This window comes from Erwinia piriflorinigrans CFBP 5888, from assembly GCF_001050515.1.
GTDB lineage: Bacteria > Pseudomonadota > Gammaproteobacteria > Enterobacterales > Enterobacteriaceae > Erwinia > Erwinia piriflorinigrans.
Genome location: NZ_CAHS01000006.1, coordinates 171,469 through 286,811, shown reverse-complemented (window position 1 = coordinate 286,811; position 115,343 = coordinate 171,469). Strand labels below are relative to the sequence as shown.

The 115,343-nt window shown below is 52.6% G+C and carries 114 protein-coding genes, 1 tRNA gene and 2 pseudogenes (2 of these 117 only partly in view); 41 read left to right on the top strand and 76 right to left on the bottom strand.

Annotated features, from left to right (window positions below; genetic code table 11):
• On the bottom strand, positions 1–1,813 hold the 5' portion of the coding sequence (locus tag EPIR_RS03285; protein ID WP_023653881.1) for a dermonecrotic toxin domain-containing protein. 1,277 nt of this gene lie to the left of the window's left edge; only the first 1,813 of its 3,090 coding nucleotides appear in the window; the start codon lies at positions 1,811–1,813; its stop codon lies beyond the left edge, outside the window.
• Between the two features lie 1,095 nt (positions 1,814–2,908).
• Here EPIR_RS03285 and EPIR_RS03280 point away from each other — a divergent pair.
• From EPIR_RS03280 to EPIR_RS03230, 11 genes are all read left to right on the top strand, one after another.
• A complete protein-coding gene (locus tag EPIR_RS03280) occupies positions 2,909–4,306 on the top strand; it encodes a sugar porter family MFS transporter (RefSeq protein ID WP_023653880.1) in 1,398 nt (465 codons plus the stop codon).
• 142 nt (positions 4,307–4,448) lie between these two features.
• Positions 4,449–4,961, top strand: coding sequence for a SprT family zinc-dependent metalloprotease (locus tag EPIR_RS03275; RefSeq protein WP_023653879.1), 513 nt, complete (start codon positions 4,449–4,451; stop codon positions 4,959–4,961).
• A 122-nt stretch (positions 4,962–5,083) separates the two neighbouring features.
• Positions 5,084–5,797, top strand: coding sequence for a deoxyribonuclease I (gene endA, locus EPIR_RS03270; protein WP_023653878.1), 714 nt, complete (start codon positions 5,084–5,086; stop codon positions 5,795–5,797).
• A gap of 53 nt (positions 5,798–5,850) precedes the next feature.
• The gene (gene rsmE, locus EPIR_RS03265) at positions 5,851–6,582 is read left to right on the top strand and encodes a 16S rRNA (uracil(1498)-N(3))-methyltransferase (RefSeq protein WP_023653877.1); all 732 of its coding nucleotides are present in this window, start codon (positions 5,851–5,853) and stop codon (positions 6,580–6,582) included.
• A 163-nt stretch (positions 6,583–6,745) separates the two neighbouring features.
• Positions 6,746–7,690 (top strand): glutathione synthase, encoded by a 945-nt coding sequence (gshB, locus tag EPIR_RS03260; RefSeq protein ID WP_023653875.1) that lies wholly within the window; start codon positions 6,746–6,748, stop codon positions 7,688–7,690.
• 89 nt (positions 7,691–7,779) lie between these two features.
• Positions 7,780–8,343, top strand: coding sequence for a YqgE/AlgH family protein (locus EPIR_RS03255; RefSeq protein ID WP_023653874.1), 564 nt, complete (start codon positions 7,780–7,782; stop codon positions 8,341–8,343).
• Positions 8,343–8,765 carry a Holliday junction resolvase RuvX gene (gene ruvX, locus EPIR_RS03250; RefSeq protein ID WP_023653873.1) on the top strand — a complete coding sequence of 141 codons (423 nt, stop codon included), beginning with the start codon at positions 8,343–8,345 and terminating at the stop codon, positions 8,763–8,765. Before EPIR_RS03255 ends, ruvX begins: the two co-directional genes overlap by 1 nt.
• A gap of 138 nt (positions 8,766–8,903) precedes the next feature.
• Positions 8,904–9,467: a peroxiredoxin gene (locus EPIR_RS03245; protein WP_023653871.1), complete on the top strand. Its 564-nt coding sequence runs from the start codon at positions 8,904–8,906 to the stop codon at positions 9,465–9,467.
• Between the two features lie 24 nt (positions 9,468–9,491).
• The gene (locus EPIR_RS03240; RefSeq protein WP_023653870.1) at positions 9,492–10,730 is read left to right on the top strand and encodes a protein-disulfide reductase DsbD family protein; all 1,239 of its coding nucleotides are present in this window, start codon (positions 9,492–9,494) and stop codon (positions 10,728–10,730) included.
• Positions 10,731–10,803: 73 nt separating this feature from the next.
• The gene (locus tag EPIR_RS03235; RefSeq protein ID WP_023653869.1) at positions 10,804–11,370 is read left to right on the top strand and encodes a sigma-70 family RNA polymerase sigma factor; all 567 of its coding nucleotides are present in this window, start codon (positions 10,804–10,806) and stop codon (positions 11,368–11,370) included.
• Positions 11,357–11,998 carry an NrsF family protein gene (locus EPIR_RS03230; RefSeq protein ID WP_023653868.1) on the top strand — a complete coding sequence of 214 codons (642 nt, stop codon included), beginning with the start codon at positions 11,357–11,359 and terminating at the stop codon, positions 11,996–11,998. The genes EPIR_RS03235 and EPIR_RS03230 overlap by 14 nt, the downstream gene beginning before the upstream one ends.
• 9 nt (positions 11,999–12,007) lie before the next feature.
• On the opposite strand, the gene EPIR_RS03225 is transcribed toward EPIR_RS03230, so the two are convergent.
• Entirely contained in the window at positions 12,008–13,015 is a 1,008-nt protein-coding gene (locus EPIR_RS03225; RefSeq protein ID WP_023653867.1) for a type IV pilus twitching motility protein PilT, read from the bottom strand.
• Positions 13,016–13,030: 15 nt separating this feature from the next.
• Here EPIR_RS03225 and EPIR_RS03220 point away from each other — a divergent pair, with 15 nt between their 5' ends.
• From EPIR_RS03220 to hemW, 4 genes are all read left to right on the top strand, one after another.
• Positions 13,031–13,744 (top strand): YggS family pyridoxal phosphate-dependent enzyme, encoded by a 714-nt coding sequence (locus EPIR_RS03220; RefSeq protein ID WP_023653866.1) that lies wholly within the window; start codon positions 13,031–13,033, stop codon positions 13,742–13,744.
• 8 nt (positions 13,745–13,752) lie between these two features.
• Positions 13,753–14,292 carry a YggT family protein gene (locus EPIR_RS03215; RefSeq protein ID WP_023653865.1) on the top strand — a complete coding sequence of 180 codons (540 nt, stop codon included), beginning with the start codon at positions 13,753–13,755 and terminating at the stop codon, positions 14,290–14,292.
• 135 nt (positions 14,293–14,427) lie between these two features.
• Positions 14,428–15,021, top strand: coding sequence for an RdgB/HAM1 family non-canonical purine NTP pyrophosphatase (gene rdgB, locus EPIR_RS03210; protein ID WP_048696786.1), 594 nt, complete (start codon positions 14,428–14,430; stop codon positions 15,019–15,021).
• Complete coding sequence (gene hemW, locus EPIR_RS03205) at positions 15,014–16,150, top strand: radical SAM family heme chaperone HemW (RefSeq protein WP_023653863.1); 1,137 nt, start codon at positions 15,014–15,016, stop codon at positions 16,148–16,150. Before rdgB ends, hemW begins: the two co-directional genes overlap by 8 nt.
• 204 nt (positions 16,151–16,354) lie before the next feature.
• Here the strand turns inward: hemW and EPIR_RS03200 are convergent, their stop codons facing one another.
• The 3 genes from EPIR_RS03200 to trmB all read right to left on the bottom strand — a co-directional run bounded on the left by EPIR_RS03200 (position 16,355) and on the right by trmB (position 18,246).
• Complete coding sequence (locus tag EPIR_RS03200) at positions 16,355–17,071, bottom strand: YggN family protein (RefSeq protein WP_023653862.1); 717 nt, start codon at positions 17,069–17,071, stop codon at positions 16,355–16,357.
• 129 nt (positions 17,072–17,200) lie between these two features.
• Positions 17,201–17,527 carry a YggL family protein gene (locus tag EPIR_RS03195; RefSeq protein ID WP_023653861.1) on the bottom strand — a complete coding sequence of 109 codons (327 nt, stop codon included), beginning with the start codon at positions 17,525–17,527 and terminating at the stop codon, positions 17,201–17,203.
• Positions 17,527–18,246 (bottom strand): tRNA (guanosine(46)-N7)-methyltransferase TrmB, encoded by a 720-nt coding sequence (gene trmB / locus EPIR_RS03190; RefSeq protein WP_048696778.1) that lies wholly within the window; start codon positions 18,244–18,246, stop codon positions 17,527–17,529. Before trmB ends, EPIR_RS03195 begins: the two co-directional genes overlap by 1 nt.
• Positions 18,247–18,466: 220 nt before the next feature.
• Here trmB and mutY point away from each other — a divergent pair, with 220 nt between their 5' ends.
• The 4 genes from mutY to EPIR_RS03170 all read left to right on the top strand — a co-directional run bounded on the left by mutY (position 18,467) and on the right by EPIR_RS03170 (position 22,104).
• Complete coding sequence (mutY, locus tag EPIR_RS03185) at positions 18,467–19,552, top strand: A/G-specific adenine glycosylase (protein ID WP_023653859.1); 1,086 nt, start codon at positions 18,467–18,469, stop codon at positions 19,550–19,552.
• Positions 19,553–19,825 carry an oxidative damage protection protein gene (locus tag EPIR_RS03180; protein ID WP_023653858.1) on the top strand — a complete coding sequence of 91 codons (273 nt, stop codon included), beginning with the start codon at positions 19,553–19,555 and terminating at the stop codon, positions 19,823–19,825. It abuts the gene before it with no gap.
• A gap of 50 nt (positions 19,826–19,875) precedes the next feature.
• Complete coding sequence (gene mltC, locus EPIR_RS03175) at positions 19,876–20,955, top strand: membrane-bound lytic murein transglycosylase MltC (protein WP_023653857.1); 1,080 nt, start codon at positions 19,876–19,878, stop codon at positions 20,953–20,955.
• A 495-nt stretch (positions 20,956–21,450) separates the two neighbouring features.
• On the top strand, positions 21,451–22,104 hold the full coding sequence (locus tag EPIR_RS03170; RefSeq protein WP_023653856.1) for a TetR/AcrR family transcriptional regulator: 654 nt from the start codon (positions 21,451–21,453) through the stop codon (positions 22,102–22,104).
• A 60-nt stretch (positions 22,105–22,164) separates the two neighbouring features.
• Here EPIR_RS03170 and EPIR_RS03165 read toward each other — a convergent pair whose 3' ends face one another.
• Positions 22,165–24,309 (bottom strand): ornithine decarboxylase, encoded by a 2,145-nt coding sequence (locus tag EPIR_RS03165; protein WP_023653855.1) that lies wholly within the window; start codon positions 24,307–24,309, stop codon positions 22,165–22,167.
• A 1,176-nt stretch (positions 24,310–25,485) separates the two neighbouring features.
• Between EPIR_RS03165 and EPIR_RS03160 the strand changes: the two genes are divergently transcribed.
• From EPIR_RS03160 to EPIR_RS03125, 8 genes are all read left to right on the top strand, one after another.
• Positions 25,486–26,040 carry a fimbrial protein gene (locus EPIR_RS03160; protein WP_023653854.1) on the top strand — a complete coding sequence of 185 codons (555 nt, stop codon included), beginning with the start codon at positions 25,486–25,488 and terminating at the stop codon, positions 26,038–26,040.
• Positions 26,041–26,099: 59 nt separating this feature from the next.
• A complete protein-coding gene (locus EPIR_RS03155; protein ID WP_023653853.1) occupies positions 26,100–26,813 on the top strand; it encodes a fimbrial biogenesis chaperone in 714 nt (237 codons plus the stop codon).
• A 95-nt stretch (positions 26,814–26,908) separates the two neighbouring features.
• Complete coding sequence (locus EPIR_RS03150) at positions 26,909–29,362, top strand: fimbria/pilus outer membrane usher protein (protein ID WP_240987337.1); 2,454 nt, start codon at positions 26,909–26,911, stop codon at positions 29,360–29,362.
• A gap of 24 nt (positions 29,363–29,386) precedes the next feature.
• Positions 29,387–30,706 carry a fimbrial protein gene (locus tag EPIR_RS03145; RefSeq protein WP_023653851.1) on the top strand — a complete coding sequence of 440 codons (1,320 nt, stop codon included), beginning with the start codon at positions 29,387–29,389 and terminating at the stop codon, positions 30,704–30,706.
• A complete protein-coding gene (locus EPIR_RS03140; protein WP_023653850.1) occupies positions 30,703–31,443 on the top strand; it encodes a fimbrial biogenesis chaperone in 741 nt (246 codons plus the stop codon). The genes EPIR_RS03145 and EPIR_RS03140 overlap by 4 nt, the downstream gene beginning before the upstream one ends.
• A gap of 37 nt (positions 31,444–31,480) precedes the next feature.
• Positions 31,481–32,044, top strand: coding sequence for a LuxR C-terminal-related transcriptional regulator (locus tag EPIR_RS03135; RefSeq protein WP_084007830.1), 564 nt, complete (start codon positions 31,481–31,483; stop codon positions 32,042–32,044).
• Positions 32,045–32,237: 193 nt separating this feature from the next.
• On the top strand, positions 32,238–33,086 hold the full coding sequence (locus EPIR_RS03130) for a hypothetical protein (RefSeq protein ID WP_023653848.1): 849 nt from the start codon (positions 32,238–32,240) through the stop codon (positions 33,084–33,086).
• Positions 33,087–33,406: 320 nt separating this feature from the next.
• A tRNA-Phe gene (locus EPIR_RS03125) sits at positions 33,407–33,482 on the top strand.
• A 277-nt stretch (positions 33,483–33,759) separates the two neighbouring features.
• On the opposite strand, the gene EPIR_RS03120 is transcribed toward EPIR_RS03125, so the two are convergent.
• Together EPIR_RS03120 and EPIR_RS03115 are read right to left on the bottom strand one after the other, a co-directional pair.
• Positions 33,760–34,719 carry a tyrosine-type recombinase/integrase gene (locus EPIR_RS03120; protein WP_023653847.1) on the bottom strand — a complete coding sequence of 320 codons (960 nt, stop codon included), beginning with the start codon at positions 34,717–34,719 and terminating at the stop codon, positions 33,760–33,762.
• Positions 34,720–34,752: 33 nt separating this feature from the next.
• Positions 34,753–36,315: a TraI domain-containing protein gene (locus EPIR_RS03115; RefSeq protein ID WP_023653846.1), complete on the bottom strand. Its 1,563-nt coding sequence runs from the start codon at positions 36,313–36,315 to the stop codon at positions 34,753–34,755.
• A 207-nt stretch (positions 36,316–36,522) separates the two neighbouring features.
• Between EPIR_RS03115 and EPIR_RS03110 the strand changes: the two genes are divergently transcribed.
• Complete coding sequence (locus tag EPIR_RS03110; RefSeq protein WP_023653845.1) at positions 36,523–37,065, top strand: hypothetical protein; 543 nt, start codon at positions 36,523–36,525, stop codon at positions 37,063–37,065.
• 139 nt (positions 37,066–37,204) lie between these two features.
• On the opposite strand, the gene EPIR_RS03105 is transcribed toward EPIR_RS03110, so the two are convergent.
• From EPIR_RS03105 to EPIR_RS03070, 8 genes are all read right to left on the bottom strand, one after another.
• A complete protein-coding gene (locus EPIR_RS03105) occupies positions 37,205–37,930 on the bottom strand; it encodes a DNA methyltransferase family protein (protein ID WP_023653844.1) in 726 nt (241 codons plus the stop codon).
• A gap of 99 nt (positions 37,931–38,029) precedes the next feature.
• Positions 38,030–38,971, bottom strand: coding sequence for a DUF1281 domain-containing protein (locus EPIR_RS03100; RefSeq protein WP_023653843.1), 942 nt, complete (start codon positions 38,969–38,971; stop codon positions 38,030–38,032).
• A gap of 96 nt (positions 38,972–39,067) precedes the next feature.
• A complete protein-coding gene (locus EPIR_RS03095) occupies positions 39,068–40,048 on the bottom strand; it encodes an ArdC family protein (RefSeq protein WP_023653842.1) in 981 nt (326 codons plus the stop codon).
• Between the two features lie 79 nt (positions 40,049–40,127).
• On the bottom strand, positions 40,128–40,736 hold the full coding sequence (locus EPIR_RS03090; protein WP_048696770.1) for a hypothetical protein: 609 nt from the start codon (positions 40,734–40,736) through the stop codon (positions 40,128–40,130).
• Positions 40,737–40,814: 78 nt separating this feature from the next.
• A complete protein-coding gene (locus EPIR_RS03085) occupies positions 40,815–41,123 on the bottom strand; it encodes a hypothetical protein (RefSeq protein WP_012666833.1) in 309 nt (102 codons plus the stop codon).
• A 91-nt stretch (positions 41,124–41,214) separates the two neighbouring features.
• The gene (locus EPIR_RS03080; protein ID WP_023653840.1) at positions 41,215–41,601 is read right to left on the bottom strand and encodes a hypothetical protein; all 387 of its coding nucleotides are present in this window, start codon (positions 41,599–41,601) and stop codon (positions 41,215–41,217) included.
• A 135-nt stretch (positions 41,602–41,736) separates the two neighbouring features.
• Positions 41,737–42,081 (bottom strand): hypothetical protein, encoded by a 345-nt coding sequence (locus EPIR_RS03075; RefSeq protein ID WP_023653839.1) that lies wholly within the window; start codon positions 42,079–42,081, stop codon positions 41,737–41,739.
• Between the two features lie 341 nt (positions 42,082–42,422).
• Entirely contained in the window at positions 42,423–43,307 is an 885-nt protein-coding gene (locus tag EPIR_RS03070) for an integrase domain-containing protein (RefSeq protein ID WP_023653838.1), read from the bottom strand.
• A 228-nt stretch (positions 43,308–43,535) separates the two neighbouring features.
• Between EPIR_RS03070 and EPIR_RS17985 the strand changes: the two genes are divergently transcribed.
• Positions 43,536–43,922, top strand: a complete 387-nt coding sequence (locus tag EPIR_RS17985; RefSeq protein WP_072066000.1) for a hypothetical protein — start codon at positions 43,536–43,538, stop codon at positions 43,920–43,922.
• A 481-nt stretch (positions 43,923–44,403) separates the two neighbouring features.
• On the opposite strand, the gene EPIR_RS03065 is transcribed toward EPIR_RS17985, so the two are convergent.
• Complete coding sequence (locus EPIR_RS03065; protein WP_023653837.1) at positions 44,404–45,018, bottom strand: hypothetical protein; 615 nt, start codon at positions 45,016–45,018, stop codon at positions 44,404–44,406.
• Positions 45,019–45,473: 455 nt separating this feature from the next.
• Here EPIR_RS03065 and EPIR_RS03060 point away from each other — a divergent pair, with 455 nt between their 5' ends.
• From EPIR_RS03060 to EPIR_RS03050, 3 genes are all read left to right on the top strand, one after another.
• Complete coding sequence (locus tag EPIR_RS03060; protein WP_023653836.1) at positions 45,474–45,767, top strand: hypothetical protein; 294 nt, start codon at positions 45,474–45,476, stop codon at positions 45,765–45,767.
• Positions 45,768–45,973: 206 nt separating this feature from the next.
• Positions 45,974–46,966, top strand: a complete 993-nt coding sequence (locus tag EPIR_RS03055; RefSeq protein WP_023653835.1) for a hypothetical protein — start codon at positions 45,974–45,976, stop codon at positions 46,964–46,966.
• 307 nt (positions 46,967–47,273) lie between these two features.
• On the top strand, positions 47,274–48,227 hold the full coding sequence (locus tag EPIR_RS03050) for a hypothetical protein (RefSeq protein WP_240987336.1): 954 nt from the start codon (positions 47,274–47,276) through the stop codon (positions 48,225–48,227).
• 291 nt (positions 48,228–48,518) lie between these two features.
• On the opposite strand, the gene EPIR_RS03045 is transcribed toward EPIR_RS03050, so the two are convergent.
• From EPIR_RS03045 to EPIR_RS03025, 5 genes are read right to left on the bottom strand one after another with little or no spacing between them, the layout of a single operon-like run.
• Positions 48,519–50,060: a conjugal transfer protein TraG N-terminal domain-containing protein gene (locus EPIR_RS03045; RefSeq protein ID WP_023653833.1), complete on the bottom strand. Its 1,542-nt coding sequence runs from the start codon at positions 50,058–50,060 to the stop codon at positions 48,519–48,521.
• A gap of 1 nt (position 50,061) precedes the next feature.
• Positions 50,062–50,409, bottom strand: coding sequence for a hypothetical protein (locus EPIR_RS03040; protein WP_023653832.1), 348 nt, complete (start codon positions 50,407–50,409; stop codon positions 50,062–50,064).
• Position 50,410: 1 nt separating this feature from the next.
• A complete protein-coding gene (locus EPIR_RS03035) occupies positions 50,411–51,814 on the bottom strand; it encodes an integrating conjugative element protein (RefSeq protein ID WP_023653831.1) in 1,404 nt (467 codons plus the stop codon).
• A gap of 11 nt (positions 51,815–51,825) precedes the next feature.
• Entirely contained in the window at positions 51,826–52,797 is a 972-nt protein-coding gene (locus EPIR_RS03030; protein ID WP_023653830.1) for a TIGR03756 family integrating conjugative element protein, read from the bottom strand.
• Positions 52,794–53,201 (bottom strand): TIGR03757 family integrating conjugative element protein, encoded by a 408-nt coding sequence (locus tag EPIR_RS03025; RefSeq protein ID WP_023653829.1) that lies wholly within the window; start codon positions 53,199–53,201, stop codon positions 52,794–52,796. Before EPIR_RS03025 ends, EPIR_RS03030 begins: the two co-directional genes overlap by 4 nt.
• Positions 53,202–53,646: 445 nt before the next feature.
• Between EPIR_RS03025 and EPIR_RS03020 the strand changes: the two genes are divergently transcribed.
• Positions 53,647–54,522, top strand: coding sequence for a HEPN domain-containing protein (locus EPIR_RS03020; protein ID WP_023653828.1), 876 nt, complete (start codon positions 53,647–53,649; stop codon positions 54,520–54,522).
• Between the two features lie 203 nt (positions 54,523–54,725).
• Here the strand turns inward: EPIR_RS03020 and EPIR_RS03015 are convergent.
• Positions 54,726–55,884: pseudogene (locus EPIR_RS03015) on the bottom strand (IS30 family transposase).
• A gap of 198 nt (positions 55,885–56,082) precedes the next feature.
• Between EPIR_RS03015 and EPIR_RS03010 the strand changes: the two are divergent.
• Positions 56,083–57,333, top strand: coding sequence for a hypothetical protein (locus tag EPIR_RS03010; RefSeq protein WP_048696765.1), 1,251 nt, complete (start codon positions 56,083–56,085; stop codon positions 57,331–57,333).
• 14 nt (positions 57,334–57,347) lie between these two features.
• Here the strand turns inward: EPIR_RS03010 and EPIR_RS18520 are convergent.
• A pseudogene (locus EPIR_RS18520) lies at positions 57,348–58,202 on the bottom strand (IS5 family transposase).
• Positions 58,203–58,531: 329 nt separating this feature from the next.
• Between EPIR_RS18520 and EPIR_RS02995 the strand changes: the two are divergent.
• The 3 genes from EPIR_RS02995 to EPIR_RS02980 all read left to right on the top strand — a co-directional run bounded on the left by EPIR_RS02995 (position 58,532) and on the right by EPIR_RS02980 (position 61,809).
• Entirely contained in the window at positions 58,532–60,319 is a 1,788-nt protein-coding gene (locus EPIR_RS02995) for a DUF262 domain-containing protein (protein ID WP_023653822.1), read from the top strand.
• 149 nt (positions 60,320–60,468) lie between these two features.
• Positions 60,469–61,212, top strand: a complete 744-nt coding sequence (locus tag EPIR_RS02990) for a hypothetical protein (protein ID WP_023653821.1) — start codon at positions 60,469–60,471, stop codon at positions 61,210–61,212.
• 417 nt (positions 61,213–61,629) lie between these two features.
• On the top strand, positions 61,630–61,809 hold the full coding sequence (locus EPIR_RS02980) for a hypothetical protein (RefSeq protein WP_023653820.1): 180 nt from the start codon (positions 61,630–61,632) through the stop codon (positions 61,807–61,809).
• Between the two features lie 456 nt (positions 61,810–62,265).
• Here EPIR_RS02980 and EPIR_RS02975 read toward each other — a convergent pair whose 3' ends face one another.
• Genes EPIR_RS02975 through EPIR_RS02925 form a run of 11 tightly spaced genes read right to left on the bottom strand, consistent with a single transcriptional unit; the run spans position 62,266 to position 70,443 of the window.
• Positions 62,266–62,670: a hypothetical protein gene (locus EPIR_RS02975; RefSeq protein ID WP_023653819.1), complete on the bottom strand. Its 405-nt coding sequence runs from the start codon at positions 62,668–62,670 to the stop codon at positions 62,266–62,268.
• Positions 62,671–62,681: 11 nt separating this feature from the next.
• Entirely contained in the window at positions 62,682–65,483 is a 2,802-nt protein-coding gene (locus EPIR_RS02970; RefSeq protein ID WP_023653818.1) for a conjugative transfer ATPase, read from the bottom strand.
• Positions 65,483–65,881, bottom strand: coding sequence for a TIGR03751 family conjugal transfer lipoprotein (locus EPIR_RS02965; protein WP_023653817.1), 399 nt, complete (start codon positions 65,879–65,881; stop codon positions 65,483–65,485). The genes EPIR_RS02970 and EPIR_RS02965 overlap by 1 nt, the downstream gene beginning before the upstream one ends.
• Positions 65,868–66,134, bottom strand: coding sequence for a DUF7446 family protein (locus EPIR_RS02960; protein WP_338043462.1), 267 nt, complete (start codon positions 66,132–66,134; stop codon positions 65,868–65,870). Before EPIR_RS02960 ends, EPIR_RS02965 begins: the two co-directional genes overlap by 14 nt.
• Before the next feature lie 8 nt (positions 66,135–66,142).
• Positions 66,143–67,660: a TIGR03752 family integrating conjugative element protein gene (locus EPIR_RS02955; protein WP_023653815.1), complete on the bottom strand. Its 1,518-nt coding sequence runs from the start codon at positions 67,658–67,660 to the stop codon at positions 66,143–66,145.
• Positions 67,660–68,523, bottom strand: coding sequence for a TIGR03749 family integrating conjugative element protein (locus EPIR_RS02950; RefSeq protein ID WP_023653814.1), 864 nt, complete (start codon positions 68,521–68,523; stop codon positions 67,660–67,662). Before EPIR_RS02950 ends, EPIR_RS02955 begins: the two co-directional genes overlap by 1 nt.
• Positions 68,520–69,179 (bottom strand): PFL_4703 family integrating conjugative element protein, encoded by a 660-nt coding sequence (locus EPIR_RS02945; protein ID WP_023653813.1) that lies wholly within the window; start codon positions 69,177–69,179, stop codon positions 68,520–68,522. The genes EPIR_RS02950 and EPIR_RS02945 overlap by 4 nt, the downstream gene beginning before the upstream one ends.
• Positions 69,176–69,550, bottom strand: coding sequence for a TIGR03750 family conjugal transfer protein (locus tag EPIR_RS02940; RefSeq protein WP_014542425.1), 375 nt, complete (start codon positions 69,548–69,550; stop codon positions 69,176–69,178). The genes EPIR_RS02945 and EPIR_RS02940 overlap by 4 nt, the downstream gene beginning before the upstream one ends.
• A gap of 9 nt (positions 69,551–69,559) precedes the next feature.
• Positions 69,560–69,919: a TIGR03745 family integrating conjugative element membrane protein gene (locus tag EPIR_RS02935; protein ID WP_012669266.1), complete on the bottom strand. Its 360-nt coding sequence runs from the start codon at positions 69,917–69,919 to the stop codon at positions 69,560–69,562.
• 12 nt (positions 69,920–69,931) lie between these two features.
• Positions 69,932–70,177: a TIGR03758 family integrating conjugative element protein gene (locus tag EPIR_RS02930; RefSeq protein ID WP_004168502.1), complete on the bottom strand. Its 246-nt coding sequence runs from the start codon at positions 70,175–70,177 to the stop codon at positions 69,932–69,934.
• Positions 70,168–70,443 carry an integrative conjugative element protein, RAQPRD family gene (locus tag EPIR_RS02925; protein ID WP_476729620.1) on the bottom strand — a complete coding sequence of 92 codons (276 nt, stop codon included), beginning with the start codon at positions 70,441–70,443 and terminating at the stop codon, positions 70,168–70,170. Before EPIR_RS02925 ends, EPIR_RS02930 begins: the two co-directional genes overlap by 10 nt.
• Positions 70,444–70,699: 256 nt before the next feature.
• On the opposite strand from EPIR_RS02925, the gene EPIR_RS02920 reads away from it, so the two are divergent.
• Positions 70,700–71,533, top strand: coding sequence for an RNase A-like domain-containing protein (locus EPIR_RS02920; RefSeq protein WP_023653811.1), 834 nt, complete (start codon positions 70,700–70,702; stop codon positions 71,531–71,533).
• A 2-nt stretch (positions 71,534–71,535) separates the two neighbouring features.
• A complete protein-coding gene (locus tag EPIR_RS02915; RefSeq protein ID WP_023653810.1) occupies positions 71,536–71,850 on the top strand; it encodes a contact-dependent growth inhibition system immunity protein in 315 nt (104 codons plus the stop codon).
• Positions 71,851–71,988: 138 nt separating this feature from the next.
• Here the strand turns inward: EPIR_RS02915 and EPIR_RS02910 are convergent, their stop codons facing one another.
• The 41 genes from EPIR_RS02910 to EPIR_RS02715 all read right to left on the bottom strand — a co-directional run bounded on the left by EPIR_RS02910 (position 71,989) and on the right by EPIR_RS02715 (position 113,665).
• Positions 71,989–72,975 (bottom strand): DUF4365 domain-containing protein, encoded by a 987-nt coding sequence (locus EPIR_RS02910; RefSeq protein ID WP_048696754.1) that lies wholly within the window; start codon positions 72,973–72,975, stop codon positions 71,989–71,991.
• A 247-nt stretch (positions 72,976–73,222) separates the two neighbouring features.
• The gene (locus EPIR_RS02905) at positions 73,223–73,984 is read right to left on the bottom strand and encodes a TIGR03747 family integrating conjugative element membrane protein (protein ID WP_023653808.1); all 762 of its coding nucleotides are present in this window, start codon (positions 73,982–73,984) and stop codon (positions 73,223–73,225) included.
• On the bottom strand, positions 73,971–76,082 hold the full coding sequence (traD, locus tag EPIR_RS02900; protein WP_023653807.1) for a type IV conjugative transfer system coupling protein TraD: 2,112 nt from the start codon (positions 76,080–76,082) through the stop codon (positions 73,971–73,973). The genes EPIR_RS02905 and traD overlap by 14 nt, the downstream gene beginning before the upstream one ends.
• Complete coding sequence (locus EPIR_RS02895; RefSeq protein ID WP_023653806.1) at positions 76,079–76,441, bottom strand: hypothetical protein; 363 nt, start codon at positions 76,439–76,441, stop codon at positions 76,079–76,081. Before EPIR_RS02895 ends, traD begins: the two co-directional genes overlap by 4 nt.
• 59 nt (positions 76,442–76,500) lie before the next feature.
• A complete protein-coding gene (locus EPIR_RS02890; RefSeq protein ID WP_023653805.1) occupies positions 76,501–77,073 on the bottom strand; it encodes a restriction endonuclease in 573 nt (190 codons plus the stop codon).
• Positions 77,073–77,609 (bottom strand): integrating conjugative element protein, encoded by a 537-nt coding sequence (locus EPIR_RS02885; protein WP_023653804.1) that lies wholly within the window; start codon positions 77,607–77,609, stop codon positions 77,073–77,075. Before EPIR_RS02885 ends, EPIR_RS02890 begins: the two co-directional genes overlap by 1 nt.
• Positions 77,606–78,235, bottom strand: a complete 630-nt coding sequence (locus tag EPIR_RS02880; RefSeq protein WP_023653803.1) for a transglycosylase SLT domain-containing protein — start codon at positions 78,233–78,235, stop codon at positions 77,606–77,608. The genes EPIR_RS02885 and EPIR_RS02880 overlap by 4 nt, the downstream gene beginning before the upstream one ends.
• Complete coding sequence (locus EPIR_RS02875; RefSeq protein WP_048696826.1) at positions 78,214–78,927, bottom strand: TIGR03759 family integrating conjugative element protein; 714 nt, start codon at positions 78,925–78,927, stop codon at positions 78,214–78,216. Before EPIR_RS02875 ends, EPIR_RS02880 begins: the two co-directional genes overlap by 22 nt.
• Before the next feature lie 17 nt (positions 78,928–78,944).
• Positions 78,945–79,760, bottom strand: coding sequence for a hypothetical protein (locus EPIR_RS02870; protein ID WP_023653801.1), 816 nt, complete (start codon positions 79,758–79,760; stop codon positions 78,945–78,947).
• Between the two features lie 191 nt (positions 79,761–79,951).
• Entirely contained in the window at positions 79,952–81,085 is a 1,134-nt protein-coding gene (locus EPIR_RS02865) for an acyltransferase family protein (RefSeq protein WP_023653799.1), read from the bottom strand.
• A gap of 36 nt (positions 81,086–81,121) precedes the next feature.
• Positions 81,122–82,480, bottom strand: coding sequence for a shufflon system plasmid conjugative transfer pilus tip adhesin PilV (gene pilV, locus EPIR_RS02860; protein ID WP_023653798.1), 1,359 nt, complete (start codon positions 82,478–82,480; stop codon positions 81,122–81,124).
• Positions 82,481–82,485: 5 nt separating this feature from the next.
• Positions 82,486–83,136: a prepilin peptidase gene (locus tag EPIR_RS02855; RefSeq protein ID WP_023653797.1), complete on the bottom strand. Its 651-nt coding sequence runs from the start codon at positions 83,134–83,136 to the stop codon at positions 82,486–82,488.
• Positions 83,133–83,612: a lytic transglycosylase domain-containing protein gene (locus EPIR_RS02850; protein ID WP_023653796.1), complete on the bottom strand. Its 480-nt coding sequence runs from the start codon at positions 83,610–83,612 to the stop codon at positions 83,133–83,135. The genes EPIR_RS02855 and EPIR_RS02850 overlap by 4 nt, the downstream gene beginning before the upstream one ends.
• Before the next feature lie 4 nt (positions 83,613–83,616).
• The gene (locus tag EPIR_RS02845; RefSeq protein WP_014542442.1) at positions 83,617–84,201 is read right to left on the bottom strand and encodes a type 4 pilus major pilin; all 585 of its coding nucleotides are present in this window, start codon (positions 84,199–84,201) and stop codon (positions 83,617–83,619) included.
• Between the two features lie 9 nt (positions 84,202–84,210).
• Complete coding sequence (locus tag EPIR_RS02840) at positions 84,211–85,326, bottom strand: type II secretion system F family protein (protein ID WP_023653795.1); 1,116 nt, start codon at positions 85,324–85,326, stop codon at positions 84,211–84,213.
• On the bottom strand, positions 85,316–86,896 hold the full coding sequence (locus tag EPIR_RS02835; RefSeq protein ID WP_048696747.1) for a GspE/PulE family protein: 1,581 nt from the start codon (positions 86,894–86,896) through the stop codon (positions 85,316–85,318). The genes EPIR_RS02840 and EPIR_RS02835 overlap by 11 nt, the downstream gene beginning before the upstream one ends.
• 7 nt (positions 86,897–86,903) lie before the next feature.
• Positions 86,904–87,401, bottom strand: coding sequence for a type IV pilus biogenesis protein PilP (gene pilP / locus EPIR_RS02830; protein ID WP_023653793.1), 498 nt, complete (start codon positions 87,399–87,401; stop codon positions 86,904–86,906).
• Entirely contained in the window at positions 87,388–88,671 is a 1,284-nt protein-coding gene (gene pilO2, locus EPIR_RS02825) for a type 4b pilus protein PilO2 (RefSeq protein WP_023653792.1), read from the bottom strand. The genes pilP and pilO2 overlap by 14 nt, the downstream gene beginning before the upstream one ends.
• A gap of 2 nt (positions 88,672–88,673) precedes the next feature.
• The gene (pilN, locus tag EPIR_RS02820; protein WP_023653791.1) at positions 88,674–90,353 is read right to left on the bottom strand and encodes a PilN family type IVB pilus formation outer membrane protein; all 1,680 of its coding nucleotides are present in this window, start codon (positions 90,351–90,353) and stop codon (positions 88,674–88,676) included.
• Positions 90,354–90,363: 10 nt separating this feature from the next.
• Entirely contained in the window at positions 90,364–90,807 is a 444-nt protein-coding gene (gene pilM, locus EPIR_RS02815; protein ID WP_023653790.1) for a type IV pilus biogenesis protein PilM, read from the bottom strand.
• 1 nt (position 90,808) lies between these two features.
• Positions 90,809–92,032 carry a PFGI-1 class ICE element type IV pilus protein PilL2 gene (gene pilL2 / locus EPIR_RS02810; protein WP_023653789.1) on the bottom strand — a complete coding sequence of 408 codons (1,224 nt, stop codon included), beginning with the start codon at positions 92,030–92,032 and terminating at the stop codon, positions 90,809–90,811.
• A 197-nt stretch (positions 92,033–92,229) separates the two neighbouring features.
• Complete coding sequence (locus EPIR_RS02805) at positions 92,230–92,478, bottom strand: DUF2442 domain-containing protein (protein ID WP_012669271.1); 249 nt, start codon at positions 92,476–92,478, stop codon at positions 92,230–92,232.
• Positions 92,462–92,704: a DUF4160 domain-containing protein gene (locus EPIR_RS02800; RefSeq protein WP_012669272.1), complete on the bottom strand. Its 243-nt coding sequence runs from the start codon at positions 92,702–92,704 to the stop codon at positions 92,462–92,464. The genes EPIR_RS02805 and EPIR_RS02800 overlap by 17 nt, the downstream gene beginning before the upstream one ends.
• 91 nt (positions 92,705–92,795) lie before the next feature.
• Positions 92,796–93,290 (bottom strand): single-stranded DNA-binding protein, encoded by a 495-nt coding sequence (locus tag EPIR_RS02795; protein ID WP_023653788.1) that lies wholly within the window; start codon positions 93,288–93,290, stop codon positions 92,796–92,798.
• 123 nt (positions 93,291–93,413) lie between these two features.
• Positions 93,414–93,908 (bottom strand): STY4534 family ICE replication protein, encoded by a 495-nt coding sequence (locus tag EPIR_RS02790; RefSeq protein ID WP_023653787.1) that lies wholly within the window; start codon positions 93,906–93,908, stop codon positions 93,414–93,416.
• Between the two features lie 634 nt (positions 93,909–94,542).
• Positions 94,543–96,555, bottom strand: a complete 2,013-nt coding sequence (locus EPIR_RS02785; protein ID WP_023653786.1) for a DNA topoisomerase III — start codon at positions 96,553–96,555, stop codon at positions 94,543–94,545.
• Between the two features lie 17 nt (positions 96,556–96,572).
• Positions 96,573–97,301 carry a PFL_4669 family integrating conjugative element protein gene (locus EPIR_RS02780; protein ID WP_023653785.1) on the bottom strand — a complete coding sequence of 243 codons (729 nt, stop codon included), beginning with the start codon at positions 97,299–97,301 and terminating at the stop codon, positions 96,573–96,575.
• Between the two features lie 187 nt (positions 97,302–97,488).
• Entirely contained in the window at positions 97,489–98,736 is a 1,248-nt protein-coding gene (locus EPIR_RS02775) for an STY4528 family pathogenicity island replication protein (protein ID WP_048696740.1), read from the bottom strand.
• Between the two features lie 81 nt (positions 98,737–98,817).
• The gene (locus tag EPIR_RS02770; protein ID WP_023653782.1) at positions 98,818–99,048 is read right to left on the bottom strand and encodes a ParE family toxin-like protein; all 231 of its coding nucleotides are present in this window, start codon (positions 99,046–99,048) and stop codon (positions 98,818–98,820) included.
• Positions 99,048–99,644, bottom strand: a complete 597-nt coding sequence (locus tag EPIR_RS02765) for a DUF2857 domain-containing protein (RefSeq protein WP_023653781.1) — start codon at positions 99,642–99,644, stop codon at positions 99,048–99,050. The genes EPIR_RS02770 and EPIR_RS02765 overlap by 1 nt, the downstream gene beginning before the upstream one ends.
• 84 nt (positions 99,645–99,728) lie before the next feature.
• The gene (locus EPIR_RS02760) at positions 99,729–100,472 is read right to left on the bottom strand and encodes a DUF2786 domain-containing protein (RefSeq protein WP_023653780.1); all 744 of its coding nucleotides are present in this window, start codon (positions 100,470–100,472) and stop codon (positions 99,729–99,731) included.
• Positions 100,465–100,719 carry a TraR/DksA C4-type zinc finger protein gene (locus EPIR_RS02755; RefSeq protein ID WP_023653779.1) on the bottom strand — a complete coding sequence of 85 codons (255 nt, stop codon included), beginning with the start codon at positions 100,717–100,719 and terminating at the stop codon, positions 100,465–100,467. The genes EPIR_RS02760 and EPIR_RS02755 overlap by 8 nt, the downstream gene beginning before the upstream one ends.
• Complete coding sequence (locus EPIR_RS02750; protein WP_023653778.1) at positions 100,712–102,424, bottom strand: ParB family protein; 1,713 nt, start codon at positions 102,422–102,424, stop codon at positions 100,712–100,714. The genes EPIR_RS02755 and EPIR_RS02750 overlap by 8 nt, the downstream gene beginning before the upstream one ends.
• A complete protein-coding gene (dnaB-PI, locus tag EPIR_RS02745; protein WP_023653777.1) occupies positions 102,421–103,794 on the bottom strand; it encodes an SPI-7-type island replicative DNA helicase in 1,374 nt (457 codons plus the stop codon). Before dnaB-PI ends, EPIR_RS02750 begins: the two co-directional genes overlap by 4 nt.
• The gene (locus EPIR_RS02740) at positions 103,791–104,705 is read right to left on the bottom strand and encodes a ParA family protein (RefSeq protein WP_023653776.1); all 915 of its coding nucleotides are present in this window, start codon (positions 104,703–104,705) and stop codon (positions 103,791–103,793) included. The genes dnaB-PI and EPIR_RS02740 overlap by 4 nt, the downstream gene beginning before the upstream one ends.
• A 438-nt stretch (positions 104,706–105,143) precedes the next feature.
• Positions 105,144–105,359, bottom strand: a complete 216-nt coding sequence (gene lysC, locus EPIR_RS19270) for an Rz1-like lysis system protein LysC (protein WP_420834756.1) — start codon at positions 105,357–105,359, stop codon at positions 105,144–105,146.
• Entirely contained in the window at positions 105,307–105,636 is a 330-nt protein-coding gene (locus tag EPIR_RS18955) for a hypothetical protein (protein WP_193387525.1), read from the bottom strand. Before EPIR_RS18955 ends, lysC begins: the two co-directional genes overlap by 53 nt.
• Before the next feature lie 183 nt (positions 105,637–105,819).
• Positions 105,820–106,101: a phage holin family protein gene (locus EPIR_RS02730; RefSeq protein ID WP_023653773.1), complete on the bottom strand. Its 282-nt coding sequence runs from the start codon at positions 106,099–106,101 to the stop codon at positions 105,820–105,822.
• A 198-nt stretch (positions 106,102–106,299) separates the two neighbouring features.
• Positions 106,300–107,100 (bottom strand): helix-turn-helix domain-containing protein, encoded by an 801-nt coding sequence (locus EPIR_RS02725; protein WP_023653772.1) that lies wholly within the window; start codon positions 107,098–107,100, stop codon positions 106,300–106,302.
• A 658-nt stretch (positions 107,101–107,758) separates the two neighbouring features.
• Entirely contained in the window at positions 107,759–108,178 is a 420-nt protein-coding gene (locus EPIR_RS02720; protein ID WP_023653770.1) for a type III secretion system chaperone, read from the bottom strand.
• A 60-nt stretch (positions 108,179–108,238) separates the two neighbouring features.
• Entirely contained in the window at positions 108,239–113,665 is a 5,427-nt protein-coding gene (locus EPIR_RS02715) for an AvrE-family type 3 secretion system effector (protein WP_023653769.1), read from the bottom strand.
• Between the two features lie 199 nt (positions 113,666–113,864).
• Between EPIR_RS02715 and EPIR_RS02710 the strand changes: the two genes are divergently transcribed.
• Both EPIR_RS02710 and EPIR_RS02705 read left to right on the top strand, forming a co-directional pair.
• Positions 113,865–115,211, top strand: a complete 1,347-nt coding sequence (locus EPIR_RS02710) for a pectate lyase (RefSeq protein WP_023653768.1) — start codon at positions 113,865–113,867, stop codon at positions 115,209–115,211.
• Positions 115,208–115,343 carry the 5' portion of a hypothetical protein gene (locus tag EPIR_RS02705; protein ID WP_023653767.1) on the top strand. Its footprint extends 194 nt past the window's final position, so only the first 136 of its 330 coding nucleotides appear in the window; its start codon is at positions 115,208–115,210; its stop codon lies beyond the right edge, outside the window. The genes EPIR_RS02710 and EPIR_RS02705 overlap by 4 nt, the downstream gene beginning before the upstream one ends.

The following is a 115,343-nucleotide window of genomic DNA, read 5'->3' as shown; positions in this document are numbered from 1 at the left end:
TATCAGCATTCACAGCGTACTCAAGGCTTTTGATAAGATGTGATAGTGGAGCCCTGTCGGGCTTAATATTTTGTGTATCTAATGCCTCTTTCCACATATCACGAATCATCTCTTTTCCTGATGTTGATCTTGATTCAAGGTCAGACAATATTTTACTTTTTTGACTATGGAAATATATCTTGAAAAAATCTTTAGATAAAATAGGAACAAGATTCGTACAAATACGGGTATAGTAAAAATTTTTCTCATTTATTCTATTAAGCCAGGCATCAATGCCATCGTAAAAAAAGCCGTTTTGTCTGTCCACTATGGAAAAGTGCGACGCTATCATAACTCTATTCTCTTTCGTCGCACAGGCATTAGTTACCCATGCTGCCATCTCAAAATAACTTCTAAAGGATAAAAATTTAAAGTAGCTATTTGGCAGATACAATGTCACTCGGTCGTTTTTATTATTTTCAAAAAAAAATGCGTTCGCTGCACTGTAGCCGTTGATACTGAAAAATGCTGTTCTAACCTCTTTTCCTTCCAGCAACCCGACTCCGTTTAAGACATCCTCAGCTGATTCAGGTAAAATATCACTCGCTTCAAGGTCATATATAAATTGGATGAAAGTTTTTTTTATATATCTATCTTCTTGACTAAAACATTCAACCATTTTTTTCTTAGCATACTTATAAATATCCATGTCACATACCAATGAGACGAAATCTAGTGGTGATATATTCACCGCGTCCTTAGAATCAAATTCGCCTGATTTATTATGAATATATTTGATTTCATAGATTCTACAGAATCTATTCGCCTCGTCACGATGTTCCAAAAAGTCAGTATCGAATTTCGTGAGAAGGCATGCTGTAAGCGTTGTAGTCTTTAACGGCTCAGCAAAAACAACATCATTCCCGCTATCAATCCGCGTTCTAAAACACATAAGATAGTTTTTTTCAGGATCTATACCTAGATGGAATTTTTTTTGTAATGCCTCTCTTAAAAGAGTGGCCGCGATCTTTTCTATTCCTGGAAGCTCTGTATTGAATACTTCAAAATAATCATGTAGTGCTTGCATTCTGTTGTTTATAAAACTTTTATTAGCCTGTTGGTTTTTCTGTATATCATCATGGCTATTTTTTTTTCGGAAAATTTTATCCTTAATACTAATAGAGCTATCTTCTACATCCGCTATTTTTCGCATTTTACTTTTTTTGTTGAGGATGGATGCTTCTGACATTGGGAGTGTAAACGGATCATGGCGATCAATGTAATCTTCAGCATGAGACACTATTCCTGTGATGTGGCTCAATAGGAATCCTATTCCATTACCCATTTTTTTTGCTATTACTGATAACGGTGGCAAAGCGTATCGGCTTGCAGAACGCAGTTCCTGAATTGAGAGTTCTGTCTGTTGCTGCCGGGTGAGATTGCTGCAGCCCTGTAAAAAATCTCGTGTAAGCTGGGTCAAATCTGAGCTGAAAAATATGTTCACCCGCTGCTTAACTCCCTGACCATTTTGCCCGTTAGCTTTTCTTATCTTTGACTGTGAAAATGCGTGCTGGAGCGCACAGGCGTCATTATGGGGGAATGGGTAAAGAACAGAAGACAGGCTGTTATTTTCATTAGCATTGATATGACTACTACTATTTTTCTCAAAAGACGTTATTCCAGATATATAATATATCAATGCACTCGATAAATTTTTTCTGTTTACATTATAGCGATGTAGACCAGGTTCTTTTGCCAAATCACTTACAAAAACGTCGTGCTCGCTCTGACTAAAAAACATATCATTCCGTGGATAGAAAGATGGTATTTCCATTGACTCAAATCCTTTTTTACAATGATTAGACTAAATATATCTTCTTATAAAAAAGGATGTATGTAAACATTAAGATGCATTACATCTCTATTATTAAGATGGTAATTTATTAAATAAAGGAAAATATTTAAATAGTCCTTTGCTAGAGATAAATAACCAGAAGAAAATTTAATTGGTGTTTTATAAATTTTAATTCCTTTGCAATCAGGCTAGTCATTTTTTTAATTTTTCAGCACCATTAATAAAAACGTAACATCACCGAATTTCCAAACAATACAACGAGATAACCACAAGGTGAATCTTAAAGCAGGAAGCGAATGCCAACTGGAGTGAATTGCGTGCCCAGTACAGGGCAATGTGGAATGGGCCAGGCGGAGCATTGTCACTATTGACCTATACCCCTTCCAAAACGTTATGGTTGTTACAATTCCACCATACAAAAATGCCTTTCGATGTCAGTTAATAGTACTTGTGTGCGGGTATGCTAATGACCACGACATTAAATGCTCAACGTCATATCAAAACTATCAGACTGGTAATGCTGGCTTTCTGGGGACTGTCAATCCTGATTTGTAGCAAGCGACCCAGGTTCGGCTCGTTAAGTGGGGATCTTCGTTCTTCAGGACGAGGAGCAATCAACAGATGAGTCACTCGAATCGGTCCAATGGCCAGGTGACCGTTTTAGCAATCTAATGTAACCTCAAGAGTCTCCCTTTCTATGTCTTTTTGTTAACGATTACATATCCAATTCGATGATTATCCTCTCTATTTACAATATAAAACTATTATGGCGTCGATTAAAATGAGCAATTTTCAGCACTGTCTGATATTTTTCGTCCGAATGGATAGTACACACTATAATTTGCTATGGCTTACGGCTTAAAACGCTCTGCAACAGGGATAAAAACGCTTTTTCTGCAAGAATTTAGTTGTAACCGGTTACACTGGTGTGATCTGTCGCACAGTCTTGCATGGCCAAGTTTTCTACCATTCGACACCTCAATAATTCGAGTTGCAGAACGCGGCTACCGCCCCTGCTGCTTGAAGAATGACGGTTTATAACAACAATATGCGGTACTACTTAACGGAGGCGTTATGCCTGAAAAGAAAAAACGAAGCAGGACTTCAAACAAGGCCATGACCCTGTTCGTCTGCTTCCTTGCGGCACTGGCTGGCCTGCTGTTCGGTCTGGATATCGGTGTCATTGCCGGGGCACTGCCTTTTATCGCTAAAGATTTTAGCGTAACGCCTCATCAACAGGAGTGGATCGTCAGCTCAATGATGTTTGGTGCCGCCATTGGTGCCGTTGGCAGCGGCTGGATGTCCTCTTATCTGGGACGCAAAAAGAGCCTGATGATCGGCGCCGTGCTGTTTGTTATCGGCTCCCTGTGGTCAGCGCTTTCTCCCAACCCGGAGATGCTGATCGTCGCCCGCGTGTTGCTGGGCCTGGCCGTTGGCGTAGCGTCATACACCGCCCCGCTCTATCTCTCTGAAATTGCGCCAGAAAAAATCCGTGGCAGCATGATCTCGCTTTATCAGTTGATGATTACCATCGGTATTCTCGGTGCTTACCTCTCCGACACGGCCTTTAGCTATACCGGCGAATGGCGCTGGATGCTGGGCGTGATTACCATTCCAGCCCTGCTATTGCTGGTTGGCGTCTTCTTTCTGCCCAACAGCCCGCGCTGGCTGGCGGCAAAAGGGGACTTCCGCAGCGCTCAGCGCGTGCTGGATCGCTTGCGCGACACCAGCGAGCAGGCTAAACGCGAACTGGATGAGATCCGCGAAAGCCTGAAGATCAAACAGTCCGGCTGGTCGCTGTTCAAAGGCAACAGCAACTTCCGTCGTGCGGTTTATCTCGGTGTGTTATTGCAGGTGATGCAGCAGTTCACCGGCATGAACGTGATCATGTATTACGCACCGAAAATTTTTGAAATTGCCGGATTTGCCAATACTACCCAGCAGATGTGGGGGACGGTAATTGTTGGTTTGATTAACGTGCTGGCCACATTTATTGCGATCGGTCTGGTGGATCGCTGGGGGCGTAAGCCAACGCTGATCCTCGGCTTTATGGTCATGGCACTGGGCATGGGCGTGCTGGGTACGATGCTGCACTTCGGCATCAGCTCCAGCAGCGGACAGTACTTCGCGATTGCCATGCTGCTGATGTTTATCATCGGTTTCGCCATGAGTGCCGGCCCGCTGATCTGGGTACTGTGTTCAGAGATCCAGCCGCTGAAAGGGCGCGATTTCGGCATTACCGTTTCGACTGCCACTAACTGGATTGCTAACATGATCGTCGGGGCAACGTTCCTGACCATGCTGAACAATCTCGGTAACGCCAATACCTTCTGGGTTTACGGGGCACTCAACCTGTTCTTTATTGTTCTTACCCTGTGGCTGATCCCGGAAACCAAAAATATTTCGCTGGAGCACATCGAGCGTAACCTGTTAAACGGTAAGAAACTGCGTGATATTGGTCAGCGTGATTAATCCGTACTAATACGTTGATTCAAAAGTTAAAACAGGCCAGCATCATGCTGGCCTGTTGTTTTATCAGGCCCGCGCTATTTTTGTCCGACAACGGGGTTGCGCGCGGCTTGAATTGACCGCCAGCACGCCGTATTCTGCGCTTATGAAATCCGAAAGAATCCCCATTTGTTTACAACAGGCCGTTATGCGCAGGCTGCGCGAGAAACTTCAGCAGGCCAATCTGCGGCTCGAGAGCACCTATCCAGAACCCACACTGCATTACAAACAGCGAGGTACGGCGGCAGGAACGGCCTGGCTGCAAAGTTGGGAAATTCGCCTGAACCCGGTGCTACTGTTGGAAAACCAGCAGGCGTTTATTGATGAAGTCGTACCCCACGAACTGGCACATCTGCTGGTTTGGAAGCACTTTGGCCGCGTCGCGCCGCATGGCAAAGAGTGGAAATGGATGATGGAAAGCGTTCTGGGCCTGCCCGCGCGTCGTACCCATCAGTTTGCGATAGCCTCAGTGCGCAGCCGTGCTTTTCCTTACCGCTGTCGCTGCCAGCAGCATCAATTGAGCGTGCGCCGTCATAACCGGATAGTCCGGGGCGAAAGCGAATATCGCTGCCTGCATTGTGGTGACCTCCTCCAGCCCGGCGACTTCCAGCAGTCTTAAAAACTCCAATAGTTGATTGAAAAACATACGATACCAGGCTTATATTTCAAGCCATTATTCGTTATACCCCGTACATCTGCTACTCTCCATCACCGTTTTATGGATTACAGATTTACTGGAACATGTCTCGAAAATTTTTGGCCTTATTGGCGTTCTCCCTGCCCTGTTTTTCCCTTTTCGCCCACGCTCTAAGCCTGGATCACTACCAGCAGAATAATTTTAGCCAGGCTAAAGCCTTTGCGGCGCGAATTCATCACGATGCCCCAGGCTCATTTTATTGTGGCTGTACCATTCACTGGCAGGGGAAAAAGGGCGTGCCCGACCTGGCCTCCTGTGGCTACCAGGTACGCAAAAGTGCCGTCCGCGCCAGCCGTATTGAATGGGAGCATGTTGTCCCTGCCTGGACCTTTGGCCACCAGCGCCTGTGCTGGCAGGACGGTGGACGCAAGAACTGCGCCAAGGATCCTGTCTATCGCCGGATGGAAAGCGATCTGCATAACCTGCAACCGTCCATTGGTGAGGTCAACGGCGATCGCGGTAACTTCATGTACGAACAGTGGAACGGCGGCGACCAACAGTATGGCCAGTGTGCCATGAAGGTCGATTTCAAAAATAAACGGGCCGAACCGCCAGAGCGTGCGCGTGGAGCCATCGCCCGAACCTGGTTTTATATGCGTGACCAGTATCAGCTGCGCATGTCAAAACAGCAGACCCGGTTGATGACCGCCTGGAACCGGCTTTACCCGGTTACGCCGTGGGAGTGCGAACGCGATCGGCGGATTGCCCTTGTGCAGGGAAATAATAACCCTTATGTACAGCAGGCTTGCCAGCGGTAAAATCGCTGGCCTAAACTGCACGACATTGATATGTAAACTTTGACAGGATTTCCATGCGCATACCCCGCATTTATCACCCCGCGCCGCTAGACGCTGGCAATGAGATAGCCCTGAGTGAAGAGGCGGCTAATCATGTTGGCCGCGTACTGCGAATGGGGCCAGGCCAGATGCTGGAACTGTTTGATGGCACGAATCTGACTTTTGCCGCTGAAATTATTCAGGCCGACAAAAAAAATGTACATGTCAGGATCCACGCAAGCCGCGCCGACAGCCGCGAGTCACCGCTTTACCTTCATCTTGGACAGGTGATGTCGCGCGGTGAAAAAATGGAATTTACCATCCAGAAAGCAGTCGAACTGGGCGTAAATGTCATTACCCCCTTGTTTTCCGAGCGCTGTGGCGTAAAGCTGGATGCAGAGCGACTGGCGAAAAAGATCCAGCAGTGGCAGAAAATTGCCATCGCCGCCTGTGAGCAGTGTGGGCGTAACCGCATCCCTGAAGTGCGTCATCCAATGACGCTGGAAGCGTGGTGCGCAGAAGAGGATCGGGGACTCAAGCTCAACCTTCATCCCCGTGCAGAGCACAGCATCAATACGTTGCCGCAGCCGGTGGAGCGTGTGCGCCTGTTGATTGGTCCGGAGGGTGGACTTTCTGCCGATGAAATTGGCATGACGGCACAATATGATTTTACTGATATTCTGCTAGGCCCACGCGTGCTGCGTACCGAGACAACCGCCCTGACGGCAATTACTGCTTTGCAGGTGCGTTTTGGCGATTTAGGCTAAACCCAACCGGGCATCGGCATGATTGCCGGTTCCAGAATGTGGCTGAAGGGGATGTACTTTGTTCACTCATCGGATCATCCGATGAGCGTACTGATACTGAATAGCTTGTCTGAACACGGCATCCATTTAAAATGGCAAAAGATAGCTTAAAGCGGAGAGAATAATGATCAAACTTGGCATAGTGATGGACCCGATAACCTCCATCAATATTAAAAAAGATTCCAGCTTTGCTATGTTGCTGGAAGCACAGCGCCGTGGTTACGAAATTCACTATATGGAGATGAACGATCTTTATTTGCGCGGCGGCGAAGGGCGAGCGCGTACGCGCCTGCTAAGCGTTGAGCACAACTACGATCGGTGGTTTACCTTCGGCAATGAGCAGGATATTGCGCTGTCTGACCTGAACGTGGTGCTGATGCGTAAAGATCCCCCGTTTGACACCGAGTTTATCTACGCCACCTACATTCTTGAGCGTGCAGAAGAAAAAGGCACGCTGATTGTGAACAAGCCGCAAAGCCTGCGTGACTGTAATGAGAAGCTTTTCACCGCATGGTTTGCCGACCTGACGCCAGATACGCTGGTGACCCGCAACGCCAGCCAGATCCGTGAGTTCTGGCAGCAGCATGGTGACATCATCCTCAAACCGCTGGATGGAATGGGTGGCGCATCGATTTTCCGCGTCAAACAGGAAGACCCAAATCTGTCGGTCATCGTTGAAACCCTGACCGGGCACGGTAGCGCCTATTGCATGGCACAAAACTATCTGCCAGCGATTAAAGATGGCGATAAACGCGTGCTGGTGGTAGACGGTGAGCCAGTACCCTATTGCCTGGCACGCATCCCCAAATCGGGTGAAACGCGTGGCAACCTGGCGGCCGGAGGGCGTGGCGAAGCACGACCTCTTTCTGACAGTGACTGGGAAATAGCTCGTCGCGTGGCGCCTGTTCTGAAGAAGAAGGGGCTGATTTTTGTTGGCTTGGATATTATTGGCGACAAGCTGACCGAAATTAATGTCACTAGTCCAACCTGCATTCGTGAGATCGAAGCCGCGTTTCCGATCTCGGTTACCGCAATGCTGATGGATGCTATCGAAAAACGCCTCGCCTGATTGTTACTGCGGGAGCCGATTGCCCCACGGCTAACCTTTAATGCCCGCCTGTTTAGCGCGGGTATTAACCAGACTACAGAACATTAAGTATGAATTTACAGCATCATTTTTTGATTGCCATGCCCACATTGCAGGACCCGTTGTTCAAGCGTTCAGTGGTTTATATCTGTGAACACAATTCTGACGGCGCAATGGGGTTGATCGTGAATAAGCCGATGGAAAATCTGACGGTTGAGGGTATTTTGAAGAAGCTCAAAATTACCCCCACCGCACGCGAAACTGACATCAAACTGGATAAGCCGGTGTTCGCCGGTGGCCCGTTAGCAGAGGATCGCGGTTTCATTCTGCACTCGGCACAAAAGACCTTTACCTCCAGTATTCGCGTGTCGGATAACACGGTGATCACCACCTCGCGTGACGTGTTGGAAACACTCGGCACGCTCGAACAGCCGGATAACGTGCTGGTTGCCCTCGGCTATTGCGCCTGGGAAAAAGACCAGCTGGAACAAGAGCTACTGGAGAATGCGTGGTTAACGACTTCTGCTAACAGCAATATCCTGTTTCACACTCCGATAGCTGAACGCTGGCGCGAAGCAGCAAAAAGCATCGGCGTCGATATTCACAATATTGCCAGTGAAGCAGGACATGCATAATGAGTAGTCAGACCTTTCTGTCATTTGACTTCGGTACAAAAAGTATCGGCGTCGCCATTGGCCAACAGTTAACGGGCACAGCCCGTCCGCTAAACGCGCTGAAAGCGAATGACGGCATTCCTGACTGGAACAGGATCGAAGCCCTGCTGAAAGAGTGGCAGCCGGAGCGGGTTGTGGTCGGGCTGCCGCTGAATATGGACGGTAGCGAACAGCCGTTAACGACAAGGGCGCGTAAATTTGCCAACCGTCTGCACGGGCGCTTCGGCGTACAGGTTGATCTGCACGATGAAAGACTGAGCACGGTAGAAGCCCGGGCGGAACTGTTTGAACGAGGGGGATTTCGCGCGCTTAGCAAGGGCAACGTTGACTCGCTATCCGCAGTGATCATCTTAGAAAGCTGGTTTGAGAATCACTATGAGTAAGGGTTGCTGGCGGCAACGCCAGACCTGAATAAAAGCGCAAAAATATTTTCTCCCGACCGCAACCTTTTCGTTGGCATCAGCGAAACTCAGTTTAAGGTCAGCAGGCGCTAACGCCTGCCCCATATTGGAGAAACCATAATGCGTAAGAAAAGCACCCTTAGCACGCTGGCTGCCGCAGCCATTCTTAGCCTCACTCTACCTGTCACCTCTGCACTTGCCGCTTTGCAAACAGGTGAGAAAGCCCCTGATTTTCAGCTGAAGGCCGCACTGGCGGGTAAGCCAACGACGTTCTCACTTCAGCAGTCATTACAGAAAGGGCCAGTGGTGCTCTATTTCTTCCCAGCAGCATTCAGTGCGGGCTGTACCCTGGAAGCACACGCTTTCGCCGAAGCAACCGATGAATTCAAAAAACAAGGGGCTACCGTCATCGGCGTTACCGCCGGTAATGTTGACCAAATCGCTAAATTTTCCCAGCTGGAGTGTCGTGACAAATTCACGGTAGCCGCCGATCCTGGCGCCAAAGTGGCTGGAGAATATCAAAGCACGATGCAGTTCAACGGTAAAACACTGTCCGACCGTACGTCGTACGTCATCGCGCCAGACGGCAAAATTTTGCTCAGCTATAGTGATAAAAATCCACAAGCGCACATCCAGAAAGCGATGGATGCAGTCAAAAAATACCGTCAGGCCAACCCGGCTTAACGCCTCTGTCTAACCAGGTCCATTATGCTAACAGCCATCGCTGCCGCCCTGCTGGGTGGCATTATTCTCAATCTGATGCCGTGCGTTTTTCCGGTTATTTCACTCAAGGCGTTGAGCCTGATCCGCCATCATGACAAACCCGCTCAGGCCAGAGCTGAAGGCCTGGCCTTTTTGTTCGGCGTGGTGGTCACCATGCTGGCGCTGGCTGGCGCACTGATGCTGGCGCGCTCGGGCGGCTCGGCGGTCGGCTGGGGGTTCCAGTTGCAATCACCGCTGGTTATCGCCCTTCTGGCGCTGGTCATGCTGGCGTCGGCGCTTAATCTGTTCGGCCTGTTTGAGATTGGCCTTTCAGTGCAGCGGGTCGGTGAAGTGGGCGGTCAGCGCGCAGGTTTAACCGGCTCCGCGCTGACCGGAGCACTGGCGATTATTGTTGCCACTCCCTGTAGCGCCCCGTTTATGGCCAGCGCCATCGGCTATGCGCTGACTCAGCCAACGCCGATCGGTCTGGTGATCTTTATAGCACTGGCACTGGGCTTTGCCGCCCCATTTACGCTAATCTCCTTTTTTCCACTGCTGGCACGCATACTGCCAGCGCCTGGCGCCTGGATGGTCACGCTAAAGCATGGACTCGCATTTCCGATGCTGGGGGCGGTCGCCTGGCTGATCTGGGTTCTGGAGCGACAGGCGGGTTCATTCGCGCTGGCGGCGATACTGGCGTGCTGCATCGTACTTAGTTTTGCCGCCTGGCTGTATGGCAAGGCGCAGAAGCGCCGTATGATGGGAAAGCGCCACTGGCCGATGCATATCGCCAGCGCAATATTCGTTTTGCTGGTTGTGCCGCCGCTGGCTAATATTGGATCGTATTCCCACCAGGCTGCCTCCGCTGAAAGCTCTGAAGCCGCAGCGACGGTGGCCTGGTCACCGCAGAAGGTGGAAGCAGTAAAAGGGCAAGGACAACCGGTTCTGGTCAACTTTACCGCTTCCTGGTGCATCACTTGCCAGGTGAACGATCGCACCTCGCTGTCAACCGAGGCGGTTAAATCCGCGATAGCACGGACCGGCACCATTTACATGATCGCCGACTCGACCAATTACAATCCTGATGTCGAACAGGCGCTCAGTGATTTCGGCCGTGGCGGGCTGCCGCTGTATGTTGTTTATCCTGCAAACGGAGGTAAACCGGTGGTGCTGCCACAGGTGCTGACGCCTCAGATCGTTATCTCCGCGCTCGATCGCGCCACGGTGAAGGGGAAAAAAACGTGAGCCAACCGATGATAAAAAGCGATCGCCATGCACCATGACTTCAGGCGTCACCCCATTCATTTCAGGGCTGACGATGTCAGATAATGAAGCCGATGCGCGGGCCTGGCCTGCACTGATGGCCCGCGCGCAGGCTGGCGACAAAGCAGCCTATAACAGGCTTTTGAAAGCGATGGTTCCCGCCATCCGGGCATTTGTGCGCAGAAAAATCTGCGATGAGGCGTTGGTTGAAGACGTGGTTCAGGAAGCGTTACTGGCTATCCACCGCGTGCGTCATACCTACGATCCACAGCGTCCCATTCTGCCCTGGGTGGCGGCCATCAGCTCAGCGCGGGCAATTGACGCGCTACGCCAGTCAGGTCGCCGTCAGGAGGTGCAGGATGAGGATGCGTTACTTAATCAGGCCGCAGAGCCGGATAATTTTGAGTCCACCAGGGGCGAAGAAAGTGAAGTTTTGACCGGATATCTGGACAGTCTGCCGCCGCGCCAGCGCGAGATGGTGGAGTTCGTGCATCTCGGTGAACAAAGCCTGGCGCAGGCGGCGGCACAAAATAATATGTCCGTTTCTGCGGTTAAATCACTTTTGCATCGCGCAATGTTAAACCTCCGTAAGTATGGCAAGGGTACCCATGAGAAATCATGATCGGCTGATCGACCAGCTCAGCAACAGGGCCAGCCCGGTAAAACGCACCTGGCCAACAGGTTGGCGCGTTGCCGCCTGGATTATCGCCGTGCTTCCCTGCGGCATGCTCAGCAGCTGGGCATTTCACAGCAAATATACCGACTGGTCGCAGCCAGGAGCGTTGTACGCGCTTATCTCGCTGCTGATTTCGTTTAGCATCGGCACCAGCGCCATTGCCGGTGCGTTTAATCTCAGTATCGCCGGGCGCAAGCCACTTCGCCTCAGGTGGGCTGCCCTGTCAGCCATGCTTTGGCTGGCTGTCAATCTGCTGAACACGACATCATCCCACGATCCGGCGGCGGCGGGCAGATTCGGCGAGGGGATACATTGCTATCTGTTTATGCTGACTGCCAGCCTGCCGATGATGGTGATTTCAATTATCTGTTTGTATCGTACCCGTTCGCTCTATCCCGCACAGTGCCTGGCGCTGGCAGGTTGCGGAACGGCTTTTATGTCATCGGTGCTGCTGTCTTTATGTCATGGGATTCAGCTACACCTGTTCGACTTTATTATGCACCTCGCGGCAGGCATAACGATTACTGCTATCACCATGCTGGCCGGACGAAAATGGATCCGTCTTGGTCAGTAGCGGTGAGTTTCAGGCCGCTGACGCGGTGCTCACCAGGCCCATTTTTTTCCGTTCGGCGAGGCTCTGTTCAAAGGTTTGCATCCCCTGCTGGCTGCCGGTCTGCAACAGCCCTGGCAACTGATGATTTTTTCCTTCACGGATTAAATTGGCTACCGCCGGGCTATTCACCAGTACTTCAAACAGCGCCACCCTGCCCTGTACTGACGTGACCAAACGCTGGGCAATCACTGCCTTTAAGCTGCCCGCCAGCTGGCTACGCACCAGATTCTTTTCATCGCCCGGAAACACGTCCACCAGTCGTTCCACCGCCTGCGTGGCACCACGGGTATGCAGTGTCGCCAGCACCAGATGCCCGGTTTCAGCTGCCGTCAGCGCCAGACGAATGGTTTCCGCATCGCGCAGTTCCCCTAGCAGGATCACATCCGGGTCCTGACGCAGCGCCGCCCGCAGCCCGGCGTCAAAGCGGGTGAAATGCAGCCCTTTCTCGCGCTGTTGGATCAACGATTGTGCGCTGTGGTGCAAAAATTCCACCGGGTCTTCCAGCGTTAAAATATGCCGTCGCTGCCGCTGGTTCATCTCATCGATCAATGCCGCCAACGTGGTGGACTTACCGCTACCGGTCGCGCCGGTGATCAGAATAAGCCCCTCTTCCATTTGCAACAACGAAGTAGTCACGGCAGGCAGGTGCAGGGATGCCAGCGGCGGACACTGCCCGGCAATCAAACGCAGCGCCAGCGAAAGCCCGTGGCGCTGGCGAAACAGATTAGCGCGCAGACGCACGCCATCGCCCAGCGTCAGGGCAAAATCCACCTGGCCGTTCTGCGTCAGTTCATGATATTGCGCTGAGGTCAGCCAGTCTGCGGCAACGCTTTCCAGCCACTTTTCTTGCAGCACGGGCCGATCGGGTATCGCTTCCAGTCGACCGTTACAGCGCCAGAATGGCGAATGTCCACTGCAAAGGTGCAGATCTCCCGCGTTATGCTTTACACTAAGGGCCACTAAATCCTCAATACCCATTTTTTTTCCCTGACTATGACTTCGATTAAGCACAACTTACAGCAAGTCCACCAGCGGATCTCGGCAGCAGCAGCGCGATGCGGGCGCGATCCACAAGAAATTACGCTGCTTGCAGTAAGTAAAACTAAACCTGCGAGCGCCATCGAAGAAGCGGTCGCCGCTGGACAATGCTGCTTCGGTGAAAACTACGTGCAGGAAGGGGTAGATAAAATCCAGCTACTGGCAAATCCTGCCCTTGTCTGGCACTTTATCGGCCCGCTGCAATCCAATAAAAGTCGTCTGGTGGCGGAGAACTTTGACTGGTGTCATACCATCGACCGCCTGCGCATTGCCGAGCGCCTTAGCCAGCAGCGGCCTGAGACCCTGGCTCCGCTTAATGTACTGATTCAAATAAATATCAGCGCAGAGCAGAGCAAATCAGGCATTATGCTGGCAGACCTGCCTGCGCTGGCACAGCAGATAGCCGCGCTACCGCGTCTGAAGCTGCGCGGCGTAATGGCTATCCCGGCACCGCAAGACGACTATGAGAGTCAGCTGGCGGTGTGTCAGCAGATGGCAGCTGCGTTTAAACAGCTGCAACAGCATTATCCCTGCGTAGATACTCTCTCGCTGGGAATGAGTGATGACATGGACGCCGCGATTGCAGCGGGAAGTACTATGGTGCGAATCGGCACCGCCATTTTCGGCGCGCGCGACTACGTCAGTGCCGCCGCTACACACAACAACTAAGGAACCCCATGTTAGCGTTGATCTTTCTGGTAACCACAGTGATGGCGATTTATATCAAAGTGCTGTTACTACGTATCTGGATGCAGTGGGCACGTTGCGACTTCTATAACCCGTTTTCGCAATTTGTGGTAAAAATTACCCAGCCCATTGTCAAACCGTTGCGGCGTATTATCCCCTCCATCGGGCCGCTTGATACCGCCTCATTGCTGATCGCTTATATCGTCAGCGTGCTGTCGGTTCCGGTCATGCTGCGCCTGTTTATCCCGGACCCGATTTTCCTTTATCTGGGCCTGGTGCTGCTGGTTAAGGCCGCTGGCGTACTGGTATTTTGGGTGATTATCGTGCGTTCGTTGATGAGCTGGATAAGCCAAGGCCGTAACCCGGTTGATTATGTGCTGTTACAACTGACAGAGCCGTTAATGGCACCGATCCGCCGCATTATCCCGGCGATGGGAGGTATCGACTTCTCGGCAATGGCGGTGATCCTGGTTCTGTATATGCTGAATTTCCTTGGGCTGGAATATGTGCCAGGCTGGGCGCAATTCTAACACCGCTTTACTCCCTGTCGTTGCAGCGCCCCGGCCACTGACTTGACTTCAGCCGCCGGGGCGGAACCTCTTCCCCCGCTTGCAGCCGCAGTTATTTTGGCGGCTGATCAAATGAAACAACAATCTGGATTGACTATGCAAAAAGTTGTACTCGCCACCGGCAACCCTGGTAAGGTGCGTGAGCTGGCCGACCTGCTGGCCGCGTTTGGCCTTGATATTGTGGCGCAGACCGAGCTGGGCGTAGAGTCAGCCGAAGAAACCGGTTTGACCTTTATTGAGAACGCCATCCTGAAGGCGCGTCACGCTTCAGCCGTAACCGGGCTACCGGCTATTGCCGACGATTCGGGCCTGGCGGTGGACGTACTTGGCGGAGCGCCGGGTATTTATTCAGCTCGCTATGCGGGTGAAGATGCCTCTGACCAGCAGAATCTGGATAAACTCCTGGCGGCGCTGAATGCCGTACCGGATGGCGAACGCCAGGCGCATTTTCACTGCGTGCTGGTGTATTTGCGCCATGCGGCCGATCCGACGCCGCTGGTGTTCCACGGCAGCTGGACGGGTGAAATTGCGCGTACCGCTTCTGGCGTTGGCGGCTTCGGCTACGATCCGATTTTCTTTGTCCCGGAGTTGGGCAAAACTGCGGCCGAGTTAAGTAAAAGCGAAAAGCTGGCCGTATCCCATCGAGGAAAAGCGCTGAACATGCTGCTGAGCGCGATGAAACATGGTTAATTTGCCCGCATTAAGCCTGTATATCCATATCCCCTGGTGTGTGCAGAAATGCCCCTATTGCGATTTCAACTCCCACGCGTTGAAAGGCGAGGTGCCGCATGAAGAGTATGTGCAGCACCTGCTGAACGATCTGGACATTGACCTGCCCCTGACATCGGGGCGCGAGGTCGGCACTCTCTTTATCGGTGGCGGTACGCCCAGCCTGCTAAGCAGCGAGGCGATGCAGATGCTGCTGGATGGCGTGCGCGCAAGGCTGCCGCTGTCGCCGGAGGCGGAGATCACCATGGAAGCCAATCCCGGCGCGGTCGAGGCCGATCGCTTTAGCGGCTATCAGCGCGCCGGGATTAACCGTATTTCCATTGGCGTACAGAGTTTCAGCCCGGCGAAACTACAGCGCCTCGGGCGCATTCACGGCCCGGAGGAAGCGCGACGCGCGGCGGAACTTGCCGCCGGTCTCGGCTTGCGCAGCTTCAACCTTGACCTGATGCACGGCCTGCCGGATCAGTCGCTGGAGGAGGCTCTGGACGATCTGCGTCAGGCGATAGCCCTGAATCCGCCGCATCTGTCGTGGTATCAGCTGACTATAGAGCCGAATACGCTGTTTGCCTCAAGGCCGCCACGCTTACCTGATGAAGACGACCTGTGGGATATTTTCGAGCAGGGCCATCAGCTGCTGAGCGCCGCTGGCTATCAGCAGTATGAAACTTCCGCCTATGCCAAACCCGGCTATCGCTGCGAACACAATCTGAACTACTGGCGTTTCGGTGATTATCTCGGCATTGGCTGCGGCGCACACGGTAAACTGACCCAGCCTGACGGAACAATTATCCGCACCAGCAAAACTCGCCATCCGCGTGGTTTTATGGCCGGTAACTATCTGGATAAACGTGTTGAGGTGGCAGATGCCGAGAAGCCGTTCGAGTTCTTTATGAACCGCTTTCGCCTGCTGGAGGCCGCCCCACGCGCCGAATATACGCGCTATACCGGCCTGTCAGAGCACAGCATCCGGGCGCAGATCGACACCGCGCTGGCTAAAGGCTATTTAACGGAGACGGCGGAATACTGGCAAATCACCGAGAAAGGTAAACTGTTTCTGAACTCGCTGCTGGAGCTGTTCCTGGCTGAATAGCTTCGGGGCACTCTTCCCGGCAAGATAAGCTGAATCCTTGCCGGGTGTTTAGCAGCAGCGGTCTTTTAAGGAAGTTTCTGGCTATACGTCAGTGAAAAGATGCGGCGTCTAATAGCCCACGGTCAAAAAAATGAAAATATAACCTTTATAGATCCTTTGCCGGAGGCACTTCAGAAATCTCCCGGTGTGGCAGAATTCAGCTTATTACTTTAATCCGGCAATCAACGCCTTACGTTGGTCTTCCAGGCTAATCACGCGATTACAGACTTCATGGCCAAAATTCTGAAAATCCTGCTGCTGGTTGTTCCATTCAGACTGAATCGACTGCTGTAAGCCCCCCAGGTTGCCCATGATCGCCTGCAATGGATTATCGCCGTTACCCACTGACTTAGTGCCCATCTCATTCAGGCTGTCCTGCACCACGCCGCCTAGCGCGCTTTGTACCAGCTGCTCACCGTCCTGGCGGACTTCTGCCACCGCCTGATGGTGGAAGGTCAGGCCATCGCTACGATGCTCAATAATTCGATTCATCTGCTGTTTCAGCTGACCATCCAACGTGATCAGGCGTTTACGCACGCTGCTGCTCTGTCCCAGCTTATCGACAATCACCCGGTCCAACGCCACACGACCTTTTTCCAGTCGCTGTTTCGCGCCGCTGTCAATCCACGGTAAATCACGGCGCAACGCGTTCTGATAGTCGACAGCCTTTTGCCGGGTCGCCGGGTCAGTGCTCACCAGATTGCCGTTTCGCTGCACGTCACCCGATGGCGAGATCGACAGATTGCCGCTGGCTCCCACCACTTTCACCTGCTGTGGGCTGATAACAATATCGTCCTGAGGATTAACGCGACACTGATAGTCTGCCTGAGCCTGGCCAGCGGCCAGCAGCAGCAATGCTCCACTGAATAGAGTTTTGCGCATGGTTCTACTCCTTGATAGGAAAAGGGGGCGACCGACAAAACGGTCACCCCCTGTTAAACGATGGTGAATGTCCCGCAGGCGGACGCTGCTTTAGGTTCCGCCGGGGTTTTCAACTGCGTCCTGGTATACTTAGTCCCACCAGACGTCAAAAAGTTCGGTGACTTTTACGTCATTCAGCTGGCGCGCTTCCAGCCAGTTTTTCACCAGCTCACGATGTTCATCCGTGCATTTGCCGATTTTTTGCAGGCAGACCAGACCTTCCCACTGCAAATAGCCGCTACCGTCAAACGCCAGTCCGTTAGGGGCAATCACTTCATCGATCATCGCATCAACGGTGCTGTCGATGGTCTTCTCGTCGCTCCCCTCAGGGAAGGTGAAGCCGACAGCGAAACCCAGCTCCTGAAACTCATCAATGTGCATTTTCTTGCGAAGACGACGACTGCGTTGTGTAGCCATTATTTAACCCTCTCAAACATCAGATCCCATACACCGTGGCCAAGACGCTGACCACGCTGCTCAAATTTCGTTAGCGGTCGCGATTCCGGGCGCGGAACCCAGTCGCCGCTTTGTGACTGGTTTTTATAGCCGTCGATGCTGTTCATCACCTCCAGCATATGTTGCGCATAGGCTTCCCAGTCGGTTGCCATATGGAACACGCCGCCCAGTTTCAGCTTACGCATCACCAGATCGGCGAACGGCACCTGCACAATGCGCCGTTTATTATGACGCGCCTTATGCCACGGGTCCGGGAAAAACAGCTGTACCATACGCAGCGAGTTATCCGGGATCATCGTATTCAGCACTTCTACCGCGTCATGACACATCACGCGCAGGTTATTCACCCCGGCCTCTTGCGCCGTTGCCAGGCAGGCACCCACGCCCGGTGAATGCACTTCAATACCGAGGAAGTTCTGCTGTGGATTGTTGGCAGCCATAGCGACCAGGGATGCGCCCATACCAAAGCCGATTTCTAACACCAGCGGGGCTTCCCGGCCAAACAGAGCGGTTAAATCCACCGGTTCCGGCTGATACTCAACGCCCATCACCGGCCACAACTGATCCAGCGCCTGCTGTTGACCTTTGGTCAGGCGGCCCTGGCGACGTACAAAGCTGCGGATCCGGCGCAGAGCGCGACCGTTTTCGTCAAATTCCGGTGAGATAACATCGTTTTTCATGATTCTGCCTGCAACTGTGCACTGTAGAAAGCGGGCATTATGCCCTCCGGGAGTGAAAACATAAAGGCCGGGCTGGCTGGCAATATCGCCCCCGTCTGCACAGAAGTCTCTGTACGCCCACACCATTCATAAATTGCAGTGAATAACCGGTTTACACTGGTTATTGTCTGTGCTGGAATCCCTGCCTGATTTATCTGAATGATGGGCGGAAACAGACACTATGCAGGCATCGCAGTTCTCACAGCAGGTACTGGACTGGTATCAGCGCTATGGCCGTAAAACTTTGCCGTGGCAGCTGGAAAAAACGCCTTATAAAGTCTGGCTATCTGAAGTGATGTTGCAGCAGACGCAGGTCGCCACCGTTATTCCCTACTTCGAGCGCTTTATGGCGCGCTTCCCCGATGTGAGCGACCTGGCCGCCGCCCCGCTTGATGAAGTGCTGCATCTCTGGACCGGCCTCGGCTATTACGCCCGCGCGCGCAATTTGCATAAGGCGGCGAAAACCGTGGTTGAGAAGCATGGTGGAATTTTCCCGCAAACTTTTGCCGAAGTCGCCGATCTGCCCGGCGTTGGCCGCTCAACTGCCGGTGCTATCCTGTCGCTGGCGCTGGGTAAGCATTTTCCTATCCTTGATGGCAACGTCAAGCGCGTGCTGGCTCGCTGTTATGCCGTAGCAGGCTGGCCAGCTAAAAAAGAGGTGGAAAAACGCCTGTGGCAAATCAGTGAAGACGTGACTCCCGCCAACGGCGTTAGCCAGTTTAATCAGGCGATGATGGATCTCGGTGCGATGGTATGCACGCGTTCCAAGCCAAAATGTGAAATCTGCCCGCTGAATAACGGCTGCATGGCATATGCACACGGCAGCTGGGCACAGTATCCGGGAAAAAAACCCAAACAGACTATCCCTCAACGCAGCGGATGGCTGCTGCTAATGCAGCAGGGCCAGGATGTATGGCTGGAACAGCGCCCCCCGGTCGGGCTTTGGGGCGGGTTATTCTGTTTCCCGCAGTACGCTACCGAGCCCGAGCTGCGCGCGGCACTGCGCGTCCGTGGGATTGATGACAGTAAACTGCAACAGATGAATGCGTTCCGCCATACCTTCAGCCATTTCCACCTGGATATTGTGCCTATGTGGCTGGATCTGCCTTCTGCCCGAGTGGCAATGGATGATGGCGCAGGTCTCTGGTATAACTTAGCGCAGCCGCCCGCCGTGGGGCTGGCCGCACCGGTGGATCGCCTGCTACAGCAGCTGCGCCAGCCACAACAAATGACGCTGAGCGCTCGCGCGACAGAAGAGGAAGAGTAAATGAGCCGAACTATTTTTTGCACGTTCCTGCAACGTGATGCCGAAGGACAAGATTTCCAGCTATACCCCGGTGAAATCGGTAAACGTATCTTTAACGAGATTTCGAAAGAGGCCTGGTCAAAATGGATGGCGAAACAGACCATGCTGATCAATGAAAAGAAACTCAGTATGATGAACCCTGATGACCGCAAATTGCTGGAACAGGAGATGATTAATTTCCTGTTTGAAGGCCATGAGGTTCATATAGAAGGTTATACCCCGCCGGAAGAATAAGCATTGGGCCTCAATGAGGAGGCCTTCTAATTTGTGGGCAATGTACGAAAATGAACAAGAAACTGATTTCTTTACTAATTATTGCACCGCTGTTGATCTCCTGCTCCAGCAAGAAACCTAACGTCTTCCATGAAGAGTGGGTTAAAGACACCAACGCCTTTGATATCTTGATGGGACAATTTGCCCACAACATCGAAAATATTTGGGGAATCAATGAAGTACTGATCGCAGGTCCGAAAGACTATGTGAAGTACAGCGATGGATACTATACCCGTAGCCATATTAACTTTGACGCCGGTAGCATCACCATTGAAACCATCGCCGGTACCGACCCAACGGCCAGCCTGCGTCAGGCGATCGTTACCACTCTGTTAATCGGCGAAGATCCCGGTAACGTCGACCTTTATTCTGACGCCAATGATATTCAGCTCGGCAAGGAGCCGCTGCTTTACGGCCAGGTACTGGATAACACCGGGCAGCCAATTCGCTGGCAGGGGCGCGCCGCCAGTTTTGCTGACTACCTGCTCCAGAATAAACTGCAACGTCGAAATTCCGGCCTGCATACAATATGGTCGGTTACCATCCCGATGGTGCCAAACCATCTCGATAAACGTGCACATAAATACCTGCCTATGGTGCGCAAAGCCGCAGAGCGCTACGGCGTCGATCAGTCGCTAATCCTGGCGATTATGCAGATTGAATCAAGCTTTAACCCCTATGCGGTAAGCCATGCTGATGCGTTGGGTCTGATGCAGGTCGTGCAGCATACTGCCGGTCTCGACGTTTTCCGCATGAAGGGGAAATGGGGCAAACCCAGCCGCAGCTATCTGCTGGACCCGGAAAACAACATCGATGCCGGAACAGCCTATCTGTCCTTGCTTCAGGGCAGCTATCTTGCCGGCATCAGTAACCCAACCTCACGTCGCTATGCGGTCATTACCGCGTATAACGGCGGAGCGGGTAGCGTACTACGGGTGTTTTCCAGCGATAAAGATCGTGCTTTCAGCGCGATTAACGGCCTGTCACCTACTGAGGTCTACCAAACGCTGACTAACAAACATCCTTCTGCCGAGTCACGTCGTTACCTGAATAAAGTGAACAACGCCCAGAAAGGCTACCACCGCTACTAGTCTCACCCACCTTTCATCATGGCGGACCCGACACTCAAGGTCCGCCACCTTCTACATACCATCACGATAGCGGATGACGTAATAACACACTGCGCAGAAATAGACTGAAATAAAACGTCCGCCGTTTCACCTTTTACGCCAATGACGTCATATCAATTCTTCATAGAAAACCGTTATCTCAGTTTAGTATCTGTTGTCAAAAACCCCCGACAAAGTCCTGTATAATAATTCCCCCCACCCAGAACGCCCACAAGACAAAATAATAAGACATTGATATTTTTGAATTAAAATGAAGATGGTTTTGATAGTGAGAGAAATTTTTAGATAGCTCTCACGTTTTCACAATTAATAATGATAAATTTATTGAACGTAATGTGAGTATAGCAATGATCTTTGCGACTTTTACCATTACGGATAGCAGGCAGCGCCATCCCGACGATCGCCGCCGTTAGTGGTGTGGCACTGGCTACTATTCTTAGGACAGGCTGACTGATTATGGAAAATGAGGTTACCGTGGAACAGAGGGATTCCGCCGACACTCTGGCATTAACGAGAACGCGTGCCAGAACACGTCTCCTACTAATTGACACCGCAATAAGACTGTTTGACGGGGGTGCCTTTCCGTCGATCACGGAAGTCGCGCAGGAAGCGCAGCTGTCACGCGCCACCGCCTATCGTTACTTCCCTACGCAAAATGCGCTAGTTTCAGCTATTGTCGCCGCGACACTCAGCCCAATGGCAGACTGGCAGCCCACTCATCAGGATGTGATTGCACGCATTGATGAATTATTCAGTTTCGCATTTCCACATATGCTGAAGCACGAAGGCACGCTGCGTGCCGCGCTACATCTCTCTCTGACGCAGTGGGCGCAGTTACAGTCCACGGATGCTACGTCGCGACAGGAAAGGCCAGAGCCCGGTAATCGCACGGCGATCCTGTCGCTGGTAACGCAGCCTCTCAGGGAAGAATTGAGTGTGGAGTTAAACGATCGCGTGGTGCGTGCGCTATCACTGGTTTACGGTTCAGAGATTTTTCTGGTAATGAAGGATGTCTGGGGCTGCGATAACCACGAGCTTCAGGAGATAGGTAAGTGGATCGCTAAAGCCATCGTGCGCCAGGCGCGGGAAGATGCGCAAGCAACGGGATAAGGTAGCGGCTACACCTCAGCACAGGGTTAAAGGGGCGACTGCTTTCGTCGCCCCACCAGGCTATTCAGCGATCACATACCCCTGCAAGCGCTTAATGCCGTTTTCATCGGCTGCCGCATAGACGCCCTGCAACTCTGGTGAGAAGCCCGGCAGCAGATTAAGCCCCTCTTCCAGCGCCAGGAAGTAGCGCTGCACCGCCCCGCCCCATACTTCTCCTGGCACCACGCACAGCACGCCCGGCGGATAAGGCAGTGCGCCTTCAGCAGCAATGCGCCCTGCGGCCTCCGAGACAAGCACCAGTTCGACGTTACCACGGATGAATTCGATATTGGCATCCTGGGGGTTCATCGCAACCTGGGGCAGAGTGTGTTGGCGGAACATCGCCTTTTGCAGATCCTTTACATCGTGGCTGACATATAAATCGTGCATCTCCTGACACAAACGGCGCAGGGTATAATCTTTATAACGAAGCGCATTTTTACGATAAATCGTCGGCAGTACGTCGCGTAGCAACGCATCATCTTTAATATGCTGCTCAAACTGCGCCAGCTTTGCCACCAGCCGGGCCATCTTCTCTGCACTCTCCGCCGGAGTGAGCAAAAACAGAATTGAATTCAGATCGCACTTCTCCGGTACCACGCCATTCTCACGCAGATAGTTGGCGAGGATAGTCGCCGGGATACCGAATGAGGCATATTTACCGCAGGCGGCATCAATACCCGGCGTCGTCAACAGCAGCTTACAAGGATCGACCAGGTATTGATCTTTCTCATAGCCAGAAAAGCCGTGCCACTGCGCCCCTGGCGTAAAGCTGAAATAGCGTGCATCACTGGCGATAGTCGCATTTGGCGCGTTCTGCCACGGCTGCCCGTCAACTTCGTCAGGTATAAACGGCTTGATCATGGTGCAGCGTTCAAGAATGGCCTTACGCGCTTCAATCCCCAGCATCACACACTCGTGCCACAACCGGCGTCCCGCTTCGCCCTGATGCATTTTGGCATTGATATCCAATGCAGCAAACAGCGGATAGAAAGGACTGGTAGAAGCATGCAGCATAAAGGCATTATTCAGGCGTTTATGGCTGCAAAAACGCTGCTGGCCGCGAATATGATTATCTTTCTTGTGGATCTGAGAGGTCTGAGAGAACCCTGCCTGCTGCTTGTGAACTGACTGCGTGACGAAAATACCGGGATCGTCAGGTTGCAGGTCGAGCAGCAGGGGCGAACAGGCAGCCATCACCGGGATAAACTGCTCATAACCGACCCACGCCGAGTCAAAAAGAATGTAATCACACAAATGTCCAATGCTGTCGAGCACCTTACGCGCGTTGTAAACCGTGCCATCGTAAGTACCAAGCTGTATCACCGCCAGGCGAAACGGGCGTGCATCATCGGCGCGATCTGCTGCCACCTGAGAAATCTGCTGACGAATATAGGCTTCATCAAAGCAATGCGCGTCAATACCGCCGATAAAGCCAAACGGGTTGCGTGCAGTTTCAAGATAAACCGGCGTGGCTCCCGCCTGGATCAGCGCACCATGATGATTTGATTTGTGGTTATTGCGGTCAAATAACACCAGATCGCCGCGAGTCAATAACGCATTGGTCACCACTTTGTTAGCGCTGGAAGTCCCGTTCAGCACAAAGTAAGTTTTGTCTGCATTAAACACCTTAGCGGCAAATTTCTGCGCGTGTTTCGCGGAGCCTTCATGGATCAGCAAATCACCGAGTTTCACATCGGCATTGCACATATCAGCACGGAACACATTCTCACCAAAGAAGTCGAAAAACTGACGCCCCGCCGGATGCTTTTTAAAGAAACCACCGCCCTGATGGCCTGGGCAGGCAAAAGTGCTGTTCTCCATCGCAACATATTTCGTCAGCGTCTGAAAGAAAGGTGGCAGCAGGTTTGACTGGTACTCTGCCGCGGCAGATTCCAGTATTGCAGCATCATCAGCATCCCCGTTCAGCACGCCATCAACCTGCGGCAAGTCTACCGCCTGCAAGGGATCGTCCAACGCGATAAAGACCGGCAGATTAAAACCGGTATGACGTAACAGGGCCAACATACCGGATCGGGAGTCACTGACGGAAAGCACCACTGCCGCCACATCGGTAAAATCGGTGTTATCCAATGTAACGACTTCGCGCCCGGTACGGAGGTGAATAGCCACGGTCGTGCTGGCTGCAATTTTCAAAGGGGTCATAGCACAAATCCCAAATGCTCAAGGATGAGTGGGTGCCATAGGCACAGCAATAGGAATACGAACAAGCGCACGTATTCCCGGCGAATGTTGTCAAGTTGGTGTTCAGCAGAATCGTTTACCGCTTAGCCTGGTAGACATCAGTAAAAGCAGATCGCGTCTGTTTTTACTCATGGCCAACAATCGAGCGCTGAAGGGCCTCACCGTATAAAGAGGCAGTTTATCATCACGGCATCACGGCAAGATGACGGGCAGGACAGCAGCTTTTCATGCCGTTTATCAATACAGGTAAGGAGCAATAAATCGCCCATCACGTTCCCCTCGATTTACCGGTGTAATGGGACATATAAAGCTGCGCAATCATTGCATTTTTTGACAGCGGGTACAACCTTACTCGCCGTCTCCATATATGTAAAAAAAATGATCATAAGCAACTCATAATCAACAAACTGATTGTTATATTTGCTTCACCGTTTATAGACATATTAATTATGATCAGAAACTTATGACTTCTCTTTAAGGATGACCGGCCAAGAAAATGCTTTAACCTTTCAGTATCCTGTCGAAATAGTTTATTCCAGTGACATTTAAAAATAGTGTTAATCTCAATTCAATTCGCCGGATAATAATTTCACAACAATCATAAATACTTTTTTTACCCAGACGATAAATACCGACACTTGTACACACTCGCCAACCAGAGCATGGGAAGCCGAGAAAAAGCATGCAAATTAACGCATATATTTCAAAAAGTTAAACCTTATCAATACGCCAATATAGAGATCGAAAGTGAAACCTGAAAATAGCAATCAATCAGTTTAAAAAAAACAATTTAGAATTAATTACGCTGAAAATCATAGAAATACCCCCAAAAATGGACAGCGGCGATCGTTGACATAGGATTATTCCTAATGTTAAATAGTCAACACCTTAGCGTTGGTAAATAAAAGAAACAGATATTTATTGTTTTAGGTATCTATTTCAGGAAAATAATTGAGCCATTTGCGTCTCATTTCCATTTTTTGAAAAAAAATAATCCAGCCAACTAAGTGGTTTTATCATTCATTTATCAGGCACGTCCTTAAGCAAGTTAACTCATTTTGTTTATATCCCATCTAATGCTTATGGGGATCACATAACAATATTCATAACGCATCAACATTTTAAAAAGGAGTCAGCATGAAAATGCATCGCTCAATCATCGCGCCAGCACTGATGGCAGGCTGCATTATAACGATGCCCGCACTTGCTCAAAATACCGTCACCTTTCAAGGTGAAGTCAGTTCGCAAACCTGTACGGTCAGCATTAATGGTACGCCTAATGCCGTAGTGATGCTGCCAACGGCCAACCTGGCTGATTTAACCGGTAGCGCGGGTAAAGCAACAGGGGTAACCCCCTTTACCGTTGCCATCAGCAATTGCACCGCCGTTTCCAGCGGTGATACGGCGATTAAGACTAAATTTCTGGGTCACAGCGTCGACAGTGCCACGGGAGTACTTGGCAACCTGGCGACAGCCAGCCCGGCGGTGGGGGTAGGTATCCAACTCACACAAAAAAGTGATGGTTCAGGCCCGGTGAATCTGAATGGGCCAACCGCAGTACCCGGACTGGTACTGAAACAGAATGAAACCAGCGCAAGCTACGATTTTGGTGCGCAGTACTATTCACTTAGCAGCGCCCCAACCGCTGGTGCTGTCACCGCAGTGGCGGAATATACCCTGAGCTATCTGTAATAAGTTTCCCGGCGGTCAAAAGCCGGGATCCTTAACATTCATTTTTTGTAGGTTCCCCAATGAAAAACATACTGTGGTGTCTACCCGCGACTCTTCTTTTTCTTGCCAGCGCCCATGCAAGTATCGTAATGACCGGCACGCGCATCATCTTTCCCGCTGACAGCAAAGAAAAGACGCTTCAGTTTACCAATCCGGATCCGGTGCCCTATGTACTACAGCTTAGCGTTAGTAAAACGCCGGACGGTGAAGGTGAAAAAGACGAAGATGTTCCCTTTATCATTTTGCCGCCGTTTTCCAGAATGGAACCTTACAGCGGTCAGTCAGTACGCCTGAACCGGCTGGAAGGAAGCCTGCCAGAGGATCGTGAATCCGTTTTTTATCTCTCATTTAGCCAGATCCCGGCATTAGATAAAAAAGATAACGACCAGAATAAACTTTTGCTCGCCATCACCAGCAAGATCAAGATTTTTTATCGCCCTGCCGGTCTAAATGGCAGTCCAGAAAAAAGTGTTACGGAGTTAATTATTCAGGCCAGAGATAAAAATCTGCTACTGAAAAATCCCACGCCTTACTATATCAATTTGCAAACCCTTTCAGCCCGGCATAACGGCAAAGATATTCCTCTTGTCGAGTCTGTGATGATTGCTCCGAAATCAGAAAAAGCAGTCAGGCTGCTGCCCGCCACGGGTAACGTTGCCCGTGGTGAAAAAATCAAAGTGGTTACGGTAAACGACTATGGTGCAAGTCTGAATACTGAAATGGAAATGAATTAGCTTAAAGGATTAAGGTAGATATCATGTTGATACTCCGGAGATTTGTTGTATTCATTTTGACAACGCCAACAACTTTTTCCGTATCGGCAGCTCAAATGGAACACAATGATGCAACCAACAATTTTTATTTTGATCCAGCTCTTTTCCAGGGTAAAAATCTCAGCGAGGCCACTTTTTCACGTCTGTCACAGTCCGGCTCAATTGAACCCGGAAACTATAAAACCGATATTTATACCAATGGGACGTTTATAGAGCGGGCTGATGTTCATTTCATTTTGCAACCGGATGACAAAGTCACGCCTTGTTTTGATATCCGCACGTTGCAACATGCGGGCATAAAATTTGATTCGTCACGGCTAACCGAGAAACAAAAAAGCACACAGTGCGTAGAATTAAAAGACGTTTCTAAGGGGGGTGTCAGTCGTTTTAATCGGCAACAGCTGCGGCTGGATTTGTCCATTCCACAAGGCGAAATGATCAACCTGCCACAGGGGTATGTCTCACCTGACAATCTCGATGCCGGGGCTTCTATTGGTTTTATCAATTATCTGACCAATTACTATCACGTCTCTTATTCCAACAACGATCTGAAAAACCAGGATTCAGCCTGGTTATCCCTTAATGGCGGCATCAACATGGGGGCATGGCAGTTCAGGCAACTTTCAAACCTCAATTGGAGTCAGCAGCAGGGAACGCGTTGGCAGAGAGTGCGCAGTTACGTACAGCGCCCTTTACCCGCGATGAGCAGCCAGCTTAGCGCAGGTGAACTTATCACGGCGGGCCGCTTCTTCTCCGGGTTAAATTATAACGGGATCAATATCTCAACGGAGGACCGGATACTGCCCGATTCAATGAGAGGCTATGCCCCGGTCGTGCGCGGAGTGGCAACAACGACATCTAAAGTCACCATCTCACAAAACGGTCAGCAAATTTATCAGACCACCGTGTCGCCTGGCTCTTTCGCCATTAATGACCTCTATCCTACCAGCTATAGCGGCGATCTGGAGGTTGAGATTACGGGCGCGGAAGGTAGAACCAGCCGCTTTAGCGTGCCCTTTTCCGCCGTGCCGGAGTCGATGCGGCCGGGCGTTTCACACTTTGATCTGGCGGTAGGTAAGACCAGAGACAACGGCGAAAAAAGCCCTTTTGGCGATCTGACCTGGCAGTACGGCCTTAGCAATAGCGTCACGATTAACAGCGGGTTACGCCTGGCAGAGGGATACACCTCTGCCGTTGTCGGTGGCGTATACGGCAGTTATCTCGGCGCTTTGGGTCTCGATCTTACCGCCTCACGGGCAAAATTACCCGGTAGCGATGAGGTGAATGGCTGGATGTCGCACATCTCTTATAGCAAAACGTTCCAGCCAACGAACACCACGCTCTCGCTGGCCAGCTTTCGTTATTCAACCTCCGGCTATCGCGATCTTAGCGATGTTCTTGGCCTGCGCGGATCGTTCAACAATGACAAAAGCTGGAGCTCTGCCAGTTATCAACAGCAGTCACGATACGATATTTCCATGAGTCAGGGCCTGGCAGAATACGGCAACCTTTTCATCTCAGGATCGTTACAGACATATCGTAATAGCAAAAATAAGGATACCCAGCTACAGCTGGGTTACAGCGACAGCCTTAATAACGGGATCTCTTATAACCTGTCGTTGGGAAAACAGTTTACCGACACGGGAAGCAGCAGTCGAAGAAGTTCAGAGACGATCACCTCGCTGTCATTATCCATTCCGCTGGCCTTCACCAACAATCGCGTGTCGTCAGTCAACAGCAGCTGGACGCACTCCTCAAGCTCCGGCGATCGGTATCAAAGCAGTGCTTCAGGCTCCATCGGCGATGACCAGGCGGTTAATTATAATGTAGGCGCACAGCACAGCCGGAATAATAGCCAGACAACGATCAACGGCGGATTACAAAAATCAACTAGCAAAGCAAACCTGGGCATTAACGCCTCTCGTGGGCAAAACTACTGGCAGGCATCCGCTATGGCTCAGGGCGCACTTGCTGTTCATGGAGGAGGCGTCACATTCGGCCCCTGGCTGGGGGACACATTCGCCCTTGTTGAAGCTAAAGGTGCCAGTGGTGCAACCATGTTCAACTCAAAACAATCGGTGATAAACGATGATGGATATACGTTGGTGCCCGCGCTAGTTCCCTATCGCTATAACATGCTTACGCTGAATCCTCAGGGAATGGCGGATGACGTTGAGCTAATGAATAACGAACGGCGAATCGCTCCGCTGCCTGGGGCAACGGTAAAAATAACGTTCAAAACGCGAACCGGTACGGCCCTGATTATCAAAGCAATACGGGAAGAGGGTCAATCGGTACCCCTGGGAGCCGATGTGATCGACAGCTCGGGCGCGCTGACGGGAATGGTTGCTCAAAATGGCCAACTCTACCTGCGAACGGATAAGAGAGATGACAACTTAATCGTGAAATGGGGCGAAAACAGCGATGAGCAATGCCATCTCCGCTATCACCTTTCATCAACGGATATCGCAAAAAAACTCAGCAGAAAAACGGCTCAATGCCGCCGCTAATACTCAATTTTTCGAGGTGACCCAATGAGAAAATTTTCTGTTATGTCTGTCGTCATCGCACTACTGATGCTTTCCGCCACCGTGCAGGCGACATGTACCCGCACCAGCGCTGGACAAGTAGGAGATACTGCAACCGCCATAATCCCTTTCGGGAAAATTAACCTCAGTGATAACTATTTGCAGCCGCCCGGTACTCTGCTAAGCAGTGTGGTCATACCGCCGACCAGCTACAACTACGCGGGTGCCAATGCGTCCAGCGTGCTGTTTGAATGCGATCGGGCCGATCTCAGCTCAATCTATTTTCTTGTTGCCACTAATGGTGACGATCGGGTGGGTGGATTCTACGATATAGGGGGACCAGATGGGCTGCAAGACGTCTATGCCACATGGTTCAGTTATACCGGCCTTAAGCTCACAATGGCCGGTAATACGGTCACGCGCTACTGGAAAAAAATTCCCATCGGCACTTACGCAACAACCAGCAATGGCAAGATACAAATCCGCCTACAGGATATTCCGCCGATGCAGGCCGAACTGTATAAAATCAGTTCACTACCCGCAAGCGCAGCAGCCTCTATGTTTTGCGGATCGGGAAACGGCGGTCTGGGTTTCGCCGGTTCCACGGGAACCAACTACACCTGCAATCAGCCTAATGCGTATATCCAGCTATCTGGTGAAAGCAACGTGTCGTTTTCATTCGGACGGGACAAACCTGGCGAAGATAGCGCTTACAGATTCAACTTTTGGTTCGCATCCAACGGGATTGGCTATGGCATGCGGGCGTCCAATTCACTGTTTCAAACGTCAAGCTGCGTAGCCCGTAACGTGACGCCGGTGGTGATACTGCCCGGTATTTCGGCAGCCAGACTGCAATCGGGAGAGAGTACAAGCGCTGATTTTTCCGTGCAGATTGAATGCAGCAATGCGGCAAGCTCGGGTGTTAACAGCATGCAAACGGCAATAGGATTCCAGGTCTCTTATGGGGCCTGGAGCGCAGCGCAGCGCCTCGGACTGGTCAATTCCAGCGGCGGCGTATCGTATCTGGTATCAGATAATTATTATGCCAGTGACATGGCTAAAGGCGTTGGGATTGCTCTGCGTAACAGCCAGGGGACGAATATGAATTTTGTCGGGCAGGCCGGCACGCTGTCGATGACAACCCCAGGCGGGAATGCCGCCGGTTGGTATCCCGTGCTGAACGGCAGCAATGCCATTGGCAACAATGCCACCGGGTACACAACTTACAATCAGTCTATGACCGCCAGACTGGTTAAACTGCCGGGCGCTGACGTCACGCCGGGTAAAGTCTATGCAACGGCCTACGTCGTGGTAAAAATGCAATGAAAATAAGAAAAACGATGGCGGTATTTTGCCTCATATTGGTGACCATTTTCGCTTGTGGCGAAGCATTTGCCGGAATACTTGCCGAGAAAACGCGGGTTATTTACGCGGAGAACAACCGTGAACGCTCACTTATGCTGGTTAATACCAACCCCTGGCCGGTGATTGTTCAAACATGGAGTGATGACGGCCGTGGTTCATCAGACTACCCGGACTCACCGTTTATTGTTACCCCTGCCATTTTCCGTCTGGAGCCAAAGCAGATGCAGGGGATCAGGATCACCTATAATGATAATCAGCTGCCTGGCGATCGCGAATCCGTATACTGGTTAAATATTTACGAAGTTCCACCGGTCGATAAACGTAATGAGCAGCATTCACATTTAACCATGACAATGAATACGCAGATAAAAATATTTTATCGCCCGGCAACGCTTGCGAAAATCGATGATATCGCGAGCAGGATGAGTTTTTCTGCCGGACAAGATCAGCATGGCAGCTTTATAGAGTGTCACAACCCAACACCCTACCATATTTCTTTTACTGACCTTTATTTGGTTTTAGCACAAAAAGAAATTAAAGCGCGCGGCGAGATGGACATGATGGCCTATCCCAAAAGCAGCAAGCGTTACTATTTAAGTGAACCCGCAGAGAAATTTACCGGGGGTATTGCAAAGTTTTACTATATAACGGATAGCGGCGCCATTGAATATAAAGAAACTGCAATGACACAACACTAATAATTATTAACACTCATCAAAAAATGAAGATTTAACTATGAGAACAACGTCGATAACCTGCCGGGAAGGGGTGAGCATCACAATAAAATCGGATGATTTCATTGTATCTGAAGGCATCTATGCATTATTAAGGAATATGAGATTCAATATTAAATACACGAAAAAGAAAGGTCATAAACTGCTGATTATCATCAATACCAGCAACTCAGTCTACCAGTCAGCCTATCATTACCTACAGGATGGTCATTATGACCGAGTCGTGATGCTATGTTCAGATCTTAAAGAAAGAATTTTTTGTGGCCTTAATGTCAGGCCAATAACCTTCATAAAGTTATCTACAGAACTTGCAGAAGCTTATGAAATATTGCATAACGTGTTTGCTACTCATCCCGAACAGTGCTCTATTAAGCCATTGACAATGGTCGAAAACAAAATCCTTCTACTTCTTATGGCTAAATACAGTACTACAATGATTTCTGATGAGCTGCACATCAATCATAAAACGGCTTACTGCCATCTGAAGAATATGAATCACAAACTGTTGGTGAAAGATAACGCTGAACTTAACATAAAGATGATCCTAATCAGCGGATCGGCATAAAACAGCAATTTCAACAAAGAGTTACCTCCGGGGATTTTTTACAAGAAACCTTACAATTTAATGTTAATGTAATTGTGCTTTTTACTTTTCGAGCCTCACCCTATACAACCACCTCTTATTTACAGGCCGGATGGAATTACATCCGGTTTTTTAACCTTTTTCCTACAAACAGGAAACACCATAAGGAAAGCATATGAATGAAAAAGCGTTAATCATTATGAAAATGGAAAAGCACATAGAAGCAATAAAATCTTTTAATGACAATAAGTTCGAAAAATCCATTTTCCTACACTACCATTCAATATCATACTCTTACAGTAAGAACAAACTTTTTTACAAAACGATATTTAAAAACCATCGCTTTGTATTATCTACCATTTTAGTCATTGAATTCTTCACTTCCTCCCCTCCCTTATTGGCAGAAGTTAAGAGAAAATTCATGTTATTAGAGATGTTAAGTGATAATACCGTTTCCAACTTTCTCACCTTTTTAAAAGTGAGTCGAAGAATAAAAACACGGACTCTGAATGACGATCATAGAAAACAATCCTTTGTCGTTACTGATAAAGGGTTGAATGAAACACTCAATCTTATTAAGACTATGGTTATCCCACTTGATTACCTAAGCCCGGAACTGTCACTTAAAACAAGAGTAGAGGAAAGTAACTCTCTTAATGATTTTTTCCATAATTATTCAGCAATTATAAACAACGGGTTATTTGATTTCGAATGCGCTGCCAATATTGATATATTCATATTGAAAGATGCGGGTCATATGATTTTACTGAATCTTTATTGTAACGTTGAAAAAAAACCTCATGGTAATATCGTTTCTGTTTCTCTCGCGGAGATTTCAGCCAAATGTGGTGTATCACGCTCACATATTAAGCGGATAATTACGGAAGCAGAATTAGCGGGGCTTTTACTTTTTTCCATGAAAAAAAAGGAAATTTTATTGCTCCCTCCATTTTTCAGGATGACGGAAGAATATATGGCTTATTACTTTTCCAAAGTGCTGATTGGCTTCGATGTCGAGCTGTGAAACTCACCATGCCGTTCAGAGCGAAGATGCGGGGAATCTGCATGCCCCACTACGGCACACAGGTTTGTTCCTGTATCCGTGAAAAGTGGGGAAAGTAACCTGCGGATCGATACCACCCTGCTGCACTAGAGCGGTTAACGTTTGTCGATCTCTTCCAGGGTTTTGTAGGACAGCACGAAGACAAGCGCCCGACTTTTGCACAGATAAAGCGCTATGACGTGCTGTATGGGTAGTATTTGGTGAAAAAGGGTGCAACCAGACGGCTTATGTCTATAAAGCCGTTGACGCCTGCGGTGCCATAAGGTTTAATGCGCCCCGTTGCCCGGATAGCTCAGTCGGTAGAGCAGGGGATTGAAAATCCCCGTGTCCTTGGTTCGATTCCGAGTCCGGGCACCATCTTCAGAGCCTGTTCGTTAAGAGATTAAACTCCTGACGGGCATGTAAAATGGTCCCCAACTTGATGATGGTACTTTGCTTACCACACCACAGTTAAACACGGGACTGAAAAGTCTGGAGGATGTTGTAGCATCCTCCGGGTTTTTCACATCCATTAAAAAAACTTTCATGAACGTATTTACCCTCTCCTCCTCTCAGTGTCAATATTTTGTAAAGCTTTCCTCTTCTTTTTTTCCATTTTTATAAACAAACGCTTAGATCCGACTTGAGATTTTCCTTAGGATGCATCGAGCTGTTCCAGCACGAACCTCACCTTTTCAATATCACTCTCGACATATTGCAGCGTAACGGCTGGTGTGGAGTGCCCTAACAGATCCTGCGCCATCTTGAGGTTCCGGTCGGGTAAGCTCATCAGGTTCGTGGCAATCGTGTGTCTGAAACGATGCGGGCTTACCACAAATCCGCACTCATTAGAAAGACGCCTGAAAAAGGCGCGTAAAGGCGGATGATCCATATTCTCGCTGGTTTCTTTCCTGCGTCCGTCAAAGCGTGAGATATTAAATAGCTGGTCGGCCATCTTTGCCCCCCGCCCGACTGACTGGTCATAAAGCCTTTCCAGTCGTGGTCGCAGGTGTGTTGTGATGGGCACACGGTGCTCACGATGGTTTTTTGCCCCTTCCGGGCGAAGGCTGATCCAGTTGTGTTCGAAATTAACGTCACAGAGGCGTATATGCAGCAACTGATTCTGCCTCATCCCGGTCCGGCGTAATATGTCCACAACCGTCATCCAGAACCAGGCTGGCCTTAGCGCATTCTTACATGCGCCAACCCTACCCGTCCGCTCTTCAGCCTCTCGTGCCTCCATAAGCAGGTATATTTTTTTAATCTGTGCATCGTTGAGAGTTTTCTTGCGTTTGACATCTGGCCGGACAACGGTGCCATTAAACGGATTTTCCCTTTGAGAGATGTGCCCCTGCGTAATAGCATGGTTAAAAATGGCGCGCATATGCGTCAGCTTATTATTCCATGTGATTTTAGTGAGTCCGTCTTCAATAATGACCTTGCGTCGCCAATGCAGAACCAGTTTTTTATCTACTTCTTCAGGCGCTACTTCATTACCTGCAAAGCTGATGAAAGACTTAACCACTTTTCTGTAGCTCCACTCTGTCGCAGGGCGCAGAGACTTACTGAAAAAATAGTCAATCAATACATCATCAAACGTCATCACATCAGCCATAAATCCCTCGTTTTTTCACTAATGCTTTACGCATTAACTTCTTGGTGAAAGCCATATACTGTCCGGCGGACAACTCCCTTTCCTGAAAATAAGATTAGTCTCAATCATGTAACCTGACACTTTTATAAAGCGTCCGCTTTTATCCGGCTCGTCGTATTTATGGTAATGATAAAGCCCCTTTCCATTTCGTGAATGATGGACAGAGAGCGCTTCAAAACTTTTCTGTAGCTGATTTTTATCCTGAATATCATCACCTGCCGATGACAGGTACTTATAAAAAATGTCCGGTGAGGCGACAAAAATAAACCTGGCCAGAATGTGCAGCACGCTGTCACTTTCGTTAACGGAAAGCGTGCCGTCGGTGACGGATTGCCTGAGCCACTGCAGAAATCTCTCGCCGTCCGTTATTTCCGTCTTACCACTCTCCTGCCGACTGACTTCGCTGATGCTCTCTTCCCCTGCCGGCGCTGACTCCGGCAGCATCGGTGCCTCATCAGCTGACGGAAGGGGCCGCCCCTCTGCCATCAGATCCAGCATGGACATCAGGTTTTCGCCGGGCACCTGCTGCTGCCGATCGTCACTTTCGTTATCTGCTGGAATGCTCTCTTCGCTGCCCAGCGCTGACAACAGCGCAGTATCGGAAACAAGGCTGTTAACCACCTGGGGATGCACCTTGTTTTCCGCAGACTGAGTATATGGCTGGGGAGTTGTAACAATATGATTTTCAACGGGCAAAGCACTGCTGACACTGGACAATGGCAAGGCTTCGTTTTTATATAGTTTCGGGGGGGTATGGCCTGTTTCCGGAACGTTCATGACCGGACTGACTCCAGCCGGAGGCGGTACATCGGTAACCGTGCCTCCGGTAAAACCGCAGCTGTTGCGTGCGTCGCTGACGATACTGTTCAGCAGGGCAGATCCCGCCCTGCTTCCGGTAAGGAAACCGAGCAGGCTGTCAAAGATAGCAGGCCACCTCTGCAACCAAATCAGCCCCTCTGCGGGCAGCAGGCGGATGGCCATATACATGGCGCTCATTCCTCCGGCCGGAGACGCTTTCGGGCGCACCCGCCACTGGTCTGCGGGTACGTTAAGCCCCGGATACCAAGGTCGCCCGCCTTTCGTTGCCCCTTCCATCTGCGTGAGCCATTCAAGGTGATGAAACAGCCCGGCCCAGTACAGGGCGCAGGCCCAGCCAGCCCCCTGCTCCGCCTGTTCCTCCGGCGTGGCACCCGGCGGCAGCATCATGCCGCGCACCAGTCTCACTGCCCGCGTCGCCACGTTCAGGCTCAGGTCAGTAAACCCGCCGGGGCCGGAAAACGGCCCGTTCCAGGCCGCCGGGCACTCCTGTACGCGGGCAGCCATCTCCTCCAGCGGTCGCAGCCACCAAGCTTCCGTGACCGGCATTGACAGCGGACTGTTCTCCGTCAGCACGCGGATAAGACGACGGCGTTCATCCGTCTGTAGCAGCACAGCGCCGGTTTTTAACGGTTGAAAGCCTGCCGAATCAGCGGCATTGCGTCCGTGCTGCTCTGGCTCGGCCAGGCATCCCGCACCCGCCTTTACGTTCCTGCCGGTTAACCATTTCAATCCGCGCATCGTTGCCCCGTCATTATTCGGCTCCTGAAAATGACGCTACGCTAAAAGACCCCAGCGCAATGACAATGGAAAACCCGGAATGCCCGGCGCTACAAATCCCGCTTGCTTAAATTCCACAACCCGGCTTCACAGTTTCCGGCTGCTTCCCGACATTCAGGATGTTCTCTTTACTGCCTCAGTCTGAGTAGACTTTTCAGGGGATTGACTATGCAGCAGGCCATCATCGTGGCGTTTTTTATTATCTGGCTGGGTATTTCGGCAGGTGTCAGCATCCTGTATACGGCAGGCACCGGCTGGCTGCTGTTGGTATGGCCGCTGATATTCAGCATGCCGTTTCTGCTGCGGCCGTTGGGTTGGCTTGAGCGACAGTTTCGTCCAAACCTCAGTCTGATAAGCCGTCGTAAAGGGCGTGATTACGTCCATCTTTCGCCCTGGCAACCCACGGTGAGACTTTCAGCACAACAGATCCGGGCGTTCTGGTCCAGCGTGAATCAGTCAACCTGCGAGGCACTGCAAAAAAACCGCACCGTTATCGTCTCATCCCACCTGCTGACGACGAACCGGGCCACTCGCCTTAAAGCGCATCTGGCAGAGTCCGGCCAGCACTTCCGCTGTCGGGCGTTCTCTGTCTCCTTTACGCCAGCGGCAAGAGCCGTGATGCAGCTGGAGGTCCTGTTCCGCCAGTGGCGCTGGCGTAGTCCTGCGCGCAAGGTATGGCCGGTGATGGTGATACGGAAGAAATCCTCATGAACGGGAAGCAGCACCTGACTAATCCACTGTTATCAAAAGTAAAATAGCCGCGCCTCCGTCACCTGCTGAAGGTGAATACCACAAAAAAAAACAGGCCGGTTTCCCGACCTGTCTGATGTAGTGATAATTGAAGCCGCTGCTACACAGCAACAGCGCTGTCCTGATTTATCCCGGATCGTAAGCGATACGACCAGTTCCCCCAGTAGTGCATCGGCGTATACAGCACTCGCCGGCGCTCATCACTGAGTGCATTCCCGATGACCACTTCTCCAGCCACGCCGCACAGCGAGAGCTGGATATAAGCCATCCCCGCCGCCAGCGGATCGATATCGGTAGCCGATACCCACATCCTCCGGTGTGGTGGAAAGCCCGCCTCGCGCAGAACGCTGGCGAATGCCAGCGTTATACAGCCTGCGCCGCAGGCCGGTTCTGACAGGGTGATAAAGGGTTTATCCCTGAACTGCTCCTCCACGTTGCCGAGTTGCAGTTGAGCCATCATCAGCCCCACGCTCCACGGAGTAAAAAACTGTCCACGGTACTTGTCGCCCAGCTCCAGCCGCATAAAAACGCGCCCGAGAAAATCTCCGGGTGACTCTTCGAGGCCGCTGACAACGTGCGCCAGCAGTTGTGCCATATTGGTGACATCCGGTTTCTGGTATTTGCTCACGATGCGCATATATTTTTGCTCGCGCCTGTCGCAGAACTGCAAACCGTTTTGCAGCGCGATAACGCTACAGCTGATGAAATCCTCAAAAACCTGATGCCGGTGATGATAACGGGCAGTCTGGTCAAAGAGGGAGATAAAGGCATTCTCATGGTTGATGGCTTTTTTCACAGGCATTTCCGGTAAAAAGGAAAACACCATCCACAGAGGAAACGGTGTCTCCCCTGTGGGTGAAAAAAACGGCCACGGCTTACACGGTGGCCGATATGGTTAACCGGACGAACCGGCAGTGAGTGAGCTCTATGCGCGGACGCTGCCGTAATGCGCAGCGCCAGTGCCAGAGGCCTCGGGTGACAGCAGATATATCCGTGCGCCCTCACCGCTGGCCACGGCATCCCGTACGTCTGCCGGGTAAGGCCCGCTGTCGACGTGGTCTCCACGATCAAAGCAGTTATATCCCGACTGTCCCGTATCCGGAGAGATCCAGTAGTGGCGGATTTCGCAGTCAAACAGCGACGACATTTGCCCCATCACCTCACCTGATGGTGGATACCAGGGCGATGACAGCGTCAGCGCCAGCGAGTTGATATCATCACGGCTCCAGCGTGCCTGATGCCCCGCCGGGAACTCCATGCCGAACAGCTGCATATAGAGCTCTGACGTGGTGTTGAGTCCGCTGAACAGGCCACTGGTGCCGTTCAGCTCCGTTGCCAGGCGTGACGGCATCACCATCAGCATGTCGCAGGGACAGGTTGTCTCCGGCATGATACTGAGAGAATCCCAGCGCTCCTGCGGGTCGAACTGCCCTGCGCCGCTGGCGACGCCGAACCAGTCGGCGTAATGAACCGCCATCAGCTGCGATATTATCTGCCGCGACGCAAAGGGAATATTCTCCCACTTCAGCCCGTCGATACCGGACTGCAGCCAGATTTTCTCCATGCGGGAAAGCGTCGCACCGTCAAGCCAGGCGTCCTTCTCCAGCAGTTCGAGGAAGTGCTGGAACGCGTGGTTAGCAGACGTCTGCGCGCCCAACCCTGACGCGGTGAGCACCGGGTAAGCCGGATACGTGGTGGCTTTTACCGGTTTAAGTATCCCGGCACAGCCGGCCAGAAACAGCTTTATGGCCTGGCGGATGGCGTGGCGGTAACGCGGGGTTTCCGTGCCGGCGATCCACGACTGCATCACATCAATGCAGACAGACTTACCGGTGATGTCCAGACGGTTATGGCACCATGAAAACATAGTTGTACTCCTCTTTACGGTTGAAACGAAAAGAGGGCATCTCCCTGAGGAAGATACCCTCAGGGGGATGATGACGACCGCAGTCGTCGGGTTAAGTTAAGCCGCCTGCACCGACTGACAGTTCAGCGGCTGTAGCAGATATTCCGATGCTTCCCGGGCGAACCGGCAGGCGCGGAAAAACGCTTTTTTGTCTTCACGCAGCGCCTTCAGCCAGCTGGCGAGATAGCTTTCGTGCTGTACCTCGCCGATGACGCCAAGCTCAGCGCAGAGGAACGCGCTGCCGGTTTCGGCAATCAGTTCTTCAAAGGCATAAACCGGGTCACCGAATTTTCTGGACGACGAGGTAATACCCACACGGTTCAGGCGTTTGCCGTGACCGCTGGCGTGCACCAGCTCGTGTAGCAGCGTGGAGCAGTAGTCCGCCTCTGATGCAAACTGCGCAACGGTTGGCATGACAATGCGGTCGGACAGCGGCTGATAGTACGCCCGGTTCTGCCGGTAGTGAGCGCAGCTGACGCCGGTGGCGTTAACGATGCTCTGCACCCGTTGCAGTCGCTCTGCACTGAGCACCGCGCCGTTCTCTGGCGCTTCGTCCCTCAAACCGCCCCGTATCGTATCCGGCAGGCCGTCACACTGGGCAACGTTGAACAGTTGCAGCGGGCGCAGCATCGCCAGCTGTTCCATTACCGGTTCACCGTCCCGGAACAGCAGGTTGTCACTGTTGTCCCGCGCCTGTTTTTCAAACGGTTTGTAGATGATGGCCAGCGCGCTGCGCTCGCCCTTTCTGACCTGACCACCGGCGGTCTTCGCCTGCTGGTAAGTCAGCCAGCGGTCGGAGGTATAGCCATGCTCTTCGGCAGCCATCCACAGCAGCGGAATATTGACACCGCTGTAGTGGCGGCCGGTGGTGGCATTCACCGGCAGCGCGCTGCCGTGCACGTTCTGTGCAGAACGCCACGGCCGTCGCCAGGGGGGCACGCCGTTTTCCAGTGCCAGAATGATTTTATCGGTGACCTGCTGATACAGGTCAGTTCGTTGAGTGGACGAAGCCTTGCGGCCGCGTGGGGTTTTCTTCATGGGGATGCAACCTCTGAGTATCGGGCGCATCCGTCCCGGTGGCGGACGATGCGCCACCGGTGAGTGGGTAAATCAGTTATCAGGCATACCGTACGAAGCCGTCCGACATCACCTGGCGGATGTGGTCGCGTACGCTGCGCACCGCGCTGTCAAACATCTCGCGATCGGCAGGTTTGGCGCGCCTTGAATCAAGCCGGATAACCTGATCCAGCACAGACAGCGCCTGCGATCGCCAACTGAGTCGTTCGGAGTTACTCACGCAGGCGTGGAAGTGCCTGAGGGACTGGTCGTGAAGCCACTGAACCTGGTTGCGGAACTCGCCAACCGGTACGTACACCTTTTGCGGCGGACGCGTCTCTTTCTTAACCGTCATACCGGTCGAAGGGTTATTGACCGGGAGCATTAACAGGTCATGGTGATCATTCAGCACCGCGTCAAACGAGCTCTGCGCCATAAAGGTCTGAAACGAATACTCCTTTTCAGCAATCAGGGCATCGGCGTTCTCTGACCAGTTGTTATCGGTTGAAGGATTGCAGCCCACGGCCCAGGCTTTAAGCCATTCACCGGGATTTTTGTCATCCGGAACACGGATGTAGATGCCCGCATTTTTCTCAAGTATCAGAGGGCGTTGCATCCCTCCCCGTTGAGATAAAACCGGACGAAGTTGAGTTGAGGTAAAGCGGATCATCATGCCTCCTGACATAAGGAGGAGACCTCCCCGGAAGGGAAAGTCCCCCCGGGAAGTGAGTTAATTTATCAAGAACATTCAGTCAAAGCGGTAGCGCAGTTCGGCCATCTGCCGGGCCATCCTTCGTCCCGCGCGTAAAGCCTTACGTGCGGAGGAGAACTGGCCAGCGCTGGCATGCGGCTGATAGCGCCAGTCGCGCGAGCTGTACCCGGTACGACGGGATATCACGGCGTTAAAACCACTCCCTTGCGGAATAATCTCCGGGCGGAAACTGCTGTGGCCGCTGCGGTTGGTAAACCATTCAGACTGCTGCGGATCCAGTGCCAAAGAAAGGCGGTTGAGTCCGGCCATTGCATGGGCGATCAGTGAAAGAAGTATACTTCTCATGGATTTCTCCTTTGGTTAAAAAGCGGAGAAATCCTCACCGCAGCTGCAGGGAGGTTTTCCCCGCGCGGGTTGAAAAGCGTTTGTGTGTATGTCAATCGACCATCTGGGCAAAATGGGCATTACTGATGCCGTCCCTGAATCCGTAGTTCCAGACGCATTCATCAAGGCTGAGACCAATAAGTATCACCTCAGCAACGTAACGCTGAAAAAGATATTCCGGTATCAGCTTCAGTTCACAGGCCTCGCCCAACAGCTCGGCAATATGAATAACCTCCCAGACGCGATCCGGACAACCATCCTGATCGATATGGTCAGGAATACCGCAGTTGTTCAGGGCGCGGATGGTTAGCAGCGCGCTCTCCATGACGGAAATCATCATGATGAAGTCAACGCAGGAACGGGTGCTCTCGCCAAGGCGGGCAACCGTTATATCGTAAATGGACATACAGGCCGAAGCAGAAGAAGTAGAAACAGACATGGCAGGCTCCTCAATATGGAAACGGAACCCTGCCCGACGGGAGCAAAGTCCCGGTGTGGGTAAAACAAATGTTGTAATGAATTTTTCGGCGCAAACTCAGCCACCGAAAGAAGGATCGGACGTCACGATCTGCGACTACCTCGCCTGGTTACAGCCTTCCTGCCACTGCGTGGCATCAAGGCGTAAACCGCTATTGGCCAGTGACATGAGCAATGCCCGGGGCCAGCGTTTCATCATGCCGTGATACTGGCGATCTGCGAAGAAGTAAGCCGCGTGGTAAACGCTGAATTCAGCCAGCATCTTATGCTCAGGCCGGGTGTAGGTTGCAGCGCGTTCAAGTTCATCAGCGATCAGACATAACGCTTCTGCGTCACTTCTGAAACAACACAGCCACCCTGAAAAACGTGTTTCAGGTGCAATACGACGGACGGCGCGTTCAGTAAATACGGCTACAGAATGAAGAGTATTGAGTAAAAACATGGTGGTATCTCCGTGAGTAAGGGAAACAACCACCCATGACGGGAAGCGTTGTCCCGTGGGAATGTAGATAAATCAGGAAGCAGGTTGACTGGACCTTAACCGCAAGGGTCCCTGTTCTCAAAGGTTAAACAGGCTGAACCGCTCTAAAGCGCCATCTCTCAGGTTATGATGGCATTGGCATGTGATTACCCGAAGGCGTTCCTCTCAAATCACCGGAACATTGGCAGTTGTCATGATGACAACGGTTAGCAAAATTATCGTACTTCAGGTTTTACGTTACATCAAGCCCCGACGAAAAAAATTAATCAATAATAATGGCCCGTGGGACAGATATTTTAACACTAATTTTTGGTCTTATTATAAACGCGCGCGACATAATGCCCTCTTCCGTCGCCATGACCTAAATCCATAGATGCCAGCGCCTGCGCTTCTTTAAGACTGAACCCTTTATTAAGGTGAAATGCGGTCACATCCTGCGTATAGGCATAGCGCATGCTGTGCGGTGCAAATTCGCCCACCAGACCGGCATCGCGTGCGATATTTCTGTATCGCTCAATGGCGAGATGTAATGACGACTTATTCATTAAGCGGCCGTTATTTTCTTCAGCATATTGTATAGCCTGCCTGATTGCCTGAATGGTTTCTTCTCTCTTTATGATGGTCGTATCTCTTGCACGACCACCTTTCGTACCAAAAACGATACGAACTTTCCCCTCGTTATTGTCGAGGTTCTTTTGCCATGTTCGCAGTGACTTTACAGACTGCACCGCTTCTTCCGTTCTCAACCCTAAAAGACGGGATAATCTTATGGCACAAGCAACGCCTTTATCTTTTTCCTCTGCTGAAGAAAGAACCTGGCGGTAATAATCATCCGTAATAGCAACTTTTGTCCCGTCACGGCTTGTACCTGAAATATTAAGCGCTTCATTGCTCAGTTTTTCATGTGAGGGATCTGCCATAAAGGTTTTTCCGGCAACGCGCAGTAAAGCACGGATGGCGGCCATCTCATTTTGTAGCGTTCGTTTAGAGATATTCTCAGTAAGCCGACTGCGAATATATAATTCAACGTGGCCGGTTTTGATATTTTTCACGTCCCTTATCTGAATATTAAGCTTTAGCAACCGTTCAGCAAAACGGTCAGCTATTTTCATGCGATCGGAGACGGTTTTAAAACTTCCGCCGGCCTGCCTTGCCAGCGTCATCAAATTTTTATTCAGTTTTGCCACAATTACCCTCCACTCAAACAGGTGACAGCGCTTTTCCGTCTGCGTGAACGGAAAAGCGCTGTCACCGGCTGCGAATTAACAACAGACGATGAAATTTCACCCCGACGGCACGGTTGATTTTGCGCTTCCTGCGTCACGGCAGACATCTGTGCATCGGGGCGGCGAAATGTTGAGTTATTGCGAGGCTCCCCAGGTCTCTGACCTGTTCGCGGCTTGCGCCGGGCTGAAATGAATCAGACTGCCTCCACACACCAGCAAGCTGGTGTCGCCATCGATGTCGTGCCGATTTTCTCCTTAGATAGTGAGGTTCTGAGCCGTTATGACGGACAGAACACCAAGTTGATAAACAAACGAATATGTTTGGGAAGACGTCTTTGTGGTGGTTTAAACCCTTCAGTACGTGTTGGTCAGTTGGTAAAACTGTCGTTGAAGCGGCAGTGCGTAAGCTCTGCCAGTTATGCGCTGCGCGCGTCACTTGGTACTCGTTTCACTCGTACACAAGTGACGCCGCGCTCCTCTGCTCTCAATGCCGTCGTGGAAGATGCCCAAATGTGCCAAATGGTCATACCCACGCCGCAAAGTTCGCAACCGGCCTTCAGCGTCAAATCAAAGTGAAAAGTAAAACGGAGACGGGCGAAACCCGTAATCAGTGGCAGGCCAGTAGCTGGCTGAAACAGTGGAAAGGACCTTAATCGCTGTACGATCTTCGTTTTCAAAGGTTAAACGAAGTTACCGCCCGAAAGCGCCGTCTCTCAGGTTATGGCGGCATTGGCATGTGATTACCCGAAGGCGTTCCTCTCAAATCACCGGAACATTGGCATGTTGCTTAGTGCAACGTTACAACAGGGCGATATTAGATCGGATCGTGTTTTTTTTCAACAAATCTTATATTTTTGAAAGAAACTGGCGCTACATAAGGCTTCAAGGTGAATGTTTTTAGAAAATCATAACTAATAAGAGTATGCTTAATTTTTGACGGGAGCGTTATCTTTAACAGAATTAAATTAACGCAAATAACTTAAAATCCCGAGGCAATGACATCATCAATGCCTCATTGATACATTACTTATGGGCTCACGACCCAACTAAATTAGGTCTATGAGATCTTGATAAGCCCTGATTTAAATGCATAGTCATCGCCAATAACTTGAGGGTAATAACTCAAACCTGTACCTACCGGATTATTACCATCACCAGCGACTACATTACCAAAATCTTTTGAGGATGTTAATTTATCATTGTAATCTGATGGGCTAAGATTTTGTTCTTTTAGCAGAGCTACCAGACGGGTAGTGCAGATCGTGAAATCCACTACTTCCATTGATGGTAAAGTTAACCACGCATGTATATTAACCATACCCGATACATTATTTTTCAACTTGTTCCTGTAGAAATCGAGGTCTTGTTTATAATAGTGACTTTCATCAATCTTTATATAACCAAAAGTTAGTGCGCACTCTTTCCCTATAACATCGGAAAAAATGGGCCGCAAATGAAAACTGGCCCTCACACACTGCGCAAGGAATCCATCAAGAGTAGGAAACCCATATTTTTTTGTGTAACGACCAATAACTTCATTAATTACCTTAGTTCTATTCTCTTCGATTCCCAGAAAATAATTATCGCTTACCACCATATCAAGACAGTCGCACCCTAATTCTTTAGTAAAAGAAGCGGCACGAAAAAAATCATCAGCATAACGACCTTGCATTTACAAACCTCCATTTCAAGATAAATAATCTAAAGCAGCGAAAATATAATTTAAAAAAATCAACCAACAACAATCAAACTTACTAACAATAAGTTTTAATACCTGACATCATAGTATACCTTCAATAATTTTTGACCATTACAAAATTTGCTGATACTCCGCAGAATTAAAGTTGCTACTGCTTAAAAAAACAAGGTGACAAGCCATGAAAAGAAGCTCTCCATCCTGCCGGACTAGTAAGTATAGTAACCTGGCTGAATTATCACTAGATTATTATGTTCTTAGATAATATATCCAGAGGGTTACAGCCCTTAATCGTTCAAAAATTTGCCAGTACCAGTGAAATTTAGTAACCTGGTGACACAAAACATGGGGTAGAAAGTCTGCCAGCCACACCCAGCCAACGGGGCATTGATGACGAGTTTTTGCAATCAATGATTTAAGGAGATTTTACTATGATCGAAGATGGATTTAAAACGGATGACCTGAGCAGTACTCTTGCCCGATTCGCCAGTAAACGCCGCAACATTACCCAAGATGAATCCAAGCTGGAGCGTAAGATTCAGGAACCCGTTACATTACCCAGCGCCACCCACGATTGTGGTGCGGTTATTCTCACTGGCTTGGCGTCCATTCTGACTCCTAAGCAGCGGGAACGTAACGAAGAAAATGAGGAGTGGAGAAAACGTTGGGAAGCAGAAAGAGAACAGTGGGTGGAGCAAGACAGGGAATGGCAAAACAATAGATGAACTGCATGAATTTATCTGTATTAGCCCAGACTTGACCTGACAGTATTCCAGGGCAACACGCAATTAAATCGGACAGTCTGGTGTGAGCGAGAAGCGGACGTTGTAACCCTATCACCAATACATGCTTATACGATTGCTAAATCTGCCAAAAAAGTACAGTTTAGGGTGACAAAACCCAACTTTTACTTAGCTTATGAAGATAACTTATGACAACTCACGACAGAAAAGCATGTAGCGCCTACCTTACTCTTGTTGCACCGCCAGTTTCAAATACAATGGCAGCTAATATTAATAATGACGATAAGGAAATTATAAGAATCCTGGGTCAAAGTCATTTTTATATGATCTGCGGAAGACCGAAAGCTAGCTTTGGTAATGTTGGTTTATCAGTTAATAGTGCAATCAAGATTGAAATAACACTAGACTCTGGCCTTTTGTCTAATGGGCTAATTCACATTCAAAAAATGCATTTCTTCCGTACCACATCAGCTAACACGAGCTTCGACCTTAAACTTAAATGTAATAATGACTATTTGCGGATATTTCTTGAAGATGAACTGGTATTTGCTACTACACCGGACGAACTGCTCATGAGGCGAGGGAGAAATGAAAATTTAGTCAGTGGTTTCGATAACTTTCTTGAAATGATGACTTTTGACTTGCTTTACGTAGGAATCGCTAAGAAAAATCAAGATAGTTATAGTAGATTAATTGCTAAAGGCCATACTGCGCGTATGAATATTTTGGCCGCAGAAGAGCAGCGATCGCCCGGCGCTAGGGTCAGTGATGAAACTTACCTACTTTTTTTTGAAATAGAACCGCTTACCATAACTGTCTTTGGCGCAGGAGACGATTTTGATGATGAAGATTTTAATTTTACAATTGATTATCATAGAATAATAGCTGACGCAGAAAAAGCCGTTATCAGCACATTTAAACCCAAATATAATAAGCAACTCTATGTTAATTATCCTAAGGGAGTCGATGGGTTATATGGACAGGGGTATGACGGATACTCATACGCAATCGCAGAAGGGGTTGCTTTTAATACGACTTATGGAACAATTAAGGGAGCCAGAGACTCTCAAGACTTACTCCCATCAAATGATGCTGACTTTATATCCATTAACGGAAATGAGGTGGTTCTTAATATCTCTGGAGTGGATTTTAATATTCCTTTAGATGATAGTGCGTTGTAAATCAAAAATATTCTGCTTTAAAATGGATTGTACATGCCTACCTCAAGCGTTCACTTAGCACATGGTTGCCAAAAGCGAATGTCAGGTGTGTTATTAGTAGAATCGGATGTATTAGTCCAACCTGTTGTTCGTTATGCTTTTTTCATAAAATTTTAATGGCTATCTTAATGATACTGTTTGATAAAGTGAGATTTCGACCGTGCCTTATAAACTAAATAAACTACTTAGCAGAATATTCTTTAAATTGATTTTGCTTTGTTTGGCCCTGACATTCATAAACATGATTTCATTTAAAAGCATGAAGTTTATGGCCGTAATTCAACCAGTATTCATAGCCTTAGCTGTTATGTGGGTGTCAGTTCCGTTAGCAATATCTGCTGCAATTTTATACCCAAGGGCTTGCAAACATTTCAAGATGAAAAGTTGGCGTTTGGTAGTGGATATAAGGAGGTACTATAAGCTCACTCCAATCAATAGATTTGTTTTATATATTGGCTCTTTGGCATTTATGTTTTTTTTACTCGGCCAGATTTTATTCGGTGACGATTATTTCTTCCTAACGGGATTTTCTTTTGTGGTAATGAGTATTTCCTTTGCAATTGATATATATAATCGCTCCATCTATATCTTTAAGAAAATATGGTCAGGGCTATTAGGAAAGACCATAATAACGTTGTTAGCAGCATTGTCATTTGTCATTACCCATTATTTGGCTCGGCGTTGGACTTATATTACTACAGATCTCGACCCTAAATTCTTCAGTGACTTTACTAATATAGTTAGCATTTTCTTCACGCCGCTTGCTTATCTAATCCTTATGGGTATTTTTTCATTGGTGATTGTCATTCCTGAATTTATTGGAATAGCCTTAATGTCTTTGCTTACTCCCATTAAGGAAAACTTTCTAAGAAATAAATTTAAAAAGCTGGCGAACTTGTCAGTAAGAATGAGGACAGGAAAGAGAATTGAAAAGCTCACTTCATCCGAATTGGTCTTATTAAACTCTAGAGTTCTATTTTTTAGAATTTTATCATCACCTATGTTCGTCTGTCTTATTTTCTATACGTTCTCATGGGCAAGCAGCATCACGGGATCCTTTTGGGATTCCACCGCAAGATTAGGTTTGGTTAATTATTATTATCATGCCGAAGAAAAAAGCCCTATATCTAAGATGAGGCATTACAACTATGATGAAGAAAATTTTTCCACAGCCATATTTAATGGAAGTCGATGGGAGTTTTTCACTTTCAATAAAAAATAATAATTCATAAATCGCAATTGCTGTAAAAATATAATCTTATTGGATTGAACGACCAACTCCATGAAACCAACCAATCATGGAGTTCCAACATACCTAAAGATAAGATGTTTCAAGTATTATTACTCACCCTCATCCCTACGCTCCCCATTGATTACCACTCAGAATGTTTGTAATGTCCACTCCTTGCACAAAGCTGTCTGTCAGATTAGGTATAACCCTGAACCACAGAGGTATCAGGGTTATACCTGAACTAATACAATTTATACCTTGCAGTTCATCTTAAAATCTATATTACTTGATGCTCCCTTTCATTGTTCCTCCTACTTTGCTCGTTACCATTTTCTGCGCATTCTTGCCAGCCTCTGCACCAGCTTGTTGAGACTGAGAACTCGCCTTTTCCAGCCCCGTATTTATCGCGGTTCCCAAATTAACGCCAATCCAGCCTAGCATTCCAATCCAGAAAGTTGGGAAAACGAGATACATCATTCCCAACACAAGATTCATAATCCAACCATCGGCCGTGGAGCTGAAGAACCCTGCAAACGGCACGCTGCTGTTGGAGATCCCCTGCTCTGCCATATTGTCGTAAAGAATGGTGATTAGCCGGTCGTCGAGCCAGCCCGCCAGTTCCCACCAGAAGGTGATGAACTGCAACGCAAATAGCGCAAACGAGATGGTTACAATCGTTTTGGGTTCATAGGCGCTGAACATCATCAGTACCGGTATCACCGTGATAATCATCATCTGCAACAGTGCCTGTATCATCGGCAGAGCCTGCTTCAGCGCATCAAACCCCGGCAGCGCTTCAGCCTGTTTCAGGCCGAGCCCGATGGTGGACGTCAGGCGCGTGATATTTCCGGCCAGGCCCGAGTTCGTATCGTTACCACCGACCGCATAAGTGGTTCCCGCTCCCGACAACCCCGCGTTACGCGGGCTAACCAGCCAGCGCATAGCCAGCTCCTCCCACTGCGCTCCCGGAAACTGACGCTGCATCTCTCTGCGCGTACCGTCGCTGAAGTTGGCCAGCACGCGCTTGCTCAGTCCGGATTCCCCATCTGACCACCAGGTTTTACAGGTGGGATAGCCGCCCTGACCGGTATCCGGGTAACCGCTGTCGCGACTGCTGTCGTACGGCCACTGGCTGCGCGGCTTCATCGCCGTATAGTCGTCGTAGTACCCGGCGGTGTTCAGGAAGTAGCTGCTGCCAATCCAGCCCACCGCGTTGATGGTGGCATCGCTCAGCTGGCTGTTGCTGTTCTTCAGCCTGAAATAAGCCCGTGAATAGCACTGATCGGCAAACTCCTGCACCTCCTGCAACAGCACCGGATCGCGCAGTCTGGTGTTCTGCACGTCGAAACGCATCTGACGCAGCTGGGTGCCGCAGGGAATGGAGGCGATCATCGCCTGAGTGGTGCCTTTCGACATGGAATGCAGCAGGTACCACCACACCGGCACTTCGGCGGTGCGCCCGTCAAAGTCATTGATAAGCCCCTTATAGCCGGAGTTTAGCGGGGTCGGGACGCTGACGCCGCACTGCTTCGCGCGCGAACTGTCGAACTTAATGGTGCTGATATCGACCGGCAGCAGCGGAATGCAGCAGAACAGCATCACCAGAAACGAAACGTAAATAGCGTGCTCGATGCGCGGCAGCGCAAGCAGCCCCTTGTTGCCTTCGTCGGCCCCCTCTTCCCTGACCTTCAGCCAGACGCCCAGCACCTTAAACACCAGCGGCAGGGCAAACAGCCCGGTGCTGCCGAGGATGCTCCACATGGCATTGTTCATAACCCAGCCAAACAGGACGAGAAAATACTCCAGATAACTGTTCGCGGTCATTTCAGCCTCCCTGCGTCGCGCTGGTCCAGGCCACGTACTCCGTGGCGAGCATAAACAGCACCGCCAGCAGCTCGGTACGCGGCAGGCGCTGACGGATCTGCGGCCAGTATCGCACTGCCTGCGGCCGCACCTTCAACAGCCAGACGAGCGCCAGGCCAACATAGAGGGTGATGCGCCAGCCAAACAGCCCCCAGCGACTCTGATGCAGCCAGCTGCGGGTCAGATGGCCATCCGGATCGTAAGCCATAAACAGCGAGGCCACGGCGAACATCGCCACCGTCATCAGCAGTACAAGGAGCAGAACGATAACAATGCGGCCGGTGCGGCCGCTGAACAGGGTCAGTTTCATATCAGTTCTCTCCCGACGGCTGCGTCTGCCCCATCCTGCCGAACCCCTGATCCTCACTGCCGGACGTCTGCTGCAGGCGGTTGTCCTGATTGCGCGCCCCCTGACGCTCCAGCGTGGTCAGCAGGCTGTTGCTGCTGATGGATTTACGCAGCTCCATCTCGTTACGCAGGGCGGCGATTTCGCGATCGAGCGCATCGATGCGGCGGTCGCCTTCGGCAATGGCTTCCGTCTGCCCGGCGGCGTTAGGTTCTGATTGACCGGTGGTGAGCATACGGCGCATGGTCAGCGCGGTCTCCACGGTGTCGGCCATAGCAAGTTCACCGGCAAGACGCTGAACCAGCGCGGCCTTATCCTGATCGTCGCGTAGCGCCTGTATCACCCCGCGCGTGACCACCAGACTGCCGGTTCTGATCCCGGCCAGGTTATCGGCGGTCGGCGGCAGCTGGCCGTTAACCAGCTTACCCAGCTGCTCAAGGTTCTCTTTGGTGGCATCTTCCAGCAGCGGTGAGAAACCGCTACCGGCAATGGTGCTGCCCGGCTGGTTTTCGCTCCCGCCGCTGGCACACTCGCTGGTTTCCCGGCAGGTACGGATGGAGCGGTCGCCCAGCACTTTCACCACTGCCGCCGACGCCTCGTCAGAGGTTTTGTAACGCTGGCAGGCGCTGCCGTTGCAGCTGGCAGCAGCAACGCTGTTGTTACTGGTGACCGGCAGGCCGTTCATCATGTTGTAGCCCGCTTTGGCGAGGTCACGGGTTGGCTGGATGGCGCGCTGCCCCTTGCCTCCGCGCTTCTCGCCCCCTACCCAGGTGACGCCCTCCTCGCCGGTGGCTTTCTGCAATTTCTGGTCGCTGGAGACGGCATCACCGCCGCTGCCAGCGACAATATCCTTATACTCCTCCGACACCGCAGCCTGCTGCCATTTGCTGCCCATTGTATAGTCGGCCAGCTTCTTCGACATGTTCTGGCAGTTGAGCTGCCCCTTGTCGAAGTTAATACCCGCCTGCAATACGCCGTTAGTCAGCATTTCATACAGCCCCGGATTCGCACGCTGGATGGCCATCGCCGGCATGCTCATCACCGCCCCCGTCGCGCCCTGGATAACGTTACCCATCAGATCCTTAAAGCCGCTGGTAATACCGTTGAGCTGGTTACCCACTGTGGTTTTCAGGTCGAAGTTGCCGCACATCAGGTCGCTGCTCCAGCCGCCGTTGAGCCCTAGGCGCGACATATTGCTGCGGCTGGGCGGCGGAGAGGTCACCGATCCACCGCCAATGGAATAAAACAGGCCGTCACTGACCGCCCCGCTTACCGACCCGCCTGAAGAAGAGAGTGACGCGTCAACGGCCGCTGCCGGCAGCGAGGATACTGCCAGCCAAATGCCGGCCATCAGAAGATATCTGTTCATGCTTGCACCCTTTATGAGAAATCCGTGCTGTAGAGGAAGGTCTGACCGCGACGTTTGCAGCAGCTGTAGGGCTGCCAGAGCGCCCAAGCGTAGTTGCCGTTCTGCGCAATCTGACCGCCGACGTCGGGAAACACCGCACAGCTCTGCGAGAGCTGGGGTGAAAGGCGCTGCCACTTATGGTTTTTCGAGCCGCTGTTTTCGCTGACCGCTCCCGGTGGCCAGTAGCCCGCTGAGCGCTGCCCGACCAGCGGGGTGTAGACGTGAAGCTGCCCCTGACTGGTGATGATGTCGGCCACGCGCTGCACCACCACCGCAGCTGATTTGTAACCGTCGGTCTGCGTGACGAAGCCGCTGCGCGGGTAGACGTTGCCCCACATATTGCCGTACGGCGTGCTGCCCACTTCGCGCTGGCCGGGTATCAGCGCCTCCGGATACACCGACTCCGGCACGCCGGTGCGCCAGGCCAGCGCATCGAGCGCGCTGACGAAATAGGGAATAAACGGCGTGGCGGCACTGTCACAGGAGTAGCCGGGAACCATACCGCCGATAATCTTTGTCGCCGGATGGCCATACGCACCGGCGTAATAGAAATGGAGGTTCTGACTGCGCATGCCGGGGACTTTCATCTCCTGACGGCCACCGCCGGTTGCCACGCCTGCCGCGCCGCCCAGCAGGACGCTTTCTGCGCCGTCTGTCGTGGCGCTGAGCGCAGACATCTCCGTCCAGGGATTGTCGCCCGGACTGAGCCAGGCGGAGACGACGGCCTGCGGGATAAAATGCGTCACCTTGACGGAGGTTTTGACCGAGCAGCCGAACGGCGTACACATCAGCCAGTAACAGATACCGCTGACGCGCCAGCTGATACAGTCCGGGCTGGCGGCGCTGGCGAGCAGGCCTGCCGTGTTCACGCTGGCCAGGGTGCCGCTACAGGCCATGATCGTGGCCAGCGCCACCCTGCGCGGACGGGAAAAAATGATGTTCACTCAGCTTTCTCCTTCCAGGCATTCAGCTGCCGCGTGGCCACGGCGACGTCGGTGGTGCCGTACACCACCCACTTATCGTCAAACACCACGGCGGGATATTTCTCCAACCCCAGCGACCAGGCACGGGTCACGCCGGCATACTTCCCGGCCAGCTGCTGCTGGCGCTGCTGAAAGAGGGGTGAGGCTATCACCGCATGCGCCTGGCGCTCTGCCTGCGCAGGGTCAGCGGTCAGTTCGCCAAACAGCTGCGCCTGCAAACGGTCGGGGGCATCAAGCTCGACAACGGTAACGTCCGCAGCGAGGCCATCAGCGACGGGATGCGCATTGTCGGTATAAATAACGGTGCCGGCCAGGGTACCGGAGGAAAGGAACAGTGCTGTCAGGCAGCAGACGGGTATTTTCATCAAGAACACTCCCAGAGTGAGTAACCCACTCAGGGTGCGTTCAGCGGCGCGTCAGGTCAGTAATTAACTCTTAGCGCGATGGTGATAATTAATGGGGGCAGTCCATACTTGTGATCTCCTCCCAATATCGGTGCTAGGATAAATCAGGGATCCGGGCCTGTTTGCAGGCTTCGGACAAATTCTGCCGGAGTCTGGTTATTTAACGAAGAATGTGACCGGTACTGAACAAAGGGAAGAGATCACAAAAACCACTTCTTCCACTCTTTTTTGAGAAACGCGTAGATAAATGTATCATCGTATCTTTCTTCATCACCATCCTGTATGAAAGAGACAAACTCTTTAAAAAATCCCCCCTGCCATATATGGAGAGGGCATAAAGCTTTTATAAGCTAAATTGTAGTCTTACATTATAGTTGGCAACATATGAGAAGGAATCGACAAGATTATGTGGACGCTAGATGATCTACGTAGATTGGATAAAAAATATGCAGAGGAAGGTATTCACGTTCATCAAAGACCGCTGAACGCCGCAATTGATCTCCTAGGAACAAGTTTCAGTTTTGGTATCTTTAGTAATCCTGAGGTTCAGCACATAGTAGATGCTTACACTGCTATGATACCTGAAGTCGAAACAAGCTGGCCTGGTGCAGGAATAGGTCTAATTGCATCCATGGATCAAGTTAGGAAAATAACCTTTCCTGTCTTATACGGGGAGAAAGAGCTAGAAGTCTGGCAAATAGCAGGATTTTTAAGTAACGAAGAATGGTGGGTGTGGTGTAGAAAAGAGCGAGTAGTCGCCTCAGAAGTATCTTTTGCTATTGCTGATATTCATGATTTCACTATGGGGCTAAATGAAATTGAACATTGTCCTTCAGAGGCATTGACACTCTGGCAAATGTCCCGATCCAATCTAGAAGACATTGCAAATACACTACCCAATAGCTTTAGCCATGATTCAGTTATCCAACCTATCTGCATGGTAGCAGAGCTCTCCTTGAAAGCTGCTTTAGTTTGGAATGGAGTCGATTTAAACACCTTGAAAGGTAAGAATGGCCATAATCTTGCCTATTTGGCACAAGCAGTGATGAATAAAAAAAACCATCGTGACGATAGACAAATTAAAGCCGTGATTGATAACCTTCCCCCTTATGTAGCCAGCCGCTATAAGCCAGCGGGGCTTAAGCGTCTTCAGGTTGTTCGGTTGGCTCTTGGAGTTCAGTTTATTGCGGCATCTAGTTTACGTCGGATAACCACTTCAGACTTAGCTATACAAATGGAATCAGGAGGATTTCCTGGGCCACGTCGAGCGTTCACTATTTGAATGCGAAAAACCAGTAAATCTTCTGCACCACATGTTCATGGGTTAACCTGAAGTCAAATCTCGCGAGCCAACCAATTAAATTGGTGGCTCGTGAAAAGCATCAGTCTTGACCCATGCTTAGAGTTGGCTACCGTACTATTAGAACCCCGCCTGAAAAACATCTTACGTTAAGTTTTCATAGCAGGCTGCTTTGAGCTGTGAGTTCAACCGATGGATGCAACACACTTGTTAAAACGTTCTGCGGGTGACTCAGCTTAGCGTTTTTCTCGGTCTCTCATTAAGTTGTCTGGCAACGCTATTTAATCGTTGCTGGCTGTGAACTGATAAGTCAGTTCCTTTTGTGAAATACTGTCTGAGTAACCTGTTTGTATTTTCATTCGATCCACGTTGCCAGGGAGATTGAGGATCACAAAAATAGACCTGAATGTCTGTCGCTATAGTAAAAAGGGTGTGATTAGTCATTTCAGACCCTCTATCCCAGGTTAATGTTTTATACAGTTCAACAGGTAACTGTTGGGCTTGTTTGATGAGTGCGGATATGAGTGTGGCTGTCTTGTTGTCACTGATTTTGGCAAGCTTAACAAAGCGGAAATGGCGTTCTACCATCGTGACAATATATAAGTTTTTAGAACTCTGTATCAGGTCTCCCTCCCAGTGATCTGGTATGGCTCTGTCTGCAACTTCAGATGGCCTTTCGCTGATGGGTATCGCATCCGGGATTGAGCCTAATCCCTTCCCTTTAAGCGATGTCGTTCTGGATTTACATAATGCTCTTCCGCTTCTGAGGCACTGCCGCAGCTCTTTTTTTAAAGCCCTCCGGGTTTGTATAAAAAGCGTTTTATAAATCGTTTCGTGTGACACATGCATTTCCTGGTTATCGGGATAACAGCGTTTTAACCAACCGGCGATTTGTTCTGGCGACCAGCCCTTATGCATTTTCTCTGCAATGACTATACATAATTCGGGGCATTCAATTAACTTACAGGGTTTAGGCCGCAGGGCATTATCCCATGCTGTTTTGTCAGCATGTGCTGCACGATATTGTTTTAAACCTCCGTGTCTGTGGATCTCGCGGCTGATAGTTGATGGCGCTCTTGATAATTTTCTGGCGATGTCCCTGACGCTGATTTTTGCTACCAGCCCTCTGGATATATCTTCCCTTTCGTCAGGCGAAAGAAACAGCCGGTGCCGTTTTCGGATGGGAGGACGATATCCACCAGTCTGGTGGATGGTGGGCATAACAGAAGAGTGATATCTGTCAAACATTCTGGCGATGTAATGCAGGGGATCACCTTGCTTATATCTGTCCCAAATAATCGCTTTCTGTTCCGGCGTGTAGTTAATGCACGTTCTTCGTTTCATGGCAATATCCTCCTCGTTTAAGGATAGCGTTGCATCGACCAGTTGAACTCACAGCCAAAAGTGGACAGTGCACAAATTTTTTTGATAAAAAATAGACGATAACAATTCCTACCATAATTTTATCTAATGTTGTATATTGGTTGACTATTTTTTTGATGGTATCATTTTGATAATTATTGCTTGCAATTTGGTTGGGAAATGAAACAATTATTTTATAATGAACTACTGAGTATAAAAACTGAAATCAACAAACTTCAACAAGATAAAAATAATTTAAAAATCCTTGGCAACATTCAAGAAAAACTACTTGAATATCATCACTGGGTAGAGTGCAAATGTAACACAAGGAAAATTAGGTTAAACACTCTTAAACGAATTAAGAAAAACCCTGCCAACACGAAAGGAATATCCTTACAGATAAAATCTTCAATCGATAAAAACATGGTGCAGTTAGATGAGTTAAAGGAGTTAAAGTTATGGTTGAGGAATATTGGAAATTCCCTCCCTCATCTTTATTATGATAAAGGGAGCCTAAGAGCATATTCATACTCTGTAAATTCAGATAACCTTAAAGAACTATCGGGAGATATTCATGGTAAAGATGGCCTTAATCTCGAACTTAAAAGCTTCCGCTACGCTATTGATAACGGTTCCAAAGCACTTTTAAATGATTTGACAAGTATTATGCGTTATGGAGATCTTACCCTGATGGATAAGGAAATTCCTTTTATTATGGAAATAAAAAAAAGCGCGGCATGCAGAGTCAAGGCTAATAAACAACTGAAAAGCATGCAAGAAATTCATAGTTACTTAGAGAAAGATGTCAGCACGACTCTCAGAGGGGGAGGCATTATTAGCCAAAGAGTTACGATGAGTGAAGATGAAAAAAGTAATAAAGAACTTTTTAATAAACACTTCACAGATTCAAAGGATACCGGGTACAACTTTTCAAAAATAGAAAATGGATTATACTGTTTAAGCTTTTATAATGGCTCTAAATATCAAGATAATGTAGATCTTTTAGTTATAAGGGAATTGAAAAAACCTGCATTCTTTTCACTTAATCAATTCAAAAATGAAGAGGATAATTCTTTATTTTATCCTTACCCCTTACTCATTGATGACCCTGAAATTTACACTGCATTTATGTTGGATTTTTATTCCATATATTTATTTTTCGATTGTGAAATCTTGAATGAGACTGCCGGTAATTACAAACTAGAATTTAGCTTCATTACTGAAAAATACTTAGTTGAAATGAGAAGTAAAGATGGCCCATTAATTTACTCTCACACTTTCACAAAAGCACTGGTCGAATTCTCTTCACTCAACTGGGCAGCCAATCAGATGTTTGCTAATTATCAAATCGCTTTGGATTCATATGACGCCATAATTAAAAAAGAATTTTTAATCAATTATAATATTGGAAATACCCTGTCAAAGGGGTGACCTGCTTCCCGATGTTAGGCTGTGTCCCTTAACCTAACAATCGCTTCAAAAACAACCTGAACGCCCCCCAGCTTTAGCATGCTCAGGTAGTTTCTCGCTGTTTTTTCTGAACGTGTAGCAATGCGGCGGTTTTCTTTCAGTATCGCAAAGCAACGTTCCACAACATTACGTTTTTTATATAGCCGTATATTGAGCTTTCTGCGCCCGTCTTTGCTGGCTTTTTCATTCGACTTAAAGGGAATAACTGCTTTTATCCCTTTTATTTTCAAATGAGTACGCAGTTTTTTTCCTGAATATCCCTTATCTGCCAGCACCGCTTTGGGCCGGAACTTCAGATATCCACTTTTACGTATAACGCCGACCTAGTTGAGCAAAGCCTGTGCATACTGGCTTTCGTGAGCCTACCCAACGCTCTGGCAGAAACTTAATGGTAATTCTGTACCATCTGCCGCCAGAGGGATTTTGGTGCCAAAGCCGCCGCGAGAGCAACCCATGATCGTTGAGTTCATCCTGATGTATTTTTTCGCTCTTGCAGCCGCTTTCAGAGCACGAAAATTGCTGCCATTAAGCACAATGACATCCCAGTCAATTAACTCCTTTTCATCTAGTATCTGGGATAATTCATTGAAAATGCTGTTCATGACTCCCGTTTTGCCTACTGGTTAAAGCGGTTGTGAATCGTTTTCCAGTGACCATAACGTTCAGATAAATCTTTCCAGAGTGCGCTTGAACAAAGTACCAAGAATATACCATTCATAATGTGTCTTCACGCAAAGTAAGGACGTCCTCCCCTGGGAGAACTTTTTTAGGGGGGGCAACATGGGAGAAATCAGAGACCATGCATCATCAGGGAAATCGTAACGAGCCAAATTAAAGGACTTCTTGTGGCCAAATCATACGTCATATTGTACAAAAATCAGTTACGGGACACACCCTAGACCACATAGCCCGCAGCATTCCACTTTCCTTTTTCGGAGCTCTTACGAAAAGTGGAATGTTTCAGATTTTCATCAAAACTTTCAATAATTTTATCTTCATGCAAAAATTATTGGCTCAAAAGCAATAAAAAAATTGAAAATTTCTTTTTTTTGGAAATACTGATACAGCAAGAATCCGTCAATCATGACTCTTTAAGGCAGCCATGACATATGGTTTTTTCACTTGACTGAGCAACATCATATGGATAAGAGAGGAACAAATGAATTTTGATGCAGTTCAGGTTGACCTGAATGACATACTGTCAGTAAACAGGAGATATCTCATCCCGAGAAATCAGAGAGACTTCAGCTGGGAGAGGTTACAGTTGGATGAGTTCTGGGACGATATAAAAAGAAATATCCGCTTCGAAAATGGAAGCTTCAACCACTCTGAATACTTTCTAGGAACCGTAGTACTATCAGGCTCAACTGACAGCTCCATGCTTGAAATAATAGATGGTCAACAGCGACTATCCGTTATAACAATAATACTTTCAATAATATCAAGAAACCTTCGAGATCTTAAATACACAGAAAGTGCGGATGACATTGTAAATACATACCTGGTATCCAAGGCTGCGATCATTTCTGCCAAAACACATTTGATAGAGAAGATTAAAAAAAGTAATGGGCGAGATTTTTTCAAACTGAAATGTCAGTCCAAAAAAGATATGAATCCTCTGGTGAAATCTGATGAAGATGAAAAAATTAATGATGCCTATGCATACTTCGAAAAAAGACTCGGAAAACAGGAAGCCTGTAAGCTCCTAAATAAAAGTAAATTAGGTGTCAGGTATTCAGAAGATGAATATATTCAGTGCCTGGATGCTATTATGAAAATGATAACATCTTATCTTAAAGTGGTAAGAATACTCGTTCCATCAACAGATGATGCGTATGATGTTTTTGAGGTTCTGAATGCAAGGGGGATAAGCCTCAGCTCAATTGATCTGATAAAAAATAAAATCCTACAGTATTGCTCTAAAGATACGTATCCCGAAGATACGGCAAAAAAATTATGGTCCTCAATTGAAGATGGCGTGATAGCACTTAACAGCAAAATGTCAATGTCAGATTATGTCCGCGTATGGTGGATGTCAAATTTCGGATATATCGGAACTGACCAGCTTTACAGATCGTTCAAAAAGAAAACTTCAGAAAAAGATACAAACTTAACACCTGAGTCATTTTTGTTTGGTATGGAGAGGGACTCGGTATTATTCTTTAAAATTTGCGATCCTCAGGAGATGGATTGGAAAGGTCTTAATCAAAAAAAAATATATCGAGTCCTGAAGAATCTGGAAACATTCAACGTCTCGATACAAAGACCATTGATACTGGCTTTATTAAGGGTAAGGGAAAATAAAAAGACAGCAAGATTATTGCAAGAGTCTGTAATGATAAGCACGCTTCAGTTTATCGAGGACTTTCAGTTTAAATTCACGACAATATGTAAAATGAAACCATCTGGTGTCGATGCCATGTTTGCAAAATATGCTTCTGAAATAGCTCAGGCACAAACGAAGACAGCCATGAATGAAATTCTGGTAAGAATGGTCAAAGCTTTTACGGACAAAATGCCTACAGAATCAGTATTCATTGAAAGGATGATTAATCACCTTTGGTACTCGCGAACAGCCTCCGCGAAAAAGAAAAGAAACAACACTGAACTAATAAATTATGTGTACCACAGGCTAGAGTCTGTCAACAGGGGGTCAGATGAAATATCCTTAAATAACACTAACCTGGAACACATTGGCCCGCAGAGCATGTTCGATCCTGAGTATGTTGGCATGATTGGAAACCTTATTCCGCTTAGCGTTTCCATCAATGACAAGTGTGGAAACCTGTCCGTTGAAAAGAAAATCAATCTGTATGGTGAGTCTGATTTGAACAGCGTAGCCGACTTCATCAGTTACTATCGCTCATACAACCGCTGGGATAAAGAACTTGTTGTTGAGAGGAGTAAAAACCTCGCTCACAAACTTTTCAACAACATGGCTAAGTAAGGTATTCAAGTAGTATTGAATGAAGGACGATACAGCTCGGCTGATGTGCCAATGTAACTCATTTTATAGTGCCTTCGAAAGAAGTTCGGATGAGTGCCGGGACTGACAATGGAAAACTGGACGGAATAATAACTGGAGAATAAGGAAAAATGACGGATTTAAAAATTGACAACCCAGCGCAACGGTTACTGGATCTTCTAGAGAAAGGGAGACTTTATGCCGAGCATCAGAACTGCCGTGAAGTGTGGAAAAAAATACTGAATGTTGAGAGCTGTAATGAGCAGGTTTTAATCACCCGACTGGCAAAGGTTATGGAGCTACCTGCGCGCATTTCGCAAGTGATGGATGATCACTTCTCTGATTCTCGCTGGAAGTCTACGCACTGGAAGGACTCCGTTGAGAGCGCATTCCTTTCCCAAGAATTAAGGGGGGTGTGGAAAGAATTCAAAAAGCATATTGATTCCCAGACTTTATCAGAGCTTGGTCTACTGTCAATGACTTTTGAGACCCGCGGGTCACACAGCGATTTCGATGATGAGCAGATTGAAACTCTGTTGGAAAAAATTGCAGAATTACGTAATGAAATCCGAGGTTCCGAACTTTCCGCGCCTATGAAAACAATGCTTCTCCGACAGCTTTTCAAGCTTCAGGAAGCTCTTGAGTCTTACAGTATTTCCGGGGTTGAACCCATTATGGATGCAGTGCAGTCTACTATCGGCTTGGCTGTAGTTGATGCTAATTACCGGGACGAAATTAGTAAGGGAACGGGCACTAAATTCGGGGAGAGAATCTCTGATTTGCTCGGCGACATTGCCAATCTTGTAACCATTGCTGGCGCCATTCCATGCCTACCAGTGGCGATTCATACTGCATTAAACTACTTAAGCAAGTAAATCCTCCTTAGTACGCCCTGTATAATGGGCGCTTTGACTATTTGCACTCCTTCTTACTTTCCCTTTTTATGAGTCTACGTAAAGAAACAAGTTCGAATGATATGATCTGCACATAATACACACTCAATCAAACTACAACTCAACATGTTAACGAGGTAGTAAACATGCCTAAGGCCGGCATTTTGTCCAGGTCAGAGTCCAGAGCGATCATTCCCAACGTCGCCCGTTTGGGTGACGATGCCGCTCAACACCGTCAGACGGGCGACGTGATAATGCTGGCTGTACGGCTGCGTGATGAGTTTGAGTGCACACGGGCTGGGACACTTGCTGATATGGGAACGAGAATTTCGGCATTGTAGCGGCGCAGTGTGAAGATGTACCGATGTACAACCCCACCTGCGGGTCCCGTGCCGCCTCATGGCGGATGCGGGCCTGCTACGCACGGGCAACATCCGGCTGGCCGTGGAGCTGCTCGACGTGCTGACCCAGAACGGTACTTACGGCACCACAATGCACAACATGCCGCTCTGCTTCACTCACGCACGAAACCGGGCAGTCAATTCAGGGGAAGTTGCTGTCGATGAAGAGCACTCGTGACCTGCTGCGTTCTGACCGGTATGCGTAGGATTGTCGGGAGGCGATACGAGACGAGCTGGGTCTGCTGGGGTTCTCACCGGCCCCGGCATTCCGGCTGTTCTTCCCCAAAGACTGAATGCTGATGGATGAGTTTGATTTTAGTGACGACTAGGCAAACGACTAATTAGCCATGGCAGATATTTTACTCAAAACTCATGCACAACCGTGCGCTCACAGGAATAGATCGTGATACCGCATGTGATCCATCCTTCTCAAAAGAGATGATTCAATTTCCTAACCATGAACGGCAGCTATCCAGCCTGAAGATATGGTATGAGAGATCAACGTTACAGTATCAAAAACTAGCTAAGTAACATGTGAACTAACAACCACCACGGGCTCTATGCCGCCCGCACCCGCAGCCCCGGTATTTGCCAGGCAGCCACACCCCGCTGCCTGACAAATGCCGGGGTTCTTCTACTTACCCCCCCGCTCGCCGGTTACCCTGTCAATCTCCTTCAGCACCCAGAGCATATCCGTTGCGTCGGGCACACAGATATTCCAGCGGATACCCGTTCTGTATTCGGATTCACCCGGCCACAGCGTATTGCCGGTGACGGTGACCAGAATATCCAGCGTCTTATCCTGCACGTCAGAGAGATGCACCGCCACGCAGCTGCGCCGGCCAACGCGGTGTGGATAGACCGACAGCAGCACCGGTTTCTCCAGCCGGTTGAGGATTTCACTCTGTAGCTGGTCAAGCGACCGGCGGTCAGACTGGCCAATGGATGCCGTACCCTGCGGCGGCACGGTAAAAATAACGGAAGCGATCAGCGCCTTGTCAGGCACGACCATCGGCGGTGTCATGGTCAGCTTTTTCATAGTGTCCCCAGTCAGATAACCATACCGCGACTCTCATCAAGACGCCGCGCAACGTGAAAAGCGGCCTCCAGCTCGGAGCAATGGTGTTCATTCATAATCGACCGCCTTTCGGCTTTCTCCTCTTTCTCCGTCATCCCCAGCGCCAGATAGAGACTCGGCGGTACGGCACGAAACAGCGCCTGCACCTTGCGCGACAGGATCACGCCCTCGGTGTATTTTCTCGGCAGTTTGGTGGCAGACAGCAGCATGGTCTTTTGTTCGTCCGTCAGCGTCTTAAAGCGCGCTATCTGCTCCACCTCATCAGGCGGCATAACGAGACAAATCCACCACTCCGCCATATTGAGCATCTTTTTGGCCGTATCGGGAAAGTCCGCCAGGTTCTGGGTAAACAGCCACAGCCAGGCACCGAGCTTACGCCACATCTTGACGATCTTGGTGGCGTAAGGCCCCAGCAGCGGGTTGGCGGTGACGATATGCGCTTCATCGATCGGGACAATGGTTTCTCTGTCGCTGTACTGCTCGCGCTCGGCGATATTGTTAATGGTGTTGAGCAGAGAGATGACGGCCACCGCCATCTGGGCCTCGTACCCTTCACGCGCCAGCGTCCCCAGGTCGACGATGGTGACGTCGGCCTCCGGCCACGGCGTGCCTGGCCGGTTAAACAGCTCACCTTCAAAGCCTTCGGTAAACATGCGCAGCGCTTCCGACATCTCTTCGGCACGGGCGCGGCGTGCGGGCGTGCGCTTCTCGCGGCCGTCGTCGCCGGTACTGACATCACGCGCGATATTCTGTAGCGCATACATCAGGTCTTCCGGCAGCATCTGGCGGTCTGCGTCAAACGCGGTTCTCGCCGCAATCAGTATCGCCTCGCGGATCATGCCGCGATCGGCGCGCGTCATCCGCGCTTCCTCCGCCGCCTCACCGCCGGTGATCATCAGGCGCGCCGCAATCTCCATCTCACCCAGCACGTCACGCTCTTCATCCTTGTCCTCATCGTCTTCATCGATATCCGGCAACGCCTCCTCGCTGACCAGCAGGGCATCCGGCCTGGCCTGCATCAGCAGGTGCGAATCACCGAACGGAGCCAGAGAGATCACCTTGCCGGGCTTGATGCTGACGCGGTGTACCGTCAGCCCCAGCGAGGCGCAGTAATCCCCGAACAGGCCGAAGCTGTTGCCCGCCTCCAGCAGAAAGATACGCGGCCGGTAGATGGCCATCATCTGCGCCAGTTCGCAGAGTGCGGTAGCCGACTTGCCGGCACCGGTCGGGCCGAACAGCAGCTTATGTGCATTCTGGGTACGGTCATTTTTATTCAGCGGGTCGACGGAAAGCGGACCGCCGCCACGGTTGAAAAAGGTAAAGCCCGGGTTGCCGGTGCCGGTATCACGGCCATACACCGGTGCCAGGCAGGCAAAGTGCTGAACGAACATCAGGCGCGTATACCAGTGATGGCGATCCTGCTGTGGGTTAAAGCACATCGGCAGCGCGCGCAGGTAGCCGCTGAGCGGGCCGATATCATGCTCCGGATTGACCGGCTCCAGGCCGCAGTTCAGCAGCTTGCTGCTCAGGTCGAGATAGCGTTTGTCGAGGGTTTCCAGATCCCGCGCCTTGATGAGCAGCGTAATGGCCGCACGATAGAGCTTGTGCTTGTTCCCGAGGAAGGTTCGTGCGCGGGCGGCATCCTCGCGGGCGCGCAGCGAGTCGACGTTCTCCCCCATCGAGTCGCGGCTCAGACGGGCAAAATTCTCCTCCAGTTTGTCCTGCGGCTGGATAACCAGCGTCAGCGTCAGAACGGTGCCCTGCGGCAGCAGATCCATGATGGCGTTGATGTTGTCGCCACGTTTTACCTCGCCGGTTAAATGCCCGGTCGAAGGCGCATTACGCAGGCGGGCAACCGGCACCGCCTTATGCGCCACGTTATCAAACCACCAGACGCCCTTCTCCGCATCGCTGCGCGGACGGGTGAACCACAGGCTTTCGCTGAAATCATTGAGCAGCGGCAGGTCGCCCGGCGCATCATCGCGGTAGCGGGCGCAGCGATACAGCGTCGCCTTGTCCACCCACTGCGGTTCGGGATTGAACCAGCGTAGCAGCCAGCTGTGGATCTGCTCGCCGTTCTGGCGCTGGCTCTGGATGCCGGCACCGCTTATGGCGGCGGTCAGCCGGTCGCATACCTGATTCAACAGCACTTCCGCAGCCATCGGGTCCCGGTAAGGCGTCTCCACCCAGCGATAGACCACCATGCGGGTGCGGCGCATCTGCCCGCGCCAGGGGGCTCCGGTCACCGCGTCATCCATAAACAGCCCCTGTTCAACGGCAACGTTTTGCAGGTGACGCGCCTGTTCGCTGAGCCAGGCTTCGGTAAAAGCGGTTCCCTGCGCCCACGGCCTGACGTAGCCCCTGACCTTATCCATATAAGAGGAGAGATCGGATTCGTCCTGACAGTAAAACTGCACCACCCACTGATGGGAGTCGAGCTCCGGCAGGCTGTCCTGCAACGCGTTTTCCACCACGTCGCGGATCTCGTCCAGTCGCGATGCCGGACGCCCCTCGGTGCCCGTCGGGATAATTTCATACACCGCGCCAACCGACACGCCGTCATCGAGCAGCAGGCACTGGTGTTCCGGGAGGTACTCGCCCCACGGCACATGATCGATAACCGACGGTGCGGTAGCGTACAGACGCGCTTCGTCGGTGCGCGTCAGGCGTCCGTCGCGGGTCAGGGGTTGATGACCGTTTACGGCAAACGGCCCGTCACCGTACTGGTGTGCGTCCTGCTGCTTCGGCCTGCGGCGGAAAAGAGGGAATGTCATCAGAGATCCTCGGTGCGCTCGCCGGGCAGCGCATATTGCACCTGCCCGTAGAAGGGAAACACGGTGCTGTAGCCCGGCACCGGCATGTTGCCGCCCGCCAGGTGCGGGAATACGTACATCACCATGTCAGGGTTAGGCAGGCGCGGAAACGTCTGCTGGATTTCGTTTTGCTGGCTGCGGCTGTAGCTGTCACGCGTCTGCTGTGCCAGCGTGCGCTCGCTGTCCGCAACCGGCCTGCGCAGCGTGGTGCGGCTTTCCGCCGTGGCGTGGGTGGACGATGCGCCGTTATTCCACAGCTCCAGCATCGAGCTGTCGCCGGGGGGCAGCATCTCATCTTTAGAGGTACTGCAACCCGCCAGCAACAGCACCATAACGGCCAGAAGGTTATGCCTGCGCATCCGTCACCTCCTTATCATCCGCATCACCGATGGTGGCTGACAGCTGCATCACACGGCCATCAGGCAGCGGAAACAGCATATCGTTACCCTCACGGCAGAGCTTCTGGCCAACGGCAAACATCGCCCAGTTGGTGACCTCCTGCGGCTGACCTTCCCATTTGCCGCTGTCGCGTCTGACAAATCCGGCATACAGACCGCCGCTGAGTGGGCTGTACCCCACGCGGTATTCGAGTTTGTCGTTATCGTGCATCATTATCCCCATCAGTCCATGCCCGTGCCGCTGCCGGCCAGGCTGAAGTCATATTTCACCTTGCGGCCCTTCTCTTCATAATCGATCGCCAGCTGGCGCGTGATATGCAGCGCCACCTTCTGGCCGGGTGGCACGTAGATGGCGTCGAAAGTCTGGCCGTAGCGCGCCTTAACCCAGTCAACGGTTTCATGCATGCCGCCGGAAAACGCCTTACCCAATACGGCCTGGCCTGCATCGCCGGTCAGGCTGGAGGTGACGCCGCCGTAGCCGTTGGTCTGGGTGGTATTCTGGTTCTGTGCCAGCGCGTCACCGGCCGCGCCGGCGGCGGCAAGCGCCGCGATGGTCGGCAGATAGGTGGAGGCGTTGCTTTTACGCGTGCCGGAAATGCAGGGGATACCGTTGTCGTCCGACAGCCAGCCGATGCTGCTGTTATTACCGTCGCCACCCTGGCCGTTCTGGTTAGCGCCGCTGCCGTTCTGCCCGTTCGGTGACGGCACGGTGCGCACGGTGCCGTCAGTAAAGACAAAGGTGATACTGGTAATCGCACCGCGTACGCAGGACAGCGTCCAGTCGCCGGTCGCCGTCCCCGATACGATGGCCCCCTGCACGTCGGGCAGCTCGATACCGTTAGCCGTCAGGTTGTCTTTGCCGACCATCACCTTGAAGGGGTAAGGGTCGGTCACCTTACCGTCAACCGGCACGCGCCCCAGCAGCGCCGTCATGGCCTGACTGCCAACCAGCGTGGCGTTCTCCGGCAGGGTATAGACGGGGTCAGTCGCCTTTTCGGCTTCAGACAGCGTTTTCTGCACGGCCGAGGTCGCCGCATTAACCGTCTTGTCGGCATCACTGACATCGTCAAAGGTGCTGGCAAAAGCAAAGCCGGTGGCGTTATTGCCGTTGCTGCCCGACACCGGACGGCCGCTGGCGTCGGTCGGGATACCGTCTTTCGGCTCGACCCACTGCATGCCGTCTGCCGGTGGCGTACTGGCGTTCACGCCAGAGCCGTTGTCATAACCCATACCGACCGGGATATCACTGCCGGAAATGCTGTTTTTACCGACCATTGCTGCGCCGGAAGCGCCGTTTCGAAGCTGTTCCATCAGCCTGTCGACCTGGGTGCTCAGATCGGTAACCTGGGCACCGAGCTGTGAGCGCTTTAGCGCCTCTTCGGCACGGGCATTGTCCACCACCTGGCTTATCTGCCGATCCACGTTGCCGTTGGTTTTTTTCAGCGCCTTGTTCTCATCGCTGAGCTTTTTATTGTCATCCGCAATCCCGTCGAGACGCTCCTGTACCTTGCGAAAATTGCCCACGATGGTGCGCAGCGTGTCCTGAGGCGTATCTCCCTCAATGCCCAGCGCTTTCAGGTCTTCCGGCGTCAGATCCTTTAGCGCCACGTTGCTGGTTTTCTGCCCGCCGGCTGTTTGGCTGCTGCTTTCGGCACAGGATTTGACGCCGAGCACGATAGCGCCGGTCAGCACCAGCGGAACGGCTACTTTCACCAACAGATTCGAAGATGGCGCTTTCATTATTTCGCTCTCCTGCTGCTTTTAACCGCCGGTTCGGCAATAAACGCGCTTTCCGCACGGCCCGCCGTCACCAGATACAGCACCGTGGTGTCCTCCGGCGTGCCAGAGCTGCCCAGCCAGCGGTGCTGAAAGGTGGCGGTGACAAACTGCCCTTCCAGCACGCGCGGGTCGAGAATAACCTTGTCAGCGGAGCGGTTACGCACCTGTAGCGCGATAACGCTGCTGCCCTGCAGGCTCCAGGCCGCCATCGGCGTCACGCTCACCGCTTCGGACGGCATCAGCGTGGTGATGGCAGGCGGCAGCTTCAGGGAGACGGGGCTGATACCCGGCACCGCCTCCACCGTGCGCAGCGGGCCGTACATGTTCTGCGCCGCATAACGGGTCAGCACCACGGGGAGCGGGGCGTTAAGCTTTGCCGGCTTACGGCTGGCCTGCGCATCATCCGAAGGTAGCTGGCGTGTGCTGCCGTCGCCGCTGACCGTCTGTTTATCACTGGCGCTAGCGTTGGCCACCTCACCGTCATAGACGATCTTTACCGGCTCGCGCGTGGCCTTGCCGGGTTCGGCGCTGACGTCGAGCAGAATGATTTCACCGTTTTCCTTGTTCTGTAGCTCAAGGCGCGTCACCGCGAACGCCTCGCTGGCGGCGAGATAGACCACGCCACCGCTGCTTTGAATACGCAGCTTATTATTCAGGACGGACGGGAAGCCCACGCGCACATTTTTGTTCACAAAGACGATGCGCTCCTGACCGACCGTTAACGGGATCTGTAGTGGGATACGTTCCCACTTCATCAGCTCTACCGCCCGTGCTGCACCTGACGTCAGCAGCAGGGCCAGCAGTATCAGTGTGATTTTGTTCAATTGAATGCTCCCGACTTTTTCTCCGCTTCCGGCAGCGGCATCGCCTCCAGCCGTTGCGGCGTGGCAGCATAGCAGTCCAGCGCCAGGCCGAAAGGATTACGCTCCGGATCGCCCTCCCAGCGCACCACCTTCAGCGGATAGCGCACCAGCGCCCGCTTAACCGGTTCGGTGTGGTAATACTCGTCGGCCGCCAGATCCAGCCGGACGATCCAGTTATCCTGGCCGATAATGGTGACGCTGCGGCTGCTGTAGCCGCGCCGTGGGATTTCATACACCACGCGCACGCGGTCGCGCAGCTCGTCGCTGTTCTTACGCATCTCCGCGTCTTTGTTGAGAAAGTCCTGGCAGGACGGCGTCAGGTAGGCGCTCATCTGCGCAATCTTCGCCGGGTAGTCCATCTCGCCATTTTTCGGCCACGCGTTGAGCTGCTGGAAGATATAAAAGGCGAAGCTGTACACCGTTGACGGCGGCACCTCCCACCACTTACGGATACTGCCGGATCGCAGATCGGGCGGGTTATGGATGGTCAGCTCAGACGGCGCGCGCATCCAGCCAAGAGTGGTGAATAACAGGCCGCTAAACAGCAGCACGCAGGCGATGCGCAGCGAGAAAATATGGTTGTCGCGCGCGGTCATCCCGTTGCGAAAACGACTCATACCTGACCTCCACGCTTCACCGGCGCGGCGCGTTTCATCTCCCACACGCGGCTGTCGAGGATCATCGAGCGCGACAGCCGGGCGCGGCAGCGCAGCTCCTCCATGCGCTGCCAGATATAGTTCTCCGGCTTACCGCGCTTATAGCCGGCAATCCAGCCGCCGCCGAGAAACACCACAACCAGCGGCGTCAGCAGCATGCAGGTGGGGAATGCCAGCCAGCCGATAAACGGCACCAGCGACAGCGGCACGGCCAGCGGAATGCCGGCCAGAATGCCGGTAACGGCCGCCAGCAAAAACTCACCGGAGGTGAACCCTTTCCACACCACAGGGGGGTTGTTCAGTCTGTCAGGAAGAAAGTCGATGACGGCCATGAAAACTCCTTAAATGATGTCGGCAGCCTTGGTGGCCAGATAGATAACCAGCAGGATGAGGCCGATACCGACCACCAGATAGAGCAGAAACTCGGTCCAGGAGCCCTTGCCGCGACGGATATCATGGAAGGAGGTGATCACCGCGTGAGCCACGGCGAGAAAAGCGGCCACGCAGACCAGCAGGCCGAGCGCCAGACCGCCCATTTTGATGTAGCCCATCACGGTGTTATAGGTGCCGCCACCGCCGCCGGTGGTCGGCTGTTCAACAGAGGGCAGATCTGCCATGACCTGCCCGCCCCAGAGCAGCCCCGGCAGCAGTAGAAGCCTGGCGCGCAACAGCGCCGCACGGTATAGCGTAACGAATTTCATAACGGTGTCCTTTCAGTGGAAGAAGAGAAACAGGGTCAGGAGGATAAGCACCACCAGACGTATCAGCAGCTCGTTGAACTGGCGGAACGTCACGGCTTTGCTGGCCAGCCCGCGATAGGCCTGCACCATCGCCCAGGCGGCAAACAGCAACAGGACAATGGCCAGAGAGCCCAGAATCAGCGTATTGAGCTGTGCGGGCGTCAGGCTGCTGCCGGTGCCGGCACTCCAGCCGGAGAGCTGGGCTGCGTTCATCGCCATGACGGCTCCTCGCCACGGTACTGGCCGCTCACCGCAGCAGAGTGGGATGAGGGCTGGGCGCGTGACGGTTCGAGGTAAGTGGAAATGCCCTGCCTGATGGTGGTGATATCGCGTGTCGCCTGCTGATAGTCGAAATAAAAGCGGGCATCCTGATTCTGGTTGGCCACCACGCGGGCGCGGTCAAGGCTGGCCTGCACCTGGTCGAGCTGACGCATCACCAGCGCCAGCTCGTCTTTCTCAGAGGCCTGACACGGCATCGCAGACATTGCTGATATCATCAGCAGCAAAAGAAGGGGTTTGGTGTATCGCACAGGCGGCTCTCCCGGGTAACTGATGGTCGGGAGAGTGACGCAAAGCCGCAGGGCTTACAGCTGTAAATTGTTTATGGGTCTGCAAAAATAAAAGCGGATAGTTGCTGAGTCAGGGCGGTTTTCCGATCAACGACAAGGATGCGGTATTGCGTCAGGTTACGTCATTGCTGTTACTATGCGGATAAATGCAACAACAAGGGAGTTCACTTAAATGGATAATGAATATGGAATAAAACTCGCCTTATCCCCGGTGCAAATGGCGGCGGTACTGTCAGACAAGAGCATCAGTGAGGGCGAAACGCTGAGTAACCGGCTGTTCGGCGGGCTGGGGCTGGCGGGCGGAGTAACGGAAATGTTCGGTGCCGGGGTAATGTGTGTCGTCCCTGAACCGACCATGCTGACAAAAGTAGGTTGTGTGTTTGTCGGTACCCACGGTCTTGATACCATTCAGGCCTCCGTCCGGCAAATTTGGAGCGGACGTCAGACTAATACCGATACCTATAACTCTGCCGTCGCCCTGGCAGAATCGTTGGGTGCCGATAAAAGCACCGCGATGAATGTCGGCATGACCGTGGATTTGGCTATCCCGATGGGTTTTGCTTCTGCGGTGGGCGCGGTACGCGTTGCAGCGATTCGCAGTGGACGAATTAGCCTGGCGAAGCATGAATCCCTTTCAGGACGAACGCCGGGGGGGCACACGCTGGAGAGACATATTGGCAAAACCCCGGATGACCTCAAAGCGAGACTGGCAAGTAACTCTAACATGAGAGCAGCGAGTAGCTTCAGAACAACCCGTGAAGCTGAACAATTAATCTCTAAGGTTCTCCGTGATAACAAGAACCAGATTGAGATGTGGGTGAAGCACGCCCATCCGGGAGTGCCAGCCAGAATGCGCCTGAATCGTGCTTTTGCACACCAGACCGGCATTATAATTAAGAGGGGTTCGCAGGAAGTGAAAACCTGCTACGGCGTTCGGGTTATTCTCGACTTCAAACAGTGGAATGGTAAACCCTACTTTATCCTCACCGCATTTCCGGATATCTGAATATGGAAAAGATTAACATCAGTGAACTGGATGATCTCGTCAAAATTTATTTTGGGCAGGATCATGATCTCATCGTAAATGGCATTGAAATTGAGCCAAAAATCGAGGCCTATATAGCAGCCTCGCATAAAGGTCAGAAACATGCCCTGATAGCCGATATTGAACTTTTCCTGGAAGAATGTGACGACCTCGAAAAAGACTTTGACGCACGTTATGAGTATGACTTTGGGCCTGAACTATGGGGAACGACCGCCGGTGCCTTTTTATCGCTGGTCAGAGAAAAAGTGAGTAAGGCGTTGCAGGATGAAGATCACTGAGCCCCCCTGATGCCATGGCATCAGGGGGGCTACAGTTCCAGCCTTGGAGTGGTAAGCCTTACTTTGTTCTGACGGCCTTTCCTGAGATATGACATTGGACAAAATAGGGTAATCGTCTGAGCAGATAATCAAGAATTTTCAGTTGGCGCTCAAATTCTGAAAGTCTCTTATTCGGGAAAAACGCCGTGTATAAGACTCCGGAATCATTCCGAAGAAACCTTCCTGAGCTACACGAAGACCAAATCCGTCAGGCAATGTTCCAGCAGCAACCAGTTCAGTTTCTCTCTTGTGAATCAGTGACACTAGCTTCCTGCCGCGAGCCGTAAGAGGTGCGACGAAATGCGGTTGCATCTGTCGATCCACCCAGTCGATGAGACAGTCAGAATAATCAATTTGAGCTAAATCCTGTGCCAACAAGAATTTTACGAAATCGAAAACAAAATGGTGCTCAGTGTCCCCCATGCCCATGCCGAAGGAAACATCAGCAGCATGGAGGTTATATTCAACAGCATCGCAAACCAAATCCATTCCATAATAAATGCTTCGGCAAATGTTCGTAAGACCGTGCGTGAACAGATCAAAATGGCTGAGTGGAAAAGTTTTCTCTTTTGAACGTGTAACCAAAAGCTTTTCAAGTACGTTGTCGATATTTTCTATAAAAGGCTGACTCTGTACGCCTGCGGTAGTGAATAATTCGGCTGCATCGGTGTTGCCTAGCATGTTTTGCGCAGAGACTTCGACAAAGGCTTCTTCTGTTCTACTTGGCGAACGCAATGCTTGTCGAATATCGGCCCAATACGAAACATTAGAACACGGATGGTGCAAAACAAGGAGAACAGGAAGGGGAAATGATTCCCAGTAACTACGATGCTTAGCTTCAGGATAGAACTTCCAACCATGCTCTGACGGCCTAGTAAAATATGAAAGACCAGATTTGACCTGAACAGCCATCATCCTTCCCGTGGCACCCCCTTCTGGGTTGACAAATTCAAGGGTCCCGTCTATTCCCACATCTCCAGTAGCCGTCTCGCGCCAAATTTGTTGTCGTTGAGCGGCATAATTCTGCACATATGCAATTCCCAGACGTTCCTGAGCATAAGTTGCACCAACTTTCGGAAGTCCCATAATTATTCTCTACAATTTTAATTTATTTAAAATATCGCAGATATTATCCTTTGTAACCATAGATCTGCAGCTAAGCTGCCAATCGTCATGAATATGAGCGAAGGATCATTCGAAACAAAATTTTACTGTTCATGCGGAGTAATGGGGTATGTATGCGCCGTTGATATCATATAATGCCCCTATAACAGTGGGGAATAAAATAAATGGAAAAAAACCATCCGCTGTACCGCACCACTAGTACGAATTGCTAAAGATATTTCTTAAACGATGCCGTCACCACCGCCAATACCCCGCCAACCAACAGCGCCGAAGGCAGCAGCAGCAGGTTTGGCCACACCGCAGTTGGCCACGCCAGATAGAACATGCAGGGACCGTACAGCGCCGGTTTGATAAAGCGTTTGGCATGATGGTAAACAAAACTCGACTCATACCCTGCCCCGTAACGGCGCAGATCGCGCCGCACCAGCCCCTCCACTACACCGGTTATCACAACCAGCAGGAAAAGCGGTAGGCTCAGAAACAGGATCATCACCCGGATAAAGAAAATCAGCATAACCCACACGGTTGCCTGCAGATATTCACCCAGCCAGCTCACCAGGGAGGCACCTAACCCGTTCAGCGCCGGAATAGCGCCGCTGCCTTTCTCACTTAGCTGCCTGAACGACCGCAGCCAGTGGCTGAACCCGCTATCGATAAACAACCACTGCCAGGCAACATGCAGCCAGCGACTGACCGTCTCCACCGGGGCGGCCATCAGCAGACTGCGGGTATAGCCCTCAGACAGCCAGTGACTTTCCGCCACCATCACCCGGTAGCTGTGTGCAGCGCCCTCTTCCGGCCACAGCAGGGCAATACAGGCGTATTCGATCAGTAAACTGACCAGCAGAGAACCCAGCAAAATACCCATCAGGCTTAACGGCAGATCCCATAACAGCAGGCCAAACGGCCCGGACTGGCGCTGTCGTGGAGCTGCACTGTGGCGATCGTTATCCCCCTCATGCTGTGACATTCCGCCCTCCCGCTAAGCTCGCTTCGCCGCCGCTCCACCAGGTTTCGCCAGTGCGGTAGTTCTGCTCCATATCATCCGCGAGCTGCTTCAGGCTGGCAGGCATATACCGATCGTTATTGTCTGCCGGCAGCGGCATACGAATTTTCCACAGCCGGCCCCCCTCCAGTAGCGCAAACGCCTGCCCTTTCGGCAGATTAATAATGTCGGCCGGACTTATCATCGGCACTTTCACCAGGCTCACCTGATCCTGCACATTACTGTTAAAGTCGGTTCCCTCACCGGGACGCGACACGTCGGTGACGCCGGACGTCAGGGTTTTCTGATACACGTCCACCTCGGGCAGCTGGTCGGTCAGCAGCATCGCGGTGTTCTTCTCGCGCACGCGCAGCATCACCAGGGTGTTGAAGTTACCCACCACCTGATTTGCTTTGGCCGTGCTGCCAATACGCGCCTCGATGTCGGAGAGCGTCTGGGTGTAGGCCGTGACCTGAAAACCGGCACCGCCGCCTTTGTTAATAAGCGGGATAAACTCATCCCCCATCAGCTCGTTAAACTCGTCGCAGTGCAGGTTGATGGCCACCTTGCCAGATTTGCCTTCATCCTCATCGCCAAGGCCGAATTTATAGATATGACCACCTTCAGAGACCAGATCGGCAAACATGCTGTTACCGACCGCCGCCGCCACTACCGGGTCAGACAGCGCATCCAGGCCGACATATACCACGCCGCGTGACTTGATGATGTTGTGCCAGTCCAGTATCGGGCGCGGGTCGTTCAGATCGGTATAATCGGGTGCCAGCAGCGCTGCGGTTTTGCCCGTGGTCAGTTTTTCCAGCAGCGGCAGCAATGAGGCAACGATTTTATCGAAGTAGGTACGGTCGTACTGCACGGCGCTGCGCAGCCCGTCCAGCACCGGGTCCCACAGTTTTTTGCCCTCCGGGCTGCCCAGCACCTGCTCGATGGCCCAGATGTTCAGGCCGTTCGGACGCCCCTGCATATGGCGCGGCAGGTCTTTTTCACTGATGCCGCTCTGCATCAGTGCCTGTACCGTCATCATCAGCTGCGGCGCTTTCTCACTCAGCATGTTCTCAACGTAGGTTTCATACAGCTCACCGATATTGGTCACATAGCGCAGAATAAGGCCGTAGTCCGGTCGCTGCCCCAGCGCGACCAGCGCCCGGGTAATGATATTGACAAAGCGCCAGGCAAACTCGCGGAAGGCGGCAGAGTTCCCCTCACCGGAGAGCTGTCCGGCCACGCGCGAGGCGACCTCAGAGATACGGCTGAAGCGCCCGACGGCATTGTAGCGGGCGCTGATGTCCGGCCAGCCAAGGTGAAATACCCAGAAATTATCCTGCCTTCCGGCGCGATGTGACTCGGCATACATCCGGCGCAGCAGATCCGCATCGCCTTTGGGGTCGAAAACAATCACCACCTCATGATCACCGGCCGCACTCTTCCTGCGGATATCCTGAGTAATCAGCAGCTCGGCCAGGCGCGTTTTACCGACTCGGGTGGTGCCGATCACCAGCATATGCCCCACTCGCTCACCCAGATCGTAGCTGACGGTGGTTTCATCCGGTTCTACGCCATGATAAACCGGACTGCCTCCCACCGGCGGCAGCGGGCGGAACGGATTGACCGGCGAATCGGTGCGCGTCAGCCGGCACAGCCAGGGCAGGCTGTACTCCATTCTTTTTTCCATATCTCGCGCCAGGCGATACAGCACCGAAGGCTGCACGTAGATCTCACTTTCGGGGCGTCTGGCTTCCAGCAGGCGCTGAGTGTGGCGCGGTGACCACTGGAATCCTTTACCGATAAAAAGATGACGTCTGCTGACCGGTATCTGTTCGCTGGTCAGCACATAACGCGGCAGTCGGCGAATATTACGGCGATAGCGGATAATCTTCAGCCCCTGCGAGGTGCGTCTGAGCGCCAGCACACCAAAACCGGCAGCGGTCACCCAGCTGACCGACGGTGCCAGCGCAACCGCCCAGGGAGCCGTCAGGCAGATACAGGTGGCGCTGCCCGCCACGGTCGCGGAATACAGCTCAACGGCCGGGCGCAGCAAGGATTCCATAACGTAGCGATGGCTCATCTGCCGCTCCCGCTTACGCCACAGGCGTCATCTTGCCACGGCCAGCCGGTCAGTCGGCGCAGTATGGAGACCAGTTCAAACATCAATCCCGTCATAAACAGCCAGGGCCACATATGCGGTATCAGGTGCGCCAGCCTGACAACTCCGGCCATCGCCGCAGGCTCCGTAAATGACGGGCTGATAAAGACGGCGACGGGTATCGCCGTCAGTAATACCAGCAAAATGCAGCAGATAATCAGCAGCGGCCGGAAGATGATTGCCCTGAAGGCGAAATTCAGTAGCTCAGCGATAACGGCGAATATAAAACTCTTACGAAACGTAATCGTCCGGTCATAGATGGATTTACTGGACAGACGCATGATGACTCCTTAGTACATTGACGGGATAAGACTGAAGCGGCATCTGTTGATGCGCCAGGCTATTTACGGGAATGCTGCCAGCGGGCGTCACCCGCCAGCAGCATCAGCAGGTTCTGACCGCTGATAAGGGTGATAGCCGGGTAGTGGCTGAATGCTTCACGGCTGACAGCGCCGGTCCGGCCGGTATGAATAAACAACCCGCGACAGCCTTCACGCCGCACGAGCAGGCCAAAGTCACTGACGTGCGCCGCGCTGATGGTTGCGGCGTAGCGTTTGGCCTGAATCAGCCAGCGCTGCCCGTCAATCCAGACCTGGCCATCGACACCGCCGTCGCCGCTGTAACTGGCGTTGCGCTTGATCCGGTGCCCCTGGGCGGACAGCGCGCTTAACAGCATTTCTTCAAACACGTAGGGATTCATTTTCCTCAGCCAGACGATGCGCGCCGCATCGTCACGCAGCTGCGGCAGACGTTGCAATGCCCGGGCGGCCTGTATCTGATAGCGGCGATGCCTGCGATGCCGCGCCGTGAATAGACCAAATGACTGAAGCGCCAGCAGCAGCACAAGTATCGCGAGCACCGCAGCCTGGAACGGATGCGCCCACAGCATCTGTGCAATAAGATCAGCAGGCATCACTGCTGCATTCCCGAAGCGGTAATAAGTACAGGGTAATGCGCCAACTGTAGACGACGAGCCAGATCGCCCCCGCGCACGGGGACCAGGCTGAGACCCGGTGCAAGCTGGCGCAACGTGTTCAGGCTGGCCTCATTGCTCACGTTAACCACCATCCCGGTGGCACCGCTTTGCCGCAGACTGGCAGCGCGGGCTTCCAGCCACTGACGCGAGGCGGGGTCGTCGCCGACGACAAATACCGGCGGCATGCCCGGCAGATTTAACGGTCTGGCTGTAACCTGTCCGGGCGTCATCTCCGGCGTGCTGACCGGCAGCATGTCAGCGATGGATAAAGACTCAGGGGGTTGCTGCGGTAATGGGCGATCCGTCGGTACGGCTCCGGAACCCGCATTAATCGCTTCGAACAGCGGCGCTGTTGACTCACCGCCGAGGTCACCGACCACGGTCAGGGACAGAGCGCTACCGGTACTACAGATGCCAGCCAGCAGTACCGCGCAGAGCAGTACCTTCCGGGGGCGGCGTTTAGTGGTTTTCATTGTGGTTCAATCCAGGTGAGTGAGGAGCTGGCCAGCGCAACCGGCTGGTCGTTGAAAACGGCTGAATTCGCTTGTGCTATCTGGCTGAGCTTGCGACGCACCACGGCCATATAGTTTGCGGCGGGCTGACCGCCTGCCGGGTGGTGATAGCAGCCCGCAGCCCGGACCCAGCTGCCCGGACGGGCGTCATAGCAGGCTCGGAGAATTTGTGCAGCCGCACGCAGATTGAACCAGGGATCAAAAGCATCACGAAATGACGGGAAGAGATGGCCGTTCCAGCCAAGATTGACCTGCGCCACGCCGACATCAATGCGTTTTAGCGGCCAGCGTTGCACAAACCCCAGCAGTGCGGCCAGGGCCTCCTCGCGAGTGTCGTAGTGATAGCCCTTGCCCGCCACGTTTATCGTCCAGGGCCACGGCTTCGATCCCCAGGCGGTTTTGCGCGTGCTTTCCGCCATCGCCAGCGCATAGAGCGACTCGGCGGGCACACGTTCTGCGGCGGCGATCTGGCGGTAGACATCCGGGACAACCTGCGCACCGCCGCCAGCGGCAGGCACCGCGCTGCAGGTGGTGCTGGTAAGCCATAACCCGGCGGCGATCGTCATCAGAATGCGGCGAGCTGCCATCCGTTTTCCCCCTGCTGCAGGATCACCGGCATCTGACCCTGCCCGTAGCGCAGCCACAGGCCGCGATCGTGGTTGAGGGTTATCTGTCGACTACGAACTTTCTCTACCGGAATATTGTGGCGCACCGCCCATGCCCGCACGCCCTCATCACTGCTACCGCCGACAAGATAGATATCGACCGGACGATTGTCGGCGAGTACTGCTGCAAGGCGCGCATCACAGCGTGAGCACGCTTCTTTGACAAACAGCGCCAGACGCCCCCGGGTGTCGTGCGCAATCCCCGCTGCATTGCTGCCCATATTGACCGCCAGCGTTTCCGGATAGAGACGCAGCCAGGCTGCATTAACTTCCCGCTGAAACGCCAGCTCCTTTTCACTGCGCTGATATTCGTGTTTAACCCAGAGCTCCGCCAGGCGACGGCGATCTGCGCTGCTGTCTGACTCCACGCCGAGCGACGTGAGCGGATCGAGGCCAGGCGACATAATGCCGCGCGCACCCTTCATCAGCGCCTGATAGCGACTCCATTCGTTGTCTGACAGCCCCCACTGCTGTGCCTGCTGCTGTGAATTCTGCTGAACGCTGGCAGACTCCTGCAGCGGCGAGATACTACTTTGGCTGGCAGGGGGCTGTACCGTTGCAGCCTTCGCCCACAGCGGCAGAAGAACCAGACCTGCCAGCAGCGTTTTTTTCATCATCAATTTGTCTCCTCTTACTGAACCTGTAGCCGTTGCTCGCTGCCGTTCACCTCGAACAGCGCCGTACCGCCACTTTCAATCGCACGCAACGTCCAGCCCTGCATACCATCGCCTGGGGAAAGCAGGCGCATCGCCGATATCTGCGTCATTCCGCGTGGGATCACCACCGCGAAGGTCTGACCGCCGCGACGCTCAATGCCGGTCAGCACAAAGGGGGCGGCCAGCCTCACCACGCGTCTGGCTGACCGGTTAATCTTTTTTGCCGACACCGCCGCTTTCAATGCCGGTGCCGGTTTAGCCTTTTCTGATTCAGTGGGCTTCTGCGTCAGCTGGCGGCTAACTTCATCGAATCTCCTTGCGGACTGCTTCAGGTCATTTTCAAGCCCGTTGACCCGTTGCAGCAGTTGCGCCATCTCCTCGCGGCTGTCATCGGCAGATGTACGCATTTGAGAGAGCCGATCGCCTACGGATGCCAGCGCCGCAGCGTTCGACTGCACCGCCTCAGGCAGTGGTGCCAGTCCGTTAGCCTGTGTTTCCAGCGTTTTAAGGCGTGCTTCCAAGGCGGTGACATTAGTGGTGAGCTGACCAATCTGACCGCTGCGAAAGGCAGCATCGAGGGTGTTGACGCGAATGGTCAGGTCAGACAGCTGACTGACCAGTACGCCTGTCGTGATGAGAGACCCGGTCAGCGCCACAACCAGCAGGGCAACCGCACCGTTACGGGTAATGCGTCTGATATTTAAGGGGGCGCGGCGAAAAGCGTTGGGCGAGGCCTCCTTTGGAGGCAACTCCCCGCCAACCTCGTCTTGTGTGGCATCACTGAGTGACATCTCTGGCTTCCTTATGGCTAGTGCAGAATGGCCATAAGGTGCAAAAAGCGTGGTGAAATGGCGATGATTAACTCATCAGCCATTGCTGAAGATTTCAGGTAGGTTATTTGCAGATAAAAAAAGGTGCCCATTAACGGACACCCTTTGCAGCAATCGGAGTTTACCCTATCGGATACTGGGTATCTCTGGCATCACTCACCTTTGACCCATGTGCGTCGGCCTTCAACGGCATGAGATTTTTTGTTTCTTAAGAATGAACCGCTCAATTTCTTTTCCAGATAACGGTAAGAGACCACGGCCAGCAGAATCGACAATACCGAGGACGCAATAAAGCGCGGCATGCCATCTTCAATACCGAGTTTCGCAAACCTTTTACCAATACCGTCATTCATCAGACCGTGGATCAGGTAAAGAGAGAAAGAGGCATTTCCTGCAAGAATGAAAAATGAAGGCGTGTATTTCTCAAACAGATCATCATTTATCACGCAGGCCATCAGCAGCAAAGCCAGATACCATCCCGAGCCGTCTATACCGTGCCAGGTACGGTGACTGATAAAGATAAAGTAGAGACTACAACCCACCGCCGCAATCAGCATCAGTCGTTTAACCGCCGTGGGTATACTGTTGAGGTAAGGATATGCCAACCCCAAAAGCACGCCGGGGATAAACATCAACATCAGCGGGTTTGTTAGCAGCTGGACGTAAATCGACCAGAACTGATATCCCTGTGTCGACAGTGAAGGCTGCTGACCGGAGAGTGACGGCAGCACGTACTGCAGGCAGCAGAAAGCCGCGAAGAGTATGTACCAGCGATATTTACTAAACAGGCACAGTGACATCAGCGCGTAAAATGCCAGCTCATAGTTAAGCGTCCACCTGACGCCATAGAATGTGCTGTCATTAACATAGAAAGGTGCATGTTCGGGCAGTACCGGATGGAATAATAAGGCACTCATTAGATTGATAACTTTATCCTCATAATGGAAGTTACTCATTGCTCCACAGAGGAAGAATGAGACTACAAGGATAAAATAATAAACCGGCAGAATTCTCACCAGGCGGTGTTTGATAAAATGGACAACGCTCGGCCAGCCGGGCTGCAATTTTTTTGCCGACAGCACCAATACAAAACCACTGACGATGAAAAACAGATCGACACCAATCGCCCCCCAGCCAAATAAGGCGTCACCCACGCTGGGGGAAACAAGGTTGATATTCCATCTGAAATGAAAAAACATAACCGCCAGCGCTGCCAGCCCCCTGAGTACCTGAACACTTACTAACTTGTTAATTTTTACTTCTCCTTTAATAAGAGCTCCAACCATGCCCGGCGACGTGGCGTAACGCAGAAGCACTGAATATCATTTACCGCACAGGGAAACCGCGCGCATACACCCGCCGGCGGAACCGGGAGGCGATACGCGCCATGCATTAATTGAAGGATCCGGTGAAGAAGAATCTGGAGAATTACGCCCTTCATTAATGTCCCAGCGCGTCATTTCATACCCCCCAGACAACAGGCGAAATCCCTGGGGGCAATAAGCAATCGACTGACCGGACTTATTGTTGCATTTAACATCCCCGTAGCCGTTTACCGTCTCGGTTATTGATGTGGTTTTCCATATCCCGTTGACACAGGATAATACAGATCCTGAACCATCACGGCTAATATTACCGTTTTGCGGGCAACCCGCACCGGCGTAATTTATCTGTTCAGGCTGTAACACCCCCCCGGCAGATACATTTCCGTCTGACCGCACGTTGCCGCCACGCACCTGTCCTGCGGTATAAAGACTCTTATTATTGAGCACCCGTACCCAGTCATTATCCGACATATAAAAACCGCCGCCGTGAGATTCGTCCAGCCAGCCCTTGCCATCGCGTGTAATAAGCCAGCCGTTGTTGCTGCGAATATCATTGCCGGCAGTGATACCGTCACGGGCGTTAACATCCTGGCCAGTGACCGTACCGCCGGCGGTCACACTCTCCCCGGCTGCAACGTTGCGACTAAAATTGCCGTTTGCCGCATTGACGGTTCCGGTGTTGTTAAGGTTATTGCCCCCCATATCAATGCTGGTATGCATGGTGTTCAGGTCTGGTTTACCTGTGACGGAGAAGCGATACAGTCGGTCGTTCTCGCCACGCGCTGCGCCCAGTTCGTCGCTGGTCAACAGCACCGCAATATGCCCCTGCGTGGTGCTGGCACCAAAACTCGTCAGCGGCACGGTCCAGCTGCTCATGGCTCCGGTGGCGATGCCTGGGGTCCAGATATAGCCGCCCATCCCTGACGTGATATCCATCGATATCTGACGCAGTGCCAGAAACGGCAGCGCCGCGCCGTTCTGGGTATAGACCAGCGCCTGTAGCTGGTCCGTATTGGTGGCGTTACGCACAATGGCCGCGCGGTAGCTCTGACCGTCGGATGTGGTCTCGCTGAAGCCCTGCTCAAGAAAGCCGGTGTTTTTCAGCATCGCCGGGGTTACCGTGACCGGGGCGGTTGCGGTGGCAGTGCTAAGCAGCATGTCGTAGTAGCGTCCCGTATAGCTTTTCACCGCCTGGGTGAAGCGCGAGACCTGCGCGGCGGTATTTATCCAGGTTCGCTTTGCCAGCCAGTCATTCACCAGCGAATATCCCCAGCTGCTGACCAGCAGCAGAATAATCAGCGCCACGCCGGTGCTGAGGATCGCCCAGCCACGGTCAGTATGTTTATATGCAGGCATCAGAGTCACCATGTAATAAGAGGCTGATAAAGCTTCAGGATTGTGGCGGCCAGCGCCCCCACGCACAGCCAGGGCCCGAGCGGGCCGCCCTCTGCAGTACGGCGCAGTGATAGCTGCCACAGAACAAACAGCACCACGCCGGTCAGCAGGGCATTCAGCCCGGGCTGCCAGCCAAGCCAGGCGCAGACGCCGCCCGCCAGCCAGACATCGCCCAGCCCGATAACCTCACGCCCTGACCATTTTGCGGCGGCAAAACGCCAGCCACCGAAAAGTAATAGCGCGGCCAGTGCCGCCAACAAATGAGCGACAAATTCAGAACCGGTCAACGAAGCTGCCAGCCCTGCCAACAGGCAGCCCAGCGTCATTTTTCGCGGCAGCAGCCCGGTCAGACTGTCGGTAATGGCCATACGAAACAGAAACAGGCAGAAAAAAAACGCTAATACCGCGTCAGGTCCCGGCGCTAACAGAACAATTGTTGTCGCGGCGGCATACAGCCATACCGCGCGGACAACAGTACTGCGATGGTAAAGGTGACCAGCATCAAGGCTGGCCAGCAGCGTGGGGATCTGTGCGGCCAGCAGAAAAAAGGCCAACAGGCAGAGTGGAAATATCACCACCAGAAAAGGCCAAGGCATACTCAGCGTCAGCAGCGTCACAGCCCGATCCCCCGTTCGGTAAGAAGCAGATGACGATAAATGGCGTAGATACGGTTGGCGTAAGACTCACGCGTTTCATGGCGATCCTGGCGAAAACCGGCGTTATATGAACCGAGGCAGTTCCAGCTAATCCCACAAACCTGAAAATGCTGCGCCAGAATCCAAGTGCCGATCTGCACGTTCAGGCAGGGGCGGGTCAGCAGCTCCTGCGCACTGTCGACATAGCCCAGCACCATCAGCTGCGGGATATGCATGGAGTTCACCTGCATCAACCCGTAGTCCATGCTGAGCGCACGGCCGGTCTTCTTGTCGCGGTTAATATTGGTGGCGTCTGCCCGCAGAGCGCTTTCTCCGCTGGCAATGGCCTTTATCAGCAGCGGATCGATATGATATTTCGCGCCCGCCGTATCAAAGCAGAACGCCCCCGCATGGGGGCAGAACAGAAAAAACAGCATCACGATAACCAGGCGCGACATAACATCAGCCGTTGTGGGTGAAGACCAGCGTGTTATTGCCGGTCATACCGCTGTCAGACGAGCAGGCCTTACCGGCGCTTTCGGCACTGACCACGCCATCGCTAAAGCTGGTGCTGTTGATGGTAATGGCGCTAAACGCCCCGGCAGAGCCGAACTGCGTGGTAATCGCGATACAATCAGCCTGTGGCACCTTCTGCGCGGTGACGGAAAAACCGTTGTTAAAGCCGTTGGAGGCAACCGGTGCCAGCACCACCTGGCCGCCGTAGCCGTTCCACAGGGTGGCGCTGCCGGAGCTGGCCGTACCCTGAATAGTCATGCCTTTGGGCGCACCGCCTATCTGGATCAGCGTGCCGGTCATGGTGCTGGCGCTGGTAAAGTTATAGCCGTTATTGCTTTTGAGCATCTGCGCGTTGGCAACGATGGTCTGGATATTCGAGGTTTCGACGGCAACGGATTTCTTACTCCACAGGCTCCAGAGCCAGGCTCCGACCACGGTCAGAACAATCAGCGTAATGATGCCGATGGTACCGTGCTCAAGAATGCCCCAGCCCCTGTCTTGCTGACGCTTATCTACAGTTTGAACTGACATAGTTATTCCTCAGTGTGCGTTAAAAGTATTGATGTCCTGAATCTGCATCACCATCTGCAGTATGAGTAAGAAGAAAGTCATAATCAGAACCAGGGAAATAAGTTTGGTCACGTTGGCTCGCCGCGCGACGCGCTTCAGAGCCTGCTCCAGCCAGCGGTCGGCATAATTGCTAATAAGCTCTCCCGCTCTTTCGCCCTCATCCAGCAGGGAGAGGTAGTTGACGGCCTCACGGCTGGGGAAGTCATAGCCACTGTTGCGCAGCGCCAGCCCCAGAGAGTTACCTTCGCTCATGCACACCATCGCCGCCTCGATACGCTCCTGCAGCCACGGCGCAGCGAACCCGTGCAACGTGCGCAGGGTTTTCAGCTCCGGCACGCCGGCACCGAGCAGCGCCCCAACGTTCATCAGGAACACCGCGCCCTGCAAGTCTTTGTAAACCGACCAGGGCATCAGGCGATCGGCATAGCGACGCAGCCTGCCGCGCCAGCGTGGCAGCGACCAGAACGTCAGAACAGTCAGCCCGCCCGTCACCGCAGCGGCGGCGATCCCCCAAGCGCTGGTCCACTGTGCCAGCCCGTTCATCATGCCAAGCGCACCGCTCCAGCGTGCAGGATCGGATATCCGGCTCATCGTCGGTACCAGCACAAGATTGTTGACGCCAAGCAGCCCCGCGCCAAGAATGCCGAGCACGGCGGGATATACCGAGGCGAAAATCACTTGGCCCAGAATGCGCTGGCGGGCAACAATCAGCTTGTTCGCCTGCAACAGCGCGCGTGGAATATTGCCGGTCTCCATCCCGGCACCGATCAGCGCCGCCTCCTCACGCGGTGCCCAGACGGCCAGCACGTCCTGCACGGAGCGCCCCGGGCGGTTATCACTGACGCCCTCCAGACAGTCCTGCACCAGCTCATGGTAAGGATGCCAGCGTGCGCCAAAGTCCGTATGGACGTTGCCGATCATGTGCAGGGCTTCGTCGAGCGCCTTACGGTTTTCCAGCAGAAAGTGCAGGGTTTCATAGAATGGCTGACGGTACTGCGCGCTAAAGGTTGATCTGACGACCCGATAGCGTAGCCATTCCGGCAGCGACATATCGCGCTGCGGGCTGAAACGCGGTTCAGAGGCCATTGGGCACCTCGCACTGCATTATCTCGTCCTCATCCAGCGGACAGATAAGATCGCCTTCCAGTGGATCGACGCGACCAGCGGACAGGTGCATCAGGAGGTGCTGACGGCGGGTGATGCCACCCTGATTAACCCAGTACTGTCGGGCCACTGCGGTGCCATGCGACAACCACAGCTGCATCTGCCTTGCGTCGGGACGGATGACATCGGCCACCACGGTACGTCCGGTGACGCCACGACTGACGATACGCCCCGTTTGCGGAATCGTTTTCCGGCAATGCTCACAGCCCTCATGGTTTCTGAAACGAAGCTGCTCCGGGTGGCAGACGCCCTCCAGCGTGCAGTATTTTTCCAGACGGGTACGGGTGTCAGCATCCAGCCGTGCCGCTTTAAGCGGCCAGGGAATACGGCAGTGTTCACACAGCAGCGGCACCAGCCGCTGACCAACCAGGCCGGTAATCAAAGTCGCGTCCGCTATCAGCCGACGGTCGACGCCGAAATTCTCCATACGCGGCAATGCACCAATGGCACTGTTGGTATGCAGGGTGGTCATCATCTTATGTCCGGTTTCACTGGCGTGGATACCGGCATTCAGGGAGTGGAGATCGCGCATCTCGCCGTTAAGAATGGCATCCGGATCGAGACGTAGGGCAGAGGCATTGGCGTTGGTCCAGGCGCGGCTAATCGCTTCAGGCGAATTATCCACCGGCATTACCGGGGTCTGGATCGCGCCCACAATGCGCCCTTCGGGCGGATTTTCCAGCGTCAGCAGGCGCTTTTTGCCGGCGGTGCGATCCAGCCAGAGTCGGCTGCATACGCGCAGAGTGGTGCTTTTACCCGACCCGGTAGGCCCGGTGAGGATAACCATCCCCTCGGGCAGACGCAGTATTTGCTGGATGTGGCGTATCTGCTCCGGCAGGAAGCCGAGCTGCTCCAGCGTGGGAACATGATCGCCATCGTCAGGAATAAGACGCATAACCACAATCAGGCCATCCGGCGTTGGCCGGTGCTCGTAGCGGGCACCAAACAGACCAGCCTGACGGGCAAATTTGGCATCAATGCGCCCAGACTGCTCGCGCCCGGCGAAAAATGACTGCTCATGCACATCGCACATTGAGATATAACCGGTCGAAGCCAGCGTCATACCCTCGGTATGCTTCAGCTCGTCCACCACCTCCAGCTCACCGTGGATACGCAGCTGAATAATGGTGAGCTTGCGATCTTCACTGATTTCCATATGAATATCTGACGCACCCAGCTGTTCGCCCAGACGGAAATAACTCAGCAGTTTCTCCTGCGAGATACTGACATCGCGGCTTTTTAAATCCGTCTCGCTGATACCCTGACTCAGATCGTAGCCCTGGCGCTCTGCCAGCTCCCGTCTGCGGTTCAGCTCACTAAGCGTAACGAATTCGCTTCTGGCTGTGGGGTGTACACGGACGATATCCATCACCCACCGCTGGATACGCGGGTCCTGTCGACGGTTGTTATCAATATGCAGCGTCATGCCCTGCGTCGGGTGCTGCTCGGCAAACACAAAATCCATGATGTCTTTATCGGGATCGGGAGTCATCATCACCTCAGAAAGAGAGCTCGGTGTTATCACTGAGGCGCACGACCGTGGCCGTCACCCCGATAACGCGTTTTGACGTACCGGGGATCACATCGCCCTTAACCACCTCGGTCACGCCACCGTTTGGTAGCAGGATCCTGGCGCGCAGCTGCGTACCGCGACCATAAATCTCCTGCAGACGCACGCCGTCACGCTGCCTGTCGCTGGCAACGTTATCCGGCTGACGCGAGGCGGAAGGCTGGGTAATCGTCGGAGTCGCAGGCTGCTGGGCTGCGGCCAGATAATTCTGCCCGGCGCTCTGAGATGATTCGCTTTCGCGCAGCTGCTGCTTCAGACGAGCAGTCTGGACTTTCTGCTCGAGGATCAGGTTGCGCGCCTGCGCGGCTTCGAGCTCGCCGATGGTGACGTGCGGTGACAGGTTGTCGCTGGTGCCAGCGGCCAGCAACGGCCCACCGGGCAAAATGCACAGAAACAGGCAGATCCCGGCTGGGTTAATTCTGCGCATAAATGCTCCCCTTAATGGTGTAATCAAACTGACCCTGCGGACTCATGGTGAGCGCTACGCTGGTCAGACGCAGCCCTGTGGCATCAAAATCCTGTAGCAACCGCTCAGGCTGCAGGCGCGAGCTGATGGAGAAGGTAAATTCACGCCAGTCCTGAAGCGGCGTGGCCTGAACCTCTCCCGGCGCAACGGCGGGCGGTTTCAATTCGGTGAACTTGACGTCGAGGTTGCGGCGCTGAAGGTGAGAAATAAAACGCATCAGCTGGGTGTCCGCGCCGGGTACGGATTCATCGGTGAAGCTCACCGTAGACGGGCGTGGAAAAGGAATAAACACGTCGCCGTTTTTGCCCCCCTCTTGCAGGTTGAATATGGCCGCATATCCCAGCAGTTCGCGTGCGCGGCGGGAAAAGTCCTCCACCGTCGAGCCAGGCGTGGCCACATAGCGCAGGCGAAGGCCCTCCGACACGCACTCACCGTCGGTGAACCGCCAGCCGGCAACCGAAACATCAAGCGGTTCACGGGTCAGCCAGCAGTTGTCGAGCAGTACCGGGACCGGCGGCTGACTCGCCCAGGGATGCGCAGCAGGCGCGGGCGCTGCCGGTTTCTGCGGTGCCATCGCCTGACTGGCGCGAAACGCAGCCTGTGCGGCGGCCTGACGGGCTTTTTCCTGCACGGCATCCTGCCAGTAAATACCGGCTACCAGTGCGGTAGTCATAAGTGTCACTGGCAGAAGCGCGGCGGCTGGCGTCAGCCGTTTGTGCAGGCGGCAACGCTTCAGCTGCGTGCGCGTCAGTACATCCACCAGGTGCGTGACACTCTTCTCTTCATCCGCCGTTGCACAGCAGCGCATGCCAGATGCATCAGTATCATTGAAGCGCAGGAAGTTTTGCGCCGCCGCCTCGGCTTCCGCCCGCGAACCGGTCACATCGCCCATCACGGACAGCTGTCCGCCACCTGTGGCAAAAAACGCCCACAGGTTTTCCTGGCGATTCAGGCGGTAAATTCCCCAGGCATTACCGCCCTCCGCGAGCTGAAAAGCGACGGCGAGCGCATATACGCCGCGCCGCACGCGGCCGGGCGAGGCATAGCCGGTGATAAATTTCGGGCGACGTCCGACCCTGATGTGATGGGTATCCGGCACCTTTGCGCTGCGCAGAGAAAATTCCAGCTTGCCGGGCTGATGCTCCCAGCGCAGCCCGGCAAGCCAGTCGCGCCGACGGTGAGCGATCTTAACGCCGGGGCGTAAGACAGACTTCTTATTGATCCGTGCCATCGTTACCTCAACAATACGGGCGTAATCATGATGACCAGCGTGGTGCGGCCGCGCGTGCCAGCCTGACCACCGCCCATGATAAAGTTGCCCGGCGTGAATGTGCCCTGCTTATCCGTGGATACGTTCTGCTGCTCAGAGCCGGTCAGTACCAGCGTCTGGCCGGAACGCAGATTGACCTTGCGGGTCAACCCTTCGGTCGACGTGGTTGGCAGATCGTTACGGGTATTCCCGTCAGCACTGATAAACTTTTCAATCTGCGGAGGACTGGTATAGCTGAAGGCAAACTGCAACTGCACGTCACCGTTTTCCTGAATAAACGGCAGCATGGTCATAAACAGCCCCGTGGTGATGGTGGTGGTGGTCATGGTGGAGGTGACGCCCACGTTTGCTGTGGCGGTAGAGCTGGAGCTGGAAAGGATGCCTTTCTGATTAGAAAGCTGGTAGGCGACCGGGATCAGATTGGCGGTCGGGTCGGTCTGGTTCAGCGCCATGCTGACATTGCCCTGTTCAGACAACGCCTTAATCAACATGCTGGAGCCAGAAAATTTCGCGGCGTTGCCCGTGGCGGTATCCAGAATCGAAATACCGGCGCTTGCCGCAGACGAAGATGCGCTCGCCATCGAACCGGTCAGACTTGCGCCGTAATTATTGAGCGACCGGTAGATCAGCCCCCAGTCCAGTCCCAGCTGCTCGTTACGCGACTGGCTGACGCTGACAATCTGGATATTGAGCTGAACCTGCCGGCTCAGTACCTTGTTCTGATACTCAATATAGCGACCAATACGCTCCAGTACGTCCGGTGAGTCCGTCACACTCAGCGTGCCGGTGGCTGCTGAAAGCCAGAAACGACCGGACTTTGGGGTCACCATCTGTTCGATGGTCTTACGTATATCGTCATACAGGTCACTGTTCATGCCGTAATCTGTTTTCTGATTCGAGCTGATATCACCCGTCGCCCCGCCCGTAGTGCCGCCGCTGCTGCCGAGCTGATTGCCCGTGCCGGAGGAGATCGAAGCACTGCTGTTAACCCTGGTATTCAGGATGACGAGCTGGAAGGTGCGGGTATCCTGCTGATAGAAATAGACCACGCCCGCCTCCGATCGCCAGGAAAGACCGAGGCCGCTGGCAGCCATATCCAGCAGCCCGCGAAGATCGCCCTGATATTTCAGGCCCCGAATAAGGGCGGGTTCCACCTGCGGTGAGACCGTCTGAGACTGAGATGATAACTGTGTCATCTGCGCCAGCGGTACGCGACCGTTATCGTCCGGTGACGGCAGTTGACCATTCATCTGCGACGTCACCGCGCCACCGGTTGATACGCGGCCGAGTGCGGCAACGGCATCCGGGGTAAGCGATACGCGAATGCCGCAGAGTGCGGTAATACGCTGCCCCAGCTCCGGCAGAGAAATGCCATCAGGGCGATTAATCGTCACCTGACAGGACGGCAGGCTTTTATCATCGGGCGTCGATACCACCGGTGCTACCGGCTTCAGGTTCACCCAGGGCTTATCTGACCACACCACGGTGGGCTGCGTGATCGCCTGACGGCTTTGCAGAATGCGCTGAGCGATATCGGCCTGAGCTGTCGCTTCCTTATCCATTTTACCGATCTCTTTCAGCGAGCATGACGACAGCACTGCGGCGGCGGCCAGCACGGTCAGACAGAAAGGTATACGTGGCATCCGCTACTCCTCAATTAAGGTAAACAATGCTGCCTTCCGCCATGCCGGACGGAAGGGCGAGATTCATGTCGGTGCCATCGGCCATTTTCAGACGACCGCCGCTGACCGTTAGCGCCAGCGCTGAAGTCACCGACTGCTTACGCAGCGCGGCAAATACGCCGTCGGTGGCTGGCACCCAGACCCAGAGACGCCCGCTATGAATGACGCTGTTAATCCGACCGTCGGGCATCGGCACCATGCCGGTTTGTGCCGGCGTCACCGGCCCGTCTGGCGGAGTTCGGCTATGTCGCCAGTTATTGACCGCATCAGCAGTGCGCAACATGTCAGCGGCCAGCTGACCCGGCAGGGTTTGCTGCAATGACGTACGCGTGTGTTCAGCCGACCGCTGCTGCGCATCGCTGGCCATCAGCGCGATAAACAGGCAAAGAGCGACTATCGGTAGGGCAAATCCCATCTCAGCGCCCTCCGCCCGCTGGCGTGTCGCTGACGGAAAGCAGGCACTGGATGCGGTTAGCTTCGGCAAACAGCGGTTTTTCAGCCTGGCGATACAGCCCGAAGACCTGAACAAGCACCGATTCAAAATTACCTTGGAAAACCAGCGGTGCATCGATGCGGTAGTCCAGCGCTACCGGCCAGACCACCACCCAGCTACCGCCATGCGCACAGCTGGCCTTTGACGCCCAATTGTTCAGGGTTTCTTTCAGGGTAGATCCCGGCTCGGCGCGCCAACTCTGCCCGACTGATAATGCGGTAACCGCTGTGCCGGTCGGCGTGATGCGATTGTCAGCTGCCAAGGTAGTGACAGGGGTTGCCGGGCGGGCGATATCAGATCCGGCAGCCGCATATACCGCAGCCTGCTTGGTGCCCGGGGTTTTAACCGCGCCTGCTGCACTATTCGTCGTACTGATTGTCTTGTCCGGGGTTAAAGGCGTTGGCTTACTGGCATAAATCACCGGTGACGGAACGGGCAGACTTTGCGGCGTCAGCGCGGTTTTCTGCTGTGTCGGGGTTGAGGCTGTAGGCGCGACTTCAGCGGTAAAGGGATTACGCGCCGTCGTTTGTGCCACGGGAACGGAGGTTGAGACAGGCTGAGAGACGGAGGAAGGATTTGTACGAAGAGATACCGAGCCTTGCTTAACGGGCGCGGAGGCCATAACAGCAGATGCGGCAAAGCTGCGGTACTGGTCGCGCAGCTCAAAACAAACCTCGCGATTCACCTCATCTACCCGCAGCCGCCAGGCAGGACCGGCAACTATCTGCAACGCCTCGCTGAGTTTAACCGGCCCGATAGTACGCTGCACGGCAGGCAGCGGGCGGTTAAGAAGTTCTGAAAATGCGGAAGAGGTGGCCGAGCACAGTGAATAGCCTGACTCCAGCAGCAGGTAGCGATACCCTTCCCCTACCGTGTTAACCAGTTGCGCCGGCATGGTGATATCAACTATCTGATTAAGCGGATCGCGTTGCGCATCGGCGGGGCGCGTACTGACGAGGGTATAGCGATCGTAGCGCACCACCTCCGGCGAGCGATTGCGGTAGATATCATCAAATCGTGCGGGCTGCTGATAGCGCCCCGGCTGGTAAGGCGTCGCTGTGGAGGACGTGTTTGTACAACCGGCAAGCATAACGGAGCAGGCAAGCAGACCGACACAGTTTGTCGCTCGTCTGGAAGGTACTGCCATCAGGATTTACCCCAGAAATAGTATTAGTCAGGGGTGCTATTCTGGCGGCGAAGAAAATGCGAACAATATGAAACTATGTCTTGGGATTGAAGAAAAAAGGCGGTCAGGCGTACAGGGCATGCGTTGGAAAATTCACTACATTCAGGCGAAATAAAAGCGCCGGTCATTCGGCGCTTAGTCAGAACAGTTTATCGCCGTTACGCGACGTGATGCGGAATATGGGTCACATCACCGCGCCCCGCCAACAGGCCGTCCACAGAGATATCCTCATCCAGCGCATCCCAGTGGATACCGCGTTGACTAAGTTCATAATCGCTGCGCTCCTTTACAGAAGCATTAAGTAGTCGCGGGAACCAGGCCAGAGGAACGCCCATCACCCGACCATCGCTCAATTCGACCCACATGGTGGTTTGATCAAAGCGTACATTCTTAGCTGAAATAGTCATTCCAGGCCTCCACAAACAGCGTTTGGTTCTGTTCAACCATTTTTGTTAACTCCCTGAGCGTACGGGCATTAAAGCCATCATTTCTGCCCAGCTTTACCCCATCGTCTGTCCAGAACTTTGCTTCACCTTCGGCGCTGCGGACATGAATATGGGCTGGCTCACGAGGGTTGCCCTCATTCGAGTAAAAGAAAAACTTAAATCCGTTAAGTCTGAGTATAACCGGCATTAATGAGGCACCTCGCTTCTGACACGATTATCTTGCATAAAAAAGCGCCAGTCAAACTGGCGCATTGGAGGGTATTTTTTAAAAGTAAATCCTAAAAAGGTATGTCATCGTCGAAGTCCATCGGTGGCTGATTCGCCGGATTCGCTGGCGCAGACTGGGGCTGCTGAGATGGTTGGGGTTGTTGAGGCTGCCCCCGGCCACCCTGCTGAGCGTTGTTTCCGCCCGTGTCGCTGCCGTTGCGTCCGCCCAGCATCTGCATCGTGCCGTTAACGCCCACCACCGTTTCCGTCGTCCAGCGGTCAGTACCGTTGTTGTCCGTCCATTTGCGTGTGCGCATCTGACCTTCGATGTAGACCTGAGCCCCCTTGCGGAGGTATTCAGCGGCCACTTCTGCCAGCTTGCCAAACAGCACCACACGGTGCCATTCGGTTTTTTCACGAGTTTCACCGCTTTGTTTATCACGCCAGGTTTCTGAAGTAGCCAGGTTTAACCCAGCCACCGCATTACCGTTTGGCATGGAACGTACTTCAGGATCCTGGCCCAGATGGCCAACGAGAGTAACTTTGTTAATTCCACGACTTGCCATGATGTTATCTCCTGTACCCATTCACGCTGCGTCCATTGCCTCATTGTGAGAGCAAGAGTAAATCCCCCATACGGAAGATTTACCGACAGACAGAAGGTTGAATAATTGGTTGAAAAATTCGGGTTAAAACGAGTTAGGGTCATATTCAGCCTGAGAAGCTGAACCCTGATCTGGTGTGTTGGACGCATTCGGCGCGGTGTAGACCACCTCCTGCCCTTTCTTGATAAAGTCCACCTTGATAAGGCGGGCCTTCAGAGAAGGACGGGATTCCCCGGCATGTTCACCCGACTGAAGGGTGAATACATCGGCTTTAAGTCCACTGAGAACAAAGCCGAGCAGGACTTTTTCCTCTTCGTCGACCGCCTTTTGGCAGCGGTTGATAAGCTTTGTCGTATCAGCGCCAGCAATGGTGACGTCAAAACGGGTATAGGACGCGTTATCTGTCGGGCCGGTCAGAGCATTGATAACGGCGCAGGTAAATTCGCCGTTAGGGCCCTGAACGCGGCGGATCGAACTGAGATAGCCGATACCATTGACGTTAAGGTTGAAATACTCTTTTTTCTGAGAGCCAGAAGCAGAGCCGTTTGAAGCAGGGGTAGGATTCGCGTTTGCAGTCATGATGTTTTCTCCGGAGTAACAATAAACAGGGTGCGGAGAAACATCGGTCCCATGCGGGAGAGAGTTTCCCGCAGGGAGTCAGCAGTGAAATGCCGACAGGCTGTATAAGTGAAGTGAACCTTAACCTGGTCATCAGGTCCCTGTTTGCAAAGGTTAAACAGGTTTGAATCGCTCTAAAGCGCCATCTCTCAGGTTGTGATGGCATTGGCATATGATTACCCGAAGGCGTTCCTCTCAAATCACCGGAACATTGGCAGTTGTCGTGATGACAACGATAAGCCTGCTCATCATTCATTCAGACGAAGCGGATGTCAACGCCGCTGCGCACCATAAATTATCAACCCGGAAAAATAAAAAAAGCGGCACCCTACGGCACCGCCTTCTGAGGTCTACACCATCGACCTGATGTTTAGCTGCTTAACGCAGTCGCTCCGCTGGCTGAAAGGGCCCGGCACGGGTTTCACGGAGTTTTCGTGCCTTACCGACTCCCGTTCAGGTGTGGACGGGGTTGGCCAGACTGTATTCCGGCAGCACATGCATTAGATGCTGACGGAACCCGCAGTCACGGGGTGTGGCTTCAGAGCCGGGGTAACAATAGCAAAGGCCACAACCGCCCGCAATGAGAGACGGCGGATTAATTCTTGTTAGGTTTTGGTGACTTAGCCTTACGCGGGCTCTTACGCTTACCGCTAACGATATTGATGACGCCTTTACAGTCCGGATAGCGCTGGCAGCTCCAGAAATCGCCTTTTTGCCCCTTACGCAGACGCGTTTTACCGCCGCATAGCGGACAGGGTGGCGTAGGTGGAATACGGATACTGACCTGCTGCTGCGCGCCCTGGCTGACAAGATTACGCGTCCAGCCGGTCTGGCGTTGCAGAAAATCACTGAGGCTCATGCGCCCGGCGGCCACTTCATCCAGCGCCTGCTCCCACAGCGCCGTCATCCCCGGCTCAGTCAGCTGGGGCGGCAGAGAATCAATAACGTCGCTGCCCAGGTCGGTGGCAAGGAGCTTACTGCTTTTGCGCACGATAAACCGACGGTTAAGCAGCTGCTCAACGATGCCGGCACGGGTAGCCTCGGTACCCAGCCCGGCATTGTCCTTCAGCACCTTGCGCAATGCCACGTCGGTGACAAACGATGCCGCATTCATCATCGCACCAATCAGCGTTGCGAAGGTGTAATGTGCCGGCGGACGAGTCATCAGCTGCACCACCTCTGCCCCCGTTACGCCACAGCGATCATCCTTTTTCAACGGCGGCAGTGCGACGACAGCCTCGTCATCAGCGGCGCTGCCCTCTTCTTCAGCCTTCCCGAACAGCACTTTCCAGCCCTTAACCACCTCGGTCCGGCCAGTGGTACGAAACAGCTGACCACCAATATCAAACGCCAGACGGGTAATATCAGACTCGTGCAGGGGGAGAAACTGCGCCAGATAGTTGCGACGAATAAGCATATACACCTGCCGCTCGGTCTCGGAGAGCGCGGACAGCTGAAACGCATTGCGCGTGGGGATAATTCCGTGGTGGGCAGTTATCTTCTTATCGTTCCAGATGCGTGAGACAAGAGAGGCATCCAGTTGTGAAAGCAACGGAAGACACGCCGGATCGGTCCGGCCAATAGCGTCAAGCAGTGCGGGGATCTCCTCACGCATGGATTCAGGCAGATAACCACAGTCGGTGCGCGGGTAACTGGTAGCCTTGTGCTTTTCATACAGGCTTTGTGCCGTGTCCAGCACCTGCTGCGGCGACATATCCCACAGTCGGCTGGCGGCCTGCTGTAGCGTACCGAGCGAAAACGCCAGCGGTGGTGACGCTTTCTCCCGCTTCGTCTCGCATTCGGTGACCGTTGCCGCACCCGACTGGCGGCAGATTTGTACCACCTGCTGCGCGATATTCTGGTATATGCAGCGCTTTTCCTCATCGGTGTACACCTTCGCCGGTACCCACTGAGCCGGGAAGGTGATCCCACCGGCGCTGAGCTGCGCCTTCACCTGCCAGTAAGGCTTCGGAACAAAAGCGGCAATCTCACGATCGCGCCTGACAACCAGTGCCAGCGTGGGGCTCTGCACGCGGCCGACCGACACCACGCCGTCAAAACCGGCTTCAGCCGCCCGCAGGGTATACAGGCGGGAGAGATTCATACCAGTCAGCCAGTCCGCACGCGCACGGCCCAGACCAGCATGATACATCCCCAGCGTTTCAGCCCCCGGCCGCAGGTTCTGCAGCGCGGCACGGATGCTGAGTTCATCAAGCGATGAGAGCCACAGGCGCTGCACCGGCCCCTCCCAGCGGCAGTAGTCCAGCAGCTCGCGCGCGATCACCTCACCCTCGCGGTCAGCATCGGTGGCGATGATCACTTCATCGACCTGACGCAGCAGACGCTCAATGATTTTGAACTGATGCTGCGTCTCTTTTTTCACCACCACCTGCCAGGGTGACGGGATAATCGGCAGTGCGGCCAGCGTCCAGGGCTTGCCGTATTGCTGACCGTAAGCCTCAGGCGGAGCGGTTTCAAGCAGGTGCCCCACCGCCCAGGTAACGGTGATGCCACTTCCGGTAAGAAAACCATCGCCGCGTTGTGTTGCCCCCAGAACCGCCGCAAGGTCACGCCCCTGAGAGGGTTTTTCACAAATAAACAGCCGCATCGTCATCCCCTTGCGGCTCAGCCAGCCTGAAAGCGCAGACGCAGGAGATCTACGCTCTCCTCATTCACCGGTGGTGAGAAAGCGGAACGCTTTTCCCCCAGCAGGACGGCGCGGTCAGGCTCGCCAGCTTCTGCACAGGCCTTTTGCCATATCTCATTGTTTTCGAGCGCATCGAAACGGGTCGCATCGATACGGCGATAAGATAAAACTAAGCCATAGATCTGGCGTAACAGGCGACCACCCTCGCTGAGATACCTGTCGCGGCGGGAACGTGTGATCAGACCGTAATGCGCTCCCTGCAACACCTTCTTGGCAAACTGATCGAATCCAACCAGCAAAAAGACACAGCGGTAGCCCAGCGGCGTTTTCGTAAAGACTTGCACATCAAGCGGCTCGACAGACGCAACATCCGTCAGCGACACGCCCTGCGGCAGCATTGACATCTCAGCATCAAGTTGCTGAATAAGCGTTGCCATAGCGTCTGACGCGGCTCTGATTTTCTCGTCCAGCTTATACATCGCTTCATCCGCCCAGGGATTGTTCTTTAATGAATCCTGGTTAATGAGCGTGGCACGCTGAAAGAACTGCGGCATCCCGATAATGCCGTGCCTGGCGGATTTATCACCTTCCTGCTCCTGCTTCTCAGGGCGTCGCCCCTGCCACAGTCCAATCGCGTAGTTTGTATGTAGCGCGATCGTCATTTCAGACTGGAGTGAACCGGTCCTTTTTTCACTTTGCTCTGCCATCGTTGTCACCTGTATTCAGTTAAGACGAGGGGGCATAGTCCTGAAACAGCAGGGTTAGCAACAATACGAAACTCATTATCTGCACAGGGAAATTTCACCTGCTTATTTTTTGACCTTGCTGCGCCCCGCAGCAAGACGATTTTTTAACCAATAGCGCACAACGCAATACTGTTCACTTTTCATATAGCTAAAGAGTCTGCTTGCGAATGGCAGCAATCACCGCCCTGACCTGCTCCTGCGAGGCCTTGTTGGCTGGCAGCGTTACAGCGGGAGAGGCTGACGCAGATGCCCGGTGGGCTTCGGGCGTTGCAGCAGCAGGTACCCCTGTTCGTTTTGACGCCTCATCGGGCGCAATTTCTGGCAGGTTCAGCTCACCGTTGCGCGCCCGGCGCAGCATGGCAAACATCCAGCCCACCGGGTTGGCCAGCTTACGGCGGGTTAGCTGTTCGCGGAGCATGCCGGTCAGCGCGGTGGCCACGCTGTCAGGCAGAGAAGCCATCTGGTTCAGCAGCATTTGCCGATCCTCGCTGTTCAGGCCATTGAGGAAGTCGTCCGGCAGTAACGAACGGTTCGCGCCCGGTACGTACGTTTTTTTATTCACACTGAGTGTGAAACTACGTACGTTACCGTCCGGATTTCGGACTCCGGCGTAACTTGCTGATTTAGCTATTTTTTGTGATTTCTTCCCCGCCTGTTTATCCTTCAGAGATGAACCGAGTCTTTTTATCGGACTGAGTGCAGCAGAGCTATTATTGATACTTTTTTTACCGAGTCCGTTTTCCAGACTCTGTGCCCTGCTCTCCCGCTGACGCGCCATTTCAGCAGAGTCGGACGACGCACTCAGTCGGCTTTCAATAAGCGCCAGCCGGGAATGGCGATGGCGCATACCCGGCTCCTGAAGAATGTCGTTAAGCACGGCCAGCGCCGTCATACGGATGGATTTGTTCTTGCTCATGCAGCTGGTCTCTACCAGCTCAAGCCAGCCAGGGTCAAAGGTTTCCGCATCGCGAAATCCCAGCGGTTCGTCGTGCTGAGCATAGATATTTCCGCGCACGCGTCCACGATCGTCACGTACACGTTTACACAGGCTGATCCAGCCGGTCAGACGAAGCATCAGCAGCACCCGACTAACCGTATCCCGCGAGGCTTTATCAGAGTGCGCAGACGCAAGCTGAACCTGCAGTTCGTCATAGGTCGGGAAGATGGCACCATCATGCTGCTGCGCATACAGCCGGATCATCACCCAGGCCGTCTTGTCCAGCGGAGAAAGCCGGGTATCCAGAAACAGCCTGCGGGGAAACGCATCGTGCACATTGCCCATAAAAAGCAGCCCGCTGCGCTCCTGACTGACGTCGCCGGTATTTGAACGCTGTTCAAGATTATGCTGCATGCGGGACAGCGTGTGCGCCACAATACTGTCGGGCGGTATGGTCATCCCTTTTTCCTCTCTTTCACCTGACACAGCACAATGCCGGGCATGACCCGGCATCGCACTCCGTCAGCCAATTGCTGCTCGCTACCTGCGAATTTCACGGTTATACGTCTCATGATCCATCAGCCACCAGTGACGCCCGCCATCTTTGCTAAGAATGCGCCAGTACGGGCCGACATCCATCTTCAGATAGCCGTTCATAGCCAGGCGGCGAAACACTTTCTTACCGCCATGGGCTGCGTTAAACAGCCGCAGCGCACGGCGGCGCACCGCAGGAGAAACCTGCTGACGCTTACTGAAATCGCACAGCTTCATCATGTCTCCTTACGTACGCTGGTATCGGCCTTACGGCCAGCCTTCGCTTCGCGGCACCACTGGCAAACCCGTGTCCAGACGGCGGTCAGTGACAGGCTGTACTGTTCGGCCGCCAGCATCATCACCTCCAGCGCCTGGTGCGAATCCGGTGACGACAAGCCGGCCGTTTTCCATTCAGACCACAGCGACGTGTCCTGCGGCTCACTGAGCGACTGTGTGCGCCCCTGGCGGGTTTCAATACCCATCAGTCGCCGACGCGCACTGACCTCAGACGGTGACATACCAAAGTATTTCTCCATCAGTTCCATTGAGCCGCCCAGCTCCAGCGCACGATCGATCATCAGCATACGTTTCTGTTCGATGCGCGCCTGATTGAGCATCAGCCAGAAGTTTTCATGGTTGATAGTGACGTCGAGCACCGATACATGCGACTGACTGAGATAATGCAGTTCATCAAGGCTGAGCTGGCTGAGAGCACGGATTTCCTCAACCGACATGCCGAGCGATTCGCAACGGCGGATATTGCCGTTTTTCACATCCATCAGCAGTGAGGACAAGATGGTCGTAGTGGCCTGGGACAGATTGTGCAGGCTCATAAGGCACCTCCGAATGTCGCCTGATTTGCAATGAGCAATGCGTCAAAAAGCCAACCTGACAGGCAGGCACCCCATAACAGAATGTCAGTCATGACCGGAACCTCCTGCGGTAATCAGATGCGCAGCCTGCGCTCCGGCAAGTCCGTGATGAAGGTCGGCCTGACGGCCAGCGAACCAGCCCGCCTGACGAGCCGCTTTGTCGCCACGGCAGCTACCTGCCTCACGAACGGTAAGCGCGGTAAGTGAGTCACCCTTCAGGCGCTGCGTCAGCCAGCGCTGCAGCACACGACTTTCACCGGCGGAAGGGTCGAAGGAGTGCAGAACCTGCCAGACACCGGATACCCACCCTTCGCGGAACTGGTCGGCACGCCGGCGAACCGTCCGGATCAGAATGCGGCGTCGGCGATACCTCGCCATATGTTTATCAGTACCGGCACGTAACTGGCGCTGCAATACGCTAAAGACATAGGCGGCCACCTCTGGCCGTTCACTGAAACCGTAAAAATGCAGTGACCGACGTAGGGTGCGCGCCCCGCTTACGCTGGTATACACATACCAGCCAAACCAGCAACGGCACCCTGTGGCCATGCAGACCACTGCTGCCAGCGAGTTAAGCCACGCGGGTACCTTCTCCGCATTACTCGACAGGCCGGAGCAGACTGACTCACTCACCTCTGCCAGCAACAGTATGTCCGGCGACAGGCCATAACGCTGCATAAGGCGCTGTGCCAGCGCAAGTGCACGCGCGGCCTCATGTGGATTGCTGTTACGCGTACCCAACGCCATCAGTCGTTGGATACGCCCCATCAGTTTCTGCTGTTCAGACATCTCGCTCTCTCCTTGCGGCGGCAGACAGATGCCTGCCCTTATGCTCTTTCACATCCTGACATCCCGCGCACAGCTCAACGCCCGGCACGGCCAGCTGGCGCGCCTGTGGGATAGCGGCTGCGCACCACGCACAGACGGCTTTTGACGGCTGAGTGCAATGAACCTGCGCCCGGATAGCATCAATACCGCGCTGCACAAACAGCGCCGTACTGGCCTGAGCCATTTCATCGTTGAGGTCATCAGACATTTTCCCCTCCCTTAGCCGCCTGGCGCTGCAACTCACGCAGACGGCGGATAACGCGGATGAGACGCATCGTCTTCACCACCAGAACGTCGTCAAAAACGGGAGTATCGGTCGGCTCCTGGGAGCCCAAGAAATTCATGCAGAACATGAAGGTATTGAAAGGCTGTCCGGGAATATGGCCGGAAAGACCAGCAAGGAACAGGCCGAACTCACCGGCCGTCTCTGCTACGGTAAATCCTGCTGATTTGAGGTGTTTGTCTTCGCTGACAGCATCCTGACAGCCCATTGCCTCGGCGATCTCAAAGGCCAGCCGGTAGGCCATATCCTGCAGGTGCTCGATATCGTCCTGTAGCGCCGGGATGTACCAGATATCGCTGACGGGCTCCAGACCGTTGGCGGCAAAGGCCACGCTACTGGTCGGCGCGGTGGCTGGTTCGTCATGTTCACCCAACGCGGAAACCAGGCTGACCGCATCTGAATCAGCAAAGTCTGTTTCAACATCACCGTGCGAAACACCGTCACCGGAAATCACGGGGGCACCGCCCAAAAAATCATGCTGGATTTCGCTGCGGGGCTGGCTGCCGGCGTTGACAAAGGTGCTGTCAGGCAGGGCTGAACTTTCCGCTAAGTCTGGCACAGGTTCAGGACGGCCTGGTGTGGTCAGCGTACCGGAACGCAGGCTGGTAACCGGTGTCTGCGTGGTTGGGTCAGATGGCAGAACCGACACGGTGGGCTCACTACGATCCCGTGCCCCGTTACGCTCAGGCACCGGGGTGAGTTCAGGGAGCGGTGGCGGCTCGCCGAACTGTTCCCGGCGTTTCTGCTCTTTGGGATCCAGCTCAATCAGCCAGCGATCGTAGTTGAGGCTTGGATGCGGCAAAGCCTTAACCAGTTGGCCAATCAGCTCATCGCGGAATACATCCAGAGAATAGTTGTCCGGCTCATCAAAAACGCGACACACCGAGCCAAAAACATCGTCAAGCGTGCAGCCCGGTTCCACGTCACTACTGAATGATTTCCACACTTTCATTGCTGATGATCTGAGGCTCAAAAGCGGGATCGCCTGCCCGCGACTCATCCCACTCTCCAACAGCCGTGGCATATGTGGATACAGGTAGTTAAGGGTGTCTTCCATCCTGCTTACGCTCGAATTATCAATCGGGTAGCCCTCTTTCCCCAACAGGTCTGACAATTCCCTGAGCGTGACATTGCGGCCAAGTTGCTCTTCGTAAATAATCCGGGCTTTATGTACGCCGAAAGCCTTCTCGATATAGGCCAAATCTCCCCTGACTTCGTTTTCGGCCAAATGGCCTACCAGGCATTTAAGACGCCCCGGCCAGGGTTTAAAGATGGTGTGGATGCGGTGAAAACGCTCATCGCCGGTTTCCTGCCACAGTTCACAGAGGATCTGATAGCGCGTGTTGCCGCCATCGCTAAAGATATAGACCTGTTCACCATCCGGATCGCGGGTCACTTTGGGAATAGAGTCCAGCCCGCGCGCGCGAATTGACGCCTTGATCTCTTCATAACGCGGATTGCGCCCGGTGCGGGGGTTGTCCGGATTTGGACACAGCTGATCCAGCGTCAGAACCATCGCCATTTCAGTGACCGGCAACGGCGCAGACGGCAGCGCTTCAGAGGGCTGCACGGGTGACTTGCCGCGCTGTAGCATCGCCGAGCTCAGATTGAGGTCGCGTACTTTGCTCATGCGTACCTCCCGGCCGGAGATGACACATCGGCGAAGCGCGTATATTTTCCTTCAAACTGCAAACGAACAGTGCCTGTCGGCCCCTGGCGCTGCTTGCTGATAATGACCTCTGCCACGCCCTTATCGTGCGAGTTTTCGTTATAGACCTCGTCACGGTAGATAAAGACAATGACGTCTGCATCCTGCTCCAGCGCACCGGAGTCACGCAGATCGCCATTATTGGGGCGCTTATCGGCGCGGCTTTCCAGCTGGCGGTTGAGCTGGGACAGTGCCACCACCGGGCAACCCATCTCTTTGGCCAGCGCTTTTAGTGAGCGGGAGATTTCCGCAATCTCCTGCGTACGGTTCTCCTGCCCCGGGCAGCGCATCAACTGCAGGTAGTCCAGTCCGATAATCGATGGATGACCGTAACGACGGGCGTTACGTCGTGCACGGATACGCAGCATCGCAGGTGAAAGGCCGCTGCTATCGTCAATGATTAGGCGTTCTTTCAGGTCACTCAACAGCAGGCCTGAGGCGCTCGATACGCGTGCCCAGTCTTCTTCATCCATCTGGCCGCTTTTAAGACGCTGTAGCTCGACGCTTCCAAGGGAGGAAATCATACGCATCAGGATCTGCTCGGTAGGCTGTTCAAGACTGTAAAACTGGCCAAAAGAGCCCGCTTTTTTAATCAGGGAATTCAGCATCAGGCTGATCAGAAAGGCGGTTTTTCCCATCGACGGGCGCGCCGCAATCAGTATCAGGTCACCCGCCTGCAGGCCACTGGTCATGGCATCGAAATCATCGAAGCCGGTAGGGGCACCGGTGATCCCGTCCGGTGTATTGCAACGCCGCTCAAGCTCGATAAATAGCTTTTCAAGCCCGTCCACGATGGTCACCGCCTGCTGTGGTTCGGCACGCTCAGCAAGACGGGTAATTTTCTGCTCGGCTTCTTCCATCACTTGCGCGATATCCGCACCCGGAGCCTTTACGCTATCGGTAATCTCCGTACCAATCGCCGCCAGCTGGCGGGCGCGGCTATATTTGGCAACAATCTCGCTGTAGGGCACGATATTTGCCGCACTTGGGATATTTTTCGACAGCTCGGCCAGATAGGCAAAACCACCAATCTGGTCAAGCTTATCTTTACCCCGAGACTCAATGCTTTCTGCCAGCGTAACCAAATCAATCGGGCGTCCCGCACTGACTAAACGGGTCATTTCATGGAAAATGACGCGGTGTACGCTATAAGAAAAATCCTCCGTATTAATCAGCAATGCCACATCGTCCCAGCTGTGATTATCAAGCATTAGCCCGCCGATAACGCACTGTTCAGCGTCCCGGGAGACAAGACCCGGAATGTTATTTCTGAATTCCGCTAAATTACTCATTGAGTAGTCCCCTCCGAGGCCAGTGCGTCAAAGCGGTTTTGCCACTGTGGGAACAGCTCGCAGGCCAGCTGATGCATGGAGGAAAAAGCAGAGTCGCTTTTGCGTGTGGTTTTCTTTTCGAGTCGATGAACAGGGAGGCCACGGGCATGACCTTGTTTGTAAACATCAAGGTCATAGATGCGCGTCTCAAGCATGGACATGCTGATTTTGTCTGTATGCTGGCTGTACTGGCCTTCGCTGATTATTTTTTCAGCCTGCTCAACCGTCGCTCTGGCAAGGCTCGTATAGTCCATACAGTTCACCAGCATGCGGATATGCGGCAGGCTGATGCCAAAAGCCGTATAAGGGACAAGTTCCTCCATCAGTGCAATAGTGCCACGCATAAACTCGCGCACATCGGGTAGCACCGGCTTGACCATGCCGATCATTTCACCAGTGGCCGCCAGGATAATCAGTTCGGACATCACAGAACGTGAGCCCTGTGAATCAATCAGGATCACGTCATACTGGCTGAAAACCGGGTTAGACAACGCGTTGCGAAGCCGGACACGTCCATCAGGTGCATTGAGCATATAGGTTGGCAGGAGGTTGCGGGGATCGTTGGAAACAATCAGATCCAGGTTATCTATTTCCGTATGTGAAATGATGTTTTCTGGGCAGGAGAGATCCACTGTCTGCATAAGCAGCTCGTACAGACCATAGGGCGCTTCATGGGCAAGTGGATAGATGCTGCTGGCGGTGGGTTGAGCATGATCGCCGTCAATAAGAAGGACTTTTATGCCTACATCGGCAAGAAAACCGCCGAGGTTAGCAGCCTGGGTTGATTTACCCTCGCCACCTTTGGTAGATACAACTGGAAGCACCTGTGGCTTAACGCCACAAGATAAGTGACTTGATGAATTTAAATGCATTTTCACACCTGAATTATAAACAGGGTGAGATACAACAAATTACCATCAACTAATCATTGGAATTCACGCAAGGACACGGGGATTGAAAATCCCCGTGTCCTTGGTTCGATTCCGAGTCCGGGCACCACTAATTATAAGGCCTTGCTGAAAAGCGAGGCTTTTTTCATTTCGGTGACCCGTCCTGGATAGTGTTGACACTTTTCCGACTTAATTGGGCTGCCCCTATACCGCTAGACGACCCTGCCGCATTGGTGGACTGCCCCACTTCTGTTTCTAACCTGAATCAAGATGCCAGCGGTTTGTAAAAAAATATTAATGCCGGGGCATGCTATGTCCCGGCATTATTTTTCTCCCTTTTCTACCATCACGGGAACGCCCCACGTCATATCAAATTCGCCGCAAATGAGATGGCATCGCAAGAATATCAGCCCGACCGGGTCAGTGCATCTTGATGCGTAATAAGCGAGCAATCGCCGCTTTATCGGTATTGCACTTATCCAATGCCAACTGCAAAAGACTCACGTAATCGGGGTAATCTCCCCAGGCTCCAACGGTAAAAATCGGTGCCTTACAAGGCTCCAGAAGATGTGGTGATACCAGTTCATCTGGCGTCAGGGGGGCCACCAAAGGTGTTTTGCTGCAACCGGATAACATCATCAGGAACAGGCTGACTGGCACAAGGAGATTGGGATGCCGCCTGGCGTAACTGTCGGCGAGTTTGTTCACTGTTTTTCTCCAGCTGTTGCTGAACCGTTTTCTGCTCACTCAAGGCGGCAGATATATTCGCAGCCTGATATTTGAGCTGAAACAGTCGCTCTTTTAGCATCTCGCCCTGCTGCGTTAATTGTTTATTTTGCTGACGTAAAATAGCCAACTCACGTTGCTGATAAAGCTGCCAAAGCATATTTCCGACTGCAAATAGAGTTAGCATGATTATTCCCATCGTCCTGAAGGAAATGTTGTACATAAATATCTCTCCCGAATAAATTACAGGTGCTACCCTATGCCAATAATGGGTAAGCGATCTCTGTCACCACGTCGCCCGACAAATTTCCCTGGCGATCGATACGGTTTCACGCACTATCTTTTATCAATATCCATATCAATATTTATCCTATTTTATATGCAAGAAATGCTTCCAAAGCCAACGGAGCAAAGTACCGCCCAGCGTACTGCTGAGACTGGCGATCACCAGCGTCATAAGCGGACTATTTTGCTGTTCGTAACTGTAGAACCCCCCCAAAAAACCTGTAAAGCTGGAAATCACTATCTGACTTACCGCAGCCATCCAGCACCATTTCGCTCCCGCAGGGCTGATATCCATTAAATAGCGCACCAGTCCTCCCCATGCGGAGAAAAAACCGACGACTAACCACGAAGTTGCCTCAATATACACACCGACCTTCCTTCTTTATATTTACGCATCAGTTGGCAGCACAAGTCTTTTTTAGAACAAAAATAAAATGAATACCGCCACCCTATAAAAACATCAATATAATATGTCACAATAGATTATCAATATTTATTTTAATTTCAAAAAACACTATAAATAAAAGAAGAACGCCAATCATCTGAACGTAAAATACGAGGTCCGTCAGGGGAACAACTCTAAAAGTTTAGCCGTGAAGCAACTGTGTCTTTTATCTTTTTTTAACGTATTAACATAAATAAATAATGGGCAATGCGATATAATCGGAAGCGACTGGTAATCTTTTACGACTATATTTTTTTGAGGAAGACGAAACAGCAGCCCTTCACCACATTTAAACGTGGATTCAAGTCGCGATGGGTTATCAACCTGCCTCAGTATTCCGCTGCCCCCTCGCGCATGTAATTCAGCAATAGAACGCTGAAAGTATTTTAATTTCTTAGTTTCACTTTCAGCTAAAATTGGCATATGCAACCACCTGTCACCAACGTCTTTAGAACAGCAAAGTTCCAGAACCAGATCCATTCGTATCAATTCAAAATGCATCGGGTATTCAATCGGCTGTAGGCTGATAAAGATATCGTCATCAGGATGTATGCACTCTGCATATTTTATCGATGAACACTGGGGCAGTGCACTTTCGCTTATCGTCAGCAGGTCTGATAATATTGACGTTGCTATATAAGGTGACGCGATCAAAAAGTCCTGTTGTTCTGGATGCTTTCTCGTCATATTTTTTAATGCGGTATAAAGCGGTAAAAGCTGCTGATAGATACAATCTGCCGTAGGGGTTGGCGTTATATTATTCCGTTCGATGATGAACAGTTGCTCCCCCACCCATCCTTCAGTTAACTTTAACATCCGTGACACCGGAGGAACCGTCAGACATAGCTTATCAGCCGCTGTTTTAAGACTTTTCTCCTGATACAGAGTGATAAAAACCTGCATCGACTTAGATATAAACATATAAAAATCCCTTTACTGTATTGACAGGTAGTTATACATACCATTAGGAATATTCCCATAACATTTTTTATTATAAATAATAAAAAAAAGGTTTTACCTGCAAAACAAAAAAAGAGATAAAAAAAGGGCCAAAACAGCAGGATTAAGCAGTGAAAATCAACGATCTTGGCAATCAAACGAAGATCTTTCCTGTCAATGATGTTTTTACCGTCAAGATATTAATGACTTATTACGCAGTAACGCAAAAAAAAATCATTTTTTGATGGCGTTTCATCATTAAATATATTTGAATTGTTTATCCATGAATGACTCTGTATGTGCGATCCTGCTCATGGTAAGCATAGGGTAGTTTTTCATAAAATAACAGGGACTTAAATCCGCTTCCCGTTACAGCAAAAATGACTTTCTGCCAATGGTATTGGCAACGGTTAGCAACGACATAATACAGGCTATTATGCACAGCGTTAATTCAGCAAGCTATCCTGATTTTGCGGAGTGTTGAAACGGCTGTTGAAAAGTAGAAGTCAATGACCTGAATAACGCATGAAATTAGATCGAGCTTTCAAAATATCCTTCCAAGCCGTATGGATTAGACTGCCCCATCGCCTTCACCTGATGCCAGTGAGTCGCGGCTGAATAAGCATTCAGCCGCGATGCTTCAGGCCGCGCTACGATCGATTATATGCGCAATAAATTCACGAACTTCTGCCGCCTGCTCAATAAAGCCGCTAACAATATGACTAAACTCCGCTTCATCAAGCTGCGCCAGAGACTGTTGAAAACAGAGACGCACCTTGTGCTGTTCATCCAACGCCAGCCAGCAGCCGCGCATAGCCGCCATCTCAAAATTTAACTGCAACAACATGGGATAGAGTGTTAATGAAGCCTGTGGGTCGGTCTCTGCCAGCTGACAATGTAACAACAGACTGTCGCTGTGTTCCGGCACTTCCAGCACCGCTGCCTCCTCGCCCTGCTCATTATACAGCGCGCATACCCCCTCTTTCAGATGCAGGGGCGTTTTGCACCCGGCAGAAAAGTGCTGCAATAATTTTTCAACCCGCTGTTGTGACGATGTCATTATGTCGATCCTTATTCGGTGATTATCTTGTCTGCATGACTGACGGCATTCACATCCCTATCAGCTCTTCATTTCCAGCCCTTCTTTCTTTAACTCAGAAAGAGCCGATGCGACCTGAGGGTTAGCCTTGGCAATCTCTCCTTCCAGCGTGAAGCGCCGGGGAGTGTTTTGATCCTGGCCATATTTGAAGTTGATGGTGCCGATATTGCGTTCCATACTCACGCCAGCGCTGTTGTTCGCCCCCAGTAACAGAGTGGGAGTATTGAAGCCTTCACTTTTACTGACGGCCTGACTGACGCTAACCGATTTGATGCGCAAATTGTTGCGATCCTGAAACAGAATACCGACCTCTTCACGCCCCACCTTACCGTCGAGTATCGCCTTCTCCGTCTGGTCACGCAGATCGTCTTTCAGCTCCATCGCCACGCTGGCGCTGCTGAACGGCGTACTTTGCAACTGTTTAATTAAACCTTTTAGTGCCGGATCGTTATCCATTAAAGCACTCAGACGGCTGGCACTGCTTGGTGGTAAAGCCGCATTGATATGCCGATTTAACAGTTCGAAAATGCCGTCATGACTGACTCGGGACAAATTCTTGTAGGTTGTGCTGTGACTGGCAGAACCCAACTCCGTACTGTTACTGTCAGCGGCCTGCTGGCGTGATACCAACTTTTTCAGGCCGCGTACCGCTTCGTACCGATCGTCACCCACGATGGGCCTTTCGCTGAAATGGGTGTTTAAAATGCTTAATTTTTCAGCAGGCTTAGCGTCTTTCAGCTCTTTAAAAGCGGCCAGCATCTGCGTGGTGGTACTGTCCTTAAAGTGTTTTCCTAACGTCGAGGCCAATGTGTCGATCTCGTGGCTGGTCACCGGCTCAGCGCGTTTCATCTCCAGGCTAATGCTTTGTGAGGTGCGGTTATCCATCGCCAGCGCCACCGAGACATTCGCGGAGGTAAAGGCCGGGAAGGTTCCGACCGGTTTCCCGTCATGGGTCGATGAATGGGCGACACCTGCGGCAAGGGTCGCGTTAGCACCGACGCCAGCCTGATTGAAAAAGGTCGGGCGGTTATTGCTGGCAGCGGCCGTATTACCAAACTCCCCGGCGGTGGTGCTACGTTCACGAGAGCCGGAAACCAGATTGGCCGATGCGCTTACGCCGATCGAAGCACGGGCGGTGACGCTATTGGGCTTACTTCCGTCTTCAGTCAGGTTGATACCGGCGCGCAGATCTAAAGCCGCGCTGGTATCGACGCTAAACACCAGCTTGCTGCCCTGCTTCATCTGATGTTCCACCCCTTTCTGCAACAGCTCTGCCGGGGTCAGGGTGCCATGCGTTAAGCCATGAATAAAATCAGGCAGTTCATCTTCAGTCAGTTTGAATTTAAGGCTGTTTTGCAACGTGCTCTGTACGCTGGCGCTCAAACTTCCACCGATACGAAAATCCGGGCTGATTTTGTGTTTTTTGCTTAGCCAGTCACTGGCATTACCCGCGCTGGTTTTCTTGTCGGTCATATAGGGCATCAAATCGTGCCCGGTCGCAACCGATACGTTGCCGCTCACTCCGCCGTCACGACCAAAACTCACGCTCAAGCCACCGCTGGTACGGCTGAAGCTCAGGTTATAAGCGCGATCCAGCGTGACGCCCGCGCCGGGAACGATCGGCACCGGGATCTTGTTAAGCGAAGGCACAAAGGCCGTACTGACGCCGCCGCCGTATGCCCGGCTAAAGCTCATGCTTTCACCGCTGTCCAGTGACAGCAACGTATCCTTTAACTTTTGTGCCAGCTCGGCGTTGCCACTGGTTTGCAGTACGGTGCGCGCGCTCAAATTAACGCCGTGGTGCTCTTTTTTAAAGGCGTTGATAAAGGCTTTCACCGCATCGTAATCCGCTTCCAGCGGCTTATGATGGGTAAAGCCCATATCGGTGTAATGCTTCACCGGATTTTCGCCATACTGCTTTTCACGCAGCGTATCGAACTGCTGGCGCAGCTGTTTTATCTGGTTGTCATCCGGCTGATGGCCAGATACCAGCGCCGCTTTGTCCACCAGCTGATGCAGTTCACCGAGGGTTACCGTATCCAGGATCAGGCGCGACTTGGTAAGAGCGGTTTTATCATTGGGATCGCGCTGGCGTCCGAGGGGAATTTCACCCTTCTGGTGGCTCATGTTGATCCCGGCGCTGACAAAATGGTCCAGCACTTTCTCGAGCTTGCTCTGCGCCGAAGGCGGTGCCGCGCGCACGGCCTGCTGTAATGACTGGCTCAGATCGCGGCCAGACCGGTTGACGTTAAAGCTTTGTACCAACCCTTTGCTGCGCGACGGCTGATAATCACCGTTCACTTCACCGCTGCTTTTAAGCACTCCCTGGTGCTGACCTAAAACGGTCGCCGAGCGGGTGGCGCTCTGCTCCAGTTCGTCACCGAAACGCTTGATATCATTGAGCAATGCTGCACCATGCTCGCCTAAATCGAGATTTTCCAGTTTGCTGTGTAAATCTGGCTGTGTCGCGTTATGGCGAACGTTATGCGCGTCCAGCTGCTTAATCAGTGCCCCCTGCATCTCATACAGAGGTTTCAGCCCCTGCCGCCCCTGCCAGTTGTGCTGTGTGGCATAGGCAGCATTTTTTATCGGTCGCGGCGTGGTCATGGTCGGATTAAAGACATACGCGCGAACCCTGTCGGCAAACTTACTGCTAACTTTACGTCCTTCCATGCCGCTCAGACCGCCGGCCTGCGCCGATAACTTCACCGTCACCCCGGTTCCGGGGATCACTTTTCCCTTTAGTCCCTGAGTTAACCTGTCGAATACCTGCTGTGAACCGCGCGTTTCCGGTGCCAGCGGCCCACGTTCCGGGGGTGTATAGGCGTGCCAGCCGCCTGCTTTCAGCAGATGTTGAGAACCGTCCGCCAAAGTGGCAACCGGCTGATGCTGATGGTTCATATCAAGGCGTTGCAGCGCGCTTTCGCTCTGTGGCAACGCCATTTTCTGCCAGCCACTGCCTTCTGCGCCCTTATGCCAGTCAGCGCGTGACTGATGAAATATCTCGCCGTCATGATTTAACGCATACAGATTGTGTTCGTGGTCGACATGGATATCTTTCAGTTCACCGCTAATCCCTTCGCGGCTCAGCGTTTGAGGGGGGCGCTCCAGCTGCTGGGTGCCGGGCTTAATCTGGAAGGAACGAATATCTCCCTTTTCCGACAGCGCCAGATATTTGTTCACGCCAATCACCGCCATCGCCTGGGCCTTATCAGCTTTATCCAGCCCCTGTAAGGCGCTACCCGGCTCCGGCTTGTTACGGACATGCGGCAGGGAAAAGATATTATCCTCCCCCTGCTTGATGGAAGAGGTGCTCTGATTGATATCCAGGCGTTTCACCTCTCCTTCTTTCAAAATATAGGCCGCTCCGTCCAGACCTTTTTTCAGCTGCTGGCAGTCCGACTCCGCCCCGGTCCAGCCTTTGGTCAGCTGGTCAAAGTAGTGTAGCTTTCCTTCCTGTAACGCCAGGCTGCCCTCACGCCCCATATTCAGCACTTCGTGCGGTTCAGGATTGACCTGGTGTAGCCCAAGCTGATTGTCGATAACCAGCGCATCACTCATGTTCCAGCCGGGATGAAATTGATGGTCGTCGCCCAATGGACAGGCATGCTGCTGTTTAAAATTATCTTTCACTAACGCATTGAGCTGACCATGATCGTCGGTGAAAAAGCCGGAGATTTGATGGTCATTACCCAGATGTTCTGCCAGCGCCTTCTGCGGCATGGCTTTCATCTCAAGTTCAGTTTTCCCAGGCTGCGGTAAGGCCGCGCTAAACAGCTTGCCTTCGCTATCGGCTACGATCAGCCGCCCGTGGTTGATGGCGACGGACTGCGCCTCAATCTGCGACTGGCCATGCAACAGCCCCTGGTGTGCATCGGCAAAATGCAGGCTGAGGGACATACGGCTCTCAGGCGGCGCATTCAGCGCAGGCATAATGGTCATCTTATGGCGGCTGGCGGTATCCGTCAGGATCGCCACCTGCCCACGCTCACTGACAGAAAACGATTTGATTTTGTCGACCAGCTTTTCCGAGGCTTGGTTATCGGAAAGGTTTTGCAGCGTGCGGCTGTCTTTCAGGGCATAGAGTTTACCGTCCCCCTGTCGAGAAAGCTGGCTATGCGTCTCTTTGTCCGCAGCCTGCCAGACGCCCAACTCCGCATGCAGAATATGAATTTTGTCGTCATGCAGGCGGATGGATTCACCCTGGGGCTGCGCTGCGCCAGCGGGATGCTGCCAAATCCCGGTCAGCGTGGAGCGATGCGCATCCCCCGGTTGACTTAGCGCCATCTTATTATGGCCTTCAGCACCACCGCTCAACGTCACCTTGCCACTTTTGCCGTCTACGCTGATGGCGACATCTGCGCCCTGTGCCAGCCTGTCCTTAATCTTTGCGTGCTGGCTGTTATGCAACACGCTATAGCTGGTGCCGTTGCTTTTGATATCGAACAGGCGACCTTTTTGGTCCAGCAGCAGATGCTGACTCCCGTCGCTACTGGCATGGTGCGCCACATAGTGCTGGTCTTTGTTACCCAATGTCTGCTCTAACAGCGTATTAAGCGCGGGCGGGTTGCTGGATGCCAGCTGTAACTTCCCTTTATCCAGCGTCATTGACAGCGGCGTCACATCGGCACCAGTTCCCTTCAGCGCCGACTGTGGCTGAAGCGGCGGCGGCGTAGTGCTCGTCCCTTCATGAACACTTTCCGCAATCGATGACAGTTTAGGCTGGAACCTGGCGGCTAACGGCGTGGCAACGCCGAGTCTTGGCGGCTGCGGTGGGTTTTCCTGTTCGCGCGCCAGCCGCTGTTGATGCAGCTGCTGGAATTCACTGTCGTCATCCTCCTCGGTGATTTCTGCCGGAGCGCTATGGGCTGGTGCGGCAGTGCCGGATGACGACGGATGATCCATTTTACTGAGCATGTTCTGGCGCATCTGGCTGAAATTGTTCAACTGATGCTGAATTTGCTGCGTTGGCTCCTTGCTTCCGCCACTGTCACCTTTCACCATTGGCCGCCCGGCCATATCGTCCACACTTTGGCGTTTGACGCCGTCTGAACGGGTTAAACGCGCCGCAGCAGGCGAAGCCGCCTCATGGTGGGTGGCGCTCTCTTCGCGGGCCAGCAGATCGCGTAATGTCGTACCTTTGCCGTGCGTGGCCGCTGGCTGAGCCTGCGGCACAGGTTTGGCCGATTTTTTCAACCCCAGCAGGCCCTTCAGGCTAAACGATCTCTTTTGCTGGTGAGCGGCGCTACTGCCATCGGTAGCGACAGACTGCTGGCGAACTTTCGGCATCTTGCCGCGATTTTTACCCTCTTCTGCCAATGATACGGCGGCAGTTTGCACACTGCTGCTGCTGCTGCCCTGTTGCAACGCCGCACCCGGCCCCACAGGACTGTGCGCCGCTATGTTTACTGCGGCCTTATGTTCAGTTCCCTGTAACTTTAACACCATGACTTTTCGCCCCCACCATCCGGCATAAAACATTAGTGATGTTTATGTTGCATACGACCGTTACGGGTTCCCTTCACGGTTAAAAAAAAGTCTGTTGCCTGGCACTATATGGGAACCCCGAAGACGCCATCACCACTTAATTCAGGCAGCAAAGGCTGCACGCTTTCGGCGGGTTAACGTTTTATAAGGGGAAACATTCATGTCAGTTCTTACGCTTAACATTACTATTCCGTCCTCGCAGGGGCTGATGCAGCCCGGCGCGGGTAGCGGGTTCTCCACAGGCAACAATGCCAACTCGGGGCTGGGGCAACAGCCCTTCGACAAACAAACCATTGAGCAAATGGCGCAGTTATTGGGAGAGCTGCTAAAGCCGCTGCTATCGCCACAGGCAGGCAATGCGGCGACGGGTGCTAACGGTGACGGCCAGCTGGCAGGTGTGGGTAACGCAGGTGGTCTGCCAGGACAGAATGGTGCAGTGGGGGCAACGCCACAGAATAATAGCCAGAACACGTTAAGCGAGATGGGCAACAACGGGCTGGATCAGACCATGACCCCTGATGGCCAGGGCGGGGGGCAAATCAGTGATAATCCGTTGCTGAAAGCCTTACTGAAACTTATCGCCCGGATGATGGACGGGCAAAGCGATCCGCTCGGCCAGCAGGGCGCTGGCAATAACAATGCGTCTTCTGGCGTTGCTTCATCGGGGAATTCCCCTTTCGACGATCTGTTAGGAAGCGGTACTCCTTCCGGCCCTTCCTCTTCCGGCGGCACATCGCCAACCCAATCTTACTCACCGCCGTCCACGCCAACATCCCCCACCTCACCGCTTGATTTCCCGTCTTCCCCCACCAGCGGTGCCGGTGGCAGTACGCCGGTAACCGATCTTCCCGATCCTGTTGGCAGTTCAGGCGTGGGAGCCGGACAGGCCGTTGATTTCCCTACCGCCAGCGCCAACCCCACGGTGGTGCATGACACCATTACCGTAAAGGCGGGCCAGGTGTTTGATGGTAAAGGGCAAACCTTTACCGCCGGTTCGGAATTAGGTGATGGCGGCCAGTCGGAAAGCCAGAAGCCGCTGTTCAAACTGGAGGACGGGGCCAGCCTGAAAAACGTTACTATCGGCAATAACGGCGCGGATGGCATTCATCTCTACGGCGATGCGAAAATAGATAACCTGCACGTCACCAACGTGGGAGAGGACGCGATTACCGTGAAGCCCAACAGCGCGGGCAAAAAATCTCACGTTGAAATCACCAACAGCTCCTTCGAGCACGCTTCTGACAAGATCCTACAGCTGAATGCCGATACTAACCTGACCGTTGATAACGTGAAGGCCAAAGACTTTGGCACTTTCGTGCGCACCAACGGCGGCCAGCAGGGCAACTGGGATTTGAACCTGAGCCATATCAGCGCAGAAAACGGCAAATTCTCGTTCGTTAAAAGCGACAGCGAGGGATTAAACGTCAATACCAAGGATATCTCGCTGGATAACGTGCAAAACCACTACAAGGTTCCGATGTCCGCCAGCCTGAAGGTGGCTGAATGATGATGGCACCCCAAGAGGCACGTCCGGCAGAGAGCTGGGTTGATGTGGTCGACAGCCAGCAGCGCCTGTCACCGGCGCAGTATCAGGCTTTTCAACAGGCCATTTCACAGGTGAAACAGCGGCTGCAACAGG

Coding starts and splice junctions, on each gene's coding strand:
- EPIR_RS03115 (WP_023653846.1), bottom strand. CDS start 36,315: ATGCGCGGATTGAAATGGTTAACCGGCAGGAACGTAAAGGCGGGTGCG.
- EPIR_RS02940 (WP_014542425.1), bottom strand. CDS start 69,550: ATGGCCGTCATCGACTTTCTTCCTGACAGACTGAACAACCCCCCTGTG.
- EPIR_RS03010 (WP_048696765.1), top strand. CDS start 56,083: ATGAAACAATTATTTTATAATGAACTACTGAGTATAAAAACTGAAATC.
- EPIR_RS02785 (WP_023653786.1), bottom strand. CDS start 96,555: ATGCGGCTGTTTATTTGTGAAAAACCCTCTCAGGGGCGTGACCTTGCG.
- EPIR_RS02760 (WP_023653780.1), bottom strand. CDS start 100,472: ATGTCTGAACAGCAGAAACTGATGGGGCGTATCCAACGACTGATGGCG.
- EPIR_RS02935 (WP_012669266.1), bottom strand. CDS start 69,919: ATGAAATTCGTTACGCTATACCGTGCGGCGCTGTTGCGCGCCAGGCTT.
- EPIR_RS03025 (WP_023653829.1), bottom strand. CDS start 53,201: ATGAAAATACCCGTCTGCTGCCTGACAGCACTGTTCCTTTCCTCCGGT.
- rdgB (WP_048696786.1), top strand. CDS start 14,428: ATGCAAAAAGTTGTACTCGCCACCGGCAACCCTGGTAAGGTGCGTGAG.
- EPIR_RS03275 (WP_023653879.1), top strand. CDS start 4,449: ATGAAATCCGAAAGAATCCCCATTTGTTTACAACAGGCCGTTATGCGC.
- EPIR_RS02790 (WP_023653787.1), bottom strand. CDS start 93,908: ATGACTGCAAACGCGAATCCTACCCCTGCTTCAAACGGCTCTGCTTCT.
- EPIR_RS03170 (WP_023653856.1), top strand. CDS start 21,451: ATGGAAAATGAGGTTACCGTGGAACAGAGGGATTCCGCCGACACTCTG.
- pilO2 (WP_023653792.1), bottom strand. CDS start 88,671: ATGGCACGGATCAATAAGAAGTCTGTCTTACGCCCCGGCGTTAAGATC.
- EPIR_RS02885 (WP_023653804.1), bottom strand. CDS start 77,609: ATGAAAACCACTAAACGCCGCCCCCGGAAGGTACTGCTCTGCGCGGTA.
- EPIR_RS02835 (WP_048696747.1), bottom strand. CDS start 86,896: ATGACTCCCGATCCCGATAAAGACATCATGGATTTTGTGTTTGCCGAG.
- EPIR_RS18955 (WP_193387525.1), bottom strand. CDS start 105,636: ATGCTAACTCTATTTGCAGTCGGAAATATGCTTTGGCAGCTTTATCAG.
- EPIR_RS02865 (WP_023653799.1), bottom strand. CDS start 81,085: ATGGTTGGAGCTCTTATTAAAGGAGAAGTAAAAATTAACAAGTTAGTA.
- EPIR_RS02895 (WP_023653806.1), bottom strand. CDS start 76,441: ATGCGTCTGTCCAGTAAATCCATCTATGACCGGACGATTACGTTTCGT.
- EPIR_RS02770 (WP_023653782.1), bottom strand. CDS start 99,048: ATGAAGCTGTGCGATTTCAGTAAGCGTCAGCAGGTTTCTCCTGCGGTG.
- EPIR_RS03195 (WP_023653861.1), bottom strand. CDS start 17,527: ATGGCTACACAACGCAGTCGTCGTCTTCGCAAGAAAATGCACATTGAT.
- EPIR_RS03085 (WP_012666833.1), bottom strand. CDS start 41,123: ATGAGAAGTATACTTCTTTCACTGATCGCCCATGCAATGGCCGGACTC.
- EPIR_RS03110 (WP_023653845.1), top strand. CDS start 36,523: ATGCAGCAGGCCATCATCGTGGCGTTTTTTATTATCTGGCTGGGTATT.
- EPIR_RS02975 (WP_023653819.1), bottom strand. CDS start 62,670: ATGAAAAAGCTGACCATGACACCGCCGATGGTCGTGCCTGACAAGGCG.
- EPIR_RS03040 (WP_023653832.1), bottom strand. CDS start 50,409: ATGAAACTGACCCTGTTCAGCGGCCGCACCGGCCGCATTGTTATCGTT.
- EPIR_RS03080 (WP_023653840.1), bottom strand. CDS start 41,601: ATGTCTGTTTCTACTTCTTCTGCTTCGGCCTGTATGTCCATTTACGAT.
- EPIR_RS03105 (WP_023653844.1), bottom strand. CDS start 37,930: ATGGTGTTTTCCTTTTTACCGGAAATGCCTGTGAAAAAAGCCATCAAC.
- pilL2 (WP_023653789.1), bottom strand. CDS start 92,032: ATGGCAGTACCTTCCAGACGAGCGACAAACTGTGTCGGTCTGCTTGCC.
- ruvX (WP_023653873.1), top strand. CDS start 8,343: ATGAGTAGTCAGACCTTTCTGTCATTTGACTTCGGTACAAAAAGTATC.
- EPIR_RS02990 (WP_023653821.1), top strand. CDS start 60,469: ATGACGGATTTAAAAATTGACAACCCAGCGCAACGGTTACTGGATCTT.
- EPIR_RS03120 (WP_023653847.1), bottom strand. CDS start 34,719: ATGGCTGATGTGATGACGTTTGATGATGTATTGATTGACTATTTTTTC.
- EPIR_RS02930 (WP_004168502.1), bottom strand. CDS start 70,177: ATGGCGATGAACGCAGCCCAGCTCTCCGGCTGGAGTGCCGGCACCGGC.
- mutY (WP_023653859.1), top strand. CDS start 18,467: ATGCAGGCATCGCAGTTCTCACAGCAGGTACTGGACTGGTATCAGCGC.
- EPIR_RS03045 (WP_023653833.1), bottom strand. CDS start 50,060: ATGACCGCGAACAGTTATCTGGAGTATTTTCTCGTCCTGTTTGGCTGG.
- EPIR_RS02995 (WP_023653822.1), top strand. CDS start 58,532: ATGAATTTTGATGCAGTTCAGGTTGACCTGAATGACATACTGTCAGTA.
- EPIR_RS03035 (WP_023653831.1), bottom strand. CDS start 51,814: ATGAACAGATATCTTCTGATGGCCGGCATTTGGCTGGCAGTATCCTCG.
- mltC (WP_023653857.1), top strand. CDS start 19,876: ATGAACAAGAAACTGATTTCTTTACTAATTATTGCACCGCTGTTGATC.
- EPIR_RS02875 (WP_048696826.1), bottom strand. CDS start 78,927: ATGAAAAAAACGCTGCTGGCAGGTCTGGTTCTTCTGCCGCTGTGGGCG.
- EPIR_RS02780 (WP_023653785.1), bottom strand. CDS start 97,301: ATGGCAGAGCAAAGTGAAAAAAGGACCGGTTCACTCCAGTCTGAAATG.
- EPIR_RS02955 (WP_023653815.1), bottom strand. CDS start 67,660: ATGAAAGCGCCATCTTCGAATCTGTTGGTGAAAGTAGCCGTTCCGCTG.
- pilM (WP_023653790.1), bottom strand. CDS start 90,807: ATGGGATTTGCCCTACCGATAGTCGCTCTTTGCCTGTTTATCGCGCTG.
- EPIR_RS02970 (WP_023653818.1), bottom strand. CDS start 65,483: ATGACATTCCCTCTTTTCCGCCGCAGGCCGAAGCAGCAGGACGCACAC.
- EPIR_RS17985 (WP_072066000.1), top strand. CDS start 43,536: ATGAATCAGACTGCCTCCACACACCAGCAAGCTGGTGTCGCCATCGAT.
- EPIR_RS02765 (WP_023653781.1), bottom strand. CDS start 99,644: ATGAGCCTGCACAATCTGTCCCAGGCCACTACGACCATCTTGTCCTCA.
- traD (WP_023653807.1), bottom strand. CDS start 76,082: ATGAGCCATCGCTACGTTATGGAATCCTTGCTGCGCCCGGCCGTTGAG.
- EPIR_RS03280 (WP_023653880.1), top strand. CDS start 2,909: ATGCCTGAAAAGAAAAAACGAAGCAGGACTTCAAACAAGGCCATGACC.
- EPIR_RS03075 (WP_023653839.1), bottom strand. CDS start 42,081: ATGTTTTTACTCAATACTCTTCATTCTGTAGCCGTATTTACTGAACGC.
- EPIR_RS03140 (WP_023653850.1), top strand. CDS start 30,703: ATGAAAATAAGAAAAACGATGGCGGTATTTTGCCTCATATTGGTGACC.
- EPIR_RS03160 (WP_023653854.1), top strand. CDS start 25,486: ATGAAAATGCATCGCTCAATCATCGCGCCAGCACTGATGGCAGGCTGC.
- trmB (WP_048696778.1), bottom strand. CDS start 18,246: ATGAAAAACGATGTTATCTCACCGGAATTTGACGAAAACGGTCGCGCT.
- EPIR_RS03165 (WP_023653855.1), bottom strand. CDS start 24,309: ATGACCCCTTTGAAAATTGCAGCCAGCACGACCGTGGCTATTCACCTC.
- EPIR_RS03135 (WP_084007830.1), top strand. CDS start 31,481: ATGAGAACAACGTCGATAACCTGCCGGGAAGGGGTGAGCATCACAATA.
- EPIR_RS02775 (WP_048696740.1), bottom strand. CDS start 98,736: ATGACCATACCGCCCGACAGTATTGTGGCGCACACGCTGTCCCGCATG.
- EPIR_RS03235 (WP_023653869.1), top strand. CDS start 10,804: ATGTCAGATAATGAAGCCGATGCGCGGGCCTGGCCTGCACTGATGGCC.
- EPIR_RS03155 (WP_023653853.1), top strand. CDS start 26,100: ATGAAAAACATACTGTGGTGTCTACCCGCGACTCTTCTTTTTCTTGCC.
- EPIR_RS03245 (WP_023653871.1), top strand. CDS start 8,904: ATGCGTAAGAAAAGCACCCTTAGCACGCTGGCTGCCGCAGCCATTCTT.
- pilP (WP_023653793.1), bottom strand. CDS start 87,401: ATGCGCAGAATTAACCCAGCCGGGATCTGCCTGTTTCTGTGCATTTTG.
- EPIR_RS02710 (WP_023653768.1), top strand. CDS start 113,865: ATGTCAGTTCTTACGCTTAACATTACTATTCCGTCCTCGCAGGGGCTG.
- EPIR_RS02915 (WP_023653810.1), top strand. CDS start 71,536: ATGGAAAAGATTAACATCAGTGAACTGGATGATCTCGTCAAAATTTAT.
- EPIR_RS02800 (WP_012669272.1), bottom strand. CDS start 92,704: ATGCCGGTTATACTCAGACTTAACGGATTTAAGTTTTTCTTTTACTCG.
- EPIR_RS03255 (WP_023653874.1), top strand. CDS start 7,780: ATGAATTTACAGCATCATTTTTTGATTGCCATGCCCACATTGCAGGAC.
- EPIR_RS03060 (WP_023653836.1), top strand. CDS start 45,474: ATGATCGAAGATGGATTTAAAACGGATGACCTGAGCAGTACTCTTGCC.
- EPIR_RS02840 (WP_023653795.1), bottom strand. CDS start 85,326: ATGGCCTCTGAACCGCGTTTCAGCCCGCAGCGCGATATGTCGCTGCCG.
- EPIR_RS02845 (WP_014542442.1), bottom strand. CDS start 84,201: ATGTCAGTTCAAACTGTAGATAAGCGTCAGCAAGACAGGGGCTGGGGC.
- EPIR_RS02755 (WP_023653779.1), bottom strand. CDS start 100,719: ATGTCTGATGACCTCAACGATGAAATGGCTCAGGCCAGTACGGCGCTG.
- EPIR_RS02925 (WP_476729620.1), bottom strand. CDS start 70,443: ATGTCTGCGATGCCGTGTCAGGCCTCTGAGAAAGACGAGCTGGCGCTG.
- pilN (WP_023653791.1), bottom strand. CDS start 90,353: ATGCCACGTATACCTTTCTGTCTGACCGTGCTGGCCGCCGCCGCAGTG.
- EPIR_RS03090 (WP_048696770.1), bottom strand. CDS start 40,736: ATGATCCGCTTTACCTCAACTCAACTTCGTCCGGTTTTATCTCAACGG.
- gshB (WP_023653875.1), top strand. CDS start 6,746: ATGATCAAACTTGGCATAGTGATGGACCCGATAACCTCCATCAATATT.
- EPIR_RS02850 (WP_023653796.1), bottom strand. CDS start 83,612: ATGTCGCGCCTGGTTATCGTGATGCTGTTTTTTCTGTTCTGCCCCCAT.
- EPIR_RS03240 (WP_023653870.1), top strand. CDS start 9,492: ATGCTAACAGCCATCGCTGCCGCCCTGCTGGGTGGCATTATTCTCAAT.
- EPIR_RS02960 (WP_338043462.1), bottom strand. CDS start 66,134: ATGATGCACGATAACGACAAACTCGAATACCGCGTGGGGTACAGCCCA.
- rsmE (WP_023653877.1), top strand. CDS start 5,851: ATGCGCATACCCCGCATTTATCACCCCGCGCCGCTAGACGCTGGCAAT.
- EPIR_RS02980 (WP_023653820.1), top strand. CDS start 61,630: ATGGCGGATGCGGGCCTGCTACGCACGGGCAACATCCGGCTGGCCGTG.
- hemW (WP_023653863.1), top strand. CDS start 15,014: ATGGTTAATTTGCCCGCATTAAGCCTGTATATCCATATCCCCTGGTGT.
- EPIR_RS02945 (WP_023653813.1), bottom strand. CDS start 69,179: ATGAGTCGTTTTCGCAACGGGATGACCGCGCGCGACAACCATATTTTC.
- dnaB-PI (WP_023653777.1), bottom strand. CDS start 103,794: ATGAGTAATTTAGCGGAATTCAGAAATAACATTCCGGGTCTTGTCTCC.
- EPIR_RS03100 (WP_023653843.1), bottom strand. CDS start 38,971: ATGTTTTCATGGTGCCATAACCGTCTGGACATCACCGGTAAGTCTGTC.
- EPIR_RS02880 (WP_023653803.1), bottom strand. CDS start 78,235: ATGGCAGCTCGCCGCATTCTGATGACGATCGCCGCCGGGTTATGGCTT.
- EPIR_RS02715 (WP_023653769.1), bottom strand. CDS start 113,665: ATGGTGTTAAAGTTACAGGGAACTGAACATAAGGCCGCAGTAAACATA.
- EPIR_RS02725 (WP_023653772.1), bottom strand. CDS start 107,100: ATGTTTATATCTAAGTCGATGCAGGTTTTTATCACTCTGTATCAGGAG.
- EPIR_RS02920 (WP_023653811.1), top strand. CDS start 70,700: ATGGATAATGAATATGGAATAAAACTCGCCTTATCCCCGGTGCAAATG.
- EPIR_RS03065 (WP_023653837.1), bottom strand. CDS start 45,018: ATGCAAGGTCGTTATGCTGATGATTTTTTTCGTGCCGCTTCTTTTACT.
- EPIR_RS02890 (WP_023653805.1), bottom strand. CDS start 77,073: ATGCCTGCTGATCTTATTGCACAGATGCTGTGGGCGCATCCGTTCCAG.
- lysC (WP_420834756.1), bottom strand. CDS start 105,359: ATGTTATCCGGTTGCAGCAAAACACCTTTGGTGGCCCCCCTGACGCCA.
- EPIR_RS03200 (WP_023653862.1), bottom strand. CDS start 17,071: ATGCGCAAAACTCTATTCAGTGGAGCATTGCTGCTGCTGGCCGCTGGC.
- EPIR_RS02905 (WP_023653808.1), bottom strand. CDS start 73,984: ATGTCACAGCATGAGGGGGATAACGATCGCCACAGTGCAGCTCCACGA.
- EPIR_RS02910 (WP_048696754.1), bottom strand. CDS start 72,975: ATGGGACTTCCGAAAGTTGGTGCAACTTATGCTCAGGAACGTCTGGGA.
- EPIR_RS03215 (WP_023653865.1), top strand. CDS start 13,753: ATGTTAGCGTTGATCTTTCTGGTAACCACAGTGATGGCGATTTATATC.
- EPIR_RS03050 (WP_240987336.1), top strand. CDS start 47,274: ATGGCCGTAATTCAACCAGTATTCATAGCCTTAGCTGTTATGTGGGTG.
- EPIR_RS03220 (WP_023653866.1), top strand. CDS start 13,031: ATGACTTCGATTAAGCACAACTTACAGCAAGTCCACCAGCGGATCTCG.
- EPIR_RS02805 (WP_012669271.1), bottom strand. CDS start 92,478: ATGACTATTTCAGCTAAGAATGTACGCTTTGATCAAACCACCATGTGG.
- EPIR_RS02720 (WP_023653770.1), bottom strand. CDS start 108,178: ATGACATCGTCACAACAGCGGGTTGAAAAATTATTGCAGCACTTTTCT.
- EPIR_RS03180 (WP_023653858.1), top strand. CDS start 19,553: ATGAGCCGAACTATTTTTTGCACGTTCCTGCAACGTGATGCCGAAGGA.
- EPIR_RS02795 (WP_023653788.1), bottom strand. CDS start 93,290: ATGGCAAGTCGTGGAATTAACAAAGTTACTCTCGTTGGCCATCTGGGC.
- pilV (WP_023653798.1), bottom strand. CDS start 82,480: ATGCCTGCATATAAACATACTGACCGTGGCTGGGCGATCCTCAGCACC.
- EPIR_RS02870 (WP_023653801.1), bottom strand. CDS start 79,760: ATGTCACTCAGTGATGCCACACAAGACGAGGTTGGCGGGGAGTTGCCT.
- EPIR_RS03095 (WP_023653842.1), bottom strand. CDS start 40,048: ATGAAGAAAACCCCACGCGGCCGCAAGGCTTCGTCCACTCAACGAACT.
- EPIR_RS03130 (WP_023653848.1), top strand. CDS start 32,238: ATGAATGAAAAAGCGTTAATCATTATGAAAATGGAAAAGCACATAGAA.
- EPIR_RS02965 (WP_023653817.1), bottom strand. CDS start 65,881: ATGCGCAGGCATAACCTTCTGGCCGTTATGGTGCTGTTGCTGGCGGGT.
- EPIR_RS02740 (WP_023653776.1), bottom strand. CDS start 104,705: ATGCATTTAAATTCATCAAGTCACTTATCTTGTGGCGTTAAGCCACAG.
- EPIR_RS03150 (WP_240987337.1), top strand. CDS start 26,909: ATGGAACACAATGATGCAACCAACAATTTTTATTTTGATCCAGCTCTT.
- EPIR_RS02750 (WP_023653778.1), bottom strand. CDS start 102,424: ATGAGCAAAGTACGCGACCTCAATCTGAGCTCGGCGATGCTACAGCGC.
- EPIR_RS03225 (WP_023653867.1), bottom strand. CDS start 13,015: ATGGGTATTGAGGATTTAGTGGCCCTTAGTGTAAAGCATAACGCGGGA.
- EPIR_RS03230 (WP_023653868.1), top strand. CDS start 11,357: ATGAGAAATCATGATCGGCTGATCGACCAGCTCAGCAACAGGGCCAGC.
- EPIR_RS03055 (WP_023653835.1), top strand. CDS start 45,974: ATGACAACTCACGACAGAAAAGCATGTAGCGCCTACCTTACTCTTGTT.
- endA (WP_023653878.1), top strand. CDS start 5,084: ATGTCTCGAAAATTTTTGGCCTTATTGGCGTTCTCCCTGCCCTGTTTT.
- EPIR_RS03020 (WP_023653828.1), top strand. CDS start 53,647: ATGTGGACGCTAGATGATCTACGTAGATTGGATAAAAAATATGCAGAG.
- EPIR_RS03145 (WP_023653851.1), top strand. CDS start 29,387: ATGAGAAAATTTTCTGTTATGTCTGTCGTCATCGCACTACTGATGCTT.